The organism is Saccharothrix sp. HUAS TT1 (assembly GCF_040744945.1).
Taxonomy (GTDB): Bacteria; Actinomycetota; Actinomycetes; order Mycobacteriales; family Pseudonocardiaceae; genus Actinosynnema.
In genome coordinates this window covers 4,483,717-4,599,059 of sequence record NZ_CP160453.1, presented here as the reverse complement: position 1 = coordinate 4,599,059, position 115,343 = coordinate 4,483,717, and the positions used below count along the sequence as shown (strand labels likewise).

The 115,343-nt window shown below is 74.8% G+C and carries 76 protein-coding genes and 1 pseudogene (2 of these 77 only partly in view); 41 read left to right on the top strand and 36 right to left on the bottom strand.

Going from position 1 to position 115,343, the window contains the following annotated elements:
* The 9 genes in view from AB0F89_RS21955 to AB0F89_RS21915 are tightly spaced (at most 41 nt apart) and all read left to right on the top strand, a layout consistent with a single transcriptional unit that may run on beyond the window.
* Nucleotides 1–10,127 carry the 3' portion of an SDR family NAD(P)-dependent oxidoreductase gene (locus AB0F89_RS21955; protein WP_367127401.1) on the top strand. It extends 1,189 nt beyond the left edge of the window, so only the last 10,127 of its 11,316 coding nucleotides appear in the window; its start codon lies off the left edge, out of view; its stop codon occupies nt 10,125–10,127.
* A complete protein-coding gene (locus AB0F89_RS21950) occupies nt 10,124–10,951 on the top strand; it encodes a hypothetical protein (protein ID WP_367127400.1) in 828 nt (275 codons plus the stop codon). The genes AB0F89_RS21955 and AB0F89_RS21950 overlap by 4 nt, the downstream gene beginning before the upstream one ends.
* A 17-nt stretch (nt 10,952–10,968) precedes the next feature.
* Nucleotides 10,969–14,052 (top strand): amino acid adenylation domain-containing protein, encoded by a 3,084-nt coding sequence (locus AB0F89_RS21945; protein WP_367127399.1) that lies wholly within the window; start codon nt 10,969–10,971, stop codon nt 14,050–14,052.
* A gap of 14 nt (nt 14,053–14,066) precedes the next feature.
* Nucleotides 14,067–17,072 (top strand): type I polyketide synthase, encoded by a 3,006-nt coding sequence (locus AB0F89_RS21940; RefSeq protein WP_367127398.1) that lies wholly within the window; start codon nt 14,067–14,069, stop codon nt 17,070–17,072.
* A gap of 9 nt (nt 17,073–17,081) precedes the next feature.
* A complete protein-coding gene (locus AB0F89_RS21935; protein WP_367127397.1) occupies nt 17,082–30,251 on the top strand; it encodes an SDR family NAD(P)-dependent oxidoreductase in 13,170 nt (4,389 codons plus the stop codon).
* Nucleotides 30,252–30,292: 41 nt separating this feature from the next.
* Nucleotides 30,293–31,126, top strand: coding sequence for a class I SAM-dependent methyltransferase (locus AB0F89_RS21930; RefSeq protein ID WP_367127395.1), 834 nt, complete (start codon nt 30,293–30,295; stop codon nt 31,124–31,126).
* An 8-nt stretch (nt 31,127–31,134) separates the two neighbouring features.
* On the top strand, nt 31,135–32,172 hold the full coding sequence (locus AB0F89_RS21925; protein WP_367127394.1) for a ketoacyl-ACP synthase III family protein: 1,038 nt from the start codon (nt 31,135–31,137) through the stop codon (nt 32,170–32,172).
* A 5-nt stretch (nt 32,173–32,177) separates the two neighbouring features.
* Nucleotides 32,178–33,794: a (2,3-dihydroxybenzoyl)adenylate synthase gene (locus tag AB0F89_RS21920; protein ID WP_367127393.1), complete on the top strand. Its 1,617-nt coding sequence runs from the start codon at nt 32,178–32,180 to the stop codon at nt 33,792–33,794.
* Nucleotides 33,791–34,108, top strand: a complete 318-nt coding sequence (locus AB0F89_RS21915) for a phosphopantetheine-binding protein (protein WP_367127392.1) — start codon at nt 33,791–33,793, stop codon at nt 34,106–34,108. Before AB0F89_RS21920 ends, AB0F89_RS21915 begins: the two co-directional genes overlap by 4 nt.
* 139 nt (nt 34,109–34,247) lie before the next feature.
* Here the strand turns inward: AB0F89_RS21915 and AB0F89_RS21910 are convergent, their stop codons facing one another.
* The 5 genes from AB0F89_RS21910 to AB0F89_RS21890 form a co-directional block, all read right to left on the bottom strand.
* Nucleotides 34,248–35,021 (bottom strand): thioesterase II family protein, encoded by a 774-nt coding sequence (locus AB0F89_RS21910; RefSeq protein WP_367127391.1) that lies wholly within the window; start codon nt 35,019–35,021, stop codon nt 34,248–34,250.
* Nucleotides 35,018–35,776, bottom strand: a complete 759-nt coding sequence (locus tag AB0F89_RS21905) for a BTAD domain-containing putative transcriptional regulator (protein WP_367127390.1) — start codon at nt 35,774–35,776, stop codon at nt 35,018–35,020. Before AB0F89_RS21905 ends, AB0F89_RS21910 begins: the two co-directional genes overlap by 4 nt.
* A gap of 385 nt (nt 35,777–36,161) precedes the next feature.
* Complete coding sequence (locus AB0F89_RS21900; protein WP_367127389.1) at nt 36,162–37,559, bottom strand: MFS transporter; 1,398 nt, start codon at nt 37,557–37,559, stop codon at nt 36,162–36,164.
* On the bottom strand, nt 37,556–39,232 hold the full coding sequence (locus AB0F89_RS21895) for a PEP-utilizing enzyme (protein WP_367127387.1): 1,677 nt from the start codon (nt 39,230–39,232) through the stop codon (nt 37,556–37,558). The genes AB0F89_RS21900 and AB0F89_RS21895 overlap by 4 nt, the downstream gene beginning before the upstream one ends.
* Nucleotides 39,229–40,122 carry a PEP/pyruvate-binding domain-containing protein gene (locus AB0F89_RS21890; RefSeq protein WP_367127385.1) on the bottom strand — a complete coding sequence of 298 codons (894 nt, stop codon included), beginning with the start codon at nt 40,120–40,122 and terminating at the stop codon, nt 39,229–39,231. Before AB0F89_RS21890 ends, AB0F89_RS21895 begins: the two co-directional genes overlap by 4 nt.
* Nucleotides 40,123–40,232: 110 nt before the next feature.
* On the opposite strand from AB0F89_RS21890, the gene AB0F89_RS21885 reads away from it, so the two are divergent.
* A complete protein-coding gene (locus AB0F89_RS21885; protein WP_367127384.1) occupies nt 40,233–40,679 on the top strand; it encodes a MarR family winged helix-turn-helix transcriptional regulator in 447 nt (148 codons plus the stop codon).
* A 123-nt stretch (nt 40,680–40,802) separates the two neighbouring features.
* Here the strand turns inward: AB0F89_RS21885 and AB0F89_RS21880 are convergent, their stop codons facing one another.
* The 3 genes from AB0F89_RS21880 to AB0F89_RS21870 all read right to left on the bottom strand — a co-directional run bounded on the left by AB0F89_RS21880 (nt 40,803) and on the right by AB0F89_RS21870 (nt 45,103).
* Entirely contained in the window at nt 40,803–41,084 is a 282-nt protein-coding gene (locus tag AB0F89_RS21880; RefSeq protein WP_367127382.1) for a LuxR C-terminal-related transcriptional regulator, read from the bottom strand.
* On the bottom strand, nt 41,075–42,154 hold the full coding sequence (locus AB0F89_RS21875; RefSeq protein WP_367127380.1) for a helix-turn-helix domain-containing protein: 1,080 nt from the start codon (nt 42,152–42,154) through the stop codon (nt 41,075–41,077). The genes AB0F89_RS21880 and AB0F89_RS21875 overlap by 10 nt, the downstream gene beginning before the upstream one ends.
* A gap of 597 nt (nt 42,155–42,751) precedes the next feature.
* Nucleotides 42,752–45,103 carry a sigma-70 family RNA polymerase sigma factor gene (locus AB0F89_RS21870; protein WP_367127379.1) on the bottom strand — a complete coding sequence of 784 codons (2,352 nt, stop codon included), beginning with the start codon at nt 45,101–45,103 and terminating at the stop codon, nt 42,752–42,754.
* A 330-nt stretch (nt 45,104–45,433) separates the two neighbouring features.
* On the opposite strand from AB0F89_RS21870, the gene AB0F89_RS21865 reads away from it, so the two are divergent.
* Complete coding sequence (locus AB0F89_RS21865) at nt 45,434–48,586, top strand: S8 family serine peptidase (protein WP_367127376.1); 3,153 nt, start codon at nt 45,434–45,436, stop codon at nt 48,584–48,586.
* Between the two features lie 50 nt (nt 48,587–48,636).
* Here the strand turns inward: AB0F89_RS21865 and AB0F89_RS21860 are convergent, their stop codons facing one another.
* Both AB0F89_RS21860 and AB0F89_RS21855 read right to left on the bottom strand, forming a co-directional pair.
* Entirely contained in the window at nt 48,637–51,351 is a 2,715-nt protein-coding gene (locus tag AB0F89_RS21860) for an XRE family transcriptional regulator (RefSeq protein ID WP_367127375.1), read from the bottom strand.
* Between the two features lie 81 nt (nt 51,352–51,432).
* Nucleotides 51,433–51,846: a DUF2000 family protein gene (locus tag AB0F89_RS21855; protein WP_367127374.1), complete on the bottom strand. Its 414-nt coding sequence runs from the start codon at nt 51,844–51,846 to the stop codon at nt 51,433–51,435.
* Nucleotides 51,847–51,895: 49 nt separating this feature from the next.
* Here AB0F89_RS21855 and AB0F89_RS21850 point away from each other — a divergent pair, with 49 nt between their 5' ends.
* The 6 genes from AB0F89_RS21850 to AB0F89_RS21825 all read left to right on the top strand — a co-directional run bounded on the left by AB0F89_RS21850 (nt 51,896) and on the right by AB0F89_RS21825 (nt 57,072).
* On the top strand, nt 51,896–52,708 hold the full coding sequence (locus AB0F89_RS21850) for an AraC family transcriptional regulator (RefSeq protein ID WP_367127373.1): 813 nt from the start codon (nt 51,896–51,898) through the stop codon (nt 52,706–52,708).
* 130 nt (nt 52,709–52,838) lie between these two features.
* Complete coding sequence (locus AB0F89_RS21845; protein WP_367127371.1) at nt 52,839–53,498, top strand: helix-turn-helix domain-containing protein; 660 nt, start codon at nt 52,839–52,841, stop codon at nt 53,496–53,498.
* Between the two features lie 48 nt (nt 53,499–53,546).
* Entirely contained in the window at nt 53,547–54,263 is a 717-nt protein-coding gene (locus tag AB0F89_RS21840) for a response regulator transcription factor (RefSeq protein WP_367127370.1), read from the top strand.
* Nucleotides 54,260–54,712 (top strand): hypothetical protein, encoded by a 453-nt coding sequence (locus tag AB0F89_RS21835; protein WP_367127369.1) that lies wholly within the window; start codon nt 54,260–54,262, stop codon nt 54,710–54,712. Before AB0F89_RS21840 ends, AB0F89_RS21835 begins: the two co-directional genes overlap by 4 nt.
* 114 nt (nt 54,713–54,826) lie before the next feature.
* Complete coding sequence (locus tag AB0F89_RS21830; RefSeq protein WP_367127368.1) at nt 54,827–55,900, top strand: pyridoxal-phosphate dependent enzyme; 1,074 nt, start codon at nt 54,827–54,829, stop codon at nt 55,898–55,900.
* The gene (locus tag AB0F89_RS21825; protein WP_367127367.1) at nt 55,897–57,072 is read left to right on the top strand and encodes an argininosuccinate lyase; all 1,176 of its coding nucleotides are present in this window, start codon (nt 55,897–55,899) and stop codon (nt 57,070–57,072) included. Before AB0F89_RS21830 ends, AB0F89_RS21825 begins: the two co-directional genes overlap by 4 nt.
* Before the next feature lie 65 nt (nt 57,073–57,137).
* Here AB0F89_RS21825 and AB0F89_RS21820 read toward each other — a convergent pair whose 3' ends face one another.
* Nucleotides 57,138–57,896, bottom strand: a complete 759-nt coding sequence (locus tag AB0F89_RS21820; protein WP_367127366.1) for a zf-HC2 domain-containing protein — start codon at nt 57,894–57,896, stop codon at nt 57,138–57,140.
* A 148-nt stretch (nt 57,897–58,044) separates the two neighbouring features.
* Here AB0F89_RS21820 and AB0F89_RS21815 point away from each other — a divergent pair, with 148 nt between their 5' ends.
* Entirely contained in the window at nt 58,045–58,674 is a 630-nt protein-coding gene (locus AB0F89_RS21815) for a superoxide dismutase (RefSeq protein WP_367127364.1), read from the top strand.
* Nucleotides 58,675–58,787: 113 nt separating this feature from the next.
* Here AB0F89_RS21815 and AB0F89_RS21810 read toward each other — a convergent pair whose 3' ends face one another.
* The 4 genes from AB0F89_RS21810 to AB0F89_RS21795 all read right to left on the bottom strand — a co-directional run bounded on the left by AB0F89_RS21810 (nt 58,788) and on the right by AB0F89_RS21795 (nt 62,054).
* Entirely contained in the window at nt 58,788–59,090 is a 303-nt protein-coding gene (locus AB0F89_RS21810; RefSeq protein WP_367127363.1) for a hypothetical protein, read from the bottom strand.
* Between the two features lie 117 nt (nt 59,091–59,207).
* Entirely contained in the window at nt 59,208–59,975 is a 768-nt protein-coding gene (locus tag AB0F89_RS21805; RefSeq protein ID WP_367127361.1) for an ABC transporter ATP-binding protein, read from the bottom strand.
* Entirely contained in the window at nt 59,972–61,060 is a 1,089-nt protein-coding gene (locus tag AB0F89_RS21800; RefSeq protein ID WP_367127359.1) for a FecCD family ABC transporter permease, read from the bottom strand. Before AB0F89_RS21800 ends, AB0F89_RS21805 begins: the two co-directional genes overlap by 4 nt.
* Complete coding sequence (locus AB0F89_RS21795; protein WP_367127358.1) at nt 61,053–62,054, bottom strand: ABC transporter substrate-binding protein; 1,002 nt, start codon at nt 62,052–62,054, stop codon at nt 61,053–61,055. The genes AB0F89_RS21800 and AB0F89_RS21795 overlap by 8 nt, the downstream gene beginning before the upstream one ends.
* A gap of 121 nt (nt 62,055–62,175) precedes the next feature.
* On the opposite strand from AB0F89_RS21795, the gene AB0F89_RS21790 reads away from it, so the two are divergent.
* Nucleotides 62,176–63,354: an MFS transporter gene (locus tag AB0F89_RS21790; RefSeq protein WP_367138962.1), complete on the top strand. Its 1,179-nt coding sequence runs from the start codon at nt 62,176–62,178 to the stop codon at nt 63,352–63,354.
* A gap of 355 nt (nt 63,355–63,709) precedes the next feature.
* On the opposite strand, the gene AB0F89_RS21785 is transcribed toward AB0F89_RS21790, so the two are convergent.
* Genes AB0F89_RS21785 through AB0F89_RS21770 form a run of 4 tightly spaced genes read right to left on the bottom strand, consistent with a single transcriptional unit; the run spans nt 63,710 to nt 67,221 of the window.
* A complete protein-coding gene (locus AB0F89_RS21785) occupies nt 63,710–64,690 on the bottom strand; it encodes a glycine betaine ABC transporter substrate-binding protein (RefSeq protein WP_367127356.1) in 981 nt (326 codons plus the stop codon).
* Complete coding sequence (locus tag AB0F89_RS21780; RefSeq protein ID WP_367127355.1) at nt 64,687–65,472, bottom strand: ABC transporter permease; 786 nt, start codon at nt 65,470–65,472, stop codon at nt 64,687–64,689. Before AB0F89_RS21780 ends, AB0F89_RS21785 begins: the two co-directional genes overlap by 4 nt.
* Nucleotides 65,469–66,533, bottom strand: a complete 1,065-nt coding sequence (locus tag AB0F89_RS21775; protein WP_367138960.1) for an ABC transporter ATP-binding protein — start codon at nt 66,531–66,533, stop codon at nt 65,469–65,471. The genes AB0F89_RS21780 and AB0F89_RS21775 overlap by 4 nt, the downstream gene beginning before the upstream one ends.
* Before the next feature lie 37 nt (nt 66,534–66,570).
* Nucleotides 66,571–67,221, bottom strand: coding sequence for an ABC transporter permease (locus AB0F89_RS21770; protein WP_367127353.1), 651 nt, complete (start codon nt 67,219–67,221; stop codon nt 66,571–66,573).
* A 254-nt stretch (nt 67,222–67,475) separates the two neighbouring features.
* Between AB0F89_RS21770 and AB0F89_RS21765 the strand changes: the two genes are divergently transcribed.
* Nucleotides 67,476–69,611, top strand: a complete 2,136-nt coding sequence (locus AB0F89_RS21765) for a hypothetical protein (protein WP_367127352.1) — start codon at nt 67,476–67,478, stop codon at nt 69,609–69,611.
* A gap of 281 nt (nt 69,612–69,892) precedes the next feature.
* Entirely contained in the window at nt 69,893–72,322 is a 2,430-nt protein-coding gene (gene fxsT, locus AB0F89_RS21760) for an FxSxx-COOH system tetratricopeptide repeat protein (protein WP_367127350.1), read from the top strand.
* An 82-nt stretch (nt 72,323–72,404) separates the two neighbouring features.
* Here the strand turns inward: fxsT and AB0F89_RS21755 are convergent, their stop codons facing one another.
* Nucleotides 72,405–73,838 (bottom strand): cellulose binding domain-containing protein, encoded by a 1,434-nt coding sequence (locus tag AB0F89_RS21755; RefSeq protein WP_367127349.1) that lies wholly within the window; start codon nt 73,836–73,838, stop codon nt 72,405–72,407.
* Between the two features lie 404 nt (nt 73,839–74,242).
* Here AB0F89_RS21755 and AB0F89_RS21750 point away from each other — a divergent pair, with 404 nt between their 5' ends.
* Complete coding sequence (locus tag AB0F89_RS21750) at nt 74,243–74,932, top strand: response regulator transcription factor (protein WP_367127347.1); 690 nt, start codon at nt 74,243–74,245, stop codon at nt 74,930–74,932.
* Nucleotides 74,929–76,209 carry a sensor histidine kinase gene (locus AB0F89_RS21745; RefSeq protein ID WP_367127346.1) on the top strand — a complete coding sequence of 427 codons (1,281 nt, stop codon included), beginning with the start codon at nt 74,929–74,931 and terminating at the stop codon, nt 76,207–76,209. Before AB0F89_RS21750 ends, AB0F89_RS21745 begins: the two co-directional genes overlap by 4 nt.
* 11 nt (nt 76,210–76,220) lie before the next feature.
* Here the strand turns inward: AB0F89_RS21745 and AB0F89_RS21740 are convergent, their stop codons facing one another.
* Nucleotides 76,221–77,717 carry an aromatic amino acid ammonia-lyase gene (locus AB0F89_RS21740; protein WP_367127344.1) on the bottom strand — a complete coding sequence of 499 codons (1,497 nt, stop codon included), beginning with the start codon at nt 77,715–77,717 and terminating at the stop codon, nt 76,221–76,223.
* Nucleotides 77,718–77,780: 63 nt separating this feature from the next.
* On the opposite strand from AB0F89_RS21740, the gene AB0F89_RS21735 reads away from it, so the two are divergent.
* From AB0F89_RS21735 to AB0F89_RS21710, 6 genes are read left to right on the top strand one after another with little or no spacing between them, the layout of a single operon-like run.
* A complete protein-coding gene (locus tag AB0F89_RS21735) occupies nt 77,781–79,331 on the top strand; it encodes an NAD(P)-binding domain-containing protein (RefSeq protein WP_367127343.1) in 1,551 nt (516 codons plus the stop codon).
* On the top strand, nt 79,318–80,805 hold the full coding sequence (locus tag AB0F89_RS21730; RefSeq protein ID WP_367127341.1) for a class I adenylate-forming enzyme family protein: 1,488 nt from the start codon (nt 79,318–79,320) through the stop codon (nt 80,803–80,805). Before AB0F89_RS21735 ends, AB0F89_RS21730 begins: the two co-directional genes overlap by 14 nt.
* 16 nt (nt 80,806–80,821) lie before the next feature.
* Nucleotides 80,822–82,405, top strand: coding sequence for an NAD(P)-binding domain-containing protein (locus AB0F89_RS21725; RefSeq protein WP_367127340.1), 1,584 nt, complete (start codon nt 80,822–80,824; stop codon nt 82,403–82,405).
* Nucleotides 82,402–83,493, top strand: a complete 1,092-nt coding sequence (locus AB0F89_RS21720) for an alpha-hydroxy acid oxidase (RefSeq protein WP_367127338.1) — start codon at nt 82,402–82,404, stop codon at nt 83,491–83,493. Before AB0F89_RS21725 ends, AB0F89_RS21720 begins: the two co-directional genes overlap by 4 nt.
* Nucleotides 83,484–84,881, top strand: coding sequence for a cytochrome P450 (locus AB0F89_RS21715; RefSeq protein ID WP_367127337.1), 1,398 nt, complete (start codon nt 83,484–83,486; stop codon nt 84,879–84,881). Before AB0F89_RS21720 ends, AB0F89_RS21715 begins: the two co-directional genes overlap by 10 nt.
* Nucleotides 84,878–86,167 carry a cation:proton antiporter gene (locus AB0F89_RS21710; protein ID WP_367127335.1) on the top strand — a complete coding sequence of 430 codons (1,290 nt, stop codon included), beginning with the start codon at nt 84,878–84,880 and terminating at the stop codon, nt 86,165–86,167. Before AB0F89_RS21715 ends, AB0F89_RS21710 begins: the two co-directional genes overlap by 4 nt.
* A gap of 109 nt (nt 86,168–86,276) precedes the next feature.
* Here the strand turns inward: AB0F89_RS21710 and AB0F89_RS21705 are convergent, their stop codons facing one another.
* Both AB0F89_RS21705 and AB0F89_RS21700 read right to left on the bottom strand, forming a co-directional pair.
* The gene (locus tag AB0F89_RS21705) at nt 86,277–86,816 is read right to left on the bottom strand and encodes a tetratricopeptide repeat protein (RefSeq protein WP_367127333.1); all 540 of its coding nucleotides are present in this window, start codon (nt 86,814–86,816) and stop codon (nt 86,277–86,279) included.
* 22 nt (nt 86,817–86,838) lie between these two features.
* Nucleotides 86,839–89,358 carry a CHAT domain-containing protein gene (locus AB0F89_RS21700; RefSeq protein ID WP_367138958.1) on the bottom strand — a complete coding sequence of 840 codons (2,520 nt, stop codon included), beginning with the start codon at nt 89,356–89,358 and terminating at the stop codon, nt 86,839–86,841.
* A 76-nt stretch (nt 89,359–89,434) separates the two neighbouring features.
* Here AB0F89_RS21700 and AB0F89_RS21695 point away from each other — a divergent pair, with 76 nt between their 5' ends.
* The 3 genes from AB0F89_RS21695 to AB0F89_RS21685 all read left to right on the top strand — a co-directional run bounded on the left by AB0F89_RS21695 (nt 89,435) and on the right by AB0F89_RS21685 (nt 91,081).
* On the top strand, nt 89,435–89,776 hold the full coding sequence (locus AB0F89_RS21695; protein ID WP_367127332.1) for a hypothetical protein: 342 nt from the start codon (nt 89,435–89,437) through the stop codon (nt 89,774–89,776).
* Nucleotides 89,773–90,411 (top strand): hypothetical protein, encoded by a 639-nt coding sequence (locus tag AB0F89_RS21690; RefSeq protein ID WP_367127330.1) that lies wholly within the window; start codon nt 89,773–89,775, stop codon nt 90,409–90,411. The genes AB0F89_RS21695 and AB0F89_RS21690 overlap by 4 nt, the downstream gene beginning before the upstream one ends.
* 85 nt (nt 90,412–90,496) lie before the next feature.
* The gene (locus tag AB0F89_RS21685) at nt 90,497–91,081 is read left to right on the top strand and encodes a nitroreductase family protein (RefSeq protein WP_367127329.1); all 585 of its coding nucleotides are present in this window, start codon (nt 90,497–90,499) and stop codon (nt 91,079–91,081) included.
* Here the strand turns inward: AB0F89_RS21685 and AB0F89_RS21680 are convergent, their stop codons facing one another.
* On the bottom strand, nt 91,082–91,513 hold the full coding sequence (locus AB0F89_RS21680) for a PPOX class F420-dependent oxidoreductase (protein ID WP_367127328.1): 432 nt from the start codon (nt 91,511–91,513) through the stop codon (nt 91,082–91,084).
* Between the two features lie 208 nt (nt 91,514–91,721).
* On the opposite strand from AB0F89_RS21680, the gene AB0F89_RS21675 reads away from it, so the two are divergent.
* Nucleotides 91,722–92,378, top strand: a complete 657-nt coding sequence (locus AB0F89_RS21675) for a pentapeptide repeat-containing protein (RefSeq protein WP_367127326.1) — start codon at nt 91,722–91,724, stop codon at nt 92,376–92,378.
* 66 nt (nt 92,379–92,444) lie between these two features.
* Here AB0F89_RS21675 and AB0F89_RS21670 read toward each other — a convergent pair whose 3' ends face one another.
* Together AB0F89_RS21670 and AB0F89_RS21665 are read right to left on the bottom strand one after the other, a co-directional pair.
* Nucleotides 92,445–93,800, bottom strand: coding sequence for a serine hydrolase domain-containing protein (locus AB0F89_RS21670; RefSeq protein WP_367127325.1), 1,356 nt, complete (start codon nt 93,798–93,800; stop codon nt 92,445–92,447).
* Between the two features lie 398 nt (nt 93,801–94,198).
* On the bottom strand, nt 94,199–94,843 hold the full coding sequence (locus AB0F89_RS21665) for an SDR family NAD(P)-dependent oxidoreductase (protein ID WP_367127324.1): 645 nt from the start codon (nt 94,841–94,843) through the stop codon (nt 94,199–94,201).
* A gap of 220 nt (nt 94,844–95,063) precedes the next feature.
* Here AB0F89_RS21665 and AB0F89_RS21660 point away from each other — a divergent pair, with 220 nt between their 5' ends.
* A complete protein-coding gene (locus AB0F89_RS21660) occupies nt 95,064–95,546 on the top strand; it encodes a hypothetical protein (protein ID WP_367127322.1) in 483 nt (160 codons plus the stop codon).
* Here AB0F89_RS21660 and AB0F89_RS21655 read toward each other — a convergent pair.
* Entirely contained in the window at nt 95,543–96,586 is a 1,044-nt protein-coding gene (locus AB0F89_RS21655; protein WP_367127321.1) for an ABC transporter substrate-binding protein, read from the bottom strand. The two genes, AB0F89_RS21660 and AB0F89_RS21655, sit on opposite strands and share 4 nt — an antisense overlap.
* A gap of 385 nt (nt 96,587–96,971) precedes the next feature.
* Between AB0F89_RS21655 and AB0F89_RS21650 the strand changes: the two genes are divergently transcribed.
* On the top strand, nt 96,972–99,053 hold the full coding sequence (locus tag AB0F89_RS21650) for a cellulase family glycosylhydrolase (protein WP_367127320.1): 2,082 nt from the start codon (nt 96,972–96,974) through the stop codon (nt 99,051–99,053).
* Between the two features lie 169 nt (nt 99,054–99,222).
* Here AB0F89_RS21650 and rhaS read toward each other — a convergent pair whose 3' ends face one another.
* The 4 genes and pseudogenes from rhaS to AB0F89_RS21630 all read right to left on the bottom strand — a co-directional run.
* Nucleotides 99,223–100,305, bottom strand: a complete 1,083-nt coding sequence (gene rhaS, locus AB0F89_RS21645) for a rhamnose ABC transporter substrate-binding protein (protein ID WP_367127318.1) — start codon at nt 100,303–100,305, stop codon at nt 99,223–99,225.
* A gap of 2 nt (nt 100,306–100,307) precedes the next feature.
* Nucleotides 100,308–101,294 (bottom strand): ABC transporter permease, encoded by a 987-nt coding sequence (locus AB0F89_RS21640; RefSeq protein ID WP_367127317.1) that lies wholly within the window; start codon nt 101,292–101,294, stop codon nt 100,308–100,310.
* Nucleotides 101,287–102,285 carry an ABC transporter permease gene (locus tag AB0F89_RS21635; protein ID WP_367127316.1) on the bottom strand — a complete coding sequence of 333 codons (999 nt, stop codon included), beginning with the start codon at nt 102,283–102,285 and terminating at the stop codon, nt 101,287–101,289. The genes AB0F89_RS21640 and AB0F89_RS21635 overlap by 8 nt, the downstream gene beginning before the upstream one ends.
* A gap of 7 nt (nt 102,286–102,292) precedes the next feature.
* Nucleotides 102,293–102,520, bottom strand: a pseudogene (locus tag AB0F89_RS21630) (D-xylose ABC transporter ATP-binding protein); the annotation flags it as partial.
* Here AB0F89_RS21630 and AB0F89_RS21625 point away from each other — a divergent pair.
* Nucleotides 102,467–102,736 carry a hypothetical protein gene (locus AB0F89_RS21625; protein ID WP_367138956.1) on the top strand — a complete coding sequence of 90 codons (270 nt, stop codon included), beginning with the start codon at nt 102,467–102,469 and terminating at the stop codon, nt 102,734–102,736. The pseudogene AB0F89_RS21630 and the gene AB0F89_RS21625 sit on opposite strands and share 54 nt — an antisense overlap.
* Before the next feature lie 47 nt (nt 102,737–102,783).
* On the opposite strand, the gene AB0F89_RS21620 is transcribed toward AB0F89_RS21625, so the two are convergent.
* A complete protein-coding gene (locus AB0F89_RS21620; RefSeq protein WP_367127315.1) occupies nt 102,784–103,992 on the bottom strand; it encodes a GNAT family N-acetyltransferase in 1,209 nt (402 codons plus the stop codon).
* 132 nt (nt 103,993–104,124) lie between these two features.
* Between AB0F89_RS21620 and AB0F89_RS21615 the strand changes: the two genes are divergently transcribed.
* Nucleotides 104,125–104,688 (top strand): DinB family protein, encoded by a 564-nt coding sequence (locus AB0F89_RS21615; protein ID WP_367127314.1) that lies wholly within the window; start codon nt 104,125–104,127, stop codon nt 104,686–104,688.
* Nucleotides 104,689–104,695: 7 nt separating this feature from the next.
* Here AB0F89_RS21615 and AB0F89_RS21610 read toward each other — a convergent pair whose 3' ends face one another.
* Nucleotides 104,696–107,008, bottom strand: a complete 2,313-nt coding sequence (locus AB0F89_RS21610) for a glycoside hydrolase N-terminal domain-containing protein (RefSeq protein WP_367127313.1) — start codon at nt 107,006–107,008, stop codon at nt 104,696–104,698.
* A 164-nt stretch (nt 107,009–107,172) separates the two neighbouring features.
* Here AB0F89_RS21610 and AB0F89_RS21605 point away from each other — a divergent pair, with 164 nt between their 5' ends.
* From AB0F89_RS21605 to AB0F89_RS21595, 3 genes are read left to right on the top strand one after another with little or no spacing between them, the layout of a single operon-like run.
* Complete coding sequence (locus AB0F89_RS21605; RefSeq protein ID WP_367127312.1) at nt 107,173–107,676, top strand: 2Fe-2S iron-sulfur cluster-binding protein; 504 nt, start codon at nt 107,173–107,175, stop codon at nt 107,674–107,676.
* Nucleotides 107,673–108,662, top strand: coding sequence for a xanthine dehydrogenase family protein subunit M (locus AB0F89_RS21600; RefSeq protein WP_367127310.1), 990 nt, complete (start codon nt 107,673–107,675; stop codon nt 108,660–108,662). The genes AB0F89_RS21605 and AB0F89_RS21600 overlap by 4 nt, the downstream gene beginning before the upstream one ends.
* Nucleotides 108,659–110,743 carry a xanthine dehydrogenase family protein molybdopterin-binding subunit gene (locus tag AB0F89_RS21595; RefSeq protein ID WP_367127309.1) on the top strand — a complete coding sequence of 695 codons (2,085 nt, stop codon included), beginning with the start codon at nt 108,659–108,661 and terminating at the stop codon, nt 110,741–110,743. Before AB0F89_RS21600 ends, AB0F89_RS21595 begins: the two co-directional genes overlap by 4 nt.
* A 9-nt stretch (nt 110,744–110,752) precedes the next feature.
* On the opposite strand, the gene AB0F89_RS21590 is transcribed toward AB0F89_RS21595, so the two are convergent.
* A complete protein-coding gene (locus AB0F89_RS21590; protein ID WP_367127308.1) occupies nt 110,753–112,450 on the bottom strand; it encodes a cholesterol oxidase substrate-binding domain-containing protein in 1,698 nt (565 codons plus the stop codon).
* 156 nt (nt 112,451–112,606) lie between these two features.
* Between AB0F89_RS21590 and AB0F89_RS21585 the strand changes: the two genes are divergently transcribed.
* Entirely contained in the window at nt 112,607–113,698 is a 1,092-nt protein-coding gene (locus tag AB0F89_RS21585; protein ID WP_367127307.1) for a serine hydrolase domain-containing protein, read from the top strand.
* Here AB0F89_RS21585 and AB0F89_RS21580 read toward each other — a convergent pair.
* Entirely contained in the window at nt 113,688–114,908 is a 1,221-nt protein-coding gene (locus AB0F89_RS21580) for a cytochrome P450 (RefSeq protein ID WP_367127306.1), read from the bottom strand. The two genes, AB0F89_RS21585 and AB0F89_RS21580, sit on opposite strands and share 11 nt — an antisense overlap.
* Before the next feature lie 62 nt (nt 114,909–114,970).
* A protein-coding gene (locus AB0F89_RS21575) for an MFS transporter (RefSeq protein WP_367127305.1) crosses the window boundary here: on the bottom strand, nt 114,971–115,343 show its 3' end. The gene runs 914 nt beyond the window's last position; 373 of the gene's 1,287 nt are visible here — the last part of the coding sequence; its start codon lies off the right edge, out of view; the stop codon is at nt 114,971–114,973.

The following is a 115,343-nucleotide window of genomic DNA, read 5'->3' as shown; positions in this document are numbered from 1 at the left end:
GGCACGGCGTGCTGCCCCGGACGCTGCACGTGGACCGGCCGACGTCGCACGTGGACTGGTCGACGGGCGCGGTGGAGCTGCTGACCGAACAGCGGTCGTGGCCCGCCGGCGACCGGGTCAGGCGGGCCGGTGTGTCGTCCTTCGGGCTGAGCGGCACGAACGCGCACGTCGTGCTGGAGGAGGCGCCGCCCGAGGAGGTCGTGCGGCCGGTGCTCGCCGACCCCGCGCCGTGGGTGCTCTCGGCCCGGTCGCCGGCGGCGCTGCGCGCCCAGGCGGGCAGGCTGCGGGAGTTCGCCTCGGCGCACGCGGACGTGCCGGCCGCCGAGATCGCGCACGCGCTGGTCACCGAGCGGGCCGCGTTGCCGCACCGCGCCGTCGTGGTCGGCGAGGACCGCGCCCGGCTGCTCGACGGGCTGGCCGCGGTGGCGGCGGGCGACCAGTCACCCGACGTGGTGGTCGGCGAGGCCGTGTCACCCGGCGGGGTGGCGTTCCTGTTCACCGGCCAGGGCAGTCAGCGGTGGGGTGTCGGCCGGGAGCTGCACGCGGCGTTCCCCGTGTTCGCCGCCGCGTTCGACGAGATCTGCGACCGGCTGGACGTGCCGTTGCGGGACGTCCTCCACGGTGGCGACCCGGAACTCCTCGATCGCACCGAATTCGCGCAGCCGGCCCTGTTCGCCGTCGGGACGGCGCTCTACCGGCTCGTGGAATCGTTCGGCCTGCGACCCGATTACCTGATCGGTCACTCGATCGGTGAACTCACCGCCGCCCACGTCGCCGGAATCCTCACCCTGGACGACGCCTGCCGGCTCGTCACCGCGCGCGCCCGGCTGATGCAGGCCGCCCCCGCGGGCGGCGCCATGCTCGCCGTCCACGCCACCGAGGCCGAGGTCCGGCCCCACCTGACCGGGCGCGTCGGCCTGGCCGCCGTGAACGGCCCCCGTTCCGTCGTCCTCTCCGGCGACGCCGACGCCGTCGCCGAACTCGCCGGGCGGTTGCGCGGGAGCGGCACGCGGGTCAAGGAGCTGCGCGTCAGCCACGCCTTCCACTCGCACCACATGGACGGCGTGCTCGCGGACTTCGAACGCGCCGCGTCCGAGGTGACCTACCACGAGCCCGCGATCCCGGTCGTCTCCAACGTCACGGGCGGCCTGACCGACCTCCGCTCGCCCGCCTACTGGGCCGGGCACGTCCGGTCGGCGGTGCGCTTCCACGACGGCGTCCGCACGCTCCTGGACGCGGGCGTCACCGCGTTCCTCGAACTCGGCCCCGACCCGGTGCTGACCGGCGCGGTGGCGGAGGCGGTCGCCGAGCGGCCGGGCGACCACGCGGTCGTGCCCGGCCTGCGGGCCGACCGGCCGGAGGTGAGCGCCGTGCTCGCGGCGCTCGGCCGGCTGCACGCGCACGGGACGCCGGTGGACTGGACGCGCGGCGCCTCGGGCCGGGTCGACGTCGACCTGCCGACCTACGCGTTCCAGGGCGAGCGGTACTGGCTGACCCCGGCGCCGCGCGCGGACGTCGGGTCGATGGGGCTGACCGGCGGTGGTCACGCGCTGCTGCCGGCCGCCGTCGACCACGCCGACACCGGCCGCCGGGTGCTGACCGGGCGGCTGTCGCCGGCCGCGCTGCCGTGGCTGGGTCAGCACGAGGTGGCGGGCTCGGCGCTGCTGCCGGGCACCGCGTTCCTGGACCTGGCCCTGCACGCCGCCGGTGGCGCGGGCGTGGCCGAGCTGACCGTCGAAGCGCCCCTGCCGCTGGGCGAAGCCGTGTCGTTGCAGGTCATCGTGGACGGGAAGGCGATGACCGCGCACTCGCGCGCGGACGGCCCCTGGGTGCGGCACGCCGTCGCGACCTTCGCCGAGCGCGGCCCCGAGCCGGAGCCGGTGGCGGTGTGGCCGCCCGCCGGGAGTTCGCCGGTGGAGCTGGGCGAGGTCTACCCGCGGCTCGCCGAGCGCGGTTACGCGTACGGGCCGGCGTTCCGCGGGCTGACCGCGCTGTGGCGGGCGGGCGACGCGCTGCACGCCGAGGTGACCGTCCCGCCCGGTGTCGACGTGACCGGGCACGCGATCCACCCGGCGCTGCTCGACGCGGCGCTGCACCCGCTGGTCGTCGCGGCGGTCGAGGCCCCGGACTTCACGCCCCGCGTGCCGTTCGCGTGGACCGACGTGACGCTGCACGCCACCGAGGCCACGTCGCTGCGCGTGTCGTTGACCCCGGTGGGTCCGGACGCCGTGTCCGTCACCGCCACCGACGGGTCCGGGCGTGCGGTGATCTCGATCGGGTCGCTGGTGCTGCGGCCGATCGCGTCGGGCGGGTCGGCGGTGGCGGACCCGCTGTTCCACCTGGACTGGACGCCGCTGCCCGCGACCGGGTCGCCGGCACCGGAGGTCGGTGCGGTGTTCCTGCCGGTGGAGGGCGGGTCGACGGTCGAGGCGGTCCACCACGCGACCGCGCGGGTGTTGCGGGCGGTGCGGGAGTGGGTGGGTGAGGAGCGGCCGGCGTCGGCGCGGCTGGTGGTCGTGACCAGGGGTGCGGTCGCGGTCGAAGTCGGTGAGGACGTGCGCGATTTGGCAGGTGCCGCGTGTTGGGGGTTGCTGCGGGCGGCTCAGGCGGAGGCGCCGGGGTCGTTCGTGCTGGTCGACGTGGACGGAGCGGGCTCGGGGGCGACTGGACTTGGTTCGGACGGGCTGGAGTCGGCGTGGTTGCGGTCGGCGCTGGCTTCGGGCGAACCGCAGGTCGCGGTGCGGCGCGGGGTGGTCTACGCGAACCGCTTGGTCCGGACGGCCGGCGATGACGTGCTGGAGCCGCCGAGCGGTGGTCGCCCGTGGCGACTCGGGTCGACCGGGGGCGGCGCGATCGAGAACCTGGCACTCCTGCCGGTGGACGAGCCGGCGGGCGGTGAGCCGGCGGCTGGGCAGGTTCTGGTCGAGGTGCGGGCCATGGGGGTCAACTTCCGCGATGTCCTGATCGCCCTCGGCAGCTACCCCGATCCGACCGCCGCCATGGGTGGCGAGGGCGCGGGTGTCGTGATCGCGGTCGGTGCCGGTGTCGACCGGTTCCGGCCCGGGGATCTCGTCATGGGGCTGTTCGCCCGAGGTTGCGGCCCCGTCGCGAGCACCGACCACCGCACGGTGGCCCCGATCCCGCACGGCTGGTCGTTCGCCGAAGCCGCGGCGGCCCCGATCGCCTTCCTCACCGCCTACCGCGGCCTGGTCGACCTCGGTGGTCTGCGCGCCGGTGAGTCCGTGCTGGTCCACGCCGCCGCGGGCGGGGTGGGCATGGCGGCCGTCCAGCTCGCCAGGCACCTCGGCGCGGACGTCCACGGCACCGCGAGCACCGGCAAGTGGGACGTGCTGCGCGCCCAGGGGTTCGCCGACGACCACCTGGCCGACTCCCGCACCCTGGACTTCGAGCAGCGCATCCTGTCGGCCACCGGGCAGCGCGGGGTCGACGTGGTGCTCAACGCCCTGGCGGGCGAGTTCGTCGACGCCTCGCTGCGACTGCTCCCCCGGGGCGGCCGGTTCCTGGAGATGGGCAAGTCCGACCTCCGCGACCCGGGCACCGTGCCCGACGGGGTCGCCTACCGGGCGTTCGACCTGCTGGACGCCGGTCCCGACCGCATCCGCGAGCTGTTCGCCGACCTGACCGCCCTCTTCGCCGACGGCTCCCTCCGGCCACTGCCCGTGACGGCCTGGGACGCGCGGCACGCGCGAGCGGCGTTCCGGCACGTCAGCCAAGCGCGGCACGTGGGCAAGGTGGTGCTCACCCTCCCGCGCGCGATCACCGCGACCGACACGGTGTTGATCACCGGCGCCAGCGGCAGCCTGGGAGCGCTGATCGCCCGCCACCTCGTGGCAGAGCACGGCGTCCGGAACCTCGTGCTGCTCAGCCGCAGCAGAAACCCCCAACTCGAAACCGAACTGGCCGACCTCGGCGCCACCGCCCACTTCGCCGCCTGCGACGTCGCCGACCGCGACGCCCTCGCCCACGTCATCGACCAACACCAACCCACCGCCGTCATCCACACCGCCGGGGTCCTGGACGACGCAGCCCTCACCACCCTCACCCCCGACCGGCTCGACACCGTCCTGCGACCCAAGGTCGACGGGGCCTGGAACCTGCACGAACTCACCCGACACCTCGACCTCGACGCGTTCATCCTGTTCTCCTCGGCGGCGGGTGTCATCGGCAACGCGGGACAGGCGAACTACGCGGCGGCGAACTCGTTCCTCGACGGGCTCGCGACGCACCGCCGCTCGCGGGGCCTGCCCGCCGTGTCGCTCGCGTGGGGCCTCTGGGACGTCGGCATGGGCGCGGCGCTCGGCGAGGTCGAGCGGCAGCGGATCACCGACTCCGGGCTCAGCCCGATCAGCGTCGAGCAAGGGCTCCGGGCGTTCGACGCCGCGCTCGGCCACCACCGCGCCGCGCTCGTGCCGGTGTCCCTCGACCCGGCGGCGTCGCGCTCCACCACCGTGCCCCCGCTGCTGCGCGGGCTGGTGCGCGCGCCGCTGCGACGCGCGGTCAAGGCGTCCGACTCCTCGCTGTCGCAACGACTTCCCGCACTGGCCGAGCGCGAACAGCTCCAGGTGCTCGTGGACCTCGTCCGGACCGAGGCGGACGCCGTGCTCGGCCGCTCGGGCGGCGACCCGCTCGACGCCGACCGCGCGTTCAAGGAGGCCGGGTTCGACTCCCTCTCGGCCGTCGAGCTGCGCAACCGGCTGGGCGCGGCGACCGGGCAGCGCCTGTCCGCCACGGTCGTCTTCGACCACCCGACGCCCGCCGCCCTCGCCGCGCACCTGCGGGCGAAGCTGGTCGACGCGACGCCCGTCACGACGCCGGTGGTCGAGGTCGCGGACGCGGCCGACCCCGTCGCCATCGTGGCGATGGCCTGCCGCTACCCGGGCGGCGTCACGTCGCCGGAGGACCTGTGGCGGCTGGTCGACGGCGGTGTCGACGCGATGGGCGCGTTCCCGGCCGACCGGGGGTGGGACCTCGACGGCCTCTACGACCCCGACCCCGGCGCGACCGGCAAGTCCTACAGCCGGCAGGGCGGTTTCGTCGGCGACGTGGCCGCCTTCGACCCCGAGCTGTTCGGGATCAGCCCGCGCGAGGCGTCGGCGATGGACCCGCAGCAGCGCCTGCTGCTGGAAACCGCGTGGGAGGCGTTCGAACGGGCGGGCATCCCGCCGGGATCGGTGCGCGGCAGCCACGGCGGCGTCTTCACCGGCCTCACCGCGAGCGACTACCTGACCCGATTGGGCACGCTGCCCGATGGCGTCGAGGGCTACGTCTCCACCGGCACGACGCCGAGCGTCGCCTCCGGTCGCATCGCCTACACGTTCGGCCTCGAAGGCCCGGCGGTCTCGGTGGACACGGCCTGCTCGTCGTCGCTGGTCGCGCTGCACCTGGCCGTCCAGTCGCTGCGCAACGGCGAGTGCTCGCTGGCACTGGCCGGCGGGGCCGCCGTGATGGCGAGCCCGCTCACCTTCGTGGAGTTCAGCCGTCAGCGGGCGCTCTCCCCCGACGGCCGCTGCAAGGCGTTCTCGGACGCGGCGGACGGCACCGGTTTCTCCGAGGGCGTCGGCGTCCTGCTCCTGGAGCGCCTGTCCGACGCCCAGCGCAACGGACACCAGATCCTTGCGGTCATCCGAGGTTCGGCGATCAACCAGGACGGCGCGTCCAACGGACTCACCGCACCCAACGGGCCGTCACAGGAACGCGTCATCCGCCAGGCACTCGCCAACGCCGGACTGTCTACTAAGGACGTACAAGCTGTGGAGGCGCACGGCACCGGAACGAAACTGGGTGATCCGATCGAAGCCCAAGCCCTCCTCGCCACCTACGGCCAAGACCGCGAAACACCGCTGTGGCTGGGGTCTTTGAAGTCGAACATCGGACACACCCAAGCAGCGGCCGGTGTCGGCGGCGTCATCAAGATGGTCATGGCCATGCGGCACGGCCAACTCCCCCGCACCCTCCACGCCGACCAGCCCACCTCGCACGTCGACTGGACCACCGGGGCGGTCGAACTGCTGGCCCAGCCCCAACCCTGGGTGGCCCAACCGCGACGGGCCGCCGTGTCGTCGTTCGGCATCAGCGGCACCAACGCCCACGTCATCCTCGAAGAACCACCCACCACCGAACCGGTCGAGCCGGTCCTCGTCACGACCGACGCCGTGCCGTGGGTGCTGTCCGGCGACACCCCCGAGGCGCTGCGGGCACAGGCCCACCGGCTGACCGAATTCCTCGCGGCGAAGCCCGAACTGGCCCCGGCCGCCGTCGCACATGCCCTCGTCACCACGCGGGACGCGTTGGACCACCGCGCGGTCGTCGTCGGCGAGGACCGGCGGCAGCTCCTCGACGGCCTGACCGCCCTGGCTCGCGGCGTCGACTCGCCGCACGTCGTCACCGGCACCGCGACGGTCGGCAAGACGGTGTTCGTGTTCCCCGGTCAGGGTTCGCAGTGGATCGGGATGGCACGCGGCCTCTGGAACACCTCCACCGTGTTCCGCGACCGGCTCACCGAATGCGCCAAAGCACTGGCCCCGTACGTGGACTGGGACCTGCTCGACGTCCTGCTCAACGACGGCGACCTGGAACCGGTCGACGTCGTCCAACCCGCCCTCTGGGCCGTCATGGTCTCCCTGGCCGAAGTGTGGCGATCCTGCGGCGTCACACCCGATGCCGTGGTGGGCCACTCCCAGGGTGAGATCGCCGCCGCCTGCGTCGCAGGCGCACTCACCCTGGACGACGGCGCACGCATAACCGCACTGCGCAGCCAGGCCATCACGACGTTGGCCGGCGCAGGCGGCATGGCCTCCGTAGCACTACCCGCCGACGAAGTCCGAGCACGGATCGGCGACCGCGAAATCGCCATCGCCGCCGTCAACGGACCCACCTCAACCGTCATCTCCGGCACCACCGCCGCACTGGAAGAATTCCTGGACACCCTCCACGACGCCCGAACCCGCCGAATCGCCGTCGACTACGCCTCCCACTCCACCCAAGTCGAACAACTGCGCGGACAACTGCAGAAGTCCCTCGCACCGGTCGAACCACGCGAATCCGGGATCGCCTTCTACTCCACCGTCACCGGCGACCGACTCGACACCACCGAGCTCGACGCCGACTACTGGTACCGCAACCTGCGACAACCGGTAGAGCTGGAGAAGACCACCCGGGCACTGCTCGACCACGGTCACCGCACGTTCATCGAGATCAGCCCGCACCCCGTGCTCACCGGGTCGCTGCGCGACACCTGCGACGACGCGGGCACGTCCGCCGGCGTCGTCGGCAGCCTGCGGCGCGGTGACGGGTCGTGGGTGCGCGTGACCACCTCGCTGGCCGAGGCGTCCGTGGCGGGCGCGCGGGTCGACTGGGCGTCGTCGTTCGAGGGCACGGGCTCGGTGGAGCTGCCCACGTACGCCTTCCAGCGGCGGCGGTTCTGGTTGGAGCCGACGGCGGTGACCGGTGACGTGTCGGCCGCCGGGCTGACCGGCGTCGACCACCCGCTGCTCGGCGCGGTGGTCGGCCTGGCCGGGTCGGACGTGACCGTGCTGACCGGCAGGGTGTCGGTCGCGGACGTGCCGTGGCTGGCCGACCACGCGGTGGGCGGGGTCGTGCTGCTGCCCGGCGCCGCGTTCGTCGACCTGGCCCTGCACACCGCCGCGCACCTCGGCCTCGGCGCGGTCGAGGACCTGACCGCGCACGTGCCGCTGTCGTTGCCGGACAACGGGACTGTGCGGTTGCAGGTCACCGCCGAGGCCCCGGACGAGGCGGGTCGGCGGGCGGTGACCGTCCACGCGCGGCCGGACGACGACAGCCCGTGGACCCGGCACGCGGACGGCGTGCTCGTGCCCGCCACCGACATCACGACGGGCTCCGTCACGCCGCCCGCCGGCGCGGTCCGGGTCGAGCTGGACGACCTGTACGGGAGGCTCGCCGACCACGGCTACGACTACGGGCCGTCCTTCCGGGGTCTGACGGGTCTGTGGCGCGACGGCGACGACCTCTACGCCGACGTGCGGCTGCCGGAAGGGCTCGACCACTCGGGTCACGTGCTGCACCCGGCCCTGCTGGACGCCGCGCTGCACCCGCTGCTCGCGACGGCGGTGGCGGACGACGCGACGCGCGTGCGGGTCCCGTTCTCCTGGAGCGGTGTCACGGTCGCGCCGGGAGCGCGCACCGCGTTGCGGGTCCGCCTCACCCGCACCGGCACGGACACGGTTTCCGTGACGCTCGCGGACACCGATGGCGTGCCGCTGGGCGGTGTCCGGGACCTCACCTCGCGTGAGCTGGACCCGGCCGCGCTGCGCCGGGCCGACGTCCGCCTGCACCAGCCGGTGTGGCAGCGGGCGCGCACCGCCGACGCGTCGCCGACCGGTCTGGTCGCGTTGCTCGGTCACGACCACTTCGGGATCGCCGACGCGTTCGGCCCGGTCCAGCGGTGCGCGGACCTCGCCGAAGCGGACACGGCGGTGGACGCGGTGCTGCTCTGCTGGCGCGACGGCCCGGCGGAGCTGTTGGCGCCGGTCCAGCGGTGGCTCGCCGACGAACGGCTCGGCGGCGCCCGGCTCGTCGTGCTGACCGACGGCTCCGCCGACCCCGTGACGTCCTCGGTGTGGGGCCTGCTGCGGACCGTGCGCTCGGAGAACCCCGGCCGGGTCGTGCTGGTCGACCTCGATGACGACGCGGCCTCGCGACGCGTGCTGCCGAAGGCGCTCGCCGGGCCGGGGTCCGAGTTGCGGGTCAGGCGGGGCGAGGTCTTCACCCCCGCGCTGGTCCCGGCCGACCGGGAACCCGAGCCGGTCCGGTTCGAGCCCGGGGGCACGGTGCTCGTCACCGGGGCGACCGGCGTGCTCGGCCGGTTGTTCGCCCGCCGGCTCGTGACCGCGCACGGCGTCGAGCGCCTGCTGCTGCTCAACCGGAGCGGCGCGGACGACGGGCTGGCGGCGGAGCTGGCCGGGCTCGGCGCGACCGTGGCGTTCGCGGCCTGCGACGTCGCCGACCGCGACGCGCTCGCCGGTGTGCTGGCCGGTGTGCCGGCGGAACACCCGCTCACCGCCGTGGTGCACACCGCCGGGGTGCTGGACGACGGTGTCGTGCGGGCGTTGGACGCCGAACGGCTCGACGCGGTGTGGCGGCCCAAGGCGCTCGGCGCGCTCAACCTGCACCGGCTCACCGAACACCTGGACCTCGCCGCGTTCGTGCTGTGCTCGTCGTTGGCGGGCCTGGTCGGCAGCGCTGGTCAGGCGAACTACGCGGCGGCCAACGCGTTCCTCGACGCGCTCGCCGAGCACCGCCACGCCCGAGGGCTGCCCGCGACCTCCGTGGCGTGGGGCCTGTGGGGCGACGAGCACGGCGCGGCGACCGGGTTGGCCGGGGGCAGGTTCCGGGCCACCGCGCAGGGCGGTGTGCTGCCGCTGTCCGAGGACGAGGGCGCCTCGCTGTTCGACGCCGCGCTGGCCACGCCGCACCCGGTCGTCGTGGCCGCGCGGTTCGACCTCGGCGCGTTGCGGGCGCAGGCCACCGCCGGAACGCTGGCGCCGCAGCTGAACGGCTTGGTCAAGGCTCCCGCCCGACCGGCCGCCACGCCGGTCCCGCTAATCGAGCGGTTCGCCTCGATGTCGGCGGCCGAGCGGTCGCGCCGGGTGCTCGACCTGGTCCGGACCAACACCGCTGTGGTGCTCGGGCACGCCGACCCCGCCCGGGTCGAGGACGACCGGCCGTTCAAGGACGTCGGTGTCGACTCGCTCCTCGCGGTGGAGCTGCGCAACCGGCTCGCGGCGGCCACCGGGCTGCGGCTGCCCGCGACGCTCGCGTTCGACCACCCGACGCCGGCGGCCGTGGCCGAGTTCGTGCGCGCGGCCCTGGCGCCCGGAGCGCCGGAGGACCCGGTGCTCGTGGAGCTGGACCGGCTGGAGGCCGCGCTGGCGGCGTCCACCGCCGACGACGAGCTGCGCCGGACCGTCGCCGCCCGGGTGGGCGACCTGATCGACCGGTGGGCGCCACCGGTCCGCGACCACGGCACCACCGACGAGGACCGGATCAGGTCCGCGTCGGCCGACGAGATCTTCGACCTCATCGACCAGAAGTTGGGTTCACTCGCCAACCAGGGGGACAAGGCATGAACGCGCTCACCGCGTGGCACGAGATCAACCGGGGCACGTCCGACGAGGTCGTGCTGGCCTCTGACTTCGACCTGCCGGGTCGTCCGGAGGCCCGGTTCACCGACCTCGCCGAACGGCTCGACCCCGCCGTCGCGCTGTGGGTGACCGACGCGCACGCGGTGGTGTCCTCGTTCGAGGACTCCGTCGACACCTACGTCAAGCAGTGGGTGGACGAGGTGGAGGCGAGCGGCAAGCGGGTGCGGGGAGTGCTCGGGTTCTGCGGCGGCAGCCTGTACGCGGCGGCCATCGCCGCCGAGGTCGAGCGGCGGCGGGGGGAGCTGCCGCCGACCGTGCTGTTCGACCCGGAGCGGTCGACGTCGCTCGGCATGTACTTCCAGTTCGCGAAGGCCGTGGAGCAGCTGGCGCCCGCGCTGTCGCAGGCCCGGTTCGGCCTGGCGGTCGAGGCGGGGCAACGCGCGCAGCGGGGCAGCGCGAGCCTGGCCGAGCTCGCCGCCCGGCTGTTCGAGGTGTTCGGCGGGGTCAGCGACGAGGCGTTCACGCGGCTCGGCGTCACGGCCGAGCGGCGCGCGGAGTTCGTGCGGTCCGTGCGGGTCTTCCTGTCCTACATGGCCGTCGCCGACCAGGTCGACCCGGCCGACGTGTGGCGCCGGTCCACGGCGATCAGCTCGGTGACGCCCACCAGTGGGCTCAACGGGTTGCGCGCGCTGGACCCCCGGGCCGCCGACGGCCTGGTCGCCGAGGAGGTGCGGTCCGCCGACCGGCACGTCGACCTGCTGCGCAGCGCCGAGGTGGCGCGGACGGTGTCCGCCGTCCTCGCCCGATGAGCACCGGAGGCCCGAGGATGACCACCACGACGCTGACCCCCGCGTCCCGCAAGGAACAGGCGCTCTGGCTGCTGGAGCAGCTGGCCCCGGGCAGCGGCGCCAACAACCTGTCCGTCGTGTTCGAGGTGGCGGGCCGGCTGGGCGAGTGGGAGCTGCAGCGGGCGCTCGACGTCCTCACCGCCCGGCACGAGGTGCTGCGCACGGTGTTCCACGCGGCCGACTTCGGCCTGGTCAAGCGGACCCTGCCGGCCGACGTGCCGGTGCTCCCGGTCGAGGTCCGCGAGCTGGCCCGGTCGGAGGTCGACGCGCAGGCCGAGGCGCTCATCGCGCGGCCGTTCGCGTTCGACGGCTCGCCGCTGCTGCGCGCGGTCCTCTTCCGCGGCGAGCGGTCCGACGTGCTGTGCCTGGTGGTGCACCACCTCGTCTTCGACACGATCTCGGGCGCGATCCTGCTCGACGAGCTGATCGAGACCTACGGGCTGGTGTCCGAGGGGCTGGAGCCGCCGGGGGTGCGGCCCGCGTCGCCGGTCCCGGCCTCGGACGACGCCGGGCCGGCGTACTGGCGGGAGCGGCTGCGCGGGTTCGACCCCGACGGGCTGCGGCTCTCCTGCGGCACGCCGGACGTCGCGCGGCCGACGCTGGCCGGCGACTCCGCGTTCCACGAGCTGTCCCCGCGGGCGGTCCGGGCGGTGCGGGCGTTGCGGACCGAGCTGCGCGCGCCCGAGGCGGTCGTGCTGCTGGCCGCGTACTACCTGCTGCTCGCCCGCCACGGCGCGGGGCCGGACCTGGTCGTCGGCTCACCCGTGGACGTGCGCGGCCCGCGGGCGCCGCGGGCGATCGGCTACCACGTCACCACGTTGCCGCTGCGGGTGCGGGTCGACCTGGCCGACGGGTTCCGGCCGCTGGTCGCGGCGGCGCGGGAAACGTTCCTGGGCGCCATCGCGCACGCGGACGTGCCGGTGGACGCGTTGCTGTCGGAGGTCGGCCACCGGCGCGACACGTGGCGCGACACGGTGTTCCGGCACGGCTTCAACTACGTGCCGGACGTGGGCGAGGAGTCGTTCGAGATCGACGGCACGCCCGCCCGCCGGCTGTTCTTCGAGAACGGGTGCAGCAAGCTCGACCTGGAGTTCTTCTTCGTCTCGGCGCGGGACGGCATCCGGATCAGGGGCGCCCACTCCACCGAGGTGTTGAGCGCGACCGACGTGCGGTTGCTGTTGCAGCGTTACGACGCGCTGCTCGCCGGGCTCGGCGAGGACCCGGACCGGCCGGTCGGCGAACTGCCGCTGTTCGGTCCCGAGGACGTGGCGGTCATCGAGGCCGCCAACGACACCGCGCGCGACCTGCCGCACCCGGCGCTGCCGCAGGCGATAGCCCGGCAGGTCCGGGCGACACCGGGCGCGGTGGCCGTGGTGGACGGCGACCGGCGGGTCACCTACGCGGCGTTGTGGCGGGCCGCCGTCGCGGTCGGCGACGTCGTGCGGGGCGCGGGGGCGCGGCCGGGCGACGTCGTCGCGCTCGCCGGTCCGCGCGGCCCGGAGCTGGCCGCCGCCGCGATCGGCGTGTGGCTCGCCGGGTGCGCCTACCTGCCGCTGGACCCCGACCACCCGCGCCGACGCACGGCGGACGTGCTGCGCGACTCCGGGGCGCGGACCGTGCTGGCCGCGCCGGGCGTGGACGTGCCGGCGGACCCGGACGTCGTGGTCCGCGCGATGCCGCCGGTCGTGGCCGGAGCCGGGGAGGTCGTCGTGGACGAGCCGGTCACCGATCCCGACGAGCCCGCCCTGCTGATCTACACCTCCGGGTCCACCGGCGCGCCGAAGGGCACCGTGATCACCCATCGCGGTGAGGCCAACGTCGTGCAGCACCACGTGCACGAGCTGGGCGCCGGTCCGGCCGACGCGACGCTGTGGCTGGTGCCGTTCACGTTCGACCCGTCCGGGATCGAGCTGTTCCTGCCGCTGGTGTCCGGTGGCCGGATCGTCGTCGCGCCGGACGCCGCCCGCACCGATCCCCTGGTGCTGGCCGACCTGGTGGAGGCGCACGGCGTCGGCATCGTCCAGGCGACCCCGACGACGTGGCGGACGGCGGTCGAGCGGGTCGGCGACCGGCTGCGCGGCCTGCGGGTCGTCGCCGGCGGCGAACCCCTGCCGCTCGCCGTCGCCAGGCGGCTGACGGCCGCGGGGTGCGAGCTGCGCAACGCCTACGGGCCGTCCGAGACGACGATCTGCTCCACCATGCGCCTGGTGCCGCCCGACGCGGCGGCGGTCGACGTCGGCAGGCCGATCTTCAACACCACGGCGTTCGTCGTGGACCCGGAGGGGCGGGAGCTGCCCATCGGGGTGGTGGGCGAGTTGTGCATCGCGGGCGCGGGGGTGTCGGCGGGCTACCGGGGTCGGCCGGAGCTGACCGCCGAGCGGTTCGGCACGCACCCGGCGCACGGCCGGTTCTACCGCACCGGCGACCTGGCGAGCTGGCTGCCGGACGGCGGGATCGCGCTGCACGGCCGGTTGGACCGGCAGGTGAAGGTGCGCGGCAACCGGGTCGAGCTGGACGAGGTCGAGGCGGCGCTGACCGGCCACCCGTCCGTCCGCGCCGCCGCCGTCGTGGTGGTCGAGGAGGAGGGGGAACAGGTGCTGCGGGCGTTCGTCGTGGCCGACGAGAACGGCGAGCAGGCGTCGGGCGAAGCCGACGAGAGCGGCGGTCTGGTCGACCGCCTGTGGGAGCACGCCTCCCGCCTCCTCCCCCGCGCCGCCGTGCCGCAGGACTTCGTGCTCCTCGACGCGCTCCCCCTCACCGCCAACCACAAGGTCGACCACCAGGCGCTGCGCCGCGCCGACCGCCCCACCCGGGCGCTCCCGGACGACCACCTCGGCGACGAACTGGTCGCCGGGCTCGTCCGGCTGTGGCGGGACCTGCTCGACCGCGCCGACGTCGACGCGCACAGCAACTTCTTCGCGCACGGCGGCCAGTCGCTGCTCGGCGTGCGGCTGATGCAGCGCGTGGAGGACTCGTTCGGCGCCGGGCTCCCGCTCGCGGAGCTGTTCGCCAACCCGACGCCCGCCCGGCTGGCCACCCGCCTGCGCCGGGCCGTCGGATGAGGGAGGGAACCCCCATGGCAGGCGAGGACGCCAAGCTGCTCGACTACCTCAAGCGGGTGACCCTCGAACTCGGCGCGGCGCGACAACGCCTGCGCGAGGTGGAGGACCGCCTGCACGAGCCGATCGCGATCGTGGGCATGAGCTGCGCCTACCCCGGCGGCGTCGAGTCGCCGGACGACCTGTGGCGGCTGGTCGAGGCGGGCGGTGACGCGGTGTCCGGGTTCCCCGCCGACCGCGGCTGGGACCTGGACGGGTTGTTCGACGCCGACCCCGACCGGGAGGGCGCCTGCTACACGGAGGAAGGCGGCTTCCTGTCCGGGTTCGCCGCGTTCGACGCCGGGCTGTTCGGCATCACGCCCCGCGAGGCGTTGAGCATCGACCCGCAGCAGCGGCTGCTGCTGGAGCACTCGTGGCAGGCCGTCGAACGGGCGGGCATCGACCCGCGGCGGTTGCGCGGCAGCCGGACCGGCGTGTTCGCCGGCGTCATGTACAACGACTACGGCTCGCGGCTGCGACCGCCGCCGCCCGGCTTCGAGGGCTACCTGGGCAGCGGCAGCGCGCCGAGCGTCGCGTCCGGCCGGGTCTCCTACTCGCTCGGCCTGCGGGGTCCGGCGATCACCGTGGACACCGCGTGCTCGTCGTCGCTGGTCGCGCTGCACCTGGCGTGCGCGGCGCTGCGGCGCGACGAGTGCTCGCTGGCGCTGGCCGGCGGCGTCACGGTGATGGCGACGCCCGGCGTGTTCGTGGAGTTCGCCCGGCAGCGCGGCCTCGCGCCGGACGGTCGGTGCAAGTCGTTCTCCGCCACCGCCGACGGCGCGGGCTGGGCCGAGGGCGTCGGCCTGCTGCTGCTGGAACGGCTCTCCGACGCGCGCCGGGCCGGGCGGCGGGTGCTCGCCGTCATCCGGGGCAGCGCGGTGAACCAGGACGGCGCCAGCAGCGGGTTGACCGCGCCGAGCGGTCCGGCGCAGGAGCGGGTCATCCTCGACGCGCTCGGCGACGCCCGGCTGACCCCGGCCGACGTCGACGCCGTCGAGGCGCACGGCACCGGCACGACGCTGGGCGACCCGATCGAGGCGCGCGCCCTCCAGGCCGTCTACGGGCGCGACCGCGACCGGCCGCTGTGGCTGGGCACGCTGAAGTCGAACATCGGCCACGCGCAGGCCGCCGCCGGTGTCGGCGGGGTGATCAAGTCGGTGCAGGCGCTGCGGCACGGCGTGCTGCCGCGCACGTTGCACGTGGTCGAGCCGACACCGCACGTCGACTGGGCGGGCAGCCCCGTCGAGCTGCTGCGGGAACCGGTCGGGTGGCCCCGGTCCGACCGGCCGCGCCGGGTCGGCGTGTCGTCGTTCGGGATCAGCGGCACCAACGCCCACCTGATCGTGGAGGAGGCCGCGCCCGAGGAGGCGACCACGTCCGGGGCCGACGGCGTGGTGGCGCTGCCGGTCGCCGGCCGGACGCCGAAGGCGCTGCGCGAGCAGGCCACGCGGCTGCTGGCCCACCTGGAGGCGAACCCGGACGTCCCGCTCGCCGACGTCGCGCACACGCTCGCCACCGGCCGGACCGCCTTCGAGCACCGCGCCGTCGTGCTGGGTGACGATCGCGGGCAGGTCCTCCGGGGGCTGGAGGAGCTGGCCGGGGGCGGCAGCGCGCCGCAGGTCGTGCGGGGCGCGCCCGATCCGGGCGCGAAGGCGCCGGTGGCGTTCCTGTTCTCCGGCCAGGGCTCGCAGCGGCCGGGGATGGGCGAGCGGCTGCACCGCGCGTTCCCGGCGTTCGCGGCGGCGTTCGACGAGGTGTGCGCGCACCTCGACCCGCACCTCCCGGCGCCGTTGCGGGAGGCCGTCGCCGACGACCGGGTCGACCGCACCGAGTTCGCCCAGCCCGCCGTCTTCGCGGTGGGCGTCGCCACGCACCGGCTGCTGGAGCGGTTCGGCGTGACGCCCGACTTCGTCGGCGGCCACTCGATCGGCGAACTGGTCGCCGCGCACGTGGCGGGCGTGTTCTCGCTGGCCGACGCGTGCCGGCTGGTCGCCGCGCGCGGCCGGCTCATGCAGGCCGCGCCCGCGGGCGGCGCGATGCTCGCCGTGCAGGCGTCCGAGGACGAGGTGCTGCCGCTGCTCACCGGGCGGATCGACCTCGCGGCCGTGAACGGCCCGTCGTCGGTCGTGGTCTCCGGGGACGCCGACGCCGTCGCCGCGTTCGGCGAGCGGTGGCGGGAGCGCGGCAGGCGGACCAGGCGGCTGGTGGTGAGCCACGCGTTCCACTCGTCGCACATGGACCCGGTGCTCGACGCGTTCCGCCGCGTCGCCGAGGACGTCACCTACCACCAGCCGGAGCTGCCGGTGGTGGCCGGGGACGTCACCAGCCCCGACCACTGGGTGCGGCACGTCCGGCAGCCGGTGCGCTTCGCCGCCGCCGTCGACCGGCTGCGCGAGCGGGGCGTGCGGACGTTCGTGGAGGTGGGCGCGGACAGCGTGCTCGCGCCGATGGTGGCGGAGTGCCTGGGCGGCACGAGCGCCGAGGTCGTCGCGACGGCGCGGCGCGACCGGCCCGACGTGCTCGCGGCGCTGACCGCGTTGGCGCGGCTGCACGTGCGCGGCGGCGCGGTCGACTGGTCGGCGGCGTCCGCCGGGCGGACGGTGGAGCTGCCCACCTACGCCTTCCAGCGCCGGGTGTACTGGCTGGACGCGGTGGCGCCCGCGCGGCCGGCGAAACCGGAGCGGCCCGAGCGGCCCGAGGAACCGGCGGCCGGGCTCGCCGACGTGCCGGAGGCGGACCGGAGGGCGGCGCTGCTCGCCCTCCTGCTGGACCTCGCGGCCGAGGTGATGGGACTGGAGTCCGCGGCCGAGGTCCCGACGGGCACACCGCTGCCCGAGCTGGGGTTCACCTCGCTCATGGCGGTGGACCTGCGCAACAAGGCCGCTCGCGCGGTGGGCGTCGACCTGCCCGCCGCGCTCGTGTACGACCACCCGACTTTCGACGCGATGGCGAGCTACCTGGATTCGCTCGTCACCGCGAGGTGAGGACCCCGCATGGCGAAGGCACATGACCCCGCAACGACGATCGCGGTCGTCGGCCTGTCCTGCCGGTTCCCCGGCGCGGCGGACCCGGAGGCGTTCTGGCGGCTGCTGCGCCGGGGCGAGCACGCGATCCGCGACGTGCCGGCCGACCGCTGGGACGCCGACCGGCTGCGCGACCTCGACCCGACCGTCCAGTGCCCCCGGCAGGGCGGTTTCCTCGACCACGTCGACCGGTTCGACGCGGCGTTCTTCGGCATCCCGCCGCGCGAGGCGAACGCGATGGACCCGCAGCAACGCCTCGTGCTGGAGCTGGCGTGGGAGGCGCTGGAGGACGCGGGCATCGTGCCCGAGCGGTTGCGCGGCACGCGCACGGGCGTGTTCGTCGGCGCGATGCTGGACGACTACGCCGCCCTGTCGCACCGGGCCGGGCCGGCGAGCGTCGGCGCGCACACGTCGACCGGCCTGAGCCGGGGCGTCATCGCCAACCGGGTGTCGTACGCGCTCGGCCTGCGCGGGCGGAGCCTGGTCGTGGACACCGGGCAGTCGTCGGCGCTGGTGGCGGTGCACCAGGCGTGCGAGAGCCTGCGCCGGGGTGACTCGGCGCTCGCCCTGGCGGGCGGGGTGAACCTCGTGCTGGCGCCGGAGAGCACGATCGGCGTCGCGAAGTTCGGCGCGCTCTCCCCCGACAGCCGGGCCTACGTGTTCGACGCACGGGCCAACGGGTACGTGCGCGGCGAGGGCGGCGGCCTGGTCGTGCTCAAGCGGCTCGCGGACGCCGAGGCCGACGGCGACGACATCACGTGCGTGGTCCTCGGCGGCGCGGTCAACAACGACGGCGGCGGTCGCAGCCTCACCGCGCCCGATCGCGACGCGCAGGAGGACGTGATCCGACTCGCCCACCGCGACGCGGGCGTGACACCGGCCGAGGTCGGCTACGTGGAGCTGCACGGCACCGGGACCAGGCTCGGCGACCCGGTCGAAGCCGCCGCGCTGGGTGCGGCGATCGGCGCGGAGCGGGCGGAACCGCTGGTCGTCGGTTCGGCGAAGACCAACGTCGGCCACCTCGAAGGCGCGGCGGGCGTCGTCGGCCTGATCAAGGCGGCGCTGAGCGTGCGGCGCCGGGAGATCCCGCCGAGCCTGAACTTCGCCGAACCGCACCCGGACATCCCGCTCGACCGGCTCGGGCTGCGGGTGCAGACCGGGTTGAGCGGGTGGCCGCGCCCGGCGGAGCGGTTGGTGGCGGGGGTCTCGTCGTTCGGCATGGGCGGGACGAACTGCCACGTCGTGCTGGCCGAGCCGCCCGCGAAGGCGGCGGGTGCGCGGGCCGCGACCCCGAACGCGGTGCCGTGGGTGCTGTCCGGTCGGACCGGGGCCGCGCTGCGCGAGCAGGCCGCCCGGCTGCGCGAGTCGATCGCCTCCCGCCCGGAGCTGGAGCCGGTGGACGTCGGCTTCTCGCTCGCCACCAGCCGCACGGCCTTCGAGCACCGCGCGGCGGTGGTCGGCGGTGACCGGACCTCGCTGCTGCGCGGCCTCGACGCCATCGCCGACGGCGAAGCCGGCGCGGGCACCGTGCGCGGCCGGGCGAAGGAGGGCCGGCTCGCCTTCCTGTTCACCGGTCAGGGCAGCCAGCGGTTGGGCATGGGGCGGGAGCTGCACGCCGCGTTCCCCGTCTTCGCCGCCGCGTTCGACGAGGTCTGCGCCCACCTCGACCCGGCGTTGCGCGACGTGCTCCACGGCGACCCCGAACGCCTCGACCGCACCGAGTTCACCCAACCCGCGCTGTTCGCCGTCGAGACCGCCCTGCACCGGCTCCTCGACTCCTTCGGCCTGCGCCCCGACTACCTCGTCGGCCACTCCATCGGCGAACTGACCGCCGCCCACGTCGCCGGCATCCTGACCCTCCCGGACGCCTGCCGCCTCGTCACCGCGCGCGCCGCGCTCATGCAGGCGGCGCCCACCGGCGGCGCCATGCTCGCCGTCCGCGCCACCGAGGCCGACGTCCTGCCCCACCTGGACGACCGCGTCGCCCTCGCCGCCGTCAACGGACCCGACTCCGTCGTCCTCTCCGGCGACGCCGACGCCCTCGCCGAACTCGCCGACCGGCTCCGGGAACGGGGCGCCCGCGTCAAGCGACTGCGCGTCGGCCACGCCTTCCACTCGCACCACATGGACGACGTGCTCGCGGAGTTCGAACGCGTCGCCGCCACCGTCACCTACCACGAGCCGACCACGCCGGTCGTCTCCAACGTCACCGGGCGGCTCACCGACCTCCGCGCACCGGCCTACTGGGCACGGCACGTCCGCGCCACCGTCCGCTTCCACGACGGCATCCGCACGCTCCTCGACCAGGGGGTCACCACCTTCCTCGAACTCGGCCCCGACCCCGTCCTCACCGGCCTGGTCGAGGGCCCGGCGGTGACGACGGCCGCCCTGCTGCGGGCCGGGCGCGGCGAGGAGGACACCCTGGTCACCGCGCTCGCCACCGCGCACTCGGCCGGTGTCGACGTCGACTGGGACGCGTTCTTCGCCCCCGGCGGCCCGAACCGCGTCCCGCTGCCGACCTACGCGTTCCAGCGCAGGCGGTTCTGGCTCGACGCGACCGCCGCCGAAGCGCACGAGGAGGCGCCGGAACCCAGCGGTCTGGCGCAGCGGTTGCGCCCGCTGACCGACGACGACCGCACCGCCCTGGTCGTGGACGTCATCGCCAGGCACAGCGCCGAGGTGCTGGAGCACGACAGCGACGAGATCGACCCGACCTCGTCGTTCAAGGCGCTCGGCCACACCTCGATCACGTCCGTCGAGCTCGCCGCCCGGCTGGCCACCGAGACCGGCATCGCGCTGCCCGGCTCACTGGTCTACGACCACCCGACACCGGTGGCGCTCGCGAAGCGCCTCGTCGCCGAACTGCTGGGTGACCGCGACCGCCATCAGGAGGTCCCGCACGTCGCCGCGCACGGCGAGCCGGTGGCGATCGTGGCGATGAGCTGCCGCTACCCCGGCGGCGTCACCTCGCCCGACGACCTGTGGCGGCTGGTGGCCTCCGGCGCGGACGTCATCTCCGAACTGCCCACCGACCGGGGTTGGGACGTCGACGGCCTCTACGACCCCAGCCCGGACGTGCCCGGCAAGACCTACAGCCGGCACGGCGGCTTCCTCGGCGGCGTGGACGCCTTCGACGCCGAGTTCTTCGGGATCAGCCCGCGCGAGGCGCTGGCCATGGACCCGCAGCAGCGCCTGCTGCTGGAAACCGCGTGGGAGGCGTTCGAACGCGCCGGCATCCGGGCGGACTCGCTGCCCGGCAGCCGAACCGGCGTCTTCGTGGGCACGACCGCACCGGACTACGGCCCGCGCCTGCACGAGCGCGCCGACGGTTCCGAGGGCTACCTGCTCACCGGCACGACGCCCAGCGTCGCCTCCGGTCGCATCGCCTACACGTTCGGCCTCGAAGGCCCGGCGGTCTCGGTGGACACGGCCTGCTCGTCGTCACTGGTCGCGCTGCACCTGGCCGTCCAGTCGCTGCGCAACGGCGAGTGCTCGCTGGCACTGGCCGGCGGCGCGACCGTCATGTCGACACCGGGGATGTTCATCGAGTTCAGCCGTCAGCGCGGGCTTTCACCGGACGGCCGCTGCAAGGCGTTCTCGGACTCCGCCGACGGCACCGGTTGGGCCGAAGGCGTCGGCGTCCTGCTGCTGGAACGCCTGTCCGACGCCCAGCGCAACGGACACCGGGTGCTCGCCGTCATCCGGGGTTCGGCCATCAACCAGGACGGCGCGTCCAACGGACTCACCGCGCCCAACGGGCCGTCGCAAGAACGCGTGATCCGCCAAGCGCTGAACAGCGCCGGGCTGACCGCCCGCGACGTCGACGCCGTCGAGGCGCACGGCACCGGGACGAGGTTGGGCGACCCGATCGAAGCCCAGGCGTTGTTGGCCACCTACGGACAAGACCGCGAAACACCCCTCTGGCTGGGGTCGCTGAAGTCCAACATCGGGCACGCGCAGGCGGCAGCCGGCATCGGTGGCGTCATCAAGATGGTCATGGCCATGCGGCACGGGGTGCTGCCGCGCACGCTGCACGTCGACCAGCCGTCGACCCGGGTCGACTGGTCGACCGGCGCGGTCGAACTCCTGACCCGGGCTCAGCCTTGGGCGTCTCCACTCCGACGAGCCGCCGTGTCGTCGTTCGGCATCAGCGGCACCAACGCCCACGTCATCCTCGAAGAACCACCGGCGGTCGAGGTGGCCGAGCGGACGGACAGCGCGGGAACCGCCCCCTGGGTCCTGTCCGCGAAGACACCCCGAGCGCTCCGCGACCAAGCCGCACGCCTGGTCGCCCACCTCGACGCCAACCCCGGACTTCACCCGGCCGACATCGCCCTGAGCACCCTGAACCGCACCGCTTTCGACCACCGGGCGGTCGTGCTGGGACGGCGTGGCCTTGACGCGCTGGCCCGTGACGAATCCGATCCCCTCGTGGTCCGAGGAACCGCGACCAAGGGCAAGACGGTGTTCGTGTTCCCCGGTCAGGGTTCGCAGTGGATCGGGATGGCACGCGGCCTGTGGGACACCTCCACCGTGTTCCGCGACCGGCTCACCGAATGCGCCAAAGCACTGGCCCCGTACGTGGACTGGGACCTGCTCGACGTCCTGCTCAACGACGGCGACCTGGAACCGGTCGACGTCGTCCAACCCGCCCTCTGGGCCGTCATGGTCTCCCTGGCCGAAGTGTGGCGGTCTCACGGTGTGGTTCCCGATGCGGTGATGGGCCACTCCCAAGGCGAGATCGCCGCTGCCTGCGTCGCAGGCGCACTGTCCCTGGACGACGGCGCACGGGTCGCGGCACTGCGCAGCCAGGCCATCACGACGTTGGCCGGCGCAGGCGGCATGGCCTCCGTAGCGCTCCCGGCCGACGAAGTCCGGGCCCTCGTCCGTGACCGCGAAATCGCCATCGCCGCCGTCAACGGACCCGCCTCAACCGTGGTCTCCGGGGCGACCGCCGCGTTGGAAGAATTCCTGGACAACCTGCACGACGTCCGAACCCGCCGAATCGCCGTCGACTACGCCTCCCACTCGGCGCAAGTCGAACAACTGCGCGAAAAACTGCTGGAATCACTGGCCGAAGTCTCACCACGCGACTCCGGGATCGCCTTCTACTCCACCGTCACCGGCGACCGACTCGACACCACCGAGCTCGACGCCGACTACTGGTACCGCAACCTGCGACAACCCGTGGAGCTGGAGAAGACCACCCGGGCGCTGCTGGCCGGTGGTTTCCGCACCTTCGTGGAGTCCAGCCCGCACCCCGTGCTCGCGGTGGGGCTGGGCGAGACGTTCGAGGCCGCAGGCGTCCCGGCGGTCGTGGTGCCGTCGCTGCGCCGCGACGAGGGCGGCCCGGACCGGCTGCTGCTGTCACTGGCGCGGGCGCACGCGAACGGGGTCGCGGTGGCGTGGGAGTCGCTGCTGCCCGCCGCCGAACGGGTCGAGCTGCCGACCTACGCCTTCCAGCGCGAGCGCTTCTGGCTGACGCCGGTCACGTCGACCGGTGACGTGTCGGCCGCCGGGCTGACCGGCGTCGACCACCCGCTGCTGGGCGCGGCGGTCGCGGTGGCCGGGTCGGGCACGACCGTGCTGACCGGCAGGGTGTCGTTGGCGGACCTGCCGTGGTTGCGCGACCACGCCGTGGGCGGGGTCGTGCTGCTGCCCGGCACCGCGTTCGTCGACCTGGTCCTGAGGGCGGGCGCCGAGGTGGGCTGTGCCGAGCTGGCCGAGCTGACCCTGGAGGAACCGCTCCTGCTCGGCGACGGCGAGGTGCCGTTGCAGGTGGTCCTCGAAGCGCCGGACGACTCGGGTCGGCGGGCGGTGGCCGTGCACTCCCGTCGTGACCAGGACTGGACCCGGCACGCCAGTGGCGCGGTGGCGCCCGCGTCGGCAGGTGCCCCGGTCGCGTCCGGCCCGTGGCCGCCGGTCGACGCCGAGCCGGTCGACGTGGACGAGCTGTACGACGCGCTGGCCGAGCGGGGCTACGACTACGGCCCCGTGTTCCAGGGCGTGGTAGGGGCGTGGCGGTCGGGCGACCGGGTGCACGCCGAGGTGTCGCTGCCCGCCGACCAGGCCGCGACCGGGTTCGGCATCCACCCCGCGCTGCTGGACGCCGCCCTGCACGCGGGGCTGCTCCCGGCCGACGCGACCCGGCTGCCGTTCACCTGGTCGGGGGTCCGGCTGCACCGGACCGACGCCACCCGCCTGCGGGTCCGGCTCACCCACACCGGCGCGGACGCGTTCACGTTCGAGGCGACCGACACCGAGGGGCAACCGGTCGTGTCGGTGGGCTCGCTGGCGCTGCGCCGAGTCGCGGCCGGTGCCCTGACCGCCGACCCGCTGTACGCGGTGGAGTGGGTGGGGACGGCTCCGGTCGACGGTTCGCGGCTCTCGTGCGCGGTCGTCACCGACCTGGACGCGTTGGCCGACGTGCCCGACGTCGTGGTGCTCGACGTGTCGTCCGCCGGGCAGCACGACGTGCCCACCGCCGTGCGGGCAACGGCGCACCACGTGCTCGCCCAGGTCCGGAAGTGGTTGCGGGGTGAGGAGTTCGCGTCCTCGCGCTTGGTCGTGGCGACCACGGGCGCGGTGGCCGTGCGGCCCGACGACGACGTGCCGGACCTGGCCGCCGCCTCCGTCTGGGGGCTGGTCAAGTCGGTCCAGGCCGAGGAGCCCGACCGGTTCGTGCTGCTGGACGTGGACCGGCCGGACGCCGTCGAGCAGGCGGCGCGGCACGCCGTGTCCGGTGACGAGCCGCAGCTGGCGTTGCGCGACGGCGCGCTGTTCGTCCCGCGCCTCAACCGGATCAGCGGAGGCGAGTCCACTTGGGACGCGGACGGTCCCGTGCTGATCACCGGCGCCAGCGGCAGCCTGGGAGCGCTGATCGCCCGCCACCTCGTGGCAGAGCACGGCGTGCGGAACCTCGTGCTGCTCAGCCGCAGCAGAAACCCCGAACTCGAAACCGAGCTGGCCGACCTCGGCGCCACCGCCCACTTCGCCGCCTGCGACGTCGCCGACCGCGACGCCCTCGCCCACGTCATCGACCAACACCAACCCACCGCCGTCATCCACACCGCCGGAATCCTGGACGACACGACCACCACCACCCTCACCCCCGACCGGCTCGACACCGTCCTCCGACCCAAGGTCGACGGGGCCTGGAACCTGCACGAACTCACCCGACACCTCGACCTCGACGCGTTCATCCTGTTCTCCTCGGTCACCGCCACCCTCGGCAACGCGGGACAGGGCAACTACACGGCCGCCAACGGGTTCCTGGACGGGCTCGCGCAGCACCGCCGGGCGCACGGGCTGCCCGCGTCCTCGCTCGCCTGGGGCCTGTGGGCCGAGTCGACCGGCATGACCGGGCACCTGGGCCGAGCCGACCTGGCGCGGATGAGCCGGGGCGGCATCGCGCCGCTCACGTCCGAGGAGGGCATCCGGCTGTTCGACGCGGCGCGCGCCGTCGACCGGGCCACCGTCGTCCCGGCCAAGCTGGACCTGGCGTCGCTGCGCGGCCACGGCGCGGTGGTCCCGGCCGTGCTCCGCGGCCTCGTCCGGAAGCCGGCCCGCGCGGCGCGCGACGACACGTCGTGGGCGCGTCGGGTGGCCGCGCTGCCCGCCGACGAACGCCGGGCGGCGATCACCGACCTGGTCCGGGTCACCGCGGTCACGGTGCTCGGGCACGCGGCGGCCACGGAGGTCGACGTCACGCGCAGCTTCAAGGACTCCGGTTTCGACTCGCTGATGTCGGTGGAGCTGCGCAACCAGCTGGGCGCAGCGACCGGCGTGCTGCTGCCCGCGACGCTGGTCTTCGACCACCCGACGCCGAGGGCCGTCGCCGACTTCATCGAGGAGCGGGTGCTCGGCGAACGGACGGCCACCGCGCCCGCCCGCGCGTCGACGCCGACCGACGAGCCGATCGCCATCGTGGCGATGAGCTGCCGCTACCCCGGCAGCGTCACCTCGCCCGACGACCTGTGGCGGCTGGTGGCGTCGGGCGCGGACGTGGTCGGCGGGTTCCCGGGGAACCGGGGCTGGGACCTGGCCGGGCTGTACGACCCCGACCCGGGCCGCACCGGGACGACGTACTGCCGGGGCGGCGGCTTCCTGCACGACGCCGACACGTTCGACGCGGAGTTCTTCGGGATCAGCCCGCGCGAGGCGTCGGCGATGGACCCGCAGCAACGCCTGCTGCTGGAGACGACGTGGGAGGCGTTCGAACGGGCCGGGATGGCCCCGGAATCGCTGCGCGGCAGCGACACCGGCGCATTCGTCGGCGTGATGTACAACGACTACGCCTCACGCCTGTCCCCCGCTCCGGAGGGTTTCGAGGGCTACATCGCCAACGGCAGTTTCGGCAGCGTCGCGTCGGGCCGGATCGCCTACACCTTCGGCCTCGAAGGCCCGGCGGTGTCGGTCGACACGGCGTGCTCGTCGTCGTTGGTCGCGCTGCACCTGGCCGCGCAGTCGCTGCGACGGGGCGAGTGCTCGCTCGCGCTGGCCGGTGGCGTCGCCGTGATGTCCACGCCCAACACCTTCATCGAGTTCAGCCGTCAGCGAGCACTCTCACCGGACGGCCGGTGCAAGGCGTTCTCCGATTCCGCCGACGGCACCGGTTGGGCCGAAGGCGTCGGCATCCTGCTCCTGGAACGCCTGTCCGACGCCCAGCGCAACGGACACCAGGTCCTCGCCGTCGTCCGCGGCTCCGCCATCAACCAGGACGGCGCGTCCAACGGACTCACCGCGCCCAACGGCCCGGCCCAGGAACGCGTGATCCGCCAAGCGCTGAACAGCGCCGGGCTGACCGCTCGCGACGTCGACGCCGTCGAGGCGCACGGCACCGGGACCCGGCTCGGCGACCCGATCGAAGCCCAAGCCCTCCTCGCCACCTACGGCCAGGACCGCGAAACACCGCTCTGGCTCGGGTCCTTGAAGTCCAACATCGGACACGCACAGGCGGCGGCCGGTGTCGGCGGCGTCATCAAGATGGTCATGGCCATGCGGCACGGGGTGCTGCCGCGCACCCTGCACGCCGACCGACCCACCTCGCACGTCGACTGGACCACCGGCGCGGTCGAACTCCTGACCCGGGAACGACCCTGGACGGCCCAGCCCCGACGAGCCGGTGTCTCGTCGTTCGGCATCAGCGGCACCAACGCCCACGTCGTCCTCGAAGGACCACCGGCGGCGGACCCGGCCGAACCGGTGGACGGCACGGCAGTCGTGCCGCTGGTGCTCTCCGCGAAGACGCCCCGGGCGCTGCGCGACCAGGCCGCGCGCCTGGCCGCCCACCTCGACGCCAACCCCGGACTCCGCCCGGCCGACCTCGCCCTGAGCGCCGGGCGGCGCACCACCTTCGACCACCGCGCGGCGGTCGTCGGCGCGGACCTGGACGAGTTGTCGCGCGGGCTGACCGCGGTGGCCGGGGACCGGCTCGTGCCGGAGGCGGTGCGGGGCTCGGCCGACGGCGGGCTGCTGGCGTTCATGTTCACCGGTCAGGGCGGTCAACGCCCCGGCATGGGCCGGCGGCTCCACGAGCGGCACCCGGTGTTCGCGGCGGCGTTCGACGAGGTGTGCGCCCACTTCGACCTGCCGTTGCGCGAGGTCGTGTTCGGCGAGGACGACCGGCTCGACCAGACCCGGTACGCGCAGGCCGCGCTGTTCGCGGTCGAGACGGCGCTGTACCGCCTGGTCCGGGCGCACGGCGTGGTCCCGGACCGGCTGATCGGCCACTCGATCGGCGAGCTGACCGCGGCGCACGCCGCCGGGGTGCTGTCGCTGGCGGACGCCTGCGCGCTGGTCGAGGCGCGGGGCCGGTTGATGCAGGCCGCCCCGGCGGGTGGCGCGATGGTCGCCGTCCGGGCCGACGAGGACGCCGTGGCGGCCGAGCTGGCGGGGCTGACCGGGCTGCTCGACGTCGCCGCCGTCAACGGCCCGGACGCGGTGGTCGTCTCCGGTGACGCCGACGCCGCCGCCGAGCTGGAGGCGCGGATGGCGGCGAAGGGCGTGCGGACCCGGCGGCTGCGGGTGAGCCACGCGTTCCACTCGCCGCACATGGACGGCGTGTTGGCCGAGTTCGAGCGGATCGCCTCGACGGTGAGGTTCCACGAGCCGGAGATCCCGGTGGTGTCGAACGTGACCGGCCGGATCGCCGAGGCGGGTGAGCTGTGCTCGCCCGCGTACTGGGCCGGGCACATCCGGGCGGCCGTGCGGTTCCACGACGGCGTGCGGGCGTTGCGGGACGAAGGGGTGACGACGTTCCTCGAACTCGGGCCGGACGCGGTGCTGACGGGGGTGGTCGGCAACGCCTTCGAGGACCTGGCGGCTGCCGCCGTGCTGCGCGCGGGTCGGGACGAGGAGCGCACGTTCACCGCCGCGCTGGCGTTCGCGCACGTCCGGGGGGTCGACGTCGAGTGGCCGGAGGCGCCGGGCGCGCGGCCCGTCGCGTTGCCGACGTACGCCTTCCAGCGCCGCCGGCACTGGCTCGACGCGCCCGCCGGGAGCGGGGACGCGGCGGGCGGGCAGGACCGCGCCGACCACCCGCTGCTCGGCGCGGTGATCGACCTGGCGGACGGCGGGGGGAAGCTGTGGACCGGCAGCCTGTCGCCGGCCGAGCAGCCGTGGCTGGCCGACCACGTGATCGCGGGCCTGGTGGTGCTGCCGGGTTCGGCGCTGGTCGACCTGGCGGTCCGGGCCGGTGACGCGGTCGGCTGCGACCGGGTGGACGAGCTGACCCTGCACGAGCCGGTGGTGCTGGCCGAGCGGGGCGCGCTGCGGTTGCAGCTGGCCGTGCGGCGGCTCGACGCGGACCGGTACTCGTTCACCGCGCACACCGCGCCGGACGGCGGTTCGGGCGGGTGGACGGAGCACGCCACGGGTGTGCTGACCGCCGGCGCGCGGCCCGCTCCGGCGGCGCTGCCCTGGCCGCCGGTCGGCGCGCGGCCGATCGACGTCGAGGAGCACCGGACCCGCGTCGAGAACGCGGGCATCGACTGCGGACCGGCGTTCCAGGGGCTCGTCGCCGCGTGGCAGGACGGCGAGGACACCTGCGCCGAGGTGCGCCTCCCCGGGGGCGACACCGCCGGGTACGGCCTGCACCCGGCGGTGCTGGACGCCGCCCTGCGACCGCTGGCGGTCGACGGCGCGGGCGCGGTCCGGGTCCCGTTCGACTGGAAGGGGGTGGCGCTGCACGCCGCCGGCGCGGGCGCGGTGCGGGTGCGCATCACGCCGACCGGCGCCGAGAACACCGTTCGGCTGCAGCTGGACGACGAGTCGGGGGCGGTCGTGGCCACGGTCGACGCGCTGTCGCTGCGGCCGCTGCCCGTCGAGCGCCTGGCCGGTCGGCGGGCGGACGGCGACCTGTTCGCGGTGGACTGGACGCCGCTGGACACCACCGCGGCGGCCTCCGGGGGGACGTGGGTGACGGTCGACGGCCGGAGCGGCTTGGCGGAGTTGGCCGCGGCGGTCCGCGCCGGCGCCGCGGCACCGGACTTCGTCCTGGTCGAGGCGACCAACGACACCGAGGGCTGGCGCCACCCCACGACCGCCGTCCGCGACGCGGTCACCGAAGCCCTGGCGCTCGCGCAGGACTGGCTCGCCGAGCCGGTGTTCCTGACCGCCAGGCTCGTCGTGCTCACCCGCGGCGGGGTCGCGGTGTCGCCCGGGGAGGCGCCGGAGCCGGGCGCGGCGGCCGTGTGGGGGTTGCTGCGCAGCGCGCAGGCCGAGCACGCCGACCGGATCGTCCTGGTCGACGTGGCCGGCGGACTCCCGGCCGCCGGGTCGATCACGGCCGCCCTCGCCCGGGGCGAGCACCAGCTCGCGGTGCGCGGCGACCGCGTCCACGTGCCGCGCCTGGCCACCCACACCGCCGGACCGGGCACGCGGCTCACCGGCACGGTCCTGGTCACGGGCGCCACCGGTCAGCTGGGCGGCCTGGTCGCCCGGCACCTGGCGACCGCGCACGGCGTCCGGCGGATGCTGCTGCTGAGCCGTCGCGGCCCGGCCGCGCCCGACGCCGACCGGCTCGTCGCCGACCTCACCGGGGCCGGGGTGGACGTGCGGCTGCGCGCGTGCGACATCGCGGACCGCGACGCGCTGGCCCGGGTGCTCGCGACCGAGCCGGACCTGAACGCCGTGGTGCACCTGGCCGGTGTGCTGGACGACGGCGTGCTGACCTCGCTGACGCCCGAACGGCTCGACGCGGTGCTGCGGCCCAAGGTCGACGCGGCGTGGCACCTGCACGAGCTGACCCGCGACCTCGACGCGTTCGTGCTGTTCTCCTCGATCGCGGGGACCGCGGGCACGCCGGGGCAGGCCAACTACGCGGCGGCCAACGCGTTCCTGGACGCGCTGGCGGCCCACCGGCACGCCGCCGGGCTGCCCGGCCGGTCGCTGGCGTGGGGCCTGTGGGACGGCGACGGGATGGCGGGCGGGTTGCGCGCGGAGGACCGGGCCCGGCTCGCGCGGTCCGGCATCGCCCCGATGGCGACCTCCGCCGCGTTGGCCCTGCTGGACGCCGCGCTGGGGGCCACGACACCGGTCGTACTGCCCGCGAGGCTCAGCGGCATGGCCAGCGGTCGGCTGCCGGGCTCGGGCAGGCCGGGCCGCCGCGCGGTGGTGGCCGCCGAGGGCGCCGGGACGCCGCTGCCGGACCGCATCGCCACCCTGTCGCCGGAGCGGCGGGACGAGGAGCTGCTGGAGGTCGTCCGCACCGGCATCGCCGCCGTCCTCGGGCACGGCGGTGACGTCGTGGTCGACCCGCGGCAGAGCTTCCGGGAACTCGGCTTCGACTCGCTGATGGCGGTCGAGCTGCGCAACCGGCTCAACGCCGAAACCGGGCTCCGGCTGCCGAACACGCTCGTGTTCGACCACCCGAACTCGGCCGCGCTCGCCACGCACCTGGTCGGCCTGCTGATCCCGGATGCCCAACCGGCGTCGCCGCTGGCGGAGATCGACCGGTTGGACGCCCTGCTGGCGACGACCGACCCGGCGCGGCACCGCGAGATCACCTCCCGGCTGGAGGACCTGCTGTGGAAGTGGAAGGGCGGTGGCCCGGCCGACACCGCCGACGTGACCGCCGACGACGAACTCTCCGACGACGCGTTGTTCGCCGCGCTCGACGACGAGCTGGGGGCGCGCTGATGGAGATCGCGGAAAGGCGCGCTTTAGGTCCCGCTGCCAGGGTGGTCGCGAATCCCGCCCTCCCCGGAACGGAAGTGCTGGCGCTGATGGCCGACCTCGACGGGTACGACCCGTCCGCCGCCGCGGACGGGCTGGCCGAGATCTACGACCGCTGGGTCGTCGGCCTCCAGGACGACGGCGACGACGCGGTGGCGTTCCTCGCCGGGCTGGCCGAGCGGATCACGCCGGGCGGCGGGCGTCCGCGCCTGCTCGAACTCGGCGTCGGCAGCGGGCGCATCGCGCTGCCGCTGGCCCGCGCGGGCTTCGCGGTGACCGGCGTCGACGCGTCCGAGCCGATGCTGGACCTGCTGCGGGCGAAACCGGGCGCGGACGCCGTCGCGATCGTCGCCGGCGACTTCACCGAACCGGCCGTCGACGGGCCGTTCGACGTCGTGTTCGCCACCTACAACACGCTGTTCAGCCTGCTGGCGCAGGACCGGCAGGTCCGGTGCGCGCGCAACGCCGCCGAGCGGCTGCGGCCCGGTGGCGCGCTGGTCGTGCAGGCGTTCGTGCCCGACCAGGCCCGGTTCGACCGGGGCGCGCGGGCCGGTCGTCGCCGGGAGCTGACCCGGCGCGGCGCGGACGTGCTGGGGATGGGCGTGGTCGGGCACGACCGCGTCGCGCAGCTGCTCGACGTCGACTACGAGCTGGTCGAGGGCGGCGCGGCGCGCGGGTACCACTTCCAGTTCCGCTACGCGTGGCCGAGCGAGCTGGACCTCATGGCCCGACTCGCCGGCCTCGACCTCGAAGACCGCCGGGGCGGGTGGCGCGGCGAGCCGTTCACCGCGGCCAGCGGCGCGCACGTCTCGGTGTACCGCAAGCCGCCCGTCACCTGACAGGAGAAGTGGACGAACCCATGAAGCTGGACGACATCTACCTCGCCGGGATCGGCACCTACCTGCCCGAGCGGGTCACCACGGCCGAAGCGGTGGAGCGCGGCTGGTACGACGCGGGCGAGCGCGAGGCGGGCGGCATCATCTCGGTGGCGGTCGGCGGCGAGGTGCCCGCGCCGGACATGGCCGTGCACGCGGCCCGCGAGGCGCTGAAGCGGTCCGGGCACGCCGACGAGGACATCTCGCTGCTCCTGCACAGCATCGTGCACCACCAGGGGCCGGACGGCTGGTCGGCGCCGCACTACATCCTCCGCAACACCGTCGGCGGATCGGCGCCGGCGCTGGAGATCCGGCACGGCTGCCTCGGCGTCATCAGCTCGGTGGAGCTGGCCGCGTGCACGCTGCTCGCCGACCCCGGGCGCACCGCCGCCCTGCTCACCGCCGCGGACAACTTCTCCACCCCGCTGGTCGACCGGTGGACCTCGGGCCGGGTCTTCGTGATGGCCGACGCCGGTTCCGCCGCGGTCGTGTCGAAGCGCGGCGGCTTCGCCAGGCTGCTCGCGGTCGGCTCCCGCTCCGACTCCTCGATGGAGGAGCTGCACCGGGGTGGCGAGCGGCTGTTCCCGCCCGGCATCACGGTCGGCACGTCGCTGAACCTGGGCGACCGCACCGACTACTGGCGGGCGCGCTGGGAGGAGGGCGTGCCGCCGCCCCTGTCGCACGCGGGCGACATCGTCGTGGACGTCGTCGGCAGGACCCTGGAGGAAGCCGGGATCACCGCGGCCGACGTCACCAAGGTGGTCGTGCCCGGCCTGTGCTGGAGCCTGCTCAAGAGCGGTTTCCTCGACCCCCTCGGGATCGACGTCGCCGACTCCACGTGGGAGTTCAACCGGCGCCTCGGGCACGCGGGCGGCACCGACCTCGTCGCCGGGCTCGAACACCTGCTGCACGAGGACGAGGTGGGCGAGGGCGACCACGTGCTGCTGGTCAGCAAGACGTCGGGCATCGAGGCGGGAGCGGCCGTGCTGCGCGTCGAGGGCGCGAGGTGAGCGGCGTGCGGGCGGACTGCACCCCGTGGCCGGAGGACGTGGCGGCCGGGTACCGCCGGGCGGGCTACTGGCGCGGCGACGACCTCGGGACCCTGCTGTCCGGCTGGGCGGCGGCGAACCGGGACCGGACCGCGCTGGTGCACCGCGACCGGCGCGTCACCTACGCCGAGCTGGACGAGTGGGCGCACCGGCTGGCGGCCGGGTTCGCCGAGCGCGGCATCCGGCCCGGCGACCGCGTCCTGGTGCAGCTGCCCAACATCCCGGAGTTCGTGGCCGTCCACTTCGCGCTGCTGCGGGCGGGCGCGCACCCGGTGTTCGCGCTGCCGGCCCACCGCGCCACCGAGATCGGGCACCTGTGCGCCGCCTCCGGCGCGGTCGGCTACGTCGTCGCCGAGGGGCAGGTGGAGCTGGCCGCGCGGGCCGGGGAGGCGTTCCCGGCGCTGCGCCACGTGTTCGTGGTCGGCGAGGCGGGCGGCTTCACGCCGTTGGCGGAGGTGGAGCGCGACCCCGTGCCGCTGCCCCGGCCCGACCCGTCCGACGTGGCGTTCTTCCTGCTGTCCGGCGGCACGACCGCGCTGCCCAAGCTGGTGCCGCGCACCCACGACGACTACGCCTACCAGCTGCGGGCGAGCGTCGAGGTGTGCTCGGTGACGGCCGACGACGTGTACCTGGCCGTGCTGCCGATCGAGTTCAACCTGTCCCTGGGCTGCCCCGGCGCGCTCGGCACGCTGCACGCGGGCGGCACCGTCGTGCTGGTCGAGGAGGCGACCGCCGGGACGTGCTTCGAGCTGGTCGAACGGGAGCGCGTCACGTTCACCGCGCTCGCGCCGACCATCGTGCGGCTGTGGCTGGACGAGGTGGCGTGGACCTCCCGCGACCTGTCGTCGTTGCGGACGGTGCTCGTCGGCGGCGCGCCGCTGCCCGTCGAGCTGGCGCGGCGCACCGGTCCCGCGCTCGGCTGCGTGCTCACCCAGTCGTTCGGCATGGCGGAGGGCTTCCTGCTCTACTCCGCGGCGTCCGACGACGAGGAGACCAGGACCACGACCCAGGGCCGGCCGCTGTCGCCCGCCGACGAGCTGCGCATCGTGGACGACGAGGAGCGCGACGTCGCGCCCGGTGAGGCCGGGCACCTGCTGGTGCGCGGCCCGTACACCATCCGCGGGTACTTCCGGTCGCCCGAGCACAACGCGAAGGCGTTCACCGCCGACGGGTTCTACCGGACCGGTGACATCGTGCGGCTGACGCCGTCCGGCTCGCTGGCCGTCGAGGGCCGCGCCAAGGACGTCATCATCCGCGGCGGCGACAAGATCTCGCCCGCCGAGGTCGAGGGCTACCTGCTGGAGCACCCCGCGGTGCGCCAGGTCGCGGTCGTGGCCATGCCCGACGACCTGCTCGGCGAGCGGACCTGCGCGTTCGTCACCGCGGTCGGCGACCCGCCCGCCGCGGTCGAGCTGAAGCGCATGCTGCACGCCAGGGGCGTCGCCGACTTCAAGCTCCCCGACCGCGTCGAGTTCGTCGACGCGCTGCCCCTCACCCCGCTCGGCAAGGTCGACCGCGGTGCGCTGCGCGCCGCGATCGCCACCGGGTCGCGGGCCGGTGACCGAGCGGAGAGGAACCGATGATGACAAGCCCATCCCGGGTGCTGACCCGGCAGGACGTGCGCGAGGCGGTCGCGAGGCGGCTCGGCGTCGACCCGGACGACATCGACGTGGACGAGAACCTGGTGGTGCTCGGCCTCGGCTCGCTGGAGATGATGCAGCTGGTCAACGACTGGGAGCGGGCGGGCGTCCGCGTCGAGTTCCGGGAACTGGCGGCCGGCCCGACGCTGCGCGGCTGGTGGGACCACCTGACCGGCGACCGGGAAGACCCGGCGACCGGTGACCGGGGACCGGCGGCCGGTGATCGGGAAGGCTCGACGGCCGATGACCGCGACTGACCGCGCGGGTCGTGCCCGGCGGCCCCGGTTCGGGTCCGCCGGGCGCCCCGGGCGGTTGCTCGCGCAGTTCTTCAGGCAGCTCCCGGCCGGCCACCTCGGGCGGCACCTCGCGCAGCTTCCGGCCCGGCACTCCAGGCGGTTACTCGCGCAGCACCCCGCGCAGTTCCGCGCCGATCACCTCGGCCACCCGCGACCAGTGGTCGGCCAGGAAGAAGTGGCCGCCGGTGAAGGTGTGCAGCGAGAAGCCACCGGTCGTGCGGTCGCGCCACGCGTCCGCGTCCCCGACGCCCACCCGCGGGTCGGCGTCGCCCACCAGGGCGGTGATCGGGCACCCGACCGCCGCACCCGGCTCGCACTCGTAGCGCTCGATCGCCCGGTAGTCGGCGCGGATCGCCGGCAGCACCAGGCGCAGCACCTCCTCGTCGGCGAGCAACCGCAGGTCCGTCCCGCTCAGCTCGCGGACCTCGTCCAGCAGGCCGTCGTCGTCCCGCCGGCGCGGCGGCTCCGGCCCGCCGACCACCGGGGCGCGCCTGCCCGAGCAGAACAGCGCGACCGGCACGACGCCCTCGGCTTCGAGCCTGCGCGCCACCTCGAAGCCGAGGGTGGCGCCCATGCTGTGGCCGAACAGCGCCAGCGGCGCGTCGGCCCAGGGGCGCACAGCGGCGGTGACCAGGTCGGCCAACTGCCCGATGTCCTCGACCGGCCGCTCGTGCCTGCGGTCCTGCCGCCCGGGGTACTGCACGCACAGCGCCTCGACGCCGGGCGGCAGCGCCGCGGACAGCGGGTGGAAGAACGGCGCCGAGCCGCCCGCGTGCGGCAGGCACACCAGGCGGACCCGGCTGCCCCGCACCTCGTGGAACCGGCGGACCCACGCCTCCCGGTCGACCGCCGGGTGGACCACCCCGCCCCTCACGCCGCGACGAACGCGTTGTCGGTCAGGATCTTCTGGTGCAGCTCCTGCAGCGGGCGGCACGGGCCGATGCCGACCTCCTCGTTCAGCCTCCGGTGCGCGGTGCGGTAGGTCTCCAACGCCTCCGCCCGCCGGCCCGAGCGGTGCAGCGCCACCATCAGGTACTGGTAGAACGTCTCCCGCAGGGCGTACTCGGTGGTGAGCGCGGACAACCTGCCGATCACCTCGCGGTGCCTGCCGATCGACAGCTCGGCCTCCATCTGCAGCTCCAGGCACTCCAGCCGGCCCTCCTCCAGCAGCGTCGAGTACGCGCCGACCACCGGGCTGTCGACCTGGCCGCCGAAGACCGGACCGCGCCACAGCCGGACCGCGGCGTCCAGCACCTCGACGGCGGGCGCGTACTGCTTCGCCCGGTAGAGCCGCCTGCCCTCGGCGTACAGGGCCTGGAACTGCTCGACGTCGAGCCGGCCCGGCTCGACGCGCAGGCTGTAGCCCCGCGTCCGGGTGACGATCGGGCTGTTCTCGTCGCCGTCACCGTGCAGCAGCTTCCGCAGCTGGGACACGTAGACGTACAGGGCCGCGTTCGCGCGCGCCGGTGGCGATTCACCCCACAGCTCGACGACCAGTTGATCGGTCGACACCACCTGGTTGGCACGCGCGAGCAGGATGGCCAGCAACGCCTCGATCTTGCGGGCCCGGGGCGCGATGACGCCCTCCGCGCAGACGACTCTTAATTCGCCCAGGATCTCGTACCTCATAGTCCCCCCAAACTGGACATCCCGCCTCACGGCTCCCCCGAGCGCGGCGAGTGACTTCCATTCCCGTTCTCCGAGCACTACCGGCGTGACCGGCGGCGGAGACGGCGTCGGGAACAGTGCGGAACCCGCCCCTCGAATGTGATCTTCGCGTGATGTTCCCGGACATCGGCGAATGCGACGCTACCACGGGGAAGATGGTCGGGCAACCATAAGGGTGAGTCCACTCGCGCTTAACCTGGCGTTAAATATAGAGCCAGTGTGGCGAAGTCGAAGGCATTCATCCTATTGAGTGAAGACGATAGTTGACTCAGCCGAGAAGGGTCACGACAGCGCGTTGTCCGGGCGTTCGGCCGGAATTATCCGAAATAGATTCGGGCTTCGCGAATCACCTCGTCGGCGCGGACCCGGCGGCGGTCGCCCCCGGCGCGGGCGACGCGTGCCGACGGGCCCGGTCGGGCAGCGTCGCCATCGCGACGGCCCCGGCCAGACCGGCCACCGCGTACGTGGTGAACGGGACGGCGAACCCGCCGCCGTGCACGACCGCGGCGAGCGGGCCGGCCAGCAGCGCGGAGCAGGTGATGCTGCCCAGGTACCGGGTGGTCGCGAGCACGCCGCCGGCCGAGCCGGTCTCGGCCGGTGGCACGGCCTCGATCGACACGACCTGCACGGCCGGGTTCGCCAGCCCGAGGCCGAGGCCGCAGGCGGCGAGGCAGCCGGCCAGCGCGGCCTGGCCCAGCCCGCTGCCCGCGAAGGCCACCACCAGCAGGCTCGCGCCCACCACCAGGAAGCCGCCGACGCCCAGCAACCGCCGGTCGACGTGGTCCACGAGCCACCCGCCGACCGGCGTGAGCACCGCGACCGCCCCCAGCACCGCGGACAGCACGACCCCGCTCGCGCCCGGCGACCAGTCCGACCGCGCGGCCAGCACCAGCGGCACCGTGAGCAGCACGCCGTACAGCGCGACGTTGCTCAGCAGCGTGCCCGCGGCCGCCGCGGTGAAGACCCGGTTGCGGAACAGCCTGGGCGCCACCACCGGGTCGGGGTGCCGCAGCGCGTGGACCACGAACCCGACGCCGGACACGGCCAGCACGACCGCCCACGCCACCGCAGCCCACACCGGGCGCGGGCCGCCCAGCAGTTGCGTGAACGCCACCAGCAGCACGCAGAGCAGCACCGCGCCGAACCCGTCGAAACCGCGCGCGGACGGCGACCTCGGGCTGCGCGGCAGCACCGCCCAGCCCACCACGACCGGCAGGAGCAGCAGGACCAGGTTGACCCCGAACAGCGCCCGCCAGTCGCCGAACGACAGCAGCAGCCCGCCCAGGGGTGGCCCGGCGGCGGCGGCCAGCGGGGCGGCGACCCCGACCACGCCCAGGGTCCGGCCGAGCCGGTCGGGCGGGACCACGTCGCGCAGGATCGCCATGCCGTTGGGCAGCAGCAGCGCCCCGCCGGCCGCCTGCAGCACGCGGAAGCCCACCAGGAGGGCGAAGTCCCCGCTCAGGGCCGCGCCCGCGGAGGCGGCGGAGAACAGGACCAGGCCGGACAGCACGGCCCGGCGACGCCCGTGGCGGTCGCCGAGCTTGCCCGCCACCGGCAGCAGGCAGGCCATCGCGATCAGGTACGCGGTGACGATCGCGCTCTCCGCGCCGGGCCGGAGCCCGAAGTGCCGCGAGACGTCCGGCAGCGCCACCACGACCATGGTCGAGTTCAGCGGGCCGATGACGATCGCCGGCACCACGCCGGCGACGATCGCCGGGACCCGCCGCGGGCGGGCGGTGCTCACGGCCCACCGACGACCCGGACCACCCCGGTGCTCCCGTCCACCTCGACCACCTGGCCGTCCACGAGGGTGCTCGTGGCGCCCGCCGCGCCGACCACCGTGGGCACGCCGTACTCGCGCGCCACCACCGCGCAGTGCGACAGCACGCCACCGGTGTCGGTGACGATGCCGCCCGCCACCGCGAACAGCGGCGTCCACGGCGGCGCGGTGGTCGGCGCGACCAGGATCTCCCCCGGCCCCAGCCGGTCCGACTCGGCCAGCGTGCGGACGACCCGGACGACGCCGCGCACGACGCCCGCCGAGCCGGGGACGCCGCGCACCGTGCCGGGTTCGGCGGGCGGCACGGCGCCGGGCGGCGGTCCGCCCATGCCGGACATGTTGCGCATGAACGCCATGAACGTCGGCGACATCGCGGGCGGCGCGCCGGAGCCGATGGCCGGCGGCGGCGCGACCCCGGCGAACCGCCGCATCTCGTCCTCGTTCGCCCGGACCGCGGCGGCGACGTCGACCGTGCCCGGCGCGGTGAACGCGGCCCGCAGGTCCTCGTCCCCGAGCATGAACACGTCCTCGCGACGGGCCAGCGCGCCGCGGTCGACCAGCCGCCGACCCAGCTCCAGCACGATCCGGCGCACCTGGTGCACGCCGCCGTAGTCGATGTAGAAGGTGTGCTCCTCGGTGAGCGCGGTGCCCACCTGCGCGACCGAGAGCAGCTGCTCGAACAGCTCGGCCACCGGCCTCGGGTAGCCCGCGAGCCGGGCGCGGACACCGCCCACGGCCTCCTCGCGCTCCTCGGCCGCGCGCCGCTGGGTCAGCTCCGGCGAGGCGCTGTCGGGCCGGCGCAGGTAGCTGGCGATGGTGCGGACGACCGGCGCCGGGTCCTCCAGCCAGCTCTCCGCGGTGAGGCTGCACATGTCGCCGCGCTGGCCGTAGGCGCGCAGGAAGTCCCGCAGCTCGGCCAGGAACGCGCGCCCCTCGGGGGCGGTCTCCAGCACCGGGACGACCTGCTCCGGCTCGGTCCGCTCCAGCACCTCGCGGACCGGCGGCACGTCGGCGGCCAGCCTGCTCAGCCGCCACAGCGCCTTGCCCGCCTCGACCGTCTTGTTCGGCACGCCGCCCAGCAGCCGGTACGGCGTGAGCGCGCCGTCCTGGCCGAACAGGTCGCGGTAGGTCCGCTCGAACTCGTTCACCGCTGCGGCGGCCGGGAACAGGATCAGGAAGTGCCGCTCCCACAGCTCGCCCAGCTCGGCGCAGGCCCGCTCGAAGTGCGCGGCGAGGTCCGCGTCCGGCAGCCCGCCGAGGTCGACCCCGCCGAAGTCGTCCAGGAACGCCCGCAACCGCGGCAGGTGGTCCTCCGCCCAGGACCGCGGCAGGTCGTCGACCGCGTCGCGCAGGGCTCGCAGCGCGTCCGGCACCGAGGCTTCCGGTGCGGCGTCGGAGGTCTGCGGCGCGGCGGCCCGGTACACGTAGGTGTTGACCCGACGCGCCAGCGAGCCCTGGGAGGAGCCCTTGAGCCGGGCGAAGGCGTGGTCGGCGCCCGCCATGATGCGCCGCACCAGCACGTCGAACTCCAGCGGCGGCACCTGGTTGGGGAAGCTCTGGACGAAGAACCGCCACTGGACCGACTCGTCGCCCGGCTGCTGCCAGCGCACCGGGAAGTCCCGCACCTGCGCGGTCACGCCTCGGCCCCGTTCTCGCGCTGCCGGACCGAGGTCGTGACGGGTCGGCACTGCAGCAGGTGCAGTCGGTCCCCCGCCCAGGCGAACTCGACGTCCACCGGCCGGCCCATCGCCTTTTCGAGGTCGACGGCGAGCCGCGCGGTCGTCCGCACCGCGGCGTCGTCCAGGCACGGGTGCTCGCGCAGCCGTTCGGGCACGCGGACCTCCGCCGTGCCGCCCGGCGTGGCGACCGTCATCACCTCCTTGACCGCGACCCGGGGCACGACGGCGTCCGCGGTCGTGTCGAACAGGTAGGTGTCGGGGGTGACCGCGCCGCCCACCACGCTCTCGCCGAGGCCCCAGGCCGCGTTGATCAGCACGTGGTCCGGGTCGCCGGTGACCGGGTCGACGCTGAACGCCACCCCGGCGACGTCGGCGACCACGAGTCGCTGCACCAGCACCGCGTACCGCCGCGGCACGTCGCCGAGCCCGCGCTGCCGCCGGTAGGACCGGGCGCGCTCGGAGCCGAAGGAGGCGACGCAGTCCCGCACGGCGGCGATCACCGCGGCCGCGCCGCGCACGTTCAGGAAGGTCTCGTTCTGACCGGCGAACGACGCGTCCTCGCCGTCCTCGTCCACCGCCGACGACCGCACCGCCACGGCGACGTCCCCCGCGCCGTGCGACAGCTCTCGGTAGGCCGCCCGGATCGCGTCCTCGGCCAACGCGGGCTCGCCGTCGGTGGACGGGGGCTCGCCGTCGGTGGACGCGCCGACCACGCAGAAGCCGGGCGGGACGGTGAACCGGGCGGCCAGCAGGCTGAGGTTCGCCGCCTTGCCGCCCACCGTCGCGGGGTCCTGGGACGCTCCCGGCTCGCCGAGCCAGTGGATGCCGGTCTTGCTGACTGTTCGCACGATTTCCGCCCCTCGCGTGTCCTGACCTCTCGCGCTGCCGCTGACGCTAGTAACGAGGTTGAGTGCTGTCAAGGGACTTGATAACCCTCAAGCGTGATAACGTCTTTCGGGTGACGGGGATCGGATGGGTACTCAGAGCGGCGCACTACGGGTTCCGCGACGCCGTGGACGCCGAGCTGGGCGCGCTCGGGTTGACCTTCTCCCAGTACGCGGCGCTCACCCAGGTGCGGGACCACGAGGGGCAGTCGGTCGCCAAGCTGGCCGCGCTGAGCGAGCTCACGCCGCAGCGGATGCACCAGTTGATCGGTCAGCTGGAGGGCAAGGGCCTGATCCGGCGCGAGCCGCACCCGGACGTCGAGCGGGTGCTCCAGACGTGGTCGACCGAGGAGGGGCGCGCGGTGCTGAGCCGCGGCGAGGACTGCGCCAGGGCCATCGAGGAGCGCATGCTGACCGGGTTCACCGAGGAGCAGGAGGAGCAGCTGGCGAAGCTGCTCAACGCGGCGATCGCGAACCTGCACGGCCTGGCCGACGGCTCCCGGCCGGCCACCGACCGCTGACCGCAGACCGCTGATCGGGTGTCGGCCGGAGTGGTCGAGCCGGTCCCCACCCCCCTGATCGGGACCGGCTCGACGCGGACGCCCGGTATTCGCTCCGGGCTTTTCCGGCTCCCCCTTGCACGGCTATCGTGCCATTTCCGGCCGGAGTTCCACTATTGGCGCTTCCGCCAGGCACGAGCACCGCCGCGGTCCGCCGCCCGCCTGCCATTCGGCGAACGCCACCGCGGCGCCGACCCGGGAGGCCACGCCGAGTTTCAGGATTATGCTGCCGACGTGCGCCCGCACGGTCCGCTCGCGAATTCCGAGGTGGTTCGCGATCTCCCGGTCCGTCTTGTCCCGCGCGATCACTTCGAGCACCTGGAACTCCCGTTCGCTGAGCCCGGCGAACGGCGACCTCAGGGGCACGGCTCACCCCAACCGTCCAGCCCGATCACGGCGGGCGCGGCCACGACGTCCTCGAAGGCCAGCCCGCCGTCCGCCGACGGGCGCGGGCGGGGCTCGGCGTCGTCCCGCAGACCGGCGCCGACGCACCACCCCGTGGCGATCATCGCGTAGAGCAGCGCCATCCCCAGCACCGCGAGCAGCTGCGTGAAGGCCGGCCAGGCGCTGAAGGCGATCACCAGGCCCGCGGTGAGCGCGGTCGCCACCAGGACGCAGGCCATGGCCAGCAGTGGCCGGGCCACGCTGGTGAGCAGCGGCACGACGACCTCGCGGACGTGCCGCGCGCTGTCGATCTCGATGACCCGCTGCTCCGGCACGACGGGCGGATCAGGCGCGAACCGGTCCACCACGACCACGGGGTCGTCGACGGGCGGGTCAGCGGGCGCTCCGGTCGGCGCGTCGGCGGGCACGCCGCCGCCCTGCAGCTCGCACCACAGCACCACGACCCGCTCGACCTGCGGCTCCGGCAGCCCGCACGCGGCCACGAACGCCCGGACCTGCTCCATCTTCGTCGGCAGGGAGGTGTTCTTCTGGTCGTTGACGAACCGGTAGGCGGTGCTGCGCGGAATCCCGGCGCGGACGGACACCTCGGCCGGCGTGAGCCCGGACCGGACCTGGACGCGGCGCAGCAGGGCGATGAACGCCGCCGGGGTGCTCGCCTCCAGTTCGCTGGTCGCCACCGGGATCGCGCGCGGCTCCACTTCGCGGGCTTCGGGGACGAATCGCGACATGGGCACGACGTTCGCCGGTCTCGACCCGCCGGCCCGTTTCGCGGTGTCCCATTGCCGCCACGCGTTGTGCAGGTGCTCGACGGTCGACCGGTCCGCGCCGCACGCGTTCAGGACGCGCCGGTAGAACGGCCACTCGCGGATCCGCCGCTGCACGCCGTCGCGCACGGTCTCGGTGGAGCGGCCGATGTCCTGCGCGAGGTCGGACGCCGAGAGCCCGGCCCGCCTCATCTCGACCCGGACCGCGCCGAGGAACGCCACCGCGGACGTCCGGCGCGTGCCGTGCTTGGTCTGCGGCGCTGTCATAACGCCCACCCGCCGCGGTCGGGCCGGTGGTCGCGGACGCCGGCCGTGGGCCGGGCGTCGGAGAGGTGGGTCAAGCCCATGAGTCGCCCTCCTGTGTGAGGGCGTCGCCGCGGTCTGGTGTACCCCCCGGTACCGGCGGCGACGCCGTGCAGCCGATCGTCGGCCGATGAGTCGGCTCCCGCACGGGCACTTGGCCCTGCCCGCGCGAGGTCTGGCCCCATTTCCAGACCTGACAACGCTTACCACCGCCACCTCGTCGTTTCCACGCTTCACCACGAGTTCCGCTGGTGACGGCGCTCCACCCCCTCGCGGAACGCGGGCCCCGCGCCGTCCCAGCACGTCCCACCGCGTGCACACCCCGGATCGCGGCCGATCACGGTGTCGGAGGGACGTGCCGGCCACGACCACCGGCATGACCGGTGTTCGCGCAGCTACCGGCCGTCCCACGGCGTCCAACGGCTTGGCTTCGCGCCCTCGGGGCCCGGTAGGTTCGGCGTGTTCCCGCGGAACGAAGCAGAACGACTCCGAGCGCGCGCCGTGCAGCCGAGCCCCGGAGTCCGGCGGCCTCCTGTTGGCCCAGGAGGCCGCCCTGCCGCTTCAGCGGAACGCGAGGGTCGCCGTGCCGCGGCCCTCCAGCAGCGGGTCGAGGGTGGGTGCGTAGTCGACCAGGCCCGCGCGGTCCGTGGTGAAGGTCCACTTGCGGCCGTCGTGCAGGTGGACGGTGTGCGTGCCCGGCAGCAGTCGGAAGTCGTGCGGCGCGGAGGAGTTCCACCAGCCCGCGCCGCCGATCGCGAACCACGGTTGTCCGGACCGGGTGGCGTCGACCCTGGTCGGCGCGCCGTGCACGGCCAGCGTGGTCCCGCCCGCGCCGGTGAGCAGACCGGTCAGTTCCGCCTGGTACGCCAGCGTGCCGTCCTCGGCGACCTCGAAGCCGAACCGGCCGCCCGCCTCCGTGTGCACAGCGTGCGCGCCCGGCAGCAGGTGGACCGTGCGCACCTCCACCGGACCCGGCCACCCGGTGCCGGTGACCGTCACCTGCGAGTAGTCCACGTCGGTGGCGTCCAGCACGACCGGCGTGCCGCGCGGCGCCAGCGTCGAGGTGCCGCCACCGTCGAGCCAGCGGTCCGCCTCGGGGCGGTAGTTCACCCGGCCCGCCGTCGTGACCTCGAAGTCGAACCGGCTGCCCGCACTGGTGAGGAGCGCGTGCGCGCCGGGGAGCAGCCGCACCTCGCGCACCGCCCGCGACCGCGGCATGGGCCAGCCGGCGCCGGTGACCGTCACCTGCTGGTAGTCCACCCCGGTGGCGTCCAGCACGACCGGCAGGCCGCGGAGCGCGAGCGTGGAGGTGCCCCGGCCGCCCAGCGCGCCCTCGTGCTCGGGCGCGTAGGAGACACCGCCGTCGTCGGCGACGTGGAACGGGATCGAGGTGGAGGCGGACGTGGTGATCCGGTGGTCGCCGGGCGGGACGCGCAGCACGTGGGCGCGGCCGGCGGACAGCGTGCCCGGCACGGCGGACAGCGAGAACCCCGTGTAGCCGAGGGTGGTGGCGTCCACGGTGATCTCGCCGTTCCACGACGGGGCCTGCCGCCCCGTCGTGGTCGTGGTGGTGGCCGCGGTGGTGGTCGGCTGCGCGGCGGGGTCTGTGGTGGCATCGGGGTCCGCCGCGTCGGTGCCATCGGTGCCATCGGTGCCGTCCGGGAGGTTCGCGATCAACCGCGCGCCCCTCAGCGGCGCGGTCGTGGCGCCCGGCCCGACGACAGCGGACCCGGCGACAGCGGAGCTGGTGGCGGTGGCGTCGGTGGTCGTCGCACGGCCGGGCAGGCCCTGGGCCGGGTTGCGGGCCGCGTCCGGTCCCACCAGGAACGACACCAGCAGCGCGGTCGCGCCGACCACACCGGCCGCGCCCGCGGCGACCCGCCGCACCAGCTCCGGGTGCTGGTCGACGAGCCGGATGACAGCGTTCACGCGCGGGCTGAGCGCGATCTGCTCCGCCGCCGCCCGCAGGCGTTCCAGCGGTCGCCACGGCGTCAGCGGCACAGCCACCCCCGCGGCTGGAACAGGGGCGTCACCCGACCGCCCCAGCAGCCCGAGCAGCAGCCGCCGCTGCTCCTCGTCGTCCTCCGGGACGAGCCCGAGCAGTCCCGGACCGAGGGCCCACAGCCGGTACTCGGCGGTCTCGTCCAGCCGCGGCCCGCAGACCCGGCAGCCGGCCGCGTGCCGGGTCACCGCCACCGAGGCGGACGGGTCGAGCACCACGTCCTTCCCGCTGGGCGCCAGCCCGTTCAGCGTCGGGCACAGCCCCTCGCCGTGCCGGACCAGCACCAGCGCGCCGACCGCCGCCTTGGTCGCGTCACGGGCCCGCTTCAGCTGCCGGTCGACGTTGCGCACCGGCAGGCCGACCACCCGGGCCAGCTCCGCGCCGACGACGTGCTCGCCGCGCTGCCGCGTCTGCTCCAGGTGCGCCGTCATCAACGGCTGGAGCGACGCCGGTATCCCCGCGACCGCGTCCCGCACCGCCTGCCACAGCTGCTGCTTGCCCAGCAGGTGCTCCAGGTCGGCGGGCAGGTGCGGCCGGTACTCGGGGTCCACGTCCAGCTTCGGCTCGCCGGGTTCCCACGGCACCTCGTCGGGCAGCTCGACCCACGGCTGCGCCTTGACCTTGTACCGGTCCTTCAGCACGTTGCGCGCGATGCCGAAGAGCCAGCCGCGCAACGACTGCGGCACCCGGCCGCGGCGCACGGCGTCCAGTGCCCGCGCCACCACCTCGCTCACGCAGTCGTCCAGGTCCGAGGAGTTGGGCAGGCGGGGGCGCAGGTAGGCGCGCACATCGCGCTGGCAGAGCTCGAACAGCTCGCGCTCGGCGGTCTCGTCACCGGCGCGGAGGCGGTCCTCCACGCTGGGGACGGCGGCCGGTGCGGGGTCCGGCGGTTCGGGACGTGTGACGGCCATGTCGTCTCCTAGAGGTGTCGGGCCTCGTCGGGACGTACGTGGGCGCGACGCGCGCGTCCTCCCCGGTTTCCTCCAAGATTTTTTCTCCGCGGCCCTCCCCGCGAGCATTGTCCGCGCGAGGAGGGCCGCGGACTCCGCAGAAGGGCGGTGCCGGCGCCTCCCCGGCGAACCGCCCCCCGGGCGGTGTTCGGATCACGTTGTTCAGCTCGCGGTGGGCGAACCTGAACACGCGCTCCACCGCTTCACTCGGCACCGGCAGACCGGGGCCCGTGCCGCGCACACCGCCCGCGGCACGGGCTCCACCCCAGAACCCGCGAACAGGGAGGCCCCGTGCCGCGAAGAGCAGTGGCGCTGGCGTTGACCGCCGTGCTGGTGGGAACGACCCCCGCGCACGCCGAACCGACGACGCCGGGCGGAGCACCGGGCAGCGGCACGCCGAGCCGCGCGTTACCGGACGACAGGAAGACCGTCACGCTCGTCACCGGCGACCGGGTCGTCCTCGACGGCGACCGGCTCGTCTCGATCACCCCCGGCGCACGCCGGGGGCACGTCCCGTTCCTGGTCACCCGGCACGGTGGGCGGTTGCGCGTCGTGCCCGCCGACGCGGCGCGGGCGCTGGCCGACGGGCGGGTGGACCAGCGGCTGTTCGACGTCACCGGGCTGGTCGAGGCCGGGTACGACGACGCGCGGCGCGACACCGTGCCGGTGATCGTCACCGGTCGGCCCCCGGCCGGGGCGCGGGTGGCCGGGGCGCTGCCCGCCGTGGCCGCGGTGGCGGCCGAGGTGCCGAAGGCGACCGGGTGGTTGGAGCTGCCCGAGGGCGGCGGCAAGGTGTGGCTGGACGGGATGGCCCGCCCGCTGCTGGACCGCAGCACGGCGCAGGTCGGCGCGCCGGTGGCGTGGGCCCGGGGGCTGACCGGCTCGGGCGTGACGGTCGCGGTGGTCGACACCGGAGTGGAGGGCGACCACCCGGACCTGGTCGGGCGGGAGGTCGCCGGGCGCGACTTCACCCGCGAGCAGGACGGGATCGACCACTTCGGCCACGGCACGCACGTCGCGGCCACGATCGCGGGCCACCGGGCGCCCTACCGGGGCGTCGCGCCGGACGCCCGGCTGCTGGACGCCAAGGTGTGCGACGCCCGGGGCATGTGCCCGGAGTCGGCGATCGTCGAGGGGATGCGCTGGGCCGCCGAGCAGGGCGCGGACGTGGTCAACGTCAGCCTGGGCCTGGTCGCCGGCGATGACGTGGACCCGGTCGAGGCGGCCGTGGAGGCGTTGTCGGCGAGCCACGGCACGCTGTTCGTCGTCTCGGCGGGCAACGCCGGGCCCGGCGCGGGCACCGTCCTGTCCCCCGGCACCGCCGACTCCGCGCTGACCGTCGGCGCGGTGGACCGCGACGACTCCCTGGCCGAGTTCTCCAGCCGCGGACCGCGGGTCGCGGACGGCGCGGTCAAGCCGGACATCACCGCGCCGGGGGTGGACGTCGTCGCGGCCATGGCGAGCACCGGCCAACCCCTCGGCACGCCGGTCGGTGAGCGGCACATGGCCCTGTCCGGCACGTCGATGGCCTCGCCGCACGTCGCGGGCGCGGCGGCGCTGCTGGCGCAGCGGCACCCCGACTGGAGCGGCGCGCGGCTCAAGGCGGCGCTGACCGCGTCGGCGCGGCCGAATCCGGCGTTGGGCGTGCACGAGCAGGGCTCGGGTCGGCTGGACATCGGCGCGGCGCTGACCACCGCGATCACCAGCGAGCCGACGTCGGTCGTCCTCGGCAGGCACGAGTGGCCGCACGACGACGACCTGCCCGTCACGAAACCGCTGGTCTACCGCAACGACGGCGCGCAGCCGGTCGCACTGGACCTGGCCGTGCGGGCCGGGGGGCACGGGCAAGCGGTGTTCTCGGTGCACCCGACGCAGGTCACCGTCCCGGCGGGAGGCACCGCCGAAGTCGCTGTGACGGGTGACGCGCGGCAGACGTCGGTGGACGGCGCGCACTCGGCTTCGGTGGTGGCGACCGCGGGCGGCGCGGAGGTGCTGCGGACGCCGGTCGGGTTGAACCGGGAGGTGGAGAGCCACCCGGTGACCTTCGACCACCCCGGCGCGCCCGAGGGCCGGAGGTTGACGCACCTGGTGGACGTGGCCACCGGCGCGCACACCTACGTGCGGGACGGCGCCGCCCGGCTGCCCCGGGGGAACTACCTGGTGCAGTCGCTGATCGGCCCGGAGGAGGGGCCGCACACCATCGTCACCCGGCCGGACCTGCGGGTGGACGGGCCGACGCACGTGGTCCTGGACGCCCGCTCGGCCGGACCGCTGGAGGTCGTCGCGCCCGACCCGGCGGCGACGCCCGGCGAGCACAGCCTGGTGGTCGAGCGCAGGCTCGGAGAGGACACCCTGAGCCTCGGCCTCCACCACCCCGGCGGCTTCCCGGCGGGGACGCGGATCGGCCACGCGGGGCCGTCGCTGCCCGCCGGTGAGCTGGACGTGTTCGTGTCCGCCGCGGCCGTCGCGCCGTCGGCGTCCTACTGGCTGGGGTGGGTCGAGCAGGGGCGGGTGCCCGACGGGTTCGTGCGCCGGCCGCGTCCGGCGGACCTGGCGAGGGTGCGCACGACGATCGCCCTGAAGGACCTGGGCGGGCCGCGCGACCTGGTCGGCTCCGTGGTCTCGCCGTCCGGGGCTGCCGGTCCGGGCTTCCTCGCCGACGTGACGTCCTCCCCCACCTCGACGCGGCACACGACGCCGGGCGTGACCTGGCAGACCTTGTTCTTCGACGACGGGGGCCTGATGAGCGGGAAAGAGGAGCGGTACGGCGCGGGCCGGACCTACGACCGGTCGTTCGGCGCGCCCGTCATCGGTCCGGTGATGTACTCGGGCGCCTACCCGAACCTGACGCGCGCCGGGAACGAGGTGTCGGTGTCGCTGTCGCTGTTCGGTGACCGGGAGGGCAACGAGGGCTACTCCAGGACCACGTCGGCGCGGACCGCGCTGTACCGCGACGGCGTGCTGGTCGGCGAGAACGACAACAGCGGGCACGGGGTGTTCGCCGTGCCGCCGGGACCGGCGGTGTTCCGGGCGCGGACCGAGGTGACGCGCGCGCCGGAGGTCTCGGACTTCAGCACCCGCATCGAGGTGGACTGGACGTTCCGCTCGGACACCACGACGCGTGAGCGGCGGCTGCCGATGTCGGTGGTGCGGTTCACCCCGGCGCTGGACGGGACGGGCAGCGCGCCCGCGTACCGACCGCTGACCGTGCCGCTGGTGGTGGACGGGCAGCGCGGCGTGGACAACCCGCCGCTGCGCCGCTTCCGGGTGGAGGTGTCCTACGACGACGGCGCGAGCTGGACGAGCCTGCCGGTGCTGGGCCGGGTGGCGCTGGTGGGCAACCGGGCCGAGCCGGGGACGTTCGCCTCGCTGCGGGTGCGCGCCGCCGACGACCGGGGCGGCGAGCTGAGCCAGACCGTGATCCGGGCCTACCGGCTCGGCTGACGGTCCGCGGTGGGCGTCGGGCGGGTGGTGCGAGCACCCGCCCGGCGCCGTCACGGGCACAGCGGTTGTTCCGGCACCCCGGGGAAGTGCGCCGCCCAGTCCACGTCGGCCGGGTCGGCGCACACCTCGCGCACCACCCGGTCCACGTCCACCGCCAGCCGCCACAGCGCGCCGCCGCGCGACTCCAGCAGCAGCAGCTCACCGTCGGCGGGCTCGTAGCGCGCCAGGTCGAAGCCCCTCCCCGGCGCGCGCACCGCCACCAGCTCCCGGCCACCGCCGAGGTCCCACGCCCGCACCGAGTCCTGGTTCACCGCCGTCACGGCCCGTCCGTCGCGGGAGAACTCGACCACGGCGTCCTCCGGGACCGCGTCCGCCTCCAGCAACGTTCCGGGCCCGCCGTCGAGCACGTCGAGCACGGTCAGGCGCGCGTCGTCCAGGTCCGAGACGGCCAGCAGCCCTCCCGGGCCCGTCGTCAGCCTCAGCCTGGTGGAGCGGCTGAGCACCGGCGTGACCCGGCCGTCGAGGGACCGCACCTCCACGTGCCGCCCCTCGCCGTCACGGCGGATCAGGACGACGCCGGAGCCGTCGGCCAGCGGCAGGGCGGCCTCGACGCCGTCACCGGGCAGCCGGGAACGGGTCGCGTCGCCGGGGCGCCAGTGCACCGCGGCCCCGTCCTCGACAGCCGTCATCAGGGTGCCCGCCGCGTCGATCCCCTGGGGGTGCGGCCAGCCCGGCATGGTCGCGGCCAGTCGCGGCGCGTCCGGGTCGCCGATGTCCCAGACCTGGAAGTCGTCGGCCCCGACCGTCATGAGAGCGGTGCGCTCGTCGGCGCTGAGCAGGCTCATGAAGCCCCCGGCCGGCAGCGCGATCCCGCCGGCCCGCCGCCGGTCGGGCCCGTCGCCGCCCCAGAGCCGGTAGGTGACCCCCGAATCGGGGCCGGGGCCGAACTCGTGGGTCACCGCGAGGTCGCCGGGCAGCCGCGCGTGGCCCTCGCCCAGGCTCGTGGCGGTGCCCGCCGCCTGGGCCAGCAGGAGCGCGTCACGGGCCTGCGCCGTGGGTGCGAGGCGGTACGCGGCCAGGGCGAGCGCCGCCGCCTCGCGCGGGCGGGCCAACAGGTCCAGGGCGCTGTCGGCGGCGCGCAGCGACAGCGCCTGGTTGCGCTCGCCGGTGGCGGCGCGCTGGGCGGTGACCGCGTAGACCGCGGTGGCGGCGAGCAGCACCACCAGCGCGGCGAGGCAGGCGACGAGCCGCCGCAGCCTGCGCACACCCCGCCGGCGCGCCGCCTCCCGGTCCCACTCGGCGGCCAGGCCCGCGTCGACGAACTCGCGCTCCGCCTCGTTGAGGCGGGGCGCCAGCCGACGCGCCTGGTCGAGGTGGACGCCGCGGTAGAGCGCGTCGGGGTCGCGGTCGTGGGCGCGCCAGGTCTCGGCGGCGGCGGTGAGCCTGCGGTGGGCGCGCAGCGCGTCGCGGTCCTCGACGAGCCAGCCGACCAGCCTCGGCCACGCGCTCAGCAGCGCCTCGTGGGTCAGTTCGGCGGTGTCCCGGTCGAGGGTGATCAGCCGGGCCGCTGCCAGCCGGTCCAGCAGGGCGTCGTCCGCGTCGAGCTCGGCGCGGGCGACCCGGCGCCGGGTGTCCTCGGTGCCGTCACCGGGCGCGACCAGGCGTTGGAACACCTGCCGCGCCGCCTGCCGCTCCGGTTCGGGCAGCCCGTCGTGGACCTGCTCGGCGGTGCGGGCCAGGGCGTGCTCGACGCCGCCCGCGTCCTCGTAGCCCGCCAGCGTCAGCACCGCCCCGCGCCGCCGCCGCCACGTCTCGACCAGCACGTGCGACGCCAGCGGCAGCACGCCCGGCCGACCGGCGACGTCCGCGATCAGGCGCGCCACCAGCGCGTTCTCCACCGAGGCCCCTCGACGGGCGGCGGGTTCGACGACGGCGCGGCGCAGCTGCTCGGCGCTCATCGGCCCGACGAGCGCCTGCGAGAGGTGCAGCGCGTCCAGCAGCTCGGGGTGGCGGGCGCAGTGGCCGTAGAAGTCGGCGCGCACGCCGATGACGACGCGGGCGGCGCCGGCGGCGTGGGTGAGCGCGCGCACCAGCCACCCGCGGTCGGCCTCGGCGCAGAGGGTGAACACCTCCTCGAACTGGTCGACCACCAGCAGCAGGTCGTCGGCGGCCCGGCGCAGCAGCACCCGCAGGTGCTCGGGGTCGGCGGCCAGCTCGGCGCGGACGTCGACCGCCGACCGGTGGCCGGCCAGGGCCGCCGCCAGCTCGGTGATCGGGTCCGAGCCCGGCGTGATCACCACGTGCGCGCCCCACCCGGCAGCCAGCCCCGCGCGCAGCAGGGACGACTTGCCCGCGCCGGACGCGCCGAACACCCCGACGAACGGCCGTTCGCGCACCAGCGCGAGCAGCCTGCCCACCTCGGCCTCGCGGCCGAAGAACCGGTCGGCGTCGGCGACCTGGTACGCGGCCAGCCCCGCGTACGGCGCGTCGCCGCGGTCCACCCCCTCGGCGGCCAGCTCGCGCCAGCGGGCGGTCCACTCCTCGACGTCACCACCGCAGGCGCGGACGAACGCCCTGGTCAGCGCCAGGCTGGGCAGCCTGCGCCCGGCCACCGCCTCGGACAGCGCGGCGGGCGAGTAGTTCGCCAGCCGGCCGAGCTCGCGGTAGGACGGCAGCCCGGCGACGCGCCGCAACCGCCGCAGGTCGCCGGCGAACTTCAGCACCGGCGTGTCCTCCTCGACCAGCGGACGTTCCAGACGCGGCACCCTGCTCCCCTTTCGACACCTCGATTCTCCTCACGGCGATCATCGGACGACGGCCGCCGTGCGGGCCAGGGGGTGCGGGCGTCACGGGTGCATTCGGGCACCCTTCAGCACCTTGTCCACGGCGTTGCGCGGGCCGTGCACGCCGATGCCGACCAGGTCGAGGTCGGCACGCCGCACGGCGCGCACCGCGGCGCGGTTGTCCACGTCGTTGCCCGTGGTGAACAGGTCCGAGGTGAACACCGCCGGCACCAGCCCGCGGCCGACCGCCCTGGTGCGCGCGGCGGCCAGCACCTCCTTGCCGCCGGCCAGCACGAGCACGGGTTGGCCGAGCATCGGCAGGTACCCGGCGCCGTCCGCGTCCTCGTACGGCTCGCCGACGGCCTCGGGCACGGCCGCGGTGAGGGCGCCGGCCAGGAAGGCGGTCACGTTCAACGCCTGCCAGCCCACCAGGTCGTCGCGGAGCAGGACGGCGAACTTCGTCTCGAATCGTTCCACCCGGACACCGTCGCCGACCGGGCCGCGCGCCGTCTTGTACGTTCTTGACGTGGGCCCTGACATCTCCGCGTGGCGGCCCGCCGTGCCGGGCATCGTGGAGGTGCTGCACGCGCGCTTCACCGACCACGCCTACCCGGCGCACACGCACGACGCGTGGACGTTGCTGCTGGTCGACACCGGCACGGTGACCTACGGCCTGGACCACCGCGAGCGCGGCGCGCCGCCCGCGTCGGTCACGCTGCTGCCGCCGCACGTGCCGCACGACGGCCGCAACGCCACCTCCGAGGGCTTCCGCAAGCGCGTCCTGTACCTGGACACGGCGGTCCTGGGCGCGGACCTGGTCGGCGCGGCGGTCGACCACCCGGCGTTCGCCGACCGGGCGCTGCGGCTGCGGGTGCACCAGCTGCACGGCGTGCTGCGCGGCGGCGACGAGTGGGAGGCCGAGTCCAGGCTGGCCCTGGTCCGGGACCGGCTGCGCGCCCACCTCACCCGCCGCGCGCCCGCGCCGCCGGACGCCGGGCCCGGCCTGGCCCGCGCGTTGCGGGACCTGCTGGACGCGCACGTGACGGACGGCCTCACCCTGGCCGACGCCGCCGCGCGGCTGGCCGCCGGCCCGGAACGCCTGGTCCGCGCGTTCAGCCGCGAGTTCGGCCTGCCACCGCACCGCTACCTGACCGGCCGCCGCGTCGACCTGGCCCGCCGCCTGCTGCTCGACGGGCTGCCACCGGCGGAGGTCGCGCCCGCCGTCGGCTTCCACGACCAGTCCCACCTGGCCCGCCACTTCCGCCGAATGCTGGACGTCGCGCCCGGCGCGTACGCCCGGTCGAGCCCGCGCGCCCGGTCGGACGACTCCCCCGGCTAGCGACGCCACCTCGCCTCGTTGCGCCCCCGCCCCGCCATGACGACCACCTCCGCGGCCATGGTGGGACCGCCCGCCGCCGACCGGCAACGACTGTTGCCGGAACCGGGACGCCCCGTGTTCTCATGGCCGGGTGACCAAGCACGAGGACATCGACCGCGCCCTCGCCGACACGGGCCCCCGGCTCAAGCTGCTGCGCGCGCAACGCGGGTTGAGCCTGTCCGCCCTCGCCGGGCTGACCGGGATCTCCCGGAGCACCCTGTCCCGCCTGGAGGGCGGTCAGCGGCGTCCCGGCCTCGACCTGCTGCTGCCGATCGCCCGCTGCTACCGGCTACCGCTGGACGAGCTGGTCGGCGGCCCCGAGGTGGTCGACCCGCGGGTCCGGCCGACACCGCGCCGGGTGGACGGCAGCGTGGTCCTCCCGCTCACCCGGCGACCCGGCCCGCGGCACGCCTTCAAGACGATCATCCCGCCCGCCCGCAGCACGCCGGAGACGTGCGCCCACGAGGGCCACGAGTGGCTGTACGTCCTCTCCGGGCGGTTGCGGCTCGTGCTCGGCGACCAGGACCTGGTGCTGGGCGCGGGTGAGGCGGCGGAGTTCGACACCCGGCTGCCGCACTGGCTCGGCAGCACCGGCGACGGCCCGGTCGAGGTGCTGAACATCCTCGGCCCGCCGGGCGGGCGCATCCGCCCGCGGGTGACCGGGGACGACGTCGGGCCGACGCCGTTCGGCCGCCGTTCGACCGGTGTTCGACGCTCGATTGCGGGGTCCCGGTCGTTCCCGGCATCATGAGCGGCCACATCGTGCCGCCGCCCCGGAACGGGGAGACGGAGGAGGCCGATGAGAGCGCGCCCCGGCCGGTCGACGCTTGGAGGCGCCCCGTCGGCGCTGGTGGTGGAGGACGACCCGAGCCTGGCGACGGCCCTGGCCGACGCGCTGCGCGGCGCGGGTTACCGGTCGCACGGCGTGTCCACCGGGCTGGAGGCCCTGCGGGTCGTCGCCCACGACGAGCCCGACATCGTGCTGCTCGACCTCGGCCTGCCCGACGTGGACGGCGCGGACGGCGTGGACGCGTTGCGCATGATGCGCGGCGCGAGCGACGTGCCGGTGGTGGTCGCCACCGCGCGCCGGGACGAGCTGCGGGTCGTGCAGCTGCTCAACGCCGGTGCGGACGACTACCTGGTGAAGCCGTTCTCGGCGCCGGTGCTGGTCGCCCGGATGGGCGCGGTGCTGCGCCGCGTGCGGGGGCCGCGCGGGGTCGCCGTCGGCGGGCTGCGGATCGACCTCGCGCTGCGCCAGGTGCACGTCGACGGCAGGCCGGTCGAGCTCAACCGCAAGGAGTTCGACGTCCTGAGCTACCTCGCCGAGCACCGCGACCGGGTGGTGCCGCGCGCGGAGCTGGTCGACGCCGTGCGGGGGCGCCGCCACTCCGGCCGCGAGCAGAGCGTGGACGTCCACGTGTCGTGGCTGCGCCGCAAGCTCGGCGAGAGCGCCGCCGCGCCGCGCCACCTGGTCACCGTGCGCGGCGTCGGGTTCCGCCTGGTCGACACCGCGTGAGACGTGCGCTGGTGCTCGTCGCGCCGGCGCGCGCGTCGACCATCCTGGTCGCGGTCCTGGTGCCGCTGGCGATCGTCACCCGGGAGGTCGCGCACCGCACCGCCCTCGCCGACGCCGAGCGCTCCGTCACGGTCGTGGTCGGCGTCCTGGCCGGCGCCGACGGGCGCGACGCCATCACCACCGGGTTGGCCGAGGTCGTCGCCGTCTCCGGGCACGCGGTGGCCGTGCGCACCCCCGCCGGGCCGGTGGGGTTCCCGCGGGCCACCCGGCCGCAGGTGCCCTCCGCGCGAGGCGGGCCGCCGGTGGACCCCGCGCCGGCGGCGTCGGGCCGCGGACCTGTCGCACCGGCTGCGTCCGACGCGGAGGTGGCTCCGTCGATTCCCACGGCGCCTCCGGCGCCGAACCGCAGCCCACCTGCCACCACCGCAGGAGTCGTGGTCCGGCGGTGATCGGTCCTCGGAATTCCGGCGGGGGGACGGGAAGTCGGGCGTCACCGGGAACCGGCGGGGCGTCGGCGCCGACCAGTAGGACGCCGGCACGACCACACCCGAAAGGTGTCGACGATGACCCCGACAGGCACGACGGCGGTGGTGACGCCGGTCCACGAGCACGTCACCGACGCGATCAAGGCGCCCGACCTCATCCGGCTCGCGCGGAACACCGTGCTGGTCCGCTTCGAGACGCTGAAGGTCTACGCCGCGCTCGGCGCGGTGCGCCACCTGGTCGACACCGGTGCGGTGCGCCCCGGCCAGACGGTGGTCGACAGCTCCAGCGGCATCTACGCCCTCGCCCTCGCGATGGCCTGCCACCGCTACGGCCTGCGCTGCCACGTCGTGGCGTCCACCACGGTCAACGACACCCTGTGCGCCCAGCTGGAGATCCTGGGCGTCACCGTGGACCGGATGCCGCCGTCCGACGACCTGCGGCTGGACCAGAACCGCCGCGTCCAGCGGGTGCGCGAGCTGCTGGCCGACCACCCCGACATGCACTGGATGCGCCAGTACCACGACCCGGTGCACCACCTCGGTTACGCCGAGCTGGCCGACCTGCTGCGCCGGGCGTTACCCGGCGAGCGGCTGACCGTGGTGGGCAGCGTGGGCACCGGCGCGTCCACCGGCGGGCTGACCCGGTCGCTGCGCGAGCACGACCCGCTGGTGCGGCTGGTGGGCGTGCAGCCGTTCGGCAGCGTCACGTTCGGCAGCGAGCGGTTCACCGACCCGGACGCGATCATCGCCGGCATCGGCAGCGCCATCCACTTCGACAACGTCCACCACCGGCTGTACGACCGCGTCCACTGGCTGGACTTCCAGCACGCCATGGCCGCCACCGTCGGCCTGATGCGCGAGCACGCGGTGTTCGCCGGCCTGTCCACGGGCGCGGCGCACCTGGTGGCGACGTGGGAGGCCGCGCGGCACCCCGACCGCACCCACGTGGTCATCGGCGCGGACACCGGCCACCGCTACACCGAGCGCGTCTTCAGCAGGCACCGCGAAGCCCTCGACCCGGCCACCCTGGCGCCGGTGGAGATCGGCTCGCTGGACGAGCTGGCGCCGCCGTGGGCGGCCATCGACTGGGCCCGACGCCACCACGGGCCGATCGTCCCCGTCCAGGAACGCCGGAAGGACCCCGTGCCGTGACCATCGCGCTGCTGGAAGCCCTCACGTTCGGCCTCGGCCGCCTCGCCGACGCCGCCCGCGCCGCCGGGCACGACCTCGTGCTGCTCACCGGCGACCGCTCGATCTACACCCACGAGCTGTCCCGCCGCGGCGACCGGCTGCGGGTGGTGGACGTCGACACCACCGACGTCGACGCGTGCGAGCGGGCGTTGCGCGGCGAACCCGAGCTGGCCGGGTTGATCAGCTCCACCGACACCTGGGCGCTGCCGGGCGCGGACCTGGCCGCGCGCCTCGGTTTGCCCGGACCGTCGCCGGCCGCGGTGCGCGTGCTGCGGGACAAGCGCGCCGTCCGGGCCCGGCTGCACGAGCACGGGCTGAGCCGCAGCGGCCCGCTCGACCCGGCCGCGGCGCGGTCGTTCCCGCTGGTGGTCAAGGACTCCGCGGGCACCTCGTCCCGCGCGGTGTGGGTCGTCCGCACCCCTGCCGAGCGCGACGCCGTGCTGCGCGAGGCCGCGGGCGTCCCGCTCAAGGGCGAGCTGATGGCCGAGCCGTACTTCGAAGGTCCCCTCTACAGCGCGGAGACCGTCACCTGGCGGGGTGAGACCCGGCTGCTCGGCGTGCTCAGCCGGGTGCTGTCCCCCGAGCCGGTGCGCCGCGAGGAGGCGGCCTCGTTCCCGGTGGCCTTCCCGGCGGCGGACCGCGCCGAGCTGGCGCACTGGATCGACCGGGTGCTCAAGGCGGCGGGGCACGAGAGCGGCTTCGCGCACACCGAGTTCGTGCTCACCGCCGGCGGTCCCGAGGTGGTCGAGGTCAACGCCCGGATCGGCGGCGCGCTGGTCGGCGAGGCCCTGTGCCGGGCGCTGGGCGTGAACGTCTACGGGGCGATGGTCCGGATCGCCCTGGGTGAGCGGCCCGACCCGCTCGACGGCGCGGCCGGCGGCGTCGGGTTCGTGCTGCTCTACCCGCGCGAGGCCGGGGTGCTGGAGGGCTGGACCGGGCTGGACCGCCTGCCCGGCCTGCCCGGCTCGCCCGAGTGGTACCCGACGGCGAGCCCCGGCGACGTGCTGGAGCACCTGGACGACCAGCGCTCGTGCACCGGGATCGTGCTCGCCGAAGGCCCCACCGCCGAACTCGCCCTGCACCGCGCCCAGGCCGCCGCCGGCGGGATCACGCCCGTGGTGCGGGCCGGGTGACGCCGGCTCGCCCGCGTCCGGAGGCTCGTGCCGGACCGGTCCGCGAAGTCCGGGTCACACCGCCCTCAAGCGACCCGCTTCCGGCTCACCGGTCGCAGGTGCCGCCGGCCGCCGTCCGCGTCGGGGTGCTCCTCGGGGTCGACGGCGGGTCCACGTCCGTCCAGATCGGTCCGCGGACCGTCCGGGACCGAGGTGGACGCGCCGTCGTCGGGCGTGCGGCGCGTCCGGTGCACGACGACCAGCAGCAGCAGGCCGAGCAGCAGGAAGGCGTGCGACGTGATCCGCGACAGCGCCACCGCCCCGGTGACGAGGTCGTGCACCGAGAACGGCACGAGCACGGCGACGAACGCCGCCACCACCGGGAGCGCGCCGGAGGCCGCGCGGGGGCGCAGGGCGGCCCAGAGCAGGCCCAGGCCGAGCGCGAGGTTCCACGCGGTGCTCTCGTTGAACAGGTGCGCCGAGACGGGGGCGCCACCGGGGTGCGCGGTGTGGTCGTCGGCGGTGTTCACGCCGAACACCTGCGCCAGGCCGAGGGTGAGCTGGGCGACGGCGACCCCCGCCAGGCCCATCCGCCACCACCACCCGCGCGGCGCGGGCGACTTCGGGGGCGTCGGCGGCGTGGCGGCGAGCACGGCCGCGGTGAGGTCGGGCACGTCGGCGGCGGGGCGCACCCGCAGGCCGCGGGTCAGCGCGGACGCGTCCTCCTGCCACCGGCGGCAGGCGGCGCAGGAGGCGAGGTGCGCGTCGGTCTCCTCGGCGGGCACGGGTTCGGCCTCGCCGTCGGAGCGGGCCGAGACGGCTTCGCGGCAGGTGTCGCAGTCCACGTGCAGATTGTCGCCCGCGGGCCGGTGAAAGTTCCCGCGCGATCACGGGGCGGTACGGCCCCGCGCCACGCCACGGCTCGCAGTTGCCATAAAGTTGTTCTTGCTAGAGAGTGGCAACAACCCACCACGGAGTTCCCGGAGAGGCTTCATGAGCCAGTACGTGCTGCCGGACCTGCCCTACGACTACGCGGCGCTCGAACCCGCGATCACCGGCGAGATCCTGGAGCTGCACCACAGCAAGCACCACGCCGCCTACGTCAAGGGCGCCAACGACACCCTCGACCGGATGGCCGAGATCCGGGAGAGGGACGACTTCTCCGGCATCGTCGGCTTGGAGAAGACGTTCGCGTTCAACCTGTCCGGGCACGTCCTGCACACGATGTTCTGGGACAACCTGAGCCCGGACGGCGGCGACCGGCCCGACGGCGAGCTCGCCGCAGCCATCGCCGAGCACTTCGGCTCGTTCGACGCCATGGCCAAGCAGCTCTCCGCCGCGACCACGCTGGTGCAGGGCTCGGGCTGGGGCGTGCTCGCCTGGGAGCCGCTGTCGCAGCGGCTGGTGGTGGAGCAGGTGTACGACCACCACGGCAACGTCGGCATGAACACGACCCCGGTGCTGGTGTTCGACGCCTGGGAGCACGCCTACTACCTGCAGTACCGCAACGTCCGCCCGGACTACGTGCAGAAGCTGTGGTCGCTGGTCAACTGGGCCGACGTGACCCGTCGCTTCGACGCGGCCCGCGCCGGCGGCAGCGGGCTCGTCGCGCCGTCGAAGTAGGCGCCCCCGGACCGGCAGTGGGTGCTCCGACAACCACCGCGCTGCCGCCACCGTGCCCCCGCCTCCCGTCGGGGGCGGGGGCGGGGGCGGGGCCGCCCTACGGCGCTCCCACGTCAGTGCTCGTCGTAGTGCTCGCCGTGCACGGCGTGGCGGTGGCCGTCGTGCACGTAGTCGACGTGGTCGCCGTGCGGCACCGAGACGTGGCCGCAGCCCTCGCCGTGGCTGTGGTCGTGGTCGTCGTGCGCGCCGTGGTCCTCGGGCTCGCACTCGTCGAAGTGGCCGTCGTGGGCGCGGTGCAGGTGGCCGTCGTGCACGTAGTCGACGTGGCGGCCGTGCGGCACCGCCACGTGACCGCACCCCTCACCGTGCACGTGACCGTGGTCGGTGTGCTCCAGGTGCGCAGTCGCAGAGGTCATGATCGCTCGACCCTCCCGGTCGTCGCCGAGCCGCGTCGGCCCGGTCGCAGCAGCGCTGCAAGGACCGAATGTAGTAAAGGATTGCCCCATGCGCATGTTTGCAGGAGTCGAACCGGATCAGCGCGCGGGACCCCGGTAGGCGACGGCCAGGCGGCCTTCGTCGTCCCGCCGCACGTCGGCGTCCACTTCGAACACCTCCCGCAGCAGCACGGGGGTGAGCACGTCCTCGGCCGGACCGTCGGCGACGACGCGGCCGTGCTGGAGCAGCACCAGGCGGTCGCAGTAGCGCGCCGCCATCCCCAGGTCGTGCAGGGCGACGACGGCGGTCTGCGCGGTCGCGGCGAGCAGTTCGAGCAGTTCGAGCTGGTGGCGGACGTCGAGGTGGTTGGTCGGCTCGTCCAGCAGCAGCGCCCACGTGCGCTGCGCCAGCGCCCGCGCCAGGTGGGCGCGCTGCCGCTCACCGCCCGACAGCTGCTTCCACGGCCGACCGGCCAGCGGCGCCAGGTCGAGCCGGTCCAGCGCGGCGGCGGCCACCGCCCGGTCGGTGGCGTCCGGCCCGCGCCACGGCGAGCCGTGGGCGGTGCGGCCGAGCAGCACCACCTCGCCGACCGTCAGGTCGCTGTCGGTGTCGGCGGTCTGCTCCACGAACGCCACGTGCCGCGCCCGGTCGCGGGCCGACCAGCCGGCGATGTCGGCCCCGTCGTAGCGGACCTCGCCCGCGGTCGGGGCGCGCAGCCCGGCCAGGCACCGCAGCAACGACGACTTGCCCGACCCGTTGGGACCGATCAGGCCGACCGCCTCGCCCGGCTCGACGGTCAGGTCGACGTCGCGCACGACGGTCCGGCCGGGCACGCCCCAGGACAGGCCCCGCGCCTCGATCCTCACAGCTCACCCCGTCGGCGCAGGACCAACAGGAACAGCGGCACGCCGAGCAGCGCGGTGAACACGCCGACCGGCACCTCCAGCGGCGCGAACGCCACCCTGGCGAGCGCGTCGGTCCACACCAGGAACACCGCGCCGACGACCGCCGACAGCGGCAGCAGGACCCGGTGCAGCGGCCCGACCAGGAACCGCACGCCGTGCGGCACGATCAGCCCGACGAACCCGATCGCGCCGACCGCCGCCACCGCGACGGCGGTCATCAGCGACGTCGTCACCAGCAGCACCACCCGCACCACGCGCACGTCGACGCCGAGCGAGGTGGCCGTGTCGGAGCCGAACGCCAGGCCGTCCAGGGCCGACGAGCACAGCCAGACCACGAGCAGGCCGACGGCGCACGCCACCGCGCACACCACCACCGACTGCCAGCGGGCCGGGGCCATGGACCCGAGCAGCCAGTGGGTCAGGGCGCGGGTGCTGTCGGCGTCGCCGGTCGACATCAGGACCAGCGACGTCAGGGCGGTGAACAGCTGCCCCACCACGACGCCGGTCAGCACGATCCGGACCGAGTCCAGGCCGCGCCGGCGCAGCAGGAGCATCAGCAGCGCGAAGGACACCAGCGCGCCGAGGAACGCGCCACCGGTCATCCCCAGCTGGGAACCGGCGAAGCCGACCACGACCACGAGCACCGCGCCGGTCGACGCGCCGGAGGACACGCCGAGCAGGTACGGGTCGGCCAGCGCGTTGCGGGTGACGCTCTGCAACGCCGCGCCGCAGACCGCCAGGGACGCGCCGACCAGGGCGGCCAGCAGCACCCTCGGCACGCGCAGGTCCCAGATCAGCGAGTCGGTCAACCCGGGCAGCGGCGGGACGGGCAGGCCGAGCCGACCGCCGACCGACCGGCCGATCTCGGCCCACCCGATGCCACCGCCGATGCCGACGCGCACGGCGGCGACCAGCGACGCCGCCAGCACCACCAGGCACAGCGCCACCACGGCCGCTCGTCGTCCGCCGCCGGGGCGCGGCGCGGCGGACGACGGCGTGACCTCGGGCTCGACCGCCGGGTCGAGCAGTGCGGCGCCGTCAGCCACGAGAGGTGATCTCGTCCAGCTCGGCCGCGAACGCGCGCAACGCGTTCACCGTGCGCACCGAGGGGTCCATCTCGATGCCGGGCAGCCGCACGACCTTGCCGTCGACCAGGGCGGGCAGCTGGGACACGGCCGGGTGCTCGCGCATCATCGCCAGCTTCTCGGCGGCGCTGTCGCCGGGGTTGCCGCGCTCGGACAGGTCGCCGACCACGATGACGTCGGGCTGCCGCTTGGCGACCTCGTCCCAGGACACCTCGGGCCACTCCTGGTCGACGTCGTCGAAGACGTTCCGCACGCCGGCCAGCTCGCTCATGTGGTTCGCCATGCCGCTCTTGCCCGCCACGTAGGGCATCCCGTTGAACACCGAGTACACCCAGGCGACCTCAAGCCCTTCGGGGCGCTTCTCCCCCGCCGCCCTGACCTCGTCCACTACGGCGCGCTGCTCGGCGACGAGCGCGGCGGCGCGGTCGGGCACGCCCAGCACCGCGCCCAGGTCCGTGAAGTCCTTGAACATCCGGTCGAACGGCGCGGTCCGGCCGTCGGGGCAGTTGACCGCGCTGACGTAGGTCGGCACGCCCAGCTGCCCCAGCTCCGCGCGCGTGCCGGCGCGGTCGGCGGTGAACAGCTCCTCGAACGAGGCCACCACCAGGTCGGGGTTGGCCGCGCGCAGCGGCTCGGCGGTCAGCACCTTCGGCGACAGCACCGGGATCTTCGCGTACGCCTCGGCGAACCGCGGCGCCACCTTCGTCTTCAGGTTCGCGGTGCCGACCACGCGGTCCCCGACGCCCAGCGCGAGCAGCGTCTCGGTGGACGACTGGTCCAGCGCCACGACCCGCTCGGGGACGCCGTCGAACGCCAGGCGCTCGCCGCAGCTCTCGACCTCGACCGCACCCGCGCCCGGCGACGCGGTCGTGCCCGGCACGTCCCCCGGCGCGGCGCAGGCGGTGGCCAGCACCGCCGCGGCGAGCACGACCACCAACCGGGCAGAACGCGACATGAAACCCTCCACACCTCGACGACGGCACCGCAACCCTGAATGATTATCATTTTCAAATCAAGTCCCCAAGCGCAGAGGAGTCCGCGTGGTGCACGACGTCACACCGGCCCGGGGGCGGTCGGTGCTGCGCGACCCGGCCTTCCTCCGGCTCTGGGCGGGCTCCACCGCGTCCGGCCTCGCCACGTGGGCGCTGCCGTTCATTCTCGGCCTCGCCGTGCTGGAGCGGTCGATCACGGCCGTCGAATTGGGCGTGGTCCTGGCCGCCCGCACGGTCGGCTTCCTCGCCGCCATGCCGGTGGCCGGGGTGCTGGCCGACCGGCACGACCGGCGGCGGGTGGTGCTGTGGGCGGGGCTGGTCGCCGCGGTCGCCGCGCCGGTGATCGCGCTGGGCGTGGGCCGCTCCGCGGTGCTGATGGCGGTCGCCGCCGCGGTCGCCGGCGCGGGGCAGGGCGCCTGCCGACCGGCGTTCCAGGCGCTGACCGCCGAGGTCGTCACCGAGGAGCGGCGGCAGCAGGCCAACGCCGCGCTGACCCTCTCGGTGCGGGTCACCACCCTGGTCGCGCCCGGCCTCACCGCCCTGCTCGCCGTGGTGGTCGACACGCCCGCCCTGCTGATCGCCACCGGCGTGCTGTGGCTCGGGGCGGCGCTGATCCCACCCGCCGGGGCCGGGCGGGCGCCGGGCGGCGCGCCGACCCGCTTCACCGCCGAGTTCCTGGACGGCATCCGCGAAGCCCGCCGGCACCCCTGGTTCCTGGCCGGGCTCGGCGCGCTCACGGCGGTGATCGCCACCGGCTACTCGGCGACCGGCGTGGTGCTGCCCCTGGTCAGCCGGGACCGGTACGGCGCCGAGGCCGTGCTCGCCGCCGCCCTGACCGCCTACACCGTCGGCGCGCTCGTGGGCGCGCTCGTCGTCGCCCGCCTGCGGCCCCGCGCCCAGGGGTGGACCGCGCTGGCGGGCCTGGCCTGCTACGGGCTGGTGCCGCTGAGCCTGCTGCTCCCGGTGCCCGCGGCGGTGGTCGTGGCCGCCTACGCCGTGGCGGGGTTGGGCATCGAGCTGTTCAACGTGCCGTGGTTCACGGCCACGCAGAGGGAAGTCGACCCCCGGATGCTGGCCCGGGTGTCCTCCTTGGACTTCCTGCTGTCCTACGGCCTCGCGCCGGTCGGCCTGGCCCTGATCGCACCGGCGATCAGCGCGTTCGGGCCCGGACCGGTGCTCGCCGCGTGCGCGGTGATCTGCTTCGCCGCACCCGCCGCGGCCGCGCTCGTGCCGTCGTCGCGCGGGTTCCGGGTGGTCCGGTGACGGGCCTCGCCCCCGCCCGCGCTGAGGCCGCCGACCCGCGGGCCCGGCAGGCGTTGGCGGACGCCGAGTCGTTCGCCCTCGACGCCCACGCCTTCACCGACTCGCTGCCGGCGGACCTGCGGGCCTTCCTCCCCGACACCGACGTGGACCTCCACGGCCGCTGGGCGGGGACCCGCGGCCTGCCCGCCGCGCCCGGGGTCGGCAGGCACGTCGAGCACGAGGACGTTGCCCTGCCCCGGTTCAGCTTGGAGGTGGGCGACGTCCTCGTGCTCGACAGCTACCGCTGCCGGCACGGCCGCGACCCGCACACCGGGGCGCGCGCCACCGCACGGCGAACCGCCGACCCGGCGTCGGCTCAGGTGGCGGGCAGGGTGACGAAGCCCTCGCGGACCATCCAGTCCCGGGCGACCGCCGCCGGGTCGCGGCCGTCGACGTCCACCTCGGCGTTGAGCGCGCGGATCGTGTCGTTGTCCAGCGCCTCGACCACCGGCGCCAGCACCTCCGCGACCTGCGGGTGGGCGGTGTGGAAGTCCTCGCGCAGCACGACGGCGGCGTTGTACTGCGGGAAGAACTTCCGGTCGTCCTCCAGCACCACCAGGTCGAGCGCGGTGATGCGGCCGTCGGTGGTGAACACCTCGCCGAAGTTGCACAGCCCCTGCGCGGTCGCGGTGTAGATGGTGCCGGTGCCGAACGTCTTGACCCGCACGGCGCCCGGGTCGAACCCGTACGCCCGCGCGACGCCCGGGAACCCGTCGTCGCGGCTGGTGAACTCGGTCTCCAGGCAGAACACGCCCTGGGAGGGGTCCCGCGCGATCAGCTCGACCATGTCGGACGTCGTGCGCAGGTCGTGCGCGCGGGCGTAGTCCGCGGTCACCGCGAAGGCGTAGGTGTTGTTGACCGCCGAGTAGTCCAGCCAGCGCAGGCCGTTGCGGGCCAGGTCGGCGTCGCGGACGGCCTCGTACTGCGCCCGCTCCTCGGGGATCGGCTCGGTGTTGCCGAGGTAGCTGATCCAGCCGGTGCCGGTGTAGTCCCAGGACACGTCGACGTCGCCGGTGATCAACGCCTGCCGGGAGCTGTTGGAGCCCTGGATGTTGGTCATGTCCCGGACCTCGGCCCCGGCCGCGTCCAGCGCGACCTCGGCGACGTAGCCGAGCACCTGGTTCTCGGTGAAGTCCTTGGAGCCGACCGCGACGTCCACCCCGGCCAGCTCGGGCACGGGCCGGATCGAGCCCGGCCCCACCTCGAACGGCAGCGCGAACGACGACTCCAGCCCGCAGCCGGACAGCACCGCGGACACCACCAGCAGCGCGGTCAGCCTGATCCGCCGCCCGGTCATCGCAGCCCCTTCGGCCCGAGGTGGGTCTCGGCCACCGCGCCGAGCCAGTCGACCAGCAGGGCGAGGCCGACGGCCAGCACCGCGCCGGTGATCAGCACGGGCGCCCTGGCCAGCTTGTAACCGGTGTCGATCAGCAGGCCGAGGCCGCCGCCGTTGACGAACACCGCCAGCGTGGCCACGCCGACGGCGTGCACCAGCGCGGTGCGCAGCCCGGCCAGGATCAGCGGCACGGCCAGCGGCAGCTCGATCCGGCGCAGCACCGCCAGGGCCGACATGCCGATGCCGCGACCCGCGTCCACCAGCGCCGGGTCGACCCCCTGGAGGCCGACCACGGTGTTCCGCAGCACCGGCAGCAGCGTGTAGAAGGCGATCGGCAGCACCGCCGCCCACAGCCCCTCCATCCCGGACACCAGGAAGAACAGCACCAGGATGCCGATCGCGGGCGACGCCTGGCCGATCGTGGCGATGCCGAGGAACACCGGCGCGGCGCGGCGGGCGCCGGGCCGGGTGAGCACGATCCCCAGCGGCACGGCCACCACCAGCACCAGCGCGGTCACCACGACGCTGATCACCAGGTGGTCCCAGGTCGCGGAGGTCAGCGCGGCGGCGTTCAGGCTCTGCCGCTCGATGGAGTCGAGGTCCCGGCTGAACGCCCAGGCCAGCACGCCGCCGACGAGCAGGACCACGACGACCGGCTGGACCAGCAGCCGGAGCCGTTCGGCCCGCCGGCGCGCCGCCGCCGGAGCGGTCGCCGCGGCCTGCGACGAGGTCGCCGCCGTCACACGCCCACCTCCGCGTGGTCGTCGCGCAGCTTCTGCACGGTGCCGATCACCGCGTCCACCTCGACCAGGCCCACGTACTCGCCGCGCGCCCCCGTGACGACCGCCGCGCCGCCCTCGGTGAGGATGGCCTCCAGCGCGTCCTGGAGCGTCGACTGCAGCGACACGGAGTCGCCGACGGGCCGCGGCTGCCCCGGGTTGCCCGCGTGCACCCAGCTCACCGGGCGGCCGCGGGCGTCCAGCAGCAGCGCGTACCGGTGCGGCGAGCCGGCCAGCCGGCGGCCGACCTCGGCGGGTTCGTCCCGCACCGACGCCGTCACCGCCTGGCTCAGCTCGACCTCGCGCACCCGGCGCAGCCGGAGCTGCTTGAGCGACGCGCCCGCGCCGACGAAACCGGCGACCGTGTCGTCCGCCGGGTTGGCCAGGATCGCCTCGGGCGTGTCGTACTGGAGCACGGTCGAGCGCGGCCCGAGCACCGCGATCCGGTCGCCGATCTTGACCGCCTCGTCGAAGTCGTGCGTGACGAACACGATCGTCTTGCGCAGCTCGGCCTGCAACCGCATCAGCTCGTCCTGCAGGTTGCCGCGGGTGATCGGGTCCACCGCGCCGAACGGCTCGTCCATCAGCAGCACGGGCGGGTCGGCGGCCAGCGCCCTGGCGACGCCGACGCGCTGCTGCTGGCCGCCCGAGAGCTGCCGCGGGTAGCGGTCGCGGAAGTCGGCCGGGTCGAGCCCCACCAGGTCCAGCATCTCGTCCACCCGCTCGGCGATCCGGTCGCGGCCCCAGCCGAGCAGGCCCGGCACCGCGCCGACGTTCTGGCCGACGGTCATGTGCGGGAACAGCCCGGCCTGCTGGATGGCGTACCCGATGCCGCGGCGCAGCTCGTCCGGGTCGAGCGACCGCGTGTCCTGCCCGTCGAGGGCGATCCGGCCGGACGTCGGCTCGATCAGCCGGTTGACCATGCGCATGGTGGTCGTCTTGCCGCACCCGGACGGCCCGACGAACACCACGGTCTCGCCGGCCGGGACGGTCAGGCTGAACGACTCCACGGCGGGCGCGGCCATACCGGGGTAGCGCTTGGTCACGTCGACGAACTCGATCTCACTGGCCACGGATCCCCCTGGAGACGGTGTACCGCCCGATGAGCGCGAAGATCCCGTCCAGGACCAGCGCGAGGACGACGATGCCGACGGTCCCGGCGATCGCCTGGTTGGTCGCGTTCGCGCTGCCCGCCCTGGTCAGCCCGGCGAAGATCTCGACGCCGAGACCGGGGCCGCGGGCGTAGGCGGCGATCGCGGCGATGCCCATCAGCATCTGCGTGGCGACCCGGGCGCCCGCCAGGATCGCGGGCCACGCCAGCCGCAGCTCGACCCTGGTCAGCACGCGCACCCGGCCCATGCCGATGCCGCGGGCCGCGTCGCGCACCGCCGGGTCGACGCCGCCGAGGCCGACGATCGTGTTCCGCACCACCGGCAGCAGCCCGTACAGCACCAGCGCGACCACCGTCGGCTTCACGCCCAGGCCCAGCACCGGGATCAGCAGGCCCAGCAGCGCGAACGACGGGATGGTGAGCACGGCGCTGGTCAACGCGGTCGCGGCGGTCGAGCCGAGCGGGCTGCGGTGCACCGCCACCCCGATCGCCACGCCGATCAACCCGGCCAGCAGCGCGCACTGCACCACGGCGCTGACGTGCAGCACCGCTTCGACCAGCAGCCTGCTCCACCGGTCCGAGACGAACTCCCAGAAGCTCACGGCGCCGCCCTGGGTCCGCGCTCCCCCGCGCGTATCGGTTCCGCGGTGTGCGGGTGCGGGCAGTTCCCGATGGCGCGCGGCCTCACCGGCCGCTCAACAAGAGTCATGACCCGGCCATCCTCCCGCAGCGGATCGGCACCGCACCTGACGAAGACCTGACGATCCGCTGCGCGCGCGGTCCGCCGCACCAGTCCTGATCGGACTCCGAAAACCCCGGACGCGGGTTGGGCTCGCTCTGCTGTAATGAGCGTCCCATGCCCGAAGACAGAGCGCTCATCCAGAAGACGCTGCGCGTGCCGGCGTCACCCGGCGCCCCCGGTGACGGCCGCGCCGTCGCCCGGCAGTTCGACGCCACGCTCCTCCAGGCCGGGTTCAAGGCGTCCGGCGACCTCCTGCGGCACCTGTCGGGGCTGTCGCCCGCCGCGGCGAGGACCCTCGCCGTCGGGGCGGTCGTCGCGGTGCGCGAGCTGGTGGCCGACCACGTCGCGCACAACCCCTGCTTCCGCGACTTCCCGGACGGCGTGCCGGACACCACCGAGTTCTGGCTGACCTGCCTGCGCAAGGCGATCGGCGACGGGCCGCCGCCGGCCGTCCTGGACCTCCTGCGGCTGCCGGAGTACGGCCGCGCGCGGCACTCGTACGAGGAGTTGCTGGCCGCGCACGACGAGCTGGTCCCGTCGGTGCGGGACCGGCTCACGGTGCTGCACCTGGGCGGGACCGCGGCCGAGGAGGCCCGGTCGCTGTACGCCGAGCTGGCCACGAGCACCACGCCGCTGCGCGAGGAGGACCTGATCCTGCTCGGCGACCTGGCCCGGTCCTGCCCGGACGGTGAGCAGCCCGACCCGATCCCGGTGCGGGAGAACCGGGCCGTGGTCAACGCGGCCCGCCTCGCGGCGGGTCGGCCGCCGGTGGCCGTGGACACCGTGACGGACGTGCTGCGGCTGGCCTGCGCGGCCTCGGGCGGCGACGTGACCCTGTTGCGGCCGACGAGGTTCCGGTCGTTCCGCCGCCCCGAGCGCCGGGCGCTGCTGGCCGCGCTGGACGCCGTGGTCGCCGCCGACCCGGCCAAGCTCGGCGACGTGGCGCCGCACCGCGGCCGGTGGCAGCGGCTCGGCGAGCGGCTGCACCCGCACGAGCACGGCGCGTTCCCGCACGCCCGGGACGTGTTCGCGGTGGCGCGCGGCGAGCGGGACGTCCGGTCGCTCGCGAGCCGGGTCGAGGCCCGGTTCGCCGCGGGCGACGTCCCCGGCGCGGCCCGGCTGCTGTCGGTCGCGCCCGGTCGGCTGCTCCGCTCGCTGGACCGGGTGCTGCGGTCCTGCGCGCCCGACGACGTCGAGGAGGTCGTCGGGATCGTGGAGCCCGCGCTGGGCGCCGTGTCGGGGCGGGTGCTGTGCTCGGTGCGCGAGCACCTGGTCAACCGCACCGCCGCGACCCCGACCCGGGTGTTCGTCAACCGGGAGGGGCGCGCCTGGGCGACGCCCGACGAGCGGCCGGGGCTGGACCACGCCGTCGTGTCCCGGCTGACGGCCGCGGTGGACGACGAGCTGCTGCGCAGGCTGCCCGCGCACGACCGGCTCGTGGTCGACCCCGACGTGCTCACCCTGGCGCTGCCGCTGTCGGACAAGGCCGTCGCGGACGGCTTCGGCGTGATGCCGCGCGGTTCCACCACGCCGCTGGCGGGCGAGCTGCTGCGGTTCTTCGTGCACTGGCGGCAGCGCCGCGAGTCCACCGACTACGACCTGTCGGTGCTGCTGCTGGACGACGACTTCGGCTACGCCGGGCAGGTGTCGTGGACCGACCACGGCTCCGGCGGCGCGTACTACTCCGGCGACCTCACCTCCGCGCCCGACGGCGCGACGGAGTTCATCGACGTGGTGCTGGGCACCGTGTCGGCGCGGTACGTCGTGCCGCAGGTGAACATCTACGACGGCGAGGGCTTCGCCGACGTCGCCGAGTCGGTGTTCGGCTTCATGACCAGGGACCGCGACCAGCTCGGCCGCCCGTTCGAGCCGGCCACCGTGCGGATGCGGTCCGACCTGCGCGGCTCGGGGCGCGTCGCGGTGCCGATGGTGTTCCGCCGGGACGACGACGGGTCGTGGACGGCGAAGTGGCTGCACCTGCACCAGCGCGGCGCGACGTGGGGCAACCGGGTCGAGGACCACCGCGTGACGGTGGCGGTGCTCGCCCGGTCCCTGGTCGCGCACCGGCGCACCACGGTCGGCCACCTCGTGGACCTGTTGCGCGCCAAGGCCGGTGAGACCACCGCGTGGACGCCCGGTGCGACGTTCGCGGAGCCGGTCGCCTACGTCGGGATCGAGCGGCCGGAGGGGCTGCCCGCCGGGTCGACGGTGATCACCCTGGCCACGTTGCGGAACCTGGTGCCGCGCTGACCGCTGACGAGCACGCAGGCCACGCCGTGGAACCCGATACCGCGGCGACCGTCGCGGGTGTTAGGTTGCGCGGGTGAGGCTATGGGGGAGCTTCCTCCCACTCCGAGCATAGTTCCCCCGCTCTCCTCCGCCGCCGCGGTCCTGGCCGGTCAGGCCAGGCCCGCCGCGCCGGCTCCCTGACCGCATTAGTGCGTTGTCCCGGCACTGTCCTCGGGTTCTCGTGTGCGTGATCAGCCGGCCGTGCTCGGCCTGCTCCTGGCGCGTGGACGGGGTGGTTGCCGGTGGACGGCGAGGGTGGCGGGGCGGAGCGGGTCGTCCAGTCCGGTGTCGCGTCGGGGCGGTCGGCGGTGTTGCAGGCCGGGCGGGACCTGGTCGTGGTGGTGGGCGAGCGCGTCGGGTCGGTCCCGCCGCTGCGGGCCCCCGTGCCCACCGGCGTGTTCGTCGGCCGGGACGACGAGCTGGCGCGACTGGGTTCCGCGACGGAGGGGTCCGGTCGGGTGGTGGCGGTGCACGGCCTGGGCGGGGTGGGCAAGAGCACCCTGGTGGCGCGGTTCGCCGAGCTGCACCGCGATCGGTACGAGCTGGTCTGGTGGATCACCGCGGACTCGCGGGCGGCGGTCGGCGACGGGCTCGCCGAACTGGCGGTCGGCGTGCGGCCGGACCTCGCCGCCGCGCCGCTCGAACAGCGGGTCGAGGCGGGGCTGCGGTGGCTGGCGGCCCACCGGGACTGGCTGGTGGTGCTGGACGACCTGGAGTCGCCGTCCGACGCGGACGTGCTGCTGTCACGGGTGCGCACCGGCGCAGTGGTGATCACCAGCAGGCGCGGCACCGGGTGGCGGGGCGTCCCGACCGTGGCGCTGGACGTGCTGCCGCCCGGCGCGGCGGAGGAGCTGCTGGCCGGGACCGCGCGCGCCGACTGGCCGGACGCCGACCTCGACGGCGCGCGCCGGCTGTGCGACGAGCTCGGGCAGCTGCCGCTGGCCGTCCACCAGGCGGGCGCCTACCTGGCCCAGAACCGCATCACCCCGACCTCCTACCTGGCGCTGCTGGACCGGTACCCGGCGCGGGTGTTCACCGCGACCGGCGAGGGCGCCGACGCGCGGCGGACGATGGCACGGGTCTGGCGGGTCACCCAGGACCGGCTGGCCGACACGCCGGCGGCGGGCCGGGTGCTGCGCGAGCTGGCCTGGTACGCCCCGGACGACATCCACCGCGCGTTCCTGGGCGACGACGACGTGGACGTGCTGGACGCGCTGGGCAGGCTGGCGGCGTACAGCATGATCCGCCTCGACCGGCACGCGGTGAGCGTGCACCGGCTGGTGCAGGCGGTCAGCCGCACGCCGGACCCGGACGACCCGCACCGGCGGGCCGAGGACGTCGCCGCGGCCCGGGACGCCGCCACCACCGCGCTGTCCCGGGTCGTGGGCGGGCTGGACCGGCAGGAGCCCGGGGCCTGGCCGGTGTACCGCGCGGTCCTGCCGCACGCCCGGGCGCTGCTGGACCACAGCGATCCCGCGGACGACACGGCGTGGACCTCCGCCCTGCTCAACGGGGTGGGCCTGTTCCTGGCCCACCAGGGCGACCTGGCCACCGCGACCGCCCACTTCACCCGCGCGCTCCGCAACGCCGAGGACTCCGGCGACCACCAGGGCGTCGCCGCGCTGCGGAACAACCTGGCGCAGGCGTGGACGGCGGCGGGCGAGCACGCACTGGCGATCGCCGGCCACGAGGCCGCGCTCGCCGACTCGCTGGAGGCGCTGGGCCCCGACCACCCGCACACGCTGGTCAGCCGCACGAACCTGGCCAACACCTACCTGGAGGCCCGGGACGTGGCGCGCGCGGCGCCCCTGTACGAGAAGTCGCTCGCCGAGTGCAGGCGCGCCGTCGGCGACGACCACCCGTCCACCTTGGAGGCGCGGGTGAACCTGGTCCGCGGCCTGCGGCACTCGGGCGACCTCGCCGGCGCCGTGACCGCCGGGCGGCGGGCGGTGGCGGAGTGCGAACGGGTGCTCGGCGGGGACCACGTGTCCACCTTCACCGCCCGCAACAACCTCGCCACCGCGCTGCTGGAGCTCGGGCACGTGCGGCAGGCGGTCCGGATCTTCGAGGCGCTGGCGCGGGACGAGGAGCGGGCGCTCGGCGCGGACCACCCGGACGCCCTCACCGCCCGGCTCAACCTGGCCTCCGCCTACCGGGAGGCCGGGCTGGTGCGGCTCGCCGCCGTGCGCCACCGCGAAGTGGCCGCCCACGTCGAGCGCGTGCTCGGCCCGACGCACCCGCTCACGTTCGCGGCGCGCAACGACCTGAGCACGACCCTGCTCGCCGCCGGTGAGGTGCGCGGCGCGCTGTCGTCCAGTGCGGAGACCCTGGAGCGGGCGCGCCGGCGGTTCGGCGACGCCCACCCGCTGACCCTGGTCGCGATGAACAACCACGCGCTGGCCCGGGACGGGGGCGGTGACCACGCCGCGGCGGTCGAGCTGCTGGAGGCCGCCCGGGACACCCTGGAACGCGACCTCGGCCCCGACCACCCGCAGGCGCTGACGTGCCGCGACAACCTGGCCTCCGCGCTGTGGGACGCCGGGCGGCACGAGCGGGCGGTGGCGGAGTTCCACTCGGTGATCGCCGACCGGGAGCGGGTGCTGGGCGCCGACCACCCCGCGACGCTGAACGCGCGCGCGAACCTGCGGCACGCGCTGACCGGCAGTCGTTGACCGCCAGTCGTTGACCGCCAGTCGTTGACCGACAGTCACCCGGCGCGCGCCGCAGCGCGGGACGATGGTCCGGAGTGGACGGTCACCAGGCCAGTGGCAGGGTCGCGATGAACGCGCCCAGCCGCTCGGCGATGAGCCGGTGGTCGCGGGCCGACGGGTGCCAGTGGCAGCCGGCGTTGTCCAGCCCGCTGTTGTCCTGGTACCAGTGGCGGACGCGGGCGTCGCCGCGGCTGTTGCGCTCGGCCACGACCTGGCGCGTCGAGTCGAGGAACGCGGTGGTGTTGCCCATCTGGGTGGCGATGACGACGATGGTGGTGTCGTTGCCGTAGCGGGCGCGCAGCTTGTCCAGGAAACCGTGGTACGCCGTCTTGTAGGCGGTGACCAGGCTCTCCGGCGTCCACGGCTCGCCGGGGTTGACGGCGGTCGAGAAGTCGTTGATGCCCAGGCCGACGACGACCAGCTGCGGTCGCCAGCCCGCCGGCTTCGGCCACACGTCGCCGTCGACGGCGAGCAGCGCGCGGTCGTAGTAGGTGCGGTAGTCGGCGCCCGCCTCGCCGCCGTTGTAGTTGCGCACCATGCCGCGACCGGAGAAGGCGTTGACCTGGTAGTCGGCGCCGAGCGCGCGGGCGGTCAGCGCGCTGAACGCGCGGTCGGCGTCGGTGGTGCGGTTGACCTGGTCGCCGGTGCAGTCGCGGGAGGTGGACAGGTTGCCGTAGCCGGCGGTGTGCGAGTCGCCGATGAACTCGACCTGCCTGGTCCGCGGCGCGGGCTTGGCCAGGACCGCCCCGCCGGGCGCGGCGACGAAGCCGCGGAACGCGCTGGTGGCCCACGGGCTCTCGCTGCGCTTGACCAGCCGGACGGTGTGCTCGGCGTCGGCCAGGCCGTTGACCCAGTGCGTGCCGGGGGCCGGGGTCACCAGGGTGGCGGCGGTCCGGCCGTCCACCTGGACCTCGTAGTCGGCGGCCGGGTCGTCCAGCGCGACGCCGATCCCGGTGCCGCGGAACCGGCCCTCGAAGTAGACGCCGGGCCAGCTGAACCGCAGGGCGTCGGCGCCCGCCTGGACCCGGCCCGCGGTGGCGACCCGGTCGAGGACGGGGTCGCCGGGGCTGCCGGGGTCGCCGTCGCAGGCCACGCCGTTGAGGGTGAACCGGGTCGGGGCCGGGTTGGCGCCGGTGTTCGAGGCGGTGAAGCCGATCGAGGCGGAGCCCCCGGTCGCCAGGGAGCCGTTCCAGCTCGCGTTCCGCGCCGTGACGCGGTTGCCGGACTGGCTCCACGTGGCGCTCCAGCCCTGGACGACCCGCTGCCCGGCGTCGGCGAAGTCGAAGCCGAGCGACCAGCCGCCGACGGCGTCACCCAGGTTAGTGATCTTGACGTTGGCCTGGAACCCGCCGTGCCACTGGCTCGCCACCGCGTAGTCGACGCGGCAACCGGCCGCCGCGGTCGCCGCCGGCGGCAGGGCGGTGGCGGATGCGACCACCGCCGCACCGACGGCGAGCATCGCGAAGGGGCGTTCCATCGAGCCTCCTGGGTCCGGCGCCACGACGACGCGGCGACACCGCCGTCGTCCGGACGGCTCCGCGTTCGTCGTTGGCGCGCACACGAAAGACCGGGCGAACGGCGCCGAGGCGGCGGCGACGTCCTTCGCCCGGTGAGAACCGTGGGAGCCGACCGGCGCGTTCGTCAACGGGACGGCCGGTGAACGGGTGCGGATTCACTCGGTTGGCGGACGGAAACCGTCTCGGATGGCCAGGGGGGTGACGACGCGGGAGCAGTTCCGGCCGAGCCGCCGCCGTCTTTCCACAGTGGACGGAGCAAGCGGACCAACGCGCAATTGTTTCGCGACGGAGCGGGGCGGCGGAACCCCGATGACCGATCCCCGCATCACGTTGACCGAACACCCGGAAGTGCCATTCTGGTGACGTGCACGGCACCTCCAGGTCCCGGCCGGCCGACTGCTTCCGGTTGCTGCTGGTCGAGGACGACCGCGAGCTCGTGGAACTGCTCTCCGCCGCCCTGCGCGGCGAGGGCTACAGCGTGGACGTGGCGATGGACGGGCATCGCGGGCTGCACCTGGCCCTCACCCGCCCCTACGACGTGGTGGTCCTCGACCGCCGATTACCGGCGCTCGACGGGCTCGACCTCCTGGTCCGGCTGCGGTCGAAGGCGGTGCGGGCGCGGGCGTTGATGCTGACCGCGATGGGCGCCTTGCACGACCGGGTCGACGGGCTCGACGCGGGTGCCGACGACTACCTGGTGAAACCGTTCGAGCTGGACGAGCTGAGCGCGCGGTTGCGCGCGCTGTGCCGCCGGGCGGACGAGGTGCGCGAGGTGCTGCGGATCGGCGCCGGGCACCTCGACCTCGGGCAGCGGGAGGTGGTGTGGCCCGACGGGGGCCGGGTGCCGCTCACGACGAGGGAGTTCACGCTGCTGCGGGTGCTCGCGTCGTACCCGGACACCGTGCACACGCGGGCGTCGTTGCGGCGGGTGGTTTTCCCGGACGCGTCGTCCACTTCCATTGTGGACACGTACGTGTACTACCTGCGCACCAAGGTGGACCGTTCGGTGGTGCACACGGTGCAGGGACTCGGGTATCGCTTGGGGGCGTTGTGAGCCGGTCGTGGGCCGAGGCGGAGCGCGCGGTGATCCGGCGGACGCGACTGCGGATCAGCGCGCTGGTGGGGTTGGCGATCACCGTGGTGGTCGCGTTCGTCGGCGGGATCGCGTACGCCGTGATGGTGCAGGCGCAGGAAGCCCAGGTGACGCGCGAGCTGCGGTACAACGCCCGGTACGGCGCGCCGTCGACGCCGCCGGGGTGCACGTGGCTGTTCGTGCTGGAGGACGGGGTGCTGGACGACGGGCTGCTCGTCGTGCCGCCGGGCTTCCCGATGCACGACGACCTGGAGGCGGTGCGCTCGTCGGGCCGGGCGGTGGAGCGCGACCTGGAGCTGAACGGCACGCGGTACCTGGTGCTGACCCAGCCGGGCGAGGACGGGACCACCGTGCAGGCGGTGTTCGACCTGCGCTACCAGCTCGCCGACCGGCGGCACCTGCTGCTGGCGCTGGCGATCGCGGAGCTGGCCGGGCTGCTCGCGGCGACCGTGACCGGGATGCGGGTGGGCCGGGGCACGGTCGCGCCGCTGGCGGAGGCGCTGGCCCGGCAGCGGCGGTTCGTCACCGACGCGAGCCACGAGCTGCGGACCCCGATCGCGCGGGCGTACACGCGGGTGCAGCTGCTGGCCCGCCTGGCGGCGGCGGCGGACCTGCCCGACGACCACCGCGAGGGGCTGGACCGGCTCGCCCGCTCGATCCGCGGGCTCGGTGACGTGGTGGACGACCTGCTGCTGTCGGCGCGGCTGGACGAGCAGTCCGAGGGGTTCGAGGGCCTGGCCGTCGACGTGGCCGCGCTGGCGGAGGCGGTGGTGGAGGCGGAGCTCGACCAGGCGGCCGAGCGGCGGATCACGCTGACGGTGGAGCGGCCCGCCGGCCCGCTGGTGGTGGCCGGTGTGGAGACCGCGCTGCGGCGGGCGGTGGTCGAGCTGCTGGCGAACGCGGTGCGCCACACCCCGGCGGGCGGTCGGATCGAGGTGCTGCTGGGGCGGGACGGCGGTCAGGTGGCGCTGACCGTCGCGGACACCGGCGACGGGTTCGACCCGGTCGAGGTGGACCGGATCTTCGACCGCTTCCACCGCGGGCCGGGCGGGCCGGAGCGCAGCTTCGGGCTGGGGCTGGCGCTGGTGCGGGAGGTGGTGATCCGGCACGGCGGCACGGTGGAGGCGGTCGGCCGCCCCGGCCAGGGCGCCCGGTTCACCCTGAAACTGCCCGCCGCCCGGCCGGGTGGCGCGGATTCGGCGGACACCGGCGAGGAGATCGGCACCGGATCGCGGTAGCGCGCCCCGCCTCACCACCCGAACCCGATCACCACCTCGGCCGCCCGGCGCACGTCCCCGTCCAGCGGCCGGTCGGGGTCCACCGGGTCGACCGCCTCGCACAGCGCGTCCAGCAGCGCCGCGCACCCCGGCGCCGTGGGCCGCCGACCGCCGACGTGCACGGCCTGGCGCAGGCCCAGCGCCAGCGAGCCGCACAGCAGCCGGAGCAGGCCCGCCACGTCGTGCGCCCGCAGCGCGGCCTGGGTGCCGAACGGCACGACGTCCTGGTTGTGCAGGTTCGTCGGCAGGCTCTGGGTGCTCGCGGGCACGGCGGCGCGGCGGATCTCGGCCACGAACGCGGTGGTCGCCAGCTGCACGCCCTGCAACCCGTGCTGCTGCCCCGGCCCGGCGGCCAGCATCGGCGGCAGGCCGGTGTTGCGGGTCGGGTCCACCAGCAGGTCCAGCTGCCGCTCGGCGAGGTTGCCCAGCGACGCGGTGACCATCGCCAGCACGTCGGCGGCGAACGCGGCCGGTTGGCCGAAGAAGTTGCCGCCGTGCGCCACGAGGTCGTCGTCCGGGAAGAACAGCGGGTTGTCGCTGACGCCGGCCAGGTCGGCGGCCACGACGCCGTCGACGTAGCGCAGCGCGTCCTCCGCGGCCCCGAGCAGCTGCGGCGAGCACCGGATGCTGTAGGGCTCCTGGAGCGGGCGCGTGCCGGTCGGGACGACGCCGCCGAGCACGCCGCGCATGCGGTCGGCGACGGTGACCGCGCCGGCGTGCCCGTACGCGGAGATGAGGCGGGGGCCGAGGAACCCGGGGTCGGCGCCGAGGACGTCCACGAGCAGGCACGTGAGGTCCTGGATGGCGCGGTGCGACGCGCGGACGTGGTCCAGCGCGAGGGCGGTGGCGGCGGTGGTCACCGACGTGCCGTTGACCAGCGCGAGCGCGTCGCGGCCGTCGAGCGGCAGCGGGGTGAGGCCGGTGCGGCGCAGGGCCTCGTCGGCGGGCGCCCGCTCGCCGTCCACGTAGGCGTGCCCGCGCCCGCGCAGCGCCTGCGTCGCGTACGCGAGCGGGATGAGGTCGCCGCTCGCGCCGACCGAGCCGTACCGGGGCACCGCGGGGACGAACGTGGTCGCGAACATCGCCGCGAGCCCGTCCACCACGTGCCCGGAGACGCCCGAGAGTCCTTGGGCCAGCGACCACGCCCGCACGAGCAGCGCGGCGCGGACGACGTCGGCGGGCAGGTCGGGTCCCTGCCCGGCGCCGAGGTGTGCCAGCGTGTTGTCGCACTGGTCGGCCTCGTCCGGCCGCCCGGCGAAGCCGACGAGCGCGCCGAACCCGGTCTTCGCGCCGTAGACGGGGCGCCCGTCGTCGGCGAGCACGGCGCGCAGGTGCTCCCGGCCCCGGTCGAGCCGGTCCCGGACGGCGGGTCCGACGAGCACCGCGAGCGGTGTCGCGGCACGATGGAGGTCGTTGGTGCGCAGTGGCGCGCCCAGGTCCACGGGGGCGCCGGTCACGGTCGTGGTCACGGCACCGAACGTAAGCGGCCGATCTCAGAGAGTTCTGAGATCGCGTGGGTAGCTTCCCACCGCATGGCGCACGACTACCTGATCATCGGGGCCGGACCGGCCGGGTTGCAGCTCGCCGCCCTGCTGGAGCGCGACGGCCGCGACTACGCCGTCCTCGAACGCGGCCCGGTGCCGGGCGCGTTCTTCACCCGCTACCCGAGGCACCGCACGCTGATCTCGATCAACAAGGTGCGCACCGCGTCGACCGACCCGGAGAAGCGCCTGCGGATGGACTGGAACTCGCTGCTGAGCGACGACCCGGAGCTGCTGTTCACCCGCTACAGCGACCGGTACTTCCCGGCGGCCGACGACCTGGTCCGCTACCTGGCCGACTTCGCCGCCGCCACCGGCGTCCGGGTGCACCACGACACCGAGGTCGTGCGGATCTCCCGCGACGACGACGGGTTCGCCGTGCTCGACCGGGACGGGCGGACGTGGCGGGCCGCCCGGGTCGTCATGGCGACCGGCGTCTCTCAGCTGCACGTGCCGCCGATCCCGGGCATCGAGCACGTCGAGCGCTACGACACCTTCGACACCGACCCCGGGTCGTTCACCGACCAGCGGGTGCTGGTGATCGGCAAGGGCAACTCCGGGTTCGAGACCGCCGACTCGCTGATCGAGCACGCGGCGGTGGTGCACGTCGCCGGGCCGCACTCGGTCAAGCTCGCCTGGCAGACGCACTACGTCGGGCACCTGCGCGCGGTCAACAACAACTTCCTCGACACCTACCAGCTCAAGTCCGAGAACGCCGTCCTCGACGGCGCGATCGAGCACATCGAGCGGCGGCCCGGCGGCGGGTTCCGCATCCGCTTCCGCTACGCGCGCACGGTGGAGAAGCTGCGGGAGCTGGAGTACGACCGGATCATCGCGTGCACCGGGTTCCGGTTCGACGCCTCGGTGTTCGACGAGAGCTGCCGCCCGGCGCTGGTGATCGACGACCGGTTCCCGGAGCAGACGTCCGCGTTCGAGTCGACCACGGTCCCCGGCCTGCACTTCGCGGGCACGCTCACCCAGCAGCGCGACTTCAAGAAGGCCACCAGCGGGTTCATCCACGGCTTCCGCTACGGGGCACGCGCGCTGCACCGCATCCTCGCCGCGCGCCACCACGACACCCCGTGGCCCGCGACGCCGCTGGAGCCGTCACCGGAGGCGATCGGCGACGCGATCGTGGCCAGGGTGAACCGCTCCTCCGCGCTGTGGCAGCAGTTCGCGGTCATCGGCGACGTGGTGACGGTCTCCGACGGCGCCGCGCGGTACGAGGAGGAGGTGCCGGTGGCCTACCTCGCCGACGGCGGCCTCGGCCCGGCCGAGCACCGGTTCGTCGCGACGCTGGAGTACGGGCCCGACCACGACCTGGTCGACCCGTTCGACATCTCCGTGCCGCGGGTCGCGGAGAACGACGCGGCCAACGCGCACCGCTCCAGCTACCTGCACCCCGTGGTGCGCCACTACCGCGACGGCGCGCTCACCGCGACCCACCACCTGGCGGAGAACCTGGAGAACGACTGGGACCTGCCCGAGGTGCACCGGCAGCCGCTCGCCGCGTTCGTGAAGGAATGCCTTGCGGGCGCGTGACGCCGAGCCGTTCCCGCGCGCGGTGCTCGACGCGCTCGACGCCGCCGCGAACCGGCCGGTCTTCGAGCACGGCGACCGCTCCGTCACCGGAGGGGAACTGCTCGACCTGATCTCGCGGATCGCGAACGGGTTGCGGCGCGAGGGCCTCGGCCCCGGTGCCGGCGTCGCGCTCCTGCTCGGCGTGACCCCGGAGGCGTTCGCCACCGTCCTCGCCGCCCACGTGGTGGGCGCCAGGGTGCTCGGCGTGCGGCCGGGGCTGCCCGACGCGCAGCTGCGGCACCTGCTCGGCCTCGACGTCGCCGCGGTGGTCACCGACTCGACCGGCCACCACGCGCCGCACCTGTCGACGGCGATCCGCTCGGGCGGCAGGCACGCGCCGCGCGCGCTCACCGCGGAGGCGTTGCGCACCGCCCGCCGCGGTCCGCTGCGGGTCGACGGCAGGCCGGGCGACGTCGCCCGGTTGATCCACACCAGCGGCAGCACGGGCACGCCCAAGGCGTGCGCGCAGACGTACGCCGCGATGACGGCCGGGTGGGCGGCCCGACCGCAGGAGTGGCCGCCGGCGATCCGCGAGCTGGCGTCGAGGCTGGACCGCTACCTGGTGTTCGGGTCGCTGTCGAGCCAGGTGATGTTCGAGTACGCCGTGCTGGCCATCGCCGCCGGCGGGACGGTCGTCGTCGCCGACCGGCCCGAGCTGCCCGGCGCGATCACCCGCCACCGCGCCTCCGCGTGCGTGATCACCGTGCCGCGGCTGGTGAAGCTGGTCGCCGCCCAGCGCCGCGACCCGGCCGACCTCTCGACGTTGCGCGGCTTGATGGTGTCCGGCTCACCCCTGTCGCCGGACCGGCACCGCGAGGCGTTGGAGGTGCTGGGCCCGGTCGTGTTCCACGGCTACGGCCAGACCGAGACCGGCATGATCGCCATGGCCACCCCGGCGGACCCGCCCGGCTCGGTGGGCGTGCCGCCGGCCGCGGTGGACGTCGAGGTCCGCGACGCCGACGGCGCGCCCGTGCCGCCCGGGGTGGACGGCGAGCTGTTCGTCCGCACCCCGTCCCAGGCCGCCGCGTACTGGGGCGACCCGGAGCGGTCGGCCGAGGTGTTCACGGCGGGCTGGGTGCGCACCCGCGACCTGGGCCACCTCGACGCCGACGGCTGCCTGCACCTGACCGGCCGGACCAGGGACGTGGTGATCGTCAACGCGAACCTGCACCACGTCGGCCCGATCGAGCGGGCCATCGCCGAGCACCCCGACGTCGCCGAGGCGTACGTGGTCGCGGCGCCGGACGAGGACACCGGCGAGGCGGTGCACGCGTACGTCGTGCCGACCGGCGACCGGGCGCCCGACCTCGCCGCGCTGCGCGCGCTGGTGACCGCGCGGCTCGGCCCGGCGTGCGCGCCGGTGCGGGTGACCGCGATCGCAGAACCGCCGCTCGCACCGAGCGGCAAGCCGGACAAGCGCCTGCTGCACCCGTGAACGTGAGGAGAGAGTCGTGTCCAGCGAGGTTTCGACGGAATGTCTCGTCATCGGCGCCGGCCCGGCCGGGCTCCAGGCGTCCTACCTGCTGTCCCGCGCCGGGCGGGACCACCTGGTGCTGGAGGCGGGCGACGTGCCCGGCGCGTTCTTCACCCGCTTCCCCCGGCACCGCACCCTGATCTCGATCAACAAGCCGATCACCGGCTGGGACGACCCCGAGCTGAACCTGCGGACCGACTGGAACTCGCTGCTGTCCGACGACCCGGAGCTGCTGTTCACCCGGTACACGCCGCGCTACTTCCCGGCCGCCGAGGACATGGTCCGCTACTTGGCCGACTTCGCGGCCAAGAACGACCTGCCGATCCGGTACGGGACGTCGGTGACGTCGGTGACCCGGCCGGACGACTTCGTGGCGCACGACCGGGACGGCAACACCTACCGGGCCCGGCGGCTGATCGTCGCCACCGGCGTGTCCAAGCCGCACGTGCCGCCGATCGACGGCGTGGAGCACGCCGAGCGCTACGACCGGGTGTCGGTCGACCCGGCCGACTTCACCGGGCAGAAGGTGCTGATCATCGGGCGCGGCAACTCGGCGTTCGAGACCGCCGACAACCTGGTCGAGACCGCCGCCGTCATCCACGTGGCCGGTCCCGGCTCGCTGAAGCTGGCGTGGCAGACCCACTTCGTCGGCCACCTGCGCGCGGTGAACAACAACTTCCTCGACACCTACCAGCTCAAGTCGCAGAACGCGCTGCTGGACGGCCGGGTGCTCGACATCCGGCCCGACGGCGACGGCTACCTGGCGCGGATCAGCTTCGCGCGGGTCGCCGAGCGGGTGAAGGAGATCCGCTACGACCGGGTGATCCTGGCGACCGGGTTCCGGTTCGACCCGTCGATCTTCGCGCCCGAGTGCCGCCCCGAGCTGACCATCAACGACCGCTTCCCGGACCAGACGGCGGCCTGGGAGTCGGTCAACGTGCCCGACCTGTTCTTCGCCGGGACCATCACGCAGGCCAGGGACTTCAAGAAGTCGACCAGCGGGTTCATCCACGGCTTCCGGTACGGGGTGGCGGCGCTGCACCGCATCCTGGAGCACCGCTACCACGGCGTGCCGTGGCCGAGCCGGGACCTCTCCCCCACCCCCGAGGCGGCGGTCGAGGCCGTCGTGGAGCGGGTGAACCGCACGTCGGCGCTGTGGCAGCTGTTCGGCTTCCTCGCCGACGCCGTGCTGGTCGGGCCGGGCGGCGACCTGCGCTACGTCGAGGAGGTGCCGGTCGCGCACCTGCACGAGGCCGTCGCGCGCGGCGACTTCGGCGACGTCGAGTCCTACGTGGCCGTGACGCTGGAGTACGGCGAGGGGCACGACCGGGTCAACCCGTTCGACATCGACGCGGGCCGGGTGTCCCAGGAGGACACCAGCGGGCTGGACGGCCGCTACCTGCACCCGGTGGTGCGGCACTTCCGCGCCGGCGCGCCGCTCGGCGAGCACCACGTCACCGAGAACCTGGAGAACGAGTGGGACAGCGAGGAGGTGCACCGGGCGCCGCTGCTGGCGTTCCTGCGGGCGCGGCTCGCGCCGGCCCCGGTGACCTCGCCGTGAGCGCCGGGCTGGCCGAGCTGCGGGAGGAGGCCCGCGCGGTGCTCGACCCCGTGCACTACGACTACTACGCGGGCGGGGTCGGCGACGAGGTCGCGCTGGCCGAGAACGAGGCGGCGTTCCGGCGGCTCGCGCTGCTGCCGCGGGTGCTGCGCGGCCGGCCGGACCGGGACCTCGGCGTCGACCTGCCCGGCGCCCGCCTGGCGCTGCCGGTGCTGGTCGCGCCGACCGCGTTCCACCGGCTCGCCCACCCCGACGGCGAGCTGGCGACCGCGCGGGCGACCGCCGCGGCGGGGACGGTGCTGGTGTCCGGCGTGGCGGCCACGGTGGCGATCGCCGACGTGACCGCCGCCGCGCGGGAGGTGGACGCGGACGCGGCGGTGTGGTTCCAGCTCTACCCGCAACCCGACGACGCCGTGGCGGAGTGCCTGGTGCGGCGGGCGGAGCGCGCGGGCTGCGCGGCGCTGGTGGTGACCGCCGACTCCCCGGTGCTCGGCCGGCACCGCCGCGACGCCGAGCACGGCTTCCACGACCTGCCCGCCGGGCTGGCGGCGGAGAACATGCGGGACCTGCCGGGCGGTCCGCCGGGCGGGACCCTGGACATCGCGATGTCGCCCTCGACCTCGTGGGCGCACCTGGACCGGTTGCGGGAGCTGACGTCGTTGCCGTTGTGGCTCAAGGGTGTGCTGCACCCCGGTGACGCGGTGCTCGCGGTCGAGCACGGGGTGGACGGCGTCGTGGTGTCCAACCACGGCGGTCGCCAGTCCGACCTGGCGCCCGCGGCGGTCGAGGCGCTGCCCGCGGTGGTCGACGCCGTCGCGGGCCGGGTGCCGGTGCTGCTGGACGGCGGCGTTCGCGGCGGCGGTGACGTGGCCGTGGCGCTCGCGCTCGGCGCGGCGGCCGTCGGCGTCGGCCGACCGGTGCTGTGGGGTCTGGCCGCCGACGGCGACGCCGGCGTGCGGCGGGTGCTGGACCTGCTGCGCGACGAGTTCGACCACGTCCTCGCGCTGTGCGGCGGGCGCGACGTCGCCGACCTGACCCGCGACCTGGTCGTCGCCCGCGGGACGGGGGTGTCGGCGCGGTGCGGCTGACCGGGGTGCTCGCCGCGGCGGCGCTGACCGCGCCGCACCGGCTGTCGGCGCGGGTGGTCGCCCTGCGCGCCAAGGTGTTCGAGAAGGTCAACGGGGACAACGCGATCACGTTCCCGAACGCGCTGGTGGGCCCGGACCGGTTCCAGGAGGTCTACGGCCACCCGGCCGCGAACGGCCGCAGCCGGGGCGCCGGGCTCTCGGACCTGTTCTGGTACTGGCTCTCCCCCGGCCCCGAGGTGCACCAGGAGCACCTGGAGGCCGGGCCGCGCTACGACGACGTGGCGCGCACGACCCGCGCGTTGCTGGCCGGTCCGGGTGACGCGCTGGCCGCGGCGGCGACCCGCTGCACCGGGCGCGTGCTGGACGAGGTGGTCACCGGGCCGGTCACCCTGGTCCGGCTGCGCGACCTGATGATGCCGGTGTGGGCGGCGTACTTCCACGAGCTGGTGTTCGGCGAGCCGTGCCCCCGCGCGGCGCGCGACCTCATCGTGGGACATGCCGACGACGTGGTGACCTCGCTGAAGTGCACCGGTCTGCGGCACCCCGCCCGCCGGGCCCGGCTGACCCGCTACCTGGCCCGGCGCGTCGCGGCCGGGGACGTGCGGCAGCCGCTGCCCGCGTCCCTGTCCCCCGCCGAGCGGGTGCACTACCTCCAGGGCACGTTCTTCAACACCGCCGTCGTCCAGATGTCCGAGGCGACGGCGCACCTGCTGCTCGCGCTCGCCCAGCACCCGGACGTGGCGGACCGGCTGCGGGCCGACCCGACCGACGACCGCTACTTCGCCCACGTGCTGGACGAGACCCTGCGGCTCTACCCGCTGTTCGGCATCGCGCACCGCATCACCACCGGCGACATCGCGCTGGACGAGCGCACCACGCTGCCCGCCGGGTCGGTGCTGTGCTTCAACTACCCCGACTACCACGCCGCGGGCCACCCGCGCCCGGAGGTGTTCGACCCGGACCGCTGGGAGGACGCCCCGGCCCGCGCGGCGCACCACATCCCGTTCGGCGTCGCCGCCAACCGACCGTGCCCGGCCTGGCGGCTGTCGCCGATCGCCCTGCGCGCGGCGACGCGCGAGGTGCTGCGCCGCTGCGCGCTGCACTCCACCGTCGGCCACACCCGCTCGCTGCCCAGTCGCGGGCCGTGCCTGCTGACGCCGGTGGACGAGCCGCTGCCGCCGCGCCGGCTGGCCGTCCTCGGCGCGTTCCTGCGCGTGCGGGACCGCTGGGAGGACGTGTGGCGCAGCGTGGCGCAGCTCGTGCTCGGCACGGTCATGGTCCTCGACGCCCGCCGCCTGCGCCTGGCCCGGCGCTACTTCGCCACGCACGACGACCAGGGCCGTCCGGTGCGGCGCCAGCCGCCTTCCTCCCAGGAGATCACCTCGTGAACCAGATCCAGTTCGCGCTGCGGGTGTTCGCCGCGCTCGCGGTCGTGCTCGCGGCGACGACCCTGTGCGGGCGCCTCGCCATGCTGGTCAAGCAACCCAGGGTGGTCGGCGAGATGGTCGCGGGCGTCCTGCTGGGGCCCGCGCTGCTCGGCGCCGTCGCGCCGGGCGTGCAGGCCCAGGTCTTCCCCGCGGACGTCAAGGACACCCTGTACGTGCTGAGCACCATCGGGTTGACGTTCTACATGTTCCTCGTCGGGTCCTCGCTGGACCACGGGCTGGCCGCCGGGCGGAACATGCGGCGCGCCTCGGCGCTGGCCGTGTCCGGCATCCTGCCGACGTTCGCCCTAGGCGCGGGCGCGGCGGCGCTGTTCTTCGGCTCGCTGAGCCCCGGCGGGACCAGCCAGTGGGAGTTCATGCTGTTCGTCGGCGGCGCGCTGTCGATCACCGCGTTCCCGATGCTGGCCCGCATCCTCCAGGAGCGCGGGATCGCGAACACGCCCATCGGCGGCCTCACCCTGGTCGCGGCGGCGATCGACGACGCGGCGGCGTGGGTGATCCTCGCCGTGATCATCGCGGTCGCGGCGGCGGGCAGCCCGTTCGACGCGCTGACCACCGTGGCGGGCGCGGCGGTGTTCGCGCTGCTGATGCTCACGGTGGGGCGCACCCTGCTGCGCAGGCTGGGCGAGCGGGTCGAGCGCGAGGGCCGGATGAGCCGGGACGTGATGGCGCTGGTGCTGTTCGTCGTGCTGGCGGCGGGCTGGTTCACCGACTACATCGGCGTGTTCTCGGTGTTCGGCGGCTTCATCACCGGGCTGGCCATGCCGCAGTCGGCGATCGTGCGGCGGGAGCTGGAGACCCGGCTGACGGACCTCAACTCGATCCTGCTGCTGCCGGTGTTCTTCGCGTTCAGCGGGCTGAACACCGAGGTGTCCGGCTTCGGCGCGGGCGGCGCCCTGTGGTGGCCGCTCGCGGTGATCATGCTGGCCGCGTTCGCCGGCAAGTACCTCGGTTGCACCGCTGTGGTGCGGGCGCAGGGGTTCTCCTGGCGCTACGCGTCGGCGGTCGGCGGGCTGATGAACGCGCGCGGGTTGATGATCCTCATCTTCATCAACATCGGCCTGGCGCACGAGCTGGTGACGCCGGAGTTGTTCGCGATCCTGGTCGCGGTGGCGATCGTGACCACCGCCGCCGCGATGCCGATCTACCGGGCGTCCCTTCCCGAGCACCTGGAACGGGCGCCCGAGGGCGCGGCGCCGCCACCGGTGCCCGCGCCGAACTCGCCGTGACCGGATTCTCCTTCCACTGTGGACACCCCGGTCCCACTGCGATGGCGTACCTGCAACGGGACGAAGTGGCCAGGTCGTCCGGCGCGCGGCTGAGGTCGGGCTGCCGGGGTCAGCCCCGGCGGTAGCGCGGGTTCGCCACGGTGGTGCCGGTGACCAGGCCGTCGCGCACTTCCCAGAACCGCCTCACCGCGTGCGCCGGGATGTGGTCGTCCTCCACCAGGTCCTCGTCGCACTCGCTCACCCACCGCTGCCCGGACGTCGGCGCGGCGGCCCGCACCAGGTCCTCCGGCACCGGGATGCCCGCGCGGACCGCCGCCTCGGCGCCGGCCAGCCGCCAGGACAGCGTGCCCTCCATCTCGGGCCAGTCCACGACGTCCCGCACCACCCGGTAACCGGCGGCGTAGCAGGTCACCGCGTCGGCGAACCGCTCCTCGGCGGTGTGCGCGTCGCCGAGGGCGGTCATCGCCAGCACGTAGGTCGGCACCCGGTCGATCCGGACGGCGAGGTCGGCCGCCTCCGCCAGCAGGTCGATCGCCTCGCCGAGGCGCCCCTCGTCCCGCCGCGCGATCGCCACCCGCATCAGGGCGTCGAGGTGCTCGCCCACCGTGGACGGGTCGGCGGCGTTCGGCTCGTCGGGGTGATCGGGCACGGCATTCCCTCCAACGTGGACTTCAAGGTCCGATGTGGACGTAGGGCGCCCAGTCGACGGGGTGGGCGCCGGCCCGCAGCTCCACCAGCGCCTCGTGCAGGGCGACCGCGGCGCGCGCGGCGTCCGGTTCGCCGCCCGCCACCAGCCGCCGGTAGACCGCGCCCGCCACCGCGCCCGCGTGCCGGTCCTCGATGTGCCACTGGGTCGCGATGACGTGCCGGTACCCGGCCAGGGCCAGGGCCGCGGGCAGGTGCACCGCCTCGTCCGTGATCCGCCCGCTGCCCATCATGGTCAGGCAGGCCGAGAGGTACGCCAGCTCACCGCCCGTCGAGCGCAGCCCCGCCACGTCCAGCACGGTCAGCGGGCCGTCCGAGAGCGCGATCCCGGTCCGGCTCGCCTCGTCCGGCGTGGGCAGCGTGTGCCCGGCCAGGTGCAGCCAGGTGTGCTCGGGCAGCTCCGCGGCCACCGCCGCCCTGGTCGCCGCCGGTCCCGTCCGCACGGTCAGCGCCCCGGTCCCGAACACCGCGCCGAGGTCCGCCAGCTCGCGCGCGACACCCGGCAGCGGCGCGAGGTCGGGCCCGGTGTCGGACGCGCCGACCGCCAGCAGCCGCGCGGGACCGCCCGGCGCGCGGTGGCGGGCGCGCAGCAGGTCACCCAGACCGGTGGTGTACGAGGAGATCACCCGTTCGGGCACCGACCGGCCGGTCGCGCCGCCCTCGTAGTGCCCGGCCGCGTGCACCGGCAGCAGCGCCAGCGCGCCCACCGGGCACCACCAGACCCGGGGCAGCTCGTCGGCGGGGCCGGTGACGCCCAGCGCGGTCAGCACCGGCTCGGCCACCTCGTCCCACAGCCAGGCCAGCGCCTCGACCGCCGCGCCGCGGAACCGCTCCCTGGTGAGGAACCCGGTGTCGACCGGCGCCTGCGCCGCGTAGGACATGGCCTCCAGGAAGTGGTTCGCCCGCGTCGGCAGCGTGGCCGGGTCCAGCGTGGGCAGGGGCACCACCAGCACCCCGGACGGCTCCCGGTCGGTGACGACCAGCGCGTCGCACCGCCGGTCGCCGACGTTCAGCAGCACCACGGGCCCCTCGGCCGCCGCCGCCCGCAACCGCGCGAACGGCAGCGGCGCCAGGAAGTCCTCCCAGCCGGGCAGCCGGCGCACCTCCGCCAACGCCTCCGCCCAGCTCCGCGCCGCCCGCGCCCGCGCCGTCGGATCGGCCGTCGCGCCGTCGAGCCCCGCCCGCGCCGCGTCCAACCGCGCGGTCAGCCCGGGCGCGACCCCGGCCAGCTCCGAGACGTCCGCGCGCAGCAACGACTCCTGGCCCCACAGCACCAGCCGGTTCTGCTCCAGCGACTCCACCGCGAAGTCCGGCCGGCCCACGGCGATCGCCCGCGCCGCCACCTCGCCCGCCATCCCGGCGAGGTTGCCGAGCAGGTGCTCCCGGCTGCGCCGGTCCAGGCCGGGCCACGTGATCTCCCGCAACGCCCGGTTGACCAGCCGCAGGGCGTCGAGCACCCCCTCGGTGTCGCCGGCCCGCTCGGCGGCGTCGGCCAGGGCGAAGCCCATCGGCAGCCGCAGCTGCGGGTGCGCGGAGTCGGACCGGGCCAGCGATCGGGCGACCTCCTCCGACTCGGCCAGCGCGGCCGGGTCCCCGGTGTGCCCGAACCTGACCCGCAGCACGTTGTGCAGCCCGGCCAGGTGCCGACCGCGCTCCCAGTAGCCGGCCGGGGTGTCGGCCACCGCCCGCCGGGCGCACCGCTCCGCTTCGGCCAGGTCGGCCTCGACGCCCGCCAGCTCGAACCGCCGCAGCAGCGCCACACCGAGGTTCGTGCTGGTCGTCGCGCCCGACAGCGGGTCGCCGACCCACCCGTCCACGGCCCGCCGCAGCAGCTCGACCGCCTGGTCCAGGTCGTCCGCCGCGCCGGTCGCCTCGAACCGCTCGTCGTACAGGGTCGCCAGGTTCGACAGCGCGCCGAAGCTGCCGGGCCGGTCGTCCGGCATGTGCCGGACCGCGGCCAGGCCGACCTCGATGCCCGCGTTCAGGCTCGCCTCCCGGTCGCCGACGTGGGCGTCGAGCCGCAGCACCACGGACAGGTTGGTCATCCGCCACGGCCACGCCGGGTCGTCGACGGGCGTGCGGTTGACGGCGTGCCGGTGCGCCGTGAGCGCGTCGGCCAGGTCGGTGAGGTGCCTGGTCCGCTCGTACCTGCTGCTCAACGCCCGGCCGAGCAGGTCGAGCGGGTCGGGGTCGCCCGGCGCGGCGGCCACCTCGGCGCGGGCCAGGTCGACGGCCTCGTCCAGGTCCTCGGGCCGGCCCAGGGCGTTCGCGCGCTGCTGCAGCAGGCCGAACAGGGAGTTCAACGCCTCGTCGCGCAGCGGGTGGTCGCGCGGCAGCGAGGCGAAGACCCGCCGGGTGGCCTCGATGCCGGGGTCGAGGTCCTCGGTCCGGCCGGACCACGGGATGAACGGCCGGTCGTCCTGGTCGGGGCGTAAGGCGGGGTCCGGCTCGGCGGCGGCCTGCTTCCGCAACAGGCGTCGCAGCATCTCGCGCACCGCTCCATGGTGTCACTGATCGTCACTACAGTGGGGCTGTTTCCCCTGGCTCGCGGAGGATCGCACGATGGACGAGGTTCCCTACCAGCGCACGACGGCCTTCACCTGGACCGAACGAGCGTTCGCCCTGATCGAGTCGCGGGAGCTGGCCGTGCGCACGGTGGTGACCGACGGCATCGTCGCGGCGACCGTGGCCGGGTCCTGCCCGCGCTGCGGCCACCACCTGGTGGACAACCAGGTCGGCACGGCGGTCACGCCGGTCCGGTCGGTCGGCGTGCCGGACGCGCCGCCGACCGTCGTGCTCGACGTCAGCTGCGGCTGCGGGTTGCCGCACACCGACGCCCCCGAGCACGTCACCGGCTGCGGCGTCGGGTTCCGGGTCCAGCTCACCCTCCAGGACCAGCCGTGACCTACCGACCGAGCCTGCCGGAGCGACCGCCGACCCCGGCCGACCTCGCCGAGCGCGACGCGTTCCAGCGCCTGGTCCGCGACTCGCTGCCGACCGTGCAGGCGTCCGCCGAGAAGTGGCGCACCGGCCTGGCCGCGTTCATCACCCTGATCACCACCGGCCTGGTGGTGAAGGGCCGCGACGTCACCAGCGGCGTGCCCACCAGCTGGCGGATCGCGATCACGGCGGCGGTCGCGCTCGGGCTGGTGCTCAGCGTGATCGGCCTCTGGCAGGCCCTCACCGCCGCCGCGGGCGGCAAGGTGCACTCGCTCACCCTCCCCGACATCCAGCGCGACCACGGCAGCGTCGAGGCGTTCCGGGTGGTCGCGGCCCGCACCGCCGCGCGCAAGCTGGACGTCGCCCGCGCCGCCGTCGCCGCCGGCCTCGGCTGCCTGCTGCTCGGCGTCGGCCTCACCTGGTGGGCGCCCGCCGCGCCACCGGGTCAGCTGCGGGTCGAGCAGCGGGACACCACCACCTGCGGCACCCTCACCTCGGGCGACGGCGCGACCATCAGGCTGGCGGTGCCGGGCAGGCACGCGCCCGCGGTCATCCCGCTGGACTCGGTCACCAACCTCGCCGTCGTGGCCTCCTGCTGAGACCACCCGCCGAACGGCCCTGGCCGCGGACCGGCCCGGTGACCCTACGATCGGGGCCGAGGCCGACCGGGACCGGGGGATCGCCGTGGAGTTCCAGGACGTGGTGCGCCGCAGGCGCATGGTGCGCGAGTTCACCGACGAGCCGGTGTCCGACGGGAGCGTGCGGCGGATCATGCGCAACGCGCTGCGCGGGCCGTCGGCCGGGTACTCGCAGGGCCAGGAGTTCCTGGTGCTGCGCGGCGACGAGACGGCGCGGTTCTACGACTCGGTCCGGCTCTGGACGCTCGACTCGGTCAGGACCGCGCCGGTGCTGGTGGTCGCGTTCGCGGTGAAGGACGCCTACCTCGACCGGTACGCCGAGCCGGACAAGGGGTGGACCGACCGCGACGAGGGCCGCTGGCCGGTGCCGTTCTGGCACGTCGACACCGGCATGGCCGTGCTGCTGGTCCTGCAGACGGCGGTGGACGAAGGGCTCGGCGCGGTGTACTTCGGCATCGGCGCGGACGACTTCGACCGGGTCCGCGAGGAGTTCGGCGTGCCGGCCGGCCACGTGCCGATCGGCGCGATCGCCATCGGTCACAGCGCCGGCGCGGGCGTCCACGCGAGCGCGTCGCCGTCGACCCGCGGGCGTCGGCCGTTCGAGGAGGCCGTGCACTTCGGGCAGTGGTGATCAGCCCACCCTGGTGCCGTACACGCGGTCGACCTCGATCGTGATCAGCACCCGGCGGTCGGACACCATGACGGACCGGTACTCGTCCCAGTCGGGGTGCTCGCCCGCCGCGGCCCGGTAGTACTCGACCAGCGCCTCCACCTCGGGGCCGTGCGGGTCGGCGCCCGGACCGACGAGCGCCGCCGTGCCCTCCGCCGTGGCCCAGGTCCAGCCGTCGGCGCTGGTGACCTCCAGCGCCACCCGCGGGTCGCGGCGCAGGTTCGCGACCTTGGCGGTGCCCGCGGTGGTCGACACCCGGATCACGCCCGCCGCGCGGTCGTAGGACGGCATGACCGGCGAGAGCTGGGGCCGGCCGTCGGCCTTGATGGTGGCGAGGACGCCGAGCCGGCTCTGCTGGAGCAGCGCGTGCGGGTCGAACGGCATGTCGGTCATGTCGGCACCAACCCGCCGCCGGGCGCCGGGTATTCCCGCCCGGCCGGGGTTCGTGGCGCCCCTGCCAGGATTCGAACCCGGACGGGCCCTCCACCGGCCCCGCGAACGGGTGCAACGCGATCAACGGCCGCGGTGATCCGCGCGCGGCGGCCGGTGTAGAAAGTGACGGGGCGGAAGACCGTCCACAGGCGACCAGGACGAGGTGCGCATGCGGGAACCCCGGGCGCTCGCGGACCTGCCGTACGCGTCCTACCTGGAGCGCCACGACGAGGAGCACCTGCGGCCCGGCGGCGACTACAACGTCGCGCACGTCGCCGACCGCGAGTTCCCCGGCCAGGCGGCGGACAACGTGCGGTTCAGCGAGTCGGCGCTGGCCGCGGTCAAGTTCACCGACGGCTCGCTGCGCCGGTCGCGGTTCAACGACGTGTGGCTGCACGGCGTCCAGGTGATCGGCACCGACCTGGCCGAGGGCGGCTGGCTCGACGCGGAGGTGGTGAACAGCGCGTTCGCCGGGGTGGCGATGTTCGGGTCGGGGCTGAGCCGGGTGACGTTCTTCGGCTGCAAGCTCGTCTCGGTCAACCTGCGCGGCTCCACGCTGCGCGAGGTCGCGTTCGTGGACTGCGTGCTGCGCGACGTGGACTTCACCGAGGCCGACCTGACCAAGGTCTCGTTCCCCGGCTCGACGCTGGAGGACATCCGGTTCGACCAGGTGAAGCTGACGAAGGTGGACCTGCGCGACGCCGCCGAGCTGGGCATCCGCAACGGCTTCGGCTCGCTGCGCGGCGCGACGATCACCTCCGCCCAGGCGCTGGACCTGGCCCCGAGCTTCGCCCAGGCGTTCGGCATCGTCGTCGAGGACCGCTGACCCGCGCCACGTGCCTTCGAGCCCGCGCCGGGTTCCGCCGCCGCCCGGCGGAACCCGGCCGCTCGGCTAGTCCTCGCTCCTCGCCGCCGCGCGCATCCCGAAGTGCAGGCACGGCGTGCCGTCCGGCAGCGGGTAGAAGACCACCGGCGCCCACGGCTCGTGCGCGTTGCGCCGGGCCGCGAACAGGCCCTCCCGCACCGGCACCAGGTCGGCGTGGGTCACCGCGTTGATCTCGGCCAGCTCGCCGGTGCTCTCCCCGCGCAGGCGCAGCCGCCCGTCCCGCACGGTCACCTCCACCTCGTAGCCCTCGCGCGGGTACCAGCCGACGTAGCGGGACAGGTCCACCTCGGGCGGCTCGGCGGGCGGCTCGAACCGCGGCACCACGACGCCCGCGTGCTCGGTCAGCAGCTCGGTGAACAGCCGCTGGTAGACCTCCGCGGGCACGCCGCCGTTGGTCAGCAGCGCGATCGCGACCCCGGCCGCCGGCACCACCCGCAGGAACGCCTTCTGGCCGACCGTCGCGCCGTCGTGGCCGATGACGGGACCGCCCGGCCAGTCGAACAGCGCCCAGCCCAGGCCCCAGCACGTGCGGGTGGCCGCGCGGGCGGGCATCTCGACCTGGGGCTCCCGCATCGCGGCCACCTGCTCGGCGGCCAGCACCCGCGTGCCGTCCGCCGCCAGGCCGCCGTCCAGGTGCACCCGCGCGAAGCGGAGCACGTCGGCGGCGGTGGCGTTGATCGTCCCGGCCGGTCCGACCGAGCGGGCCAGGCCCCACACCCGGGAGGGCACCGGCTCGTCGCCGGGTTCGCCGAGGTGGCCGAGGGCCGAGCGGAACCGCAGCACGTCCTCCGGCAGCGTCGCCGTGCGGTCGGCGCCGATGGGGTCGAGCAGGCGTTCCCGCAGCGCGTCGTCCCAGACCTGGTCGGTCAGCACCTCGACGATCCGGCCGAGCACGGTGAACCCGCTGTTGCAGTAGGACATCGTGGCGCCCGGCGGGTGGTTCTGGCGCAACCCGGCGCACGCCGCGACGTAGGCCGCCAGGCAGTCGTCGCCGCGCCCGGTGTCGTGGAAGAAGTCGCCGTCCATGCCGCTGGTGTGGCACAGCAGCTGGCGGGTCGTGATGGTCTTGGTCGCCGCCGGGTCGGCCACCGCGAACCCGGTGAGCACGGACACCACCGGGGCGTCCAGGTCGAGCCTCCCCTCGGCGACGAGCTGCATGATCAGCGTGGCCGTGTACAGCTTGGTGATCGAGCCGATCTGGAACAACGAGTCGGTCGTGACCGGCACCCCGGTGCCGCGGTGCAGCACGCCGGCGGCCCACTCGTGGACCTCCCCGTCGACCAGGACCGCCAGTGACGCTCCGGGCACCTGGTGCGCCTCGCACAGTTCGGCGAGTCGGTGCTGCCAGTGGTCGATGTCCATCGCCTGCTCCCCCCGGATTGGCGTGAAATCGTCGCGTTGAAAAGCATTCGCTTCGCCCACGTTACCGAGTTCCGTGATCGCCCGGAGGGGGTTCTCCCGGGCCGGGTGCAACCGGGGGTGCGGTAGTCGCGGCAGCGGTCGAGCAGCCGTTCGACGTCCCGGTCGGCCGGCGGCACGCCCCGCTGCGGCCGCTTGAGGAAACCCCCTCGGCCATGTGGTCGATCATCCGGATCGGGTGCGCGGGACAGCGCGTCGACGCTCGGCGGCGGCGCCGCCGAGCGGGATCGGCGAACGGCGGCGCCGGACAGGTCGGCGGGTAGTCGGTCGGCGGCGGGGTCGGCGGCAGCGGGTAGGCGGCAGCGGGTGGGCGGGCGGGCAGTCAGTGGGCGGGTGGTGGGTCAGCGGCCCAGGCCGGAGCCGCCGTTCACGCCGATGACCTGGCCGGTGATGTGGCCCGCGTCCGGCGAGGTCAGGAACGCGACCGCGGCGGCGACGTCGGACGGCTTGCCCGCGCGGCCGTTGGCGGGGTTGCCCACCAGCTTCCGGCGGCGCTCCGGGGACAGCGTCCCGCCGAAGAACTCGGTCTCCTCGGTCACCCCCGGCGCGACCACGTTGACCGTGATGCCGCGACCGCCCAGCGCGAACGCCAGGTCCGCGGTCCACGCCTCGACGGCGGCCTTCGCCGCCCCGTAGCCACCGGACCCCCGCCGGGCCGCGATGGAGCCGATCGTGACCACCCTGGCGTCGTCGGCCAGCCGCGGCTCCAGGGCGGCGGTCACCAGCACGGCGCTCAGCACGTTCGACTCGAAGTTCGCCGGCCACAGCCCGCGCACGTCCGCCAACCCCTCCGGCGCGGGAAGGCGGCGGGCCGCGTTGCCGCCGGCGTTGTTCACCAGCACGTCCACCCGCTCGGGCAGCTCGGCCGGCGCCGCCTCCACCTGAGCCGGGTCGGTGGCGTCGAACGCGACCGCGCGGGCACCCACCTCCGCTACCGCCTTGCCGATACCCGTGCCACCACCGGTCACGACCGCTGTCCTCGTCATGCCACGGTCTTATCAGCGCGATTCCCCCGGGTCGATCCGCTCGTCGGCCCAGTGATTCCCGAGAATGTTCACATGTGTGATCACCACTCGGTCGAGTGAAGCCGCTTCACACGTTCGTTGCTCAATTTTCAGTCGAACGTGGAGTTGACCGACCGCAGCCCCGATAACCGAACTACCTTGCGGCGAAAGGGGATTCCCGCGCCACCCCGGAGGTGCCGTCGTGCAGGTCAACCGCTGGCTCGTCCTCGCGCTCGTCGGCGGTCTCGTCGGCGCCGACCAGGTGCGCGCCGCGCCCCCCACCGAGGAGGTGACCGTGGAGGTGGTGACGAAGCGGACGCTGATGTCGGCGCCGCCCGCGCCCGCGGTCGGCGCCGGTTTCGTCAGCGGCGGCGACCTGTTCCGGCCCGACGGCGCCACCAAGGTCGGCGAGGGCTACTCGCACTGCGGCGTGGTGGCGGTCTCGACGACCGTGCCGCCGGCGGTGACCGCGCACTGCGCGTCCACGTTCCGGCTGGCCGACGGCGAGCTGCACCTGTCCGGGATGCGGGAGTACAGGTCCATCGCGGCGGGCTTCGAGGACGCGCCGGTGGCCGTCCTGGGCGGCACCGGCGCCTACGCCGACGCGCGCGGCGAGGGCAGGGCCGTGCGGGCGGACGGCCAGGGCGTCGGCTACCGGTTCACCCTCACCCTGGTCACCGGCTAGAACTCCAGCTCGCCGGACACCGGGACGAGCGGCGAGCGCCGGTTGTCCACGACCGCCAGCGACGGCCGCGGGCCGGCGCGCCACTGCCCTCCCGCCAACGGGACGGTGGCCACGCCGGGCGCGGGTCCCGCGGTCCAGTCGAGCACCCCGGCGACGGTCGCCAGCCGCGTCCGCGCCAGCACGTCGGCGACGGTGGTGGACGCGTCGGCCTCGCCCACGGCGTGCACCGCCACCTCGAACAGCGCGTGGGCGAGCCCGAGCGGCTGCAGCCACGGCGAGCCGGTCGCCCCCTCGTAGGCGCGGGCCAGGTCGCGCGGCGTCCGCCCGCCGCGGCCGACGTGCTCGTGCCCCGGCGTCCAGGACACGATCGTCGCGACCCGGTCCAACCCGTGCCGGGAGACGCCGAACGGGTAGGTCAGCCACCGCGAGCACGTCACCAGCCAGGGACGGCGGGCGCGCACCACGGCGGCGAGGTCGGCGGCGGTCGCGGCGCTGGTCACCACCTCGACGTCGCCGACGCCGGGCACCGAGCCGCTGCCCTCCCGGTACCGCAGGTCGACCAGGTGGTGCCCGCGCGCGGTGGCGACGGGCGCGAACCACTTCCGCAGCGCGGCGCCCTGCGGCCCGTCGTTCCACACGCACCCGACGGTCCGCTCCGGGCCGAGGTGTTCCCACAGGTCGGCGAACACGGTCGCGATGTCGTCCACGCCCCAGCAGAAGTGGAACGCCGCGCCCGACCGCCGACCGGCGTCGAACACCTGCCAGGGCAGCGACGTGGACAGGCACGGCACGTCGAGCTCGGCGCAGGCGTCCACCACCGCGGGCAGCGTCGCCGTGCCGCCCGACGTCAGCACGACCCGGACGCCCGCCTCGACCAGCGACGCCGTCGCCGCACGCGCGCCCTCGGGCGTCGAGCCGCTGTCGCGCAGCAGCACCTCGACGGGCCACGTCAGGCGGGTGGCGACGAACTCCACCGGCGCGCCGAGGTCCGCGAGCCGTCCGGTCGTCGCGAGGACGACCCCGATCTTCGGGAGCAGCACGGCGGCAACCTATCGACGGCCACCGCGCCACGATCGGGCGATCCCGGGGGTCCGACCACCGGGATCGTCGAACGCGTTCGACCGCCCCGTCGAACGCCGAACGGATTCCGAGTCGAATGATTTCGACCCCGTCAGCGAATTCCGCATTCACCGCCGGCGACTCGGAGTCGATTCCCGTCGAAACCCTTGCGCCGCCCATCCGGGACCGCCAACATCATGGCGAGGCAGCGCCGGAACACGCCGCCGCGCCCGGTCCGACGGTCGTGGCGCGCGGGTGCGCCGGGTGTCGACCGGCGCATTTCCCACTGCGACCGGCCGCCGTCCGCGCGTTCGGTTCCCACCCCTCCCGCTGCCGCACGCGATCACTAGGAGCGTCATGTCCGATATGCGCGGCACACTGAGAAGAATTCGCCGGCGGGTCGGCCTGCTGGCGACCGGAATGGCCTCGTTGCTCGCCGGCGTGGGTGTTGTCGCGGTGACCGACGCCCAGGCGGCGGCGGGTTGCCGGGTGGCGTACTCGGTCCCGACCCAGTGGCAGGGCGGCTTCTCCGGCAACGTCGGCATCACCAACCTGGGCGACCCGATCAACGGGTGGCGGCTGACGTGGACGTTCCCGTCCGGCCAGGCGGTCACCCAGGCGTGGAACGCCACGGTCACGTCGTCGGGCAGCCAGGTCACCGCGACCAACGTCGGCTACAACGCGGGCATCCCGACCAACGGCACGGTCTCGTTCGGCTTCAACGGCTCGTGGACGGGCTCGAACACGGCTCCGACGTCGTTCGCGCTCAACGGCGTGACCTGCACCGGCAGCACCACGCCGACGTCGACCACGACCACCACCACGACGACGACCACCACGACCACCCCGCCGGCGGGCGACGCCATGGCGCGGGTCGCGGAGATGCAGCCGGGCTGGAACCTCGGCAACTCGCTCGACGCCGTCGGCTCCGACGAGACCGCGTGGGGCAACCCGCGGATCACCGAGGCGCTGCTCGACAACGTCCGGGCGCAGGGCTTCAAGAGCATCCGCATCCCGGTGACGTGGAGCGCGCACCAGGGCGGCGCGCCGAACTACACCATCGAGGCGGCGTACCTGGCGCGGGTCAAGGAGGTGGTCGGCTGGGCGTTGGCCGACGGCTTCTACGTGATGATCAACATCCACCACGACTCGTGGCAGTGGATCAACGCGATGCCGACCGACCGGACCACCGTGCTGGCCCGCTACAACGCGGCCTGGACGCAGCTCGCCTCCGCGTTCCGGGACGCCTCGCCGAAGCTGATGCTGGAGAGCGTCAACGAGCCGCAGTTCGCCAACAGCTCCGGTGACGCGCAGAACGCGCAGCTGCTGGACGAGCTGAACAAGTCGTTCCACCGGATCGTGCGCGCCTCGGGCGGCAACAACGCCACCCGCCTGCTCGTGCTGCCCACCCTGCACACGTCGTCCGAGCAGGCCCGGGTGGACGAGCTGGTGGCCACGTTCACCGCGCTGAACGACCCGAACCTGATCGCGACGTTCCACTTCTACGGCTACTGGCCGTTCAGCGTGAACGTGGCGGGCGGCACCAGGTTCGACGCCGCCGTGCAGAAGGACCTGACCGACTCGTTCGACCGGGTGGCCACCGCGTTCGTGTCCCGGGGCATCCCGGTGATCCTCGGCGAGTACGGCCTGCTCGGCTTCGACCGGCACACCGGCACGGTCCAGCAGGGCGAGAAGCTGAAGTTCTTCGAGTTCCTGGGCCACTACGCGCGGACCAAGAAGATCACCACCATGCTCTGGGACAACGGCCAGCACCTGGGCCGCACCTCGTTCCAGTGGAGCGACCCGGAGCTGATCGCGCAGATCAAGTCGAGCTGGACCACCCGGTCCGGCACGGCCTCGTCGGACCAGGTGTTCAGCGCCAAGTCCTCGGCGGTCACCGACAAGTCGCTGACGCTCAACCTGAACGGCACGTCGTTCGTCGGCCTGCGCCACGGCAGCACCGACCTGGTGCGCGGCACCGACTACACCGTCAGCGGCGACCAGCTGACCATCAAGGCCGCCGCGATCACCCGGTTGAGCGGGTCGCGGGCGTACGGCGTGAACGCCACGCTGTCGGCCCGGTTCTCGGCGGGCGTGCCGTGGCGGATCAACCTGGTCACCCACGACGCCCCGGTGCTGCAGAACGCGACCGGGACGACGAGCGCGTTCGCCATCCCGACCGCCTTCCGCGGCGACCAGCTCGCCACGATGGAGGCCAAGTACGCGGACGGCTCCAACGCCGGGCCGCACAACTGGACGTCGTTCAAGGAGTTCGACGTCACGTTCGCCCCGGACTACACCGCCAACACCACCGCGCTGAAGCCCGAGTTCTTCGCGGAGGTCGCGGACGGCTCGCGGGTGACGTTGACGTTCCACTACTGGAGCGGCGCGAAGGCGACCTACCACGTGACGAAGTCCGGCACGTCGGTCACCGGCTCCACCTCCTGATCCGAACCGCCCTGCCGAAGGGTCGCGCGGCCCGGAGCCCCCTCGCTCCGGGCCGCGCGGCATTCCGCGTCGCACTCCGCGCCGTCCGCGCCGCCGCCCGCCGTGGTGCCCGCCGTGGCGCCGGCCGTGGCGCCGGCCGTGGCGCCGGCCGCCTGGTCGTGGGTGGCCGTCAGAAGTCGAACTGGTCGATGTTGCCCGCGTTGAACGTCGTCGGCGGCCCGAGGATGATCTCGCCGTTCGCGCCGATGGTCCGCTCGCCGAGCTTGCCGGCGGTCAGCTTCTCCCCCTCCGCGCCGGTGATCCGCCCGGACGCGAGCGCCACCGCCGCGTGCCCGGCGAGGTAGCCCAGCTGACCGGGGTCCCACAGCGCGAACTCCGCGACCGTGCCGTCCTTGACGAACTGCCGCATCTGGTTCGGCGTGCCCAGCCCCGTCAGCGCGACCTTCCCCTTGTGCGGCGACGACGAGAGGTACCGCGCGGCGGCCGAGATGCCGACCGTCGTCGGCGACACGATCCCCTTCAGGTCGGGGGTGGACCGCAGCAGCGCCTGCGTCTCCTGGAACGACTTCTGGTCGTCGTCGTCCCCGTACGCCACCTCGACCAGCTCCAGCCCCGCGTGCTCGGGCTCGGCCAGCTCGTCCCGCATGAACCCGATCCACGTGTTCTGGTTGGTGGCGTTCGGCGTCGCGGACAGGATGGCGATCTTGCCCCGGCCACCGACCTGCGCCGAGATCAGCTCGATCTGCGAGCGGCCGATGTCCTCGGAGTCGGCCTGGTTCACGAACACCTGGCGCGCGTCGGGAGCGGCGTCCGAGTCGACGGTCACCACCGCGATGCCCTTGGCCATGGCGTCCTTCAGCGCGGGCGCGACGGCGTTCGGGTCGTTGGCCGCGATCACGATCGCGTCCTGCCGCTGCCGCACCAGCGTGTTGATGTAGGACACCTGCGACGACGCCGAGGCGTCCGACGGGCCGACCTCCTTGCCCTCGCCGCGCACCTCGGCGACGGCCTCGATGCCGCCCTTGTCCATGATGATCTCGTAGGGGTTGTCGACCTCCTTGGGCAGGAACGCGACCTTCAGGCCCTCCTGGACCGGCGCGCCCGGGTCGGCGGTCCTGGCCGTCCCGGTGCCGCTGCCCGCGTCCGAGCCCGCCGTGGAGTCCTTGGTCGTCCCACCGCACCCCGCGACCAGCACGAGCGCGAGCGCGACGGCTGCCGCTTTCGGGGTGTTCCCGGTCGTGGAGCGGGTCATCGTCATCCTCCTGGTTGGTCGGCGGCGCGGTCGCGGCACCCGGTCACGCGGCCGCGCAGCCGGTTCGCGGCCACCGGCACGAGCACCGAGACGATCAGCAGCAGGCCGTTGACGACGTTCTGCACCTCGTTGGTCACGTCGTTGAGGAACAGCGCGTTGCGCAGCCCGGCCATCAGCAGCAGGGCGGTCGCCACGCCCAGCACGGTGCCGCGACCGCCGAAGATCGACACACCGCCGAGCAGCACGGCGGTCACCGCGACCAGTTCGAGGCCGTTGGCGTTGTCCGCGCGGGCGCTGTTGTAGCGCAGCGTGTAGATCAGCGACGCCACTGCGCACAGCAGGCCGGACACCAGGTACAGGGCGAACCTGAGCCGGTCCACCCGGATGCCGGAGAACCGCGCGGTCTGCTCGCCGAGCCCGATGGCGTACAACGCGCGCCCCACCGGCGTGTGGTGCACGACGACGGCGGCCAGCAGCACGACCGCCAGCACCGGGATAGCGGTGTACGGCAGGAACGTGCCGGGGATGACGTCGGTCGCGAACGGCCGGTAGTTCTCCGGGAAGCCGGTGACCGCGCCGTCGCCGAGCACCGCGTACGCCAGCCCCCGGTACAGGCCGAGCGTGCCGATCGTGACGGCCAGCGCGGGCAGCCCGAACCGCACGATCAGGCCCGCGTTGACCGCGCCCAGCAGCACGCCCGCGACCAGCACCAGCGGCACGACCGTCTCGAACGGCACGCCCGCGTCCCACAGCACGCCGGTCAGCGCGGAGCAGAAGCCGAGCACCGACGCCACCGACAGGTCGATCCCGCCGGTCAGCACGATCGGCAGCAGCGCCATCGCCGGCAGCGCCACCTCGGCGAAGTCCTGCAGCAGGAAGCCGACGTTGCCCGCGTCGGCGAACCCGGGCGTGCCGGTCGAGCCGAACGCGAACACCGCGCCGCACAGCAGGACCAGCACCACCTCCCAGCGCAACACCCGTTCACGCACGGCCGCGCCCCCTCTCCCGGCGCAGCCGGGCGGTCGGCCGGAGCATCACGGCCCGGTCCAGCGAGATGGCCGGCAGCAGCGCCGCCCCGTCGACCGCGCGCTGCCAGAACGCGGGCACGCCGAGCACCGGCAACGCGCTGGTGATCGTGGTCAGCAGCAGCGCGCCGAGCACCGCGCCCCGCACCGAGCCGCTGCCGCCGAAGATCGCCACGCCGCCCACCACGACCGCGGCCACGACGGCGAGTTCGCGGCCCGTGCCGACGGAGGCGTTGACGGTGCCGAAGTACGCCGCGTGCAGCACGCCGGCGAGGCCGACCAGGGCGCCGGACACCACGAACGCGGTGAACACCCGCCTGCCCGCCGGGATGCCCGCCAGCCGCGCGGCCTCCGGGTTGGACCCGATGGCGTACAGCTCGCGGCCGGACCGGAAGTCGCGCAGCGCCCACCCGGTCACCAGCAGCGCGGCGAGCGCGATCAGGGTCAGGTTCGGCACGCCCAGCACGGAGCCGCTGCCGAACGCCAGGAACTCCGGCGACACCCGGTCGGCGTTGACCTGCCGCACGCCGGTCGCACCGGCCCAGCCGTAGTCGAGGCCGCGGAACACGTACAGCGTGCCCAGGGTGACCACCAGGGCCGGCACCTTGGCGACCGCGACCAGCGCGCCGTTGACCGCGCCGCAGGCCGCGCCGAGCGCCATCCCGGCCACCAGCACCAGGACGACCGGCGTGGTCCGGTCGGCGAGGAACAGCTGCCCGGACAGGAACGCGGTCAGCCCCATCACCGAGCCGACGGACAGGTCGATGTTGCGGGTGATCACCAGCAGCGCCTGCCCGATCGCCAGCAGGGCGATGACGGAGGCGTTGAGGAACAGGTCGTGCAGGCCCTGCGCGTCGAGGAACGCGGGCCGCACCGCCGCGGTCACCGCGACGACCACGACGAGCGCGATCACGATGGCCGGCTCGCGCCCGGACAACAGCGCGCGCGGCCTCATGCCGCGCCCCGGTCGCCGCCCGCATCACGGCCTCCTCGGTGGCCTCGGCGCCGGACAGCTCCGCGGCGATCCGGCCCTCGTGCACCACCAGCACCCGGTCTGCCACGCCGAGCACTTCCGGCAGCTCGGAGGAGATCAGCAGCACCGCCAGGCCGGCGGTCGCGAGGTCGGCCAGCAGGGCGTGCACCTCGACCTTCGCGCCGACGTCGATGCCCCTGGTCGGCTCGTCCACGATTCGACGCCCGCCCTGTCGGCCGACATCCTCGGCGACTGGCGGGAGGAGGTCGTCCGGCGCACGTCGGACAACACCAGGCTGCGCACCTACTCGACCACCGACCCGACCTCCGTCTCGCGCCCGTCGCTGATGCAGGACCGCCAGTACCGGGTCGCCGTGGCCTGGCAGAACACCGCGTACAACCAGCCGCCGCACCCGAGCTTCCCCATCGGCTAGGCGCCGAGCGCGTGCCCGGCCGCGACGTCGCGGCCGGGCACGCGCGCTCAGAACCAGTGCAGGCAGTGCGGTGGGCGTTCGGCGCGGAAGAGGGCGTCGGCGAGGGCGGCGGCTTCCGGGTGGTGGGCCCGGACGTGCCCGGCCCGCACCAGCGCGCTCGGGGAGACGCCGCCGAGGTAGACCGAGCCCAGGTCCCGCACGTCCAGGGACAGGTCGGGCTCCCGGTCGGTCGGGGCGCAGCCGGCCTCGCCGCCCCGGGCGGTCAGCAGGTAGCGGCCCCGTTCGGCGAGGAACGGGTCCTCGACGTCGAGCACCAGCTCGCCGTCCGCCGACCAGCCGCGCGCGGCCAGGGCGCGCGGGACGTCCAGCGGTCGCACCCACAGCCAGTCGGTCTCGCGGCTCGGCTCGGCCGCGCGGAAGTCCGCGAGCTGCCGGCGCAGCGGGTGCTCGGGCGGGAAGTGCTTGAACACCACCCGGGCGACCAGGTCGTGGCCGAGCGCGAACCGGGCCAGGGCCGTGTAGGCGGCGTCGTCCACGGCGACCGTCTCGTCGACCACCAGGGTGTCGGGCTCGTCGAGCGAGTAGGCGGCGTAGCCGTCCGGGACACCGGCGGCGTCCCGGTGCACGGCGATGTAGCGCGGCGCCAGGGACACCGGCGGTTGGCCCGCGCCCGACGCCCACCAGCGGTGCGGCCGGAGCAGCGCGCCGGGCTGCGCGCGGCGGTACCGGTCGTAGACCTCCTCCAGGATTTCGCCGCACTCGTCGCGCCGCAGCACCTCGACCGTGCCGGTGTCGGCCGCCCCGCGCGCCCTGGGCTCGGCGAAGGCGGCCCGGGAGCGCGGCACCGTCAACCGGCGCGTGTGGGTCGCCGGTCCGTAGCCGAACCGGCCGTAGATCGTGGCCTCGGTGGCCAGCAGCACGGACAGGAACTCGCCCCGCGCCCGCAGTTCGGCGAACTGGTGCCGCATCATCGCGCTGAGCACGCCCCGGCGGCGGTGCGACGGCAGGACGCCGACGGCGGTCACCCCGGCGACCGGCACGAGGTTCCCGCCGGGCAGGGTGAGCTCGAAGGAGCACGCGGCGGCGGTGCCGACGGGCCGCCCGTCCGCCGTGGCGAGCACGCCGCGGTCCATGTCGAGCGACGACCACCAGACCGAGTCGCCGGCGGTCGGTGCGCCGGGGAAGCGGCCGAACGCGGTGTAGAGCGTGCCGGCGAAGGCCTCCCGGTCCTGCTCGGTCGTGGAACGGATCTCCATCGCTGCCACTGCCCCCTCGGCTGCCGCCACCACGGCTCGTGGTGGCCCGCCACAGTGCAGCGCCGACCCGTGTTCGGGTCAAGCGAGTTATCCGATTGCGCCCGCCGACGCCGACCGTCCACGATCGGGCGCATGACGGGTGATGACGAGGCCCTGCCCGAGCGCCGGTTCGGCTGGTCCGACATGTGGGTCGACCCGGCGGACGACCCGCGCAACGCCGGCGGCCCGTACCCGGGCGAGCGCCGGACCCTGGTGCGCTACCTGCGGAACCAGCGGCTGACGTTGGAGCTGAAGTGCACCGGGCTGGACGCCGTGGCCATGGCGCGCCGCTCGGCGCCGCCGTCGGACCTGTCGCTGCTCGGGCTCGTGCGGCACCTGGCGGGCGTCGAGCAGTACTGGTTCCGGCGGGTGTTGGCGGGCGAAACCGTCACGCCGCACCACACCTCGGCGTTCGGCGGCGCCACGGCCGACCCGGCGGTGGTCGAGGACGCCTGGGCCACCTGGCGGGCCGAGGTGGCCTTCGCCGAGCGGTTCGTGGCCGGGGCCGCAGACCTGGACGTGCTGGGCTCGGGCGACCCGGGACACGCCCCGATCCCGTTGCGGGAAGTCCTCGTGCACATGATCGAGGAGTACGCCCGGCACAACGGCCACGCCGACCTGCTCCGCGAGCGGATCGACGGCCGGGTCGGGCAGTAGGACCGGGTCACGTCGCCGTGGCCACGTAGCGGTGGGCGGCACGGGCGGTGAAGGTGATCGAGTCGCCACGTGCGGGCAGCAGCGGCACGTCCTCCCCCGTCCGGGCGTCCACCAGCCGGACTCGGCCGCGGAACAGGGCGCAGCGGACCCGGACCGGGCCGTCCTGGCCGGTGGTCAGCGCGACCTCCTCCGCCACCCCGGCCGACCACCGCACGTCGACCGTGACGTCACCGCGGGCCCGCAGGCCCGTGCACGAGCCGTCGCGCCACTCCCCCGGCAGGGCGGGCAGCACGTGCACCACGCCGTCCTGGCTCTGCAGCAGCATCTCCGCCACCCCGGACGTCGCGCCGAAGTTGCCGTCGACCTGGAACGGCGGGTGGGTGTCCCACAGGTTCGGGGTCGTGCTGCCGGTCAGCTGCTCGGCCAACACCCGGTGCGCGTGGTCGCCGTCGAGCAGCCGCGCCCAGAAGTTGATCTTCCACGCCTTGCTCCAGCCGGTGCCGCCGTCGCCGCGCGCGGTCAGCGAGACCTCCGCGGCGGCGGCGAGTTCCGGCGTGGTGAGCGGGCCGATCCCGTTGCCGGGGAACAGGGCGAACAGGTGCGACACGTGCCGGTGCTCGTCCGCCGGGTCGTCCAGGTCCTGCTTCCACTCCTGCAACTGGCCCCAGGACCCGATCCGGGCGCCGGGGTCGAGCCGGTCGAGCGCCGCGCGCACCTCGGCCCCGAACGCGCCGTCCCCCACCAGGTCGGCGACCGAGGCGACGTTGGCGAACAGCTGCCGCACGACCTGCTGCGACAGGGCCGCGCCGGCGGAGAAGTCGCCGTGCTCGGGCGAATAGCTCGGCGTGACGACGAGCGTCCCGTCCCTCGGGTCCACCGCCAGCCCGTCCAGCCAGAACTCGGCCAGCTCCTTCATCACCGGGTACGCGCGCTCGGCGAGGAACCGGCGGTCGCGGCCGAACAGGTAGTGCTCGAAGTGGTGCTGCGCCAGCCACGCGCCCGCCTCCGGGAACCAGAACGCGGTCGCCCAGTCGTGCACACCGGTGAAGCCGAACGGGTTGGTCTCGTTGTTGACCACCCAGCCCCGGCTGCCGTGCAGCTCGCGCGCGGTGACGGCGCCGGGCTCGCGCAGCGCGTCCACGAAGTCGAACAGCGGGCCGGTGGTCTCGGCCAGGTTCGTCGTCTCGGCGGGCCAGTAGTTCATCTGCAGGTTGATGTTCACGTGGTAGTCGGCGCTCCACGGCGGCGACACCGAGTCGTTCCACACGCCCTGGAGGTTCGCGGGCGGCGATCCGGGCCGGGACGAGGAGATCAGCAGGTAGCGGCCGTACTGGAAGTACAGGGCTTCCAGCGCCCGCCGGGCCGGGGCCGGGGCGGTGGCGTAGTCGCGGAGGAGTTCGTCGGTCGGCACGTCCACCGGCAGCTGCCCGATGTCCAGCGACACCCGGTGGAACAGCGCGCGGTAGTCGCGCAGGTGCGCGTCGAGCAGCCGGTCCCAGCCCTGGGCCGACGCCTGGTCGACGGTCGCCCGCACGCGGTCGCCCGGGTCGGGGCCGCGGTAGGTCGGGTGGTCGGCGGCGTAGTCGGTGCCCGCCGCGAAGACCAGCACCACGCTGTCGGCGTCGGCGACGGTGACCGAGCCGTCGGCGTTGTCGACCCGCGTGCCCGCCCGGTTGAGCACCTGGAACTGCGACTCGAAGCGCAACCCGTTGTCGTGCAGGGCGCCGGTGGCGGTGGACCGGCCGCCGGTCGCCACGACGTGCCAGGTGCGGTTGTCCGGCGCGGTGGTCGAGGCGGTGAGGCCGATCTTCCCGGGTCGGTCGGCGGAGAACCGGATGACGATCACGCCGTCGGCCGCGCTCGCGAAGTACTCCCTGGTGTGCCGCACGCCGTCGGCCCGGTACGACACCGAGGCGACCGCGCGGGTCAGGTCGAGGTCGCGCCGGTAGTCGGCGACCTCGGCGGGCGGGTCGGCCAGTGCCAGCCACAGCTCGCCGAACGGCTGGTACGCGCCGAAGCCGCGGCGCGGTTGGCCCAGGGCCGCCGCCACGACGCCCGGGTCGACCCGGTGCTCGCGCTCGACCAGCTCCCGGACCTCGCGCAGCGCGTCCGGCCGGGGGCCGGTCCAGTTGCCGGAGTCGTAGCCCTGCGCGGAGCCGGGTCCGCCGGTCCACAGCGTCTTCTCGTTGAGCTGGACCCGCTCGCGCGCCACCGCGCCGAACACGCCGCCGCCCAGCGCGCCGTTGCCGATGGGCAGCGACTCGCGCTCCCAGTCGGTCGCGGGCTCGTCGTACCAGAGCATCAGCGTTCCCCGATCCACCGCTCGATCCTCCCGCAAGACATCCGAAGTGTCGACCCTCCAGAGCCGATTTCAAGCCCGAAGAAGGCCGATACATCGGATGGATGCACGCGTTCGGCGGATTGTCGGTTGGCCGGGCAGGACCGGGGAAGCCCAGGGGGACGCCGAGTCGGAGGAGTCACGCCGTGGACGGTGACATCGAGCTGCGGGTGGACGGACGTCGCCGACGCCTGCGCGTGGACACCAGGACGACCCTGCTGGACGCGTTGCGCGACGGCGTCGGTGCGACCGCGCCGAAGAAGGGTTGCGACCACGGTCAGTGCGGCGCGTGCACGGTCCTGCTCGACGGGCGGCGGGCGATCACGTGCCTGGCGCTGGCGGTGGCGCACGACGGGGCCGAGATCACCACGGCCGAAGGGCTCGCGGACGGCGGGCGGCTGCACCCGGTGCAGGAGGCGTTCCTGGAGCGGGACGCGTTGCAGTGCGGGTTCTGCACGCCGGGGCAGGTGTGCTCGGCCGTCGGCGTGCTGGACGAGGTGGCGGCCGGTCACCCGAGCGCGGTCACCGAAGACCTGGCCGGGCCGGTGGAGCTGACCGACGAGGAGGTCCGGGAGCGGATGAGCGGGAACCTGTGCCGGTGCGGCGCGTACGTCAACATCGTGGCCGCGGTCCGGGACGGCGCCCGGTGATGCCGTTCGACTACCGCCGCGCGCCGGACGCCGAGAGCGCGGTGGCCGCCGCGACCGGGTTGGCCGGGGTGGCGTTCCTGGCCGGCGGCACGAACCTGGTCGACCACCTCAAGCTCGGTGTCGCCGAACCGGAGGTGCTGGTCGACATCAGCCGGCTGCCGCTGGACTCGGTGGCCGAGCTGCCCGACGGCGGCCTGCGGGTCGGCGCGACCGCGCGCAACGCCGACCTGGCCGCGCACCCGGTGGTCCGGCGGGACTACCCGGTGCTGGCGCGGGCGCTGCTGTCCGGCGCGTCCGGGCAGATCCGCAACCTGGCCACGACCGGCGGGAACCTGTTGCAGCGCACCAGGTGCGTGTACTTCCAGGACGTCTCCACGCCGTGCAACAAGCGGGAGCCCGGCGCCGGGTGCTCGGCGATCGGCGGCTACACGCGGCACCACGCGATCCTGGGCGCGTCCGCGCACTGCGTGGCCACGCACCCGTCGGACATGGCGGTGGCGATGGCGGCGCTGGACGCGCAGGTGTCGGTGCTGGGGCCGGAGGGGCGGCGGGTGGTGCCGCTGGTGGCGCTGCACCGGCTGCCGGGCGACGAGCCGCACCGCGACACCGTGCTGTCACCGGCGGACCTGATCCTCTCGGTGGACCTGCCGCCGCTGCCGCCGGGCTCGCGGTCGCTGTACCGGAAGGTGCGGGACCGGGCGTCCTACGCGTTCGCGCTGGTGTCGGTCGCGGCCGTGCTGCGGGTCGAGGACGGGGTGGTGCGCGACGCGCGGATCGCGCTGGGCGGGGTGGCGCACAAGCCGTGGCGGGCCCGGCGGGCGGAGGACCTGCTGCTCGGCTCCCCCGCCGACGAGGAGGTGTTCCGGCGGGCGGTCGACGCCGAGCTGGCGGGCGCGGCCCCGTTGGCGGGCAACGCCTTCAAGGTGCCGCTGACCCGCAACGCGGTGGTGTCCGCCCTGCGCGACCTGAGCCGGGAGGAACGATGACGGACGTGCTGCGGCCACGCGTGCTGGGGCAGTCGCCGCGCCGGGTCGACGGGCCGGAGAAGGTGACCGGGACCGCCCGGTACGCGGGCGACCAGCACGTGGTGGACCCCGCGTTCGCGCACCTGGTGCAGGCCGAGGTCGCCCGCGGCGTGGTGACCGGGGTGGACGTCGGCGCGGCGTTGGAGCTGGACGGCGTGTCGGCGGTGCTGACACCGGACAACGCGCCGCGCCTGGCGTCCACGGAGGACACCGAGCTGGCCGCGTTCCAGTCGCACGAGGTGGCTTTCCGCGGTCAGGTCGTCGCGGCGGTGGTCGCGCGCACCCGGGAGATCGCCCGCGAGGCGGCGGCGCTGGTCCGCGTCGACATCGACCCGCTGCCGCACGACGCCCGCCTGAGCGCCGACCGCGACGACCTGTACGCGCCGGAGAAGGTGAACGGCGGCAAGGAGACCGACACCGCGCGGGGTGACGTCGACGCGGGCTTGGCGCACTCGCCGTTCACCCTCGACCAGACCTACACCACGGCCTGGTACAACAACAACCCGATGGAGCCGCACACCACCACGGCCCTGTGGTTGGACGGCGACCTCGTGCTCTACGACTCGACGCAGGGCGTGCACACCACCCGGGCGTCGGTCGCCGAGGTGTTCGGCCTGGAGCCGGCGCGGGTGCACGTGATCTCGCCGCACGTCGGCGGCGGCTTCGGGTCCAAGGGCACGGCGCACGTCCACGCGGTCGTCGCCGCGATGGCGGCGCGGTCGGTGCCCGGCACGCCGGTCAAGCTCGCGCTCACCCGGCAGCAGATGTTCTCCCTCGTCGGCTACCGGACGCCGACGGTCCAACGGGTGCGGCTGGGCTGCGACGCGGACGGCCGGCTGTCGGCCATCGCGGTCGACGCGATCTCCCAGACCTCGCGGATCAAGGAGTTCGCCGAGCAGACCGCCGTGCCCGCCCGCACGATGTACGCCGCGCCGAACCGCGCCACGACCCACCGGCTGGCCGCGCTGGACGTGCCGGTGCCCGCGTGGATGCGCGCGCCCGGCGAGTGCCCCGGCATGTTCGGCCCCGAGGTGGCGGTGGACGAGCTGGCGATCGCCTGCGGCGTCGACCCGGTGGAGTTCCGCGTCCGCAACGAGCCGGACGTGGAGCCGGAGTCGGGCAAGCCGTTCTCCAGCCGCAACCTGGTCGCGTGCCTGCGCGAGGGCGCGCGCAGGTTCGGCTGGGAGGACCGCGACCCGGCGCCGCGCGCCCGCGCGGAGTCGGGCTGGCTGGTCGGGACCGGCGTGGCGGCGTCGACCTACCCGGTGAACCGGTCGCCGGGCTCGGCCGCGACGGTCCGCTGCACCGCGCCGGGCCGCTACCGCGTGTCGATCGGGGCCGCCGACCTGGGCACCGGCACGTGGACCTCGCTCGCGCAGGTCGCGGCGGACGCGCTGGGCGTGGGCTTCGACGACGTGGAGCTGCGGATCGGCGACACGGCGCTGCCGGAGGCGTCGGTGGCGGGCGGCTCGTCCGGCATCACGTCGTGGGGCTCGACGGTGGTGGCCGCGGCGCGGGCGTTCCGCCGCGAGTTCGGCGACGACCCCGCCGAGGGCGACGAGGCCGGTGCCGGGATGCCGGACGACGACGCGAGCGACGAGTACGCGATGCACGCGTTCGGCGCGCAGTTCGCCGAGGTGCGGGTGCACGTGGACACCGGCGAGGTGCGGGTGCCCCGGCTGCTCGGCGTGTTCGCGGTCGGCCGGGTCGTCAACCCCCGGCTGGCCCGCTCGCAGCTCGTCGGCGGCATGACCATGGGCCTGTCCATGGCGCTGCACGAGCACAGCGTGCTGGACGAGCGCTTCGGGCACGTGGTCAACCACGACTTCGCCGAGTACCACATCGCCACCAACAGCGACGTGCCGCACGTGGAGGCGCACTGGGTCGAGGAGCACGACCCGCACACCAACCCCATGGGCGCCAAGGGCGTCGGCGAGATCGGCATCGTCGGGACGGCGGCGGCGATCGCGAACGCGGCGCACCACGCGACCGGCGTCCGCGTCCGCGACCTGCCGCTGACCCTCGACCACTTCCTGCGCTAGGCGGCGCGGTCAGGGCAGCAGGACGTCCAGGAACGGGTTGCCGAACACCCGGTGCGGGTCGTGGGCGTCCAGCGAGGCGAGCGCGGCGTCCCACGACGGGTTCGGGCCCTGCCGGTAGGAGTCGGGCACGGTGGAGGTCAGCACGGTCTGGTCGGACCACGCCGCCTGGTCGGTGTACGCCCAGCCCTTGGACCACTCGACGCGGGTCGTCGCGTAGGTGCCGTCGTACTGGGAGAAGAAGAACTGCTCCAGCTCGCGGTAGAACGCCGCCGCACCCGGCGCGGTCGGGAACGTCAGCACGTCGAACCACACCGCGACGTCCCACTCGGGGTGGTCCTCACGGGGCCGGACGGCCGACAGCGCGGGCGTCTGCGCCCCCGGCACGCCGACGTGCGACGGGTCGTCCAGCCCGCCGACGCGGATCTCCACCTGGCCGGTGACCGGGAACAGGCCGCGGGCCTGGTAGGAGTGCAGGAGGTCCTGGTAGAACGCGGCGAACTCGCTGACCACGCGCTGCACCCCGGCCCGGCTGGTCAGCACCGCGTACCCGTTCGCGGTCTCCCGCAGCGTGGTCGGCTTGACGTAGAGCATCAGGTTCTTCGACGCGCCCCACAGGTCGCTGGTGAGGGTGGCGGTCAACCCGGTGGCCGCAGTCGTGTACTGCAGCTGACCGAACGTCGGCGTGAGCGCCCACGCGCCGGTGATCAGCAGGTCGGCCAGGTCGGAGACGGCCTTCGGGACGTTGTCGGAGAAGACGTAGTTGTACGGCGCGAAGACCTGCCGGGAGGTCGCCGGCTTGGTCGGCGCCACGCTCCACGTCTTCAGCCACGGGCGGTCGGTGAACGCGAACCAGATGGCCTCCACCCGGCCGGTCTGGTCGAGGAAGCTCGCGAACGTCCGGGTCGCGCCGCTGCCCGGCGGGGCGAACAGCTCGCTCACCGGGATGTCGACCCGGCTGACGCACCGCAGGTTCCGGTTCGCGCCGACGCGGAGGGTCACCTCGGTCAGGAACGCGCGGCCGACGTGGGTGAGCAGCGCGGCGCACTCCGGCTCGTCGCGCTGGAACGTGCGCAGCCGGTATTCCCCGCCCTCCCACACCACGGCGGTCAGCGAGGTGATCAGGTTGCTCAGCGAGCCGTAGGTGTGGCCGGGCGGCCGGGTCTCGCCGACGGCCGGGACCGAGGTGCCGTGGCCGTTGATCGCCAGCACCCCGCCGACGGTCAGGTCGCCCGGCGCCGGGGTGTTGGTCACGCCGAGGCCCGCGTCCTCCAGGCGCGCCAGCAGGTCGTCCATGGACGCGCCGGTCTGCACCCGGACCGCGTCCGGCAGCACGGTCGTGGCGGTCAGGTGCGCGGTGGTGTCCACCAGCACGACGCGGTCCGCCCCGGTAGTGCCGGGGGTGACCGTGAGCGGCGCCCAGCCGTGCCGGAAACCCTGTGGCCGCAACCGGAAGCCCTGGGCGTGCGCCCAGTTCGCGAGGAGCACGACGTCGGCCGGGGTGCGCGGCGCGCACGTCCACAGCGCGTCGGTGCGGATCTCACCCGCCCAGTTCTCGTAGGTCCGGCGGTACAGGTCGATCCCGGGCGGGAACGCGGGCGGCGGGTCGCCCGCGCCCTCGCCGGGCAGCAGGACGCCGACGGGTAACCACGCGAGGGCCGTGGCCCCGAGGAAACGGCGGCGGGACAGGGCATCGCCGAAGTTGCTCATGGCCTCCGACGGTAGGTCCGCCGCGGACGGGCCGCGCGCCGCCGCCGGGAAGTTGCGCCGAACAGCGCAGCACCGCCGTTCCGGACGGGCGCGGATCACCGCGGGACGGCACGATAGGAGTCGCCGCGGCCGGCCCGCGGGCGTTAGGTTCCGTCGGTGGCGGAGATCGGTGGCACCTACGACGAGCGGTTCCGCGCGGTGCGCGACGCCTTCGCGGCGTCGCTGGACCGGGACGACGTCGGCGGCTCGGTCGCGGTGTTCGTCGACGGCGAGCCGGTGGTGGACGTCTGGGGCGGCTACGCGGACGCGGCCCGCACCACGCCGTGGGAGCGCGACACCATCGTCAACGTCTGGTCCACCACCAAGACGATGTCGGCGCTGTGCGCGCTGGTCCTCGCCGACCGGGGCGCGGTCGACCTGGACGCGCCGGTCGCCGAGTACTGGCCGGAGTTCGCCGCGGCGGGCAAGGGCGGCGTGCTGCTGCGGCACGTGCTCGGGCACACCGCGGGCCTGCCGACGTGGCACGAGCCGATCACCGTGCCCGAGCTGTTCGACTGGGACGGCGCGACGGCCCGGCTGGCCGCGCAGGCGCCGCGCTGGGAGCCGGGCACGGTCGGCTGCTACCACCCGTTGACGCAGGGCTTCCTGCTCGGCGAGGTGGTCCGCCGGGTCACCGGGCGCAGCCTGGGCGCGTTCTTCGCCGAGGAGATCGCCGGGCCGTTGGGCGCCGACTTCCACATCGGCCTGCCCGCCGAGCACGACCACCGGGTGGCTCCGGTGATCCCGCCGCCGGCGGCGGACGCGGCGCCCGGGCTGCCCGGCGAGCGGCCCAACCCGGCCATCGTGGCGCGGGACGCGAACACGGCGGCGTGGCGTCGCGCCGAGGTGCCGTCGGCGGGCGGGCACGGCAACGCGCGGTCGGTGGCCGCGGTGCAGTCGGTGCTGGCGTCCGGCGGCGTGGCGGGCGGCGTGCGGCTGCTGTCCGAGGCCGGGTGCGCGCGGGTGGTGCAGGAGCAGTTCCGGGGCGTGGACCGGTACCTGGGCGTGCCGGTGCGCTACGGCATGGGTTACCGCGTCGAGGGGCGCACGTGCTCGTGGGGCGGGTGGGGCGGCTCGGTCGTGGTGGTGGACCTGGAGACCCGGATGACGGTGGCGTACGTGATGAACCGGATGCTGGACAACGGCACGTTGGGCGACACCCGGGGTCTCGGTCTCGTGCTCACCGCCTACCGGGCGCTCACCGCCTAGCCGGCGCGCCCAGCCGCACGGGCAGGGCCTGGTGGCCGTTGGAGATGAACGACCGCACGGGCAGCAGCTCGTCGGCGGGCACGGCCAGGGCCAGGTCCGGGAAGCGCTCGAACAGCGCCGGCAGCGCCACCGCCGCCTCGATGCGGCCCAGCGGCGCGCCCAGGCAGTAGTGCGCGCCGTGGCCGAACGACAGGTGCGCCTTGTCCGCGCGGGTGATGTCGTACCGGTCGGCCGTGCCGCCGTGGTGGTCCGGGTCGCGGCCGGCGGCGGCGAAGGCCGAGAGGATCGCCTCGCCGCGGCGGATCGTCACGCCCTCGACCTCGATGTCCTCGGTGGCGTAGCGCAGCGGCAGGTTCGCCACCGGCGCCTGCCACCGCAGCGTCTCCTCGACCACGTCGTGCCAGCCGCGTTCGCCGGAGACGACCAGGCGGCGCTGGTCGGGGTGGGTGAGCAGCGCCGTGATGGCGTGGTCCAGGAGGTTGACCGTGGTCTCGTGGCCGGCGGCGATCATCAGGACGAGCGTGTCGACCAGCTCGACCTCGGAGAGCCTGCCGCCGTCCTCCTCGCGGGCGGCGATCAGGGCGCTGGTCAGGTCGTCGCCGGGATCGGCCCGCTTGGCGGCGACGAGACCGTTCAGGATCTCGTAGAGCAGCCGCTGGTTGGCCACCGACTCCTCGGGCGTCAGCGTCGTGTCGAAGACGCCGTCCACCGTCCGGCGCAGACCGGGGCGGGCGTCGTCGGGGACGCCGACCAGGCCGCAGATGACCTCGATCGGCAGCGGGTAGGCGAACCCGGCCCGCAGGTCGACCACCTCCGGCCCGGCCGCGAGCCGGTCCAGCAGGTCGGCCGCGATCCGCTCCACCTGCGGTCGCAGCTCCTCGGCCCGGCGGGCGGTGAACGCCTTGGCCACCAACGACCGCAACCTGCGGTGGTCGTCCCCGAAGGCGTTGAACATGTTCCGCGCCGAGACCCAGAGGTGCAGCGGCCAGTCGTCCGGCACCTCGCCGGCGAGCATGGCGGACCAGTGCTGGAAGGCGTCCTTCGAGACGCGGGGGTCGCTGAGCAGTCGGCGCAGCAGGTCGATGCGCCCGACGGACCACGCCACCACCCCGCCGGGCAGCTCGACGCGCACCACCGCCCCCAGCTCCCGCAGGGTCGCCGCCTCGGCGTGGATGTCGCGACCGGTCGGGTCGAGCACGTAAGCGTCCACGTACTCATCGTTACCGCATGATCACGATCCGTACAAGGCACTGCGGCGGTCGCGGCCCGGCCTCACAGCCTCGCGGCGTGCTCGTGGGCCGGTTCGAAGTCGGGCGCCACGACCGAACCGCGCAGGTGGTCGCGGCGCAGCACGGCCAGCGCCGCCATCAGGCAGGCGACCGCCGCGAACCCGCTCGCCACGGCCGGCGCGGCGAGCGGGCCGGCCGCGCCGACCACCACCCCCGCGACCACGATGGCGACCGTGCCGGAACCGACGGTGATCGCGTTGACGGTCGCGGCGACCCGGTCGCGCACCGGCTCCGGCGCCCGCAGCTCGACCAGGCCGGTCAACGTCGTGCTCAGCACCGAGCCGCACGCACCCGCGACCAGCCACGCGGCGGCGTTGACCGGCAGGGTCGGCGCCAGCGCGGGCGCGGCGAGGGCC

Excerpts from the sequence above, each read along its gene's own strand:
- AB0F89_RS21950 (WP_367127400.1), top strand. The coding sequence starts at position 10,124 with ATGAACGCGCTCACCGCGTGGCACGAGATCAACCGGGGCACGTCCGAC.
- AB0F89_RS21945 (WP_367127399.1), top strand. The coding sequence starts at position 10,969 with ATGACCACCACGACGCTGACCCCCGCGTCCCGCAAGGAACAGGCGCTC.
- AB0F89_RS21940 (WP_367127398.1), top strand. The coding sequence starts at position 14,067 with ATGGCAGGCGAGGACGCCAAGCTGCTCGACTACCTCAAGCGGGTGACC.
- AB0F89_RS21935 (WP_367127397.1), top strand. The coding sequence starts at position 17,082 with ATGGCGAAGGCACATGACCCCGCAACGACGATCGCGGTCGTCGGCCTG.
- AB0F89_RS21915 (WP_367127392.1), top strand. The coding sequence starts at position 33,791 with ATGATGACAAGCCCATCCCGGGTGCTGACCCGGCAGGACGTGCGCGAG.
- AB0F89_RS21905 (WP_367127390.1), bottom strand. The coding sequence starts at position 35,776 with ATGAGGTACGAGATCCTGGGCGAATTAAGAGTCGTCTGCGCGGAGGGC.
- AB0F89_RS21875 (WP_367127380.1), bottom strand. The coding sequence starts at position 42,154 with ATGACAGCGCCGCAGACCAAGCACGGCACGCGCCGGACGTCCGCGGTG.
- AB0F89_RS21870 (WP_367127379.1), bottom strand. The coding sequence starts at position 45,103 with ATGGCCGTCACACGTCCCGAACCGCCGGACCCCGCACCGGCCGCCGTC.
- AB0F89_RS21840 (WP_367127370.1), top strand. The coding sequence starts at position 53,547 with ATGAGAGCGCGCCCCGGCCGGTCGACGCTTGGAGGCGCCCCGTCGGCG.
- AB0F89_RS21830 (WP_367127368.1), top strand. The coding sequence starts at position 54,827 with ATGACCCCGACAGGCACGACGGCGGTGGTGACGCCGGTCCACGAGCAC.
- AB0F89_RS21815 (WP_367127364.1), top strand. The coding sequence starts at position 58,045 with ATGAGCCAGTACGTGCTGCCGGACCTGCCCTACGACTACGCGGCGCTC.
- AB0F89_RS21810 (WP_367127363.1), bottom strand. The coding sequence starts at position 59,090 with ATGACCTCTGCGACTGCGCACCTGGAGCACACCGACCACGGTCACGTG.
- AB0F89_RS21795 (WP_367127358.1), bottom strand. The coding sequence starts at position 62,054 with ATGTCGCGTTCTGCCCGGTTGGTGGTCGTGCTCGCCGCGGCGGTGCTG.
- AB0F89_RS21785 (WP_367127356.1), bottom strand. The coding sequence starts at position 64,690 with ATGACCGGGCGGCGGATCAGGCTGACCGCGCTGCTGGTGGTGTCCGCG.
- AB0F89_RS21775 (WP_367138960.1), bottom strand. The coding sequence starts at position 66,533 with ATGGCCGCGCCCGCCGTGGAGTCGTTCAGCCTGACCGTCCCGGCCGGC.
- AB0F89_RS21765 (WP_367127352.1), top strand. The coding sequence starts at position 67,476 with ATGCCCGAAGACAGAGCGCTCATCCAGAAGACGCTGCGCGTGCCGGCG.
- AB0F89_RS21755 (WP_367127349.1), bottom strand. The coding sequence starts at position 73,838 with ATGGAACGCCCCTTCGCGATGCTCGCCGTCGGTGCGGCGGTGGTCGCA.
- AB0F89_RS21735 (WP_367127343.1), top strand. The coding sequence starts at position 77,781 with ATGGCGCACGACTACCTGATCATCGGGGCCGGACCGGCCGGGTTGCAG.
- AB0F89_RS21700 (WP_367138958.1), bottom strand. The coding sequence starts at position 89,358 with ATGCTGCGACGCCTGTTGCGGAAGCAGGCCGCCGCCGAGCCGGACCCC.
- AB0F89_RS21695 (WP_367127332.1), top strand. The coding sequence starts at position 89,435 with ATGGACGAGGTTCCCTACCAGCGCACGACGGCCTTCACCTGGACCGAA.
- AB0F89_RS21680 (WP_367127328.1), bottom strand. The coding sequence starts at position 91,513 with ATGACCGACATGCCGTTCGACCCGCACGCGCTGCTCCAGCAGAGCCGG.
- AB0F89_RS21675 (WP_367127326.1), top strand. The coding sequence starts at position 91,722 with ATGCGGGAACCCCGGGCGCTCGCGGACCTGCCGTACGCGTCCTACCTG.
- AB0F89_RS21670 (WP_367127325.1), bottom strand. The coding sequence starts at position 93,800 with ATGGACATCGACCACTGGCAGCACCGACTCGCCGAACTGTGCGAGGCG.
- AB0F89_RS21665 (WP_367127324.1), bottom strand. The coding sequence starts at position 94,843 with ATGACGAGGACAGCGGTCGTGACCGGTGGTGGCACGGGTATCGGCAAG.
- AB0F89_RS21650 (WP_367127320.1), top strand. The coding sequence starts at position 96,972 with ATGCGCGGCACACTGAGAAGAATTCGCCGGCGGGTCGGCCTGCTGGCG.
- rhaS (WP_367127318.1), bottom strand. The coding sequence starts at position 100,305 with ATGACCCGCTCCACGACCGGGAACACCCCGAAAGCGGCAGCCGTCGCG.
- AB0F89_RS21635 (WP_367127316.1), bottom strand. The coding sequence starts at position 102,285 with ATGAGGCCGCGCGCGCTGTTGTCCGGGCGCGAGCCGGCCATCGTGATC.
- AB0F89_RS21620 (WP_367127315.1), bottom strand. The coding sequence starts at position 103,992 with ATGGAGATCCGTTCCACGACCGAGCAGGACCGGGAGGCCTTCGCCGGC.
- AB0F89_RS21615 (WP_367127314.1), top strand. The coding sequence starts at position 104,125 with ATGACGGGTGATGACGAGGCCCTGCCCGAGCGCCGGTTCGGCTGGTCC.
- AB0F89_RS21595 (WP_367127309.1), top strand. The coding sequence starts at position 108,659 with ATGACGGACGTGCTGCGGCCACGCGTGCTGGGGCAGTCGCCGCGCCGG.
- AB0F89_RS21590 (WP_367127308.1), bottom strand. The coding sequence starts at position 112,450 with ATGAGCAACTTCGGCGATGCCCTGTCCCGCCGCCGTTTCCTCGGGGCC.